Annotated in this window: 108 protein-coding genes and 1 tRNA gene (1 of these 109 running past the window's edge); 65 read left to right on the top strand and 44 right to left on the bottom strand. The window is 62.4% G+C overall.

From position 1 onward, the window contains the following. From PCO31010_RS19315 to PCO31010_RS19295, 5 genes are all read left to right on the top strand, one after another. On the top strand, positions 1 to 523 hold the 3' portion of the coding sequence (locus PCO31010_RS19315) for an amidohydrolase family protein (protein WP_150665697.1). 368 nt of this gene lie to the left of the window's left edge; only the last 523 of its 891 coding nucleotides appear in the window; its start codon lies beyond the left edge, outside the window; the stop codon is at positions 521 to 523. A 76-nt stretch (positions 524 to 599) separates the two neighbouring features. Further along, positions 600 to 1829, top strand: coding sequence for an MFS transporter (locus PCO31010_RS19310; protein ID WP_150665696.1), 1230 nt, complete (start codon positions 600 to 602; stop codon positions 1827 to 1829). A 122-nt stretch (positions 1830 to 1951) separates the two neighbouring features. Next, entirely contained in the window at positions 1952 to 2701 is a 750-nt protein-coding gene (locus PCO31010_RS19305; RefSeq protein ID WP_150665695.1) for an electron transfer flavoprotein subunit beta/FixA family protein, read from the top strand. Positions 2702 to 2714: 13 nt separating this feature from the next. Continuing rightward, positions 2715 to 3647, top strand: a complete 933-nt coding sequence (locus tag PCO31010_RS19300; protein ID WP_150665112.1) for an electron transfer flavoprotein subunit alpha/FixB family protein — start codon at positions 2715 to 2717, stop codon at positions 3645 to 3647. Between the two features lie 105 nt (positions 3648 to 3752). Beyond that, complete coding sequence (locus PCO31010_RS19295) at positions 3753 to 4859, top strand: NAD(P)/FAD-dependent oxidoreductase (protein ID WP_150665694.1); 1107 nt, start codon at positions 3753 to 3755, stop codon at positions 4857 to 4859. A gap of 221 nt (positions 4860 to 5080) precedes the next feature. On the opposite strand, the gene PCO31010_RS26685 is transcribed toward PCO31010_RS19295, so the two are convergent. Continuing rightward, a complete protein-coding gene (locus PCO31010_RS26685) occupies positions 5081 to 5476 on the bottom strand; it encodes a transposase (protein ID WP_039399697.1) in 396 nt (131 codons plus the stop codon). Between the two features lie 770 nt (positions 5477 to 6246). Between PCO31010_RS26685 and PCO31010_RS19285 the strand changes: the two genes are divergently transcribed. The 3 genes from PCO31010_RS19285 to PCO31010_RS19275 all read left to right on the top strand — a co-directional run bounded on the left by PCO31010_RS19285 (position 6247) and on the right by PCO31010_RS19275 (position 10158). After that, on the top strand, positions 6247 to 7065 hold the full coding sequence (locus PCO31010_RS19285; RefSeq protein ID WP_150665692.1) for an IclR family transcriptional regulator: 819 nt from the start codon (positions 6247 to 6249) through the stop codon (positions 7063 to 7065). A 498-nt stretch (positions 7066 to 7563) separates the two neighbouring features. Then, positions 7564 to 8649: a porin gene (locus PCO31010_RS19280; RefSeq protein ID WP_150665691.1), complete on the top strand. Its 1086-nt coding sequence runs from the start codon at positions 7564 to 7566 to the stop codon at positions 8647 to 8649. A 135-nt stretch (positions 8650 to 8784) separates the two neighbouring features. Beyond that, positions 8785 to 10158: an MFS transporter gene (locus tag PCO31010_RS19275; protein WP_150665690.1), complete on the top strand. Its 1374-nt coding sequence runs from the start codon at positions 8785 to 8787 to the stop codon at positions 10156 to 10158. Between the two features lie 122 nt (positions 10159 to 10280). On the opposite strand, the gene PCO31010_RS19270 is transcribed toward PCO31010_RS19275, so the two are convergent. From PCO31010_RS19270 to PCO31010_RS19260, 3 genes are all read right to left on the bottom strand, one after another. Beyond that, on the bottom strand, positions 10281 to 11291 hold the full coding sequence (locus PCO31010_RS19270; RefSeq protein WP_150665689.1) for an AraC family transcriptional regulator: 1011 nt from the start codon (positions 11289 to 11291) through the stop codon (positions 10281 to 10283). Positions 11292 to 11486: 195 nt separating this feature from the next. After that, a complete protein-coding gene (locus PCO31010_RS19265) occupies positions 11487 to 12254 on the bottom strand; it encodes an SDR family NAD(P)-dependent oxidoreductase (protein WP_150665688.1) in 768 nt (255 codons plus the stop codon). A 30-nt stretch (positions 12255 to 12284) separates the two neighbouring features. After that, positions 12285 to 13946: an AMP-binding protein gene (locus PCO31010_RS19260; protein ID WP_150665687.1), complete on the bottom strand. Its 1662-nt coding sequence runs from the start codon at positions 13944 to 13946 to the stop codon at positions 12285 to 12287. Between the two features lie 481 nt (positions 13947 to 14427). Here PCO31010_RS19260 and PCO31010_RS19255 point away from each other — a divergent pair, with 481 nt between their 5' ends. The 3 genes from PCO31010_RS19255 to PCO31010_RS19245 all read left to right on the top strand — a co-directional run bounded on the left by PCO31010_RS19255 (position 14428) and on the right by PCO31010_RS19245 (position 17335). Then, the gene (locus tag PCO31010_RS19255; protein ID WP_150665686.1) at positions 14428 to 15561 is read left to right on the top strand and encodes an acyl-CoA dehydrogenase family protein; all 1134 of its coding nucleotides are present in this window, start codon (positions 14428 to 14430) and stop codon (positions 15559 to 15561) included. A gap of 12 nt (positions 15562 to 15573) precedes the next feature. Beyond that, a complete protein-coding gene (locus tag PCO31010_RS19250) occupies positions 15574 to 16713 on the top strand; it encodes an enoyl-CoA hydratase/isomerase family protein (protein WP_150665685.1) in 1140 nt (379 codons plus the stop codon). 64 nt (positions 16714 to 16777) lie between these two features. Further along, positions 16778 to 17335, top strand: coding sequence for a YggT family protein (locus tag PCO31010_RS19245; protein ID WP_150665684.1), 558 nt, complete (start codon positions 16778 to 16780; stop codon positions 17333 to 17335). 45 nt (positions 17336 to 17380) lie between these two features. On the opposite strand, the gene PCO31010_RS26680 is transcribed toward PCO31010_RS19245, so the two are convergent. Continuing rightward, entirely contained in the window at positions 17381 to 17695 is a 315-nt protein-coding gene (locus PCO31010_RS26680) for a hypothetical protein (RefSeq protein WP_174984949.1), read from the bottom strand. 470 nt (positions 17696 to 18165) lie between these two features. On the opposite strand from PCO31010_RS26680, the gene PCO31010_RS19235 reads away from it, so the two are divergent. From PCO31010_RS19235 to PCO31010_RS19170, 14 genes are all read left to right on the top strand, one after another. Then, entirely contained in the window at positions 18166 to 19212 is a 1047-nt protein-coding gene (locus tag PCO31010_RS19235; protein WP_246184687.1) for a MurR/RpiR family transcriptional regulator, read from the top strand. Then, entirely contained in the window at positions 19209 to 20165 is a 957-nt protein-coding gene (locus PCO31010_RS19230) for an isoaspartyl peptidase/L-asparaginase family protein (RefSeq protein ID WP_150665683.1), read from the top strand. The genes PCO31010_RS19235 and PCO31010_RS19230 overlap by 4 nt, the downstream gene beginning before the upstream one ends. A gap of 124 nt (positions 20166 to 20289) precedes the next feature. Beyond that, positions 20290 to 22176 (top strand): dipeptide ABC transporter ATP-binding protein, encoded by a 1887-nt coding sequence (locus tag PCO31010_RS19225; RefSeq protein ID WP_150665682.1) that lies wholly within the window; start codon positions 20290 to 20292, stop codon positions 22174 to 22176. Between the two features lie 176 nt (positions 22177 to 22352). Next, positions 22353 to 23912, top strand: a complete 1560-nt coding sequence (gene gsiB / locus PCO31010_RS19220; RefSeq protein WP_150665681.1) for a glutathione ABC transporter substrate-binding protein GsiB — start codon at positions 22353 to 22355, stop codon at positions 23910 to 23912. Between the two features lie 178 nt (positions 23913 to 24090). Further along, the gene (gene gsiC, locus PCO31010_RS19215) at positions 24091 to 25011 is read left to right on the top strand and encodes a glutathione ABC transporter permease GsiC (protein WP_039399676.1); all 921 of its coding nucleotides are present in this window, start codon (positions 24091 to 24093) and stop codon (positions 25009 to 25011) included. Between the two features lie 10 nt (positions 25012 to 25021). After that, positions 25022 to 25927, top strand: coding sequence for a glutathione ABC transporter permease GsiD (gene gsiD, locus PCO31010_RS19210; protein ID WP_150665680.1), 906 nt, complete (start codon positions 25022 to 25024; stop codon positions 25925 to 25927). Positions 25928 to 25950: 23 nt separating this feature from the next. After that, complete coding sequence (locus tag PCO31010_RS19205) at positions 25951 to 27075, top strand: DmpA family aminopeptidase (RefSeq protein WP_150665679.1); 1125 nt, start codon at positions 25951 to 25953, stop codon at positions 27073 to 27075. A gap of 83 nt (positions 27076 to 27158) precedes the next feature. Continuing rightward, entirely contained in the window at positions 27159 to 27977 is an 819-nt protein-coding gene (locus PCO31010_RS19200) for a M55 family metallopeptidase (protein WP_150665678.1), read from the top strand. Positions 27978 to 28274: 297 nt separating this feature from the next. After that, positions 28275 to 29204 carry a DUF4118 domain-containing protein gene (locus tag PCO31010_RS19195; protein WP_150665677.1) on the top strand — a complete coding sequence of 310 codons (930 nt, stop codon included), beginning with the start codon at positions 28275 to 28277 and terminating at the stop codon, positions 29202 to 29204. A 2-nt stretch (positions 29205 to 29206) separates the two neighbouring features. Next, positions 29207 to 30076, top strand: coding sequence for an alpha/beta hydrolase (locus PCO31010_RS19190; RefSeq protein ID WP_150665676.1), 870 nt, complete (start codon positions 29207 to 29209; stop codon positions 30074 to 30076). Between the two features lie 293 nt (positions 30077 to 30369). Further along, a complete protein-coding gene (locus PCO31010_RS19185) occupies positions 30370 to 31575 on the top strand; it encodes an ABC transporter ATP-binding protein (RefSeq protein WP_150665675.1) in 1206 nt (401 codons plus the stop codon). A 106-nt stretch (positions 31576 to 31681) separates the two neighbouring features. After that, complete coding sequence (locus PCO31010_RS19180) at positions 31682 to 32986, top strand: ABC transporter substrate-binding protein (protein ID WP_150665674.1); 1305 nt, start codon at positions 31682 to 31684, stop codon at positions 32984 to 32986. Positions 32987 to 33034: 48 nt separating this feature from the next. Beyond that, on the top strand, positions 33035 to 33910 hold the full coding sequence (locus tag PCO31010_RS19175; RefSeq protein WP_150665673.1) for a carbohydrate ABC transporter permease: 876 nt from the start codon (positions 33035 to 33037) through the stop codon (positions 33908 to 33910). Next, positions 33907 to 34809, top strand: a complete 903-nt coding sequence (locus PCO31010_RS19170) for a carbohydrate ABC transporter permease (RefSeq protein ID WP_246184686.1) — start codon at positions 33907 to 33909, stop codon at positions 34807 to 34809. Before PCO31010_RS19175 ends, PCO31010_RS19170 begins: the two co-directional genes overlap by 4 nt. A 146-nt stretch (positions 34810 to 34955) precedes the next feature. Here PCO31010_RS19170 and PCO31010_RS19165 read toward each other — a convergent pair whose 3' ends face one another. The 3 genes from PCO31010_RS19165 to rarD form a co-directional block, all read right to left on the bottom strand. Continuing rightward, a complete protein-coding gene (locus tag PCO31010_RS19165) occupies positions 34956 to 35417 on the bottom strand; it encodes a universal stress protein (RefSeq protein WP_174984946.1) in 462 nt (153 codons plus the stop codon). 212 nt (positions 35418 to 35629) lie between these two features. Beyond that, the gene (locus PCO31010_RS19160) at positions 35630 to 35884 is read right to left on the bottom strand and encodes a hypothetical protein (RefSeq protein WP_052253000.1); all 255 of its coding nucleotides are present in this window, start codon (positions 35882 to 35884) and stop codon (positions 35630 to 35632) included. 95 nt (positions 35885 to 35979) lie between these two features. Further along, complete coding sequence (gene rarD, locus PCO31010_RS19155; RefSeq protein WP_150665671.1) at positions 35980 to 36897, bottom strand: EamA family transporter RarD; 918 nt, start codon at positions 36895 to 36897, stop codon at positions 35980 to 35982. Between the two features lie 202 nt (positions 36898 to 37099). On the opposite strand from rarD, the gene hisN reads away from it, so the two are divergent. Then, complete coding sequence (gene hisN / locus PCO31010_RS19150) at positions 37100 to 37897, top strand: histidinol-phosphatase (protein WP_150665670.1); 798 nt, start codon at positions 37100 to 37102, stop codon at positions 37895 to 37897. A 65-nt stretch (positions 37898 to 37962) separates the two neighbouring features. On the opposite strand, the gene PCO31010_RS19145 is transcribed toward hisN, so the two are convergent. Beyond that, a complete protein-coding gene (locus tag PCO31010_RS19145; RefSeq protein WP_150665669.1) occupies positions 37963 to 39294 on the bottom strand; it encodes an MATE family efflux transporter in 1332 nt (443 codons plus the stop codon). 275 nt (positions 39295 to 39569) lie between these two features. Between PCO31010_RS19145 and PCO31010_RS19140 the strand changes: the two genes are divergently transcribed. The 5 genes from PCO31010_RS19140 (at position 39570) to PCO31010_RS19120 (ending at position 47234) form a co-directional block, all read left to right on the top strand. Then, the gene (locus PCO31010_RS19140; RefSeq protein WP_174984943.1) at positions 39570 to 39881 is read left to right on the top strand and encodes a YXWGXW repeat-containing protein; all 312 of its coding nucleotides are present in this window, start codon (positions 39570 to 39572) and stop codon (positions 39879 to 39881) included. 471 nt (positions 39882 to 40352) lie between these two features. Continuing rightward, positions 40353 to 42041, top strand: coding sequence for an aspartate-alanine antiporter (aspT, locus tag PCO31010_RS19135; RefSeq protein WP_150665667.1), 1689 nt, complete (start codon positions 40353 to 40355; stop codon positions 42039 to 42041). Positions 42042 to 42101: 60 nt separating this feature from the next. After that, positions 42102 to 43787 (top strand): aspartate-alanine antiporter, encoded by a 1686-nt coding sequence (gene aspT, locus PCO31010_RS19130; RefSeq protein WP_150665666.1) that lies wholly within the window; start codon positions 42102 to 42104, stop codon positions 43785 to 43787. A gap of 119 nt (positions 43788 to 43906) precedes the next feature. Next, complete coding sequence (locus tag PCO31010_RS19125) at positions 43907 to 45517, top strand: bifunctional aspartate transaminase/aspartate 4-decarboxylase (protein ID WP_150665665.1); 1611 nt, start codon at positions 43907 to 43909, stop codon at positions 45515 to 45517. 496 nt (positions 45518 to 46013) lie between these two features. Beyond that, positions 46014 to 47234, top strand: a complete 1221-nt coding sequence (locus PCO31010_RS19120; RefSeq protein WP_150665664.1) for a ShlB/FhaC/HecB family hemolysin secretion/activation protein — start codon at positions 46014 to 46016, stop codon at positions 47232 to 47234. On the opposite strand, the gene PCO31010_RS19115 is transcribed toward PCO31010_RS19120, so the two are convergent. Next, positions 47218 to 47790 carry an SLOG cluster 4 domain-containing protein gene (locus PCO31010_RS19115; RefSeq protein ID WP_246184685.1) on the bottom strand — a complete coding sequence of 191 codons (573 nt, stop codon included), beginning with the start codon at positions 47788 to 47790 and terminating at the stop codon, positions 47218 to 47220. The genes PCO31010_RS19120 and PCO31010_RS19115 overlap by 17 nt on opposite strands. A 280-nt stretch (positions 47791 to 48070) precedes the next feature. On the opposite strand from PCO31010_RS19115, the gene PCO31010_RS19110 reads away from it, so the two are divergent. Together PCO31010_RS19110 and PCO31010_RS19105 are read left to right on the top strand one after the other, a co-directional pair. Next, positions 48071 to 48511, top strand: coding sequence for a hypothetical protein (locus PCO31010_RS19110; RefSeq protein WP_150665663.1), 441 nt, complete (start codon positions 48071 to 48073; stop codon positions 48509 to 48511). A 311-nt stretch (positions 48512 to 48822) separates the two neighbouring features. Next, positions 48823 to 49680, top strand: a complete 858-nt coding sequence (locus PCO31010_RS19105) for an EamA family transporter (protein ID WP_150665662.1) — start codon at positions 48823 to 48825, stop codon at positions 49678 to 49680. 115 nt (positions 49681 to 49795) lie between these two features. Here the strand turns inward: PCO31010_RS19105 and PCO31010_RS19100 are convergent, their stop codons facing one another. The 7 genes from PCO31010_RS19100 to PCO31010_RS19070 form a co-directional block, all read right to left on the bottom strand. Next, positions 49796 to 50029, bottom strand: a complete 234-nt coding sequence (locus PCO31010_RS19100) for a formate dehydrogenase subunit delta (protein WP_150576520.1) — start codon at positions 50027 to 50029, stop codon at positions 49796 to 49798. Positions 50030 to 50234: 205 nt separating this feature from the next. Next, positions 50235 to 53096, bottom strand: coding sequence for a formate dehydrogenase subunit alpha (gene fdhF, locus PCO31010_RS19095; RefSeq protein WP_150665661.1), 2862 nt, complete (start codon positions 53094 to 53096; stop codon positions 50235 to 50237). Positions 53097 to 53109: 13 nt separating this feature from the next. Then, positions 53110 to 54702, bottom strand: coding sequence for a formate dehydrogenase beta subunit (locus PCO31010_RS19090; RefSeq protein WP_150665660.1), 1593 nt, complete (start codon positions 54700 to 54702; stop codon positions 53110 to 53112). After that, a complete protein-coding gene (locus PCO31010_RS19085) occupies positions 54699 to 55166 on the bottom strand; it encodes a formate dehydrogenase subunit gamma (RefSeq protein ID WP_150665659.1) in 468 nt (155 codons plus the stop codon). Before PCO31010_RS19085 ends, PCO31010_RS19090 begins: the two co-directional genes overlap by 4 nt. Before the next feature lie 448 nt (positions 55167 to 55614). Continuing rightward, positions 55615 to 56328 (bottom strand): GntR family transcriptional regulator, encoded by a 714-nt coding sequence (locus PCO31010_RS19080; protein ID WP_039399646.1) that lies wholly within the window; start codon positions 56326 to 56328, stop codon positions 55615 to 55617. 29 nt (positions 56329 to 56357) lie between these two features. Beyond that, the gene (locus PCO31010_RS19075) at positions 56358 to 56576 is read right to left on the bottom strand and encodes a hypothetical protein (RefSeq protein WP_150665658.1); all 219 of its coding nucleotides are present in this window, start codon (positions 56574 to 56576) and stop codon (positions 56358 to 56360) included. Positions 56577 to 57169: 593 nt separating this feature from the next. Then, a complete protein-coding gene (locus PCO31010_RS19070; protein WP_039399644.1) occupies positions 57170 to 58183 on the bottom strand; it encodes a 2-dehydropantoate 2-reductase in 1014 nt (337 codons plus the stop codon). Between the two features lie 750 nt (positions 58184 to 58933). On the opposite strand from PCO31010_RS19070, the gene oxlT reads away from it, so the two are divergent. From oxlT to PCO31010_RS19040, 6 genes are all read left to right on the top strand, one after another. Further along, entirely contained in the window at positions 58934 to 60280 is a 1347-nt protein-coding gene (oxlT, locus tag PCO31010_RS19065; RefSeq protein ID WP_150576526.1) for an oxalate/formate MFS antiporter, read from the top strand. A gap of 215 nt (positions 60281 to 60495) precedes the next feature. Continuing rightward, on the top strand, positions 60496 to 62274 hold the full coding sequence (oxc, locus tag PCO31010_RS19060) for an oxalyl-CoA decarboxylase (protein WP_246184684.1): 1779 nt from the start codon (positions 60496 to 60498) through the stop codon (positions 62272 to 62274). Positions 62275 to 62301: 27 nt separating this feature from the next. Next, the gene (gene frc / locus PCO31010_RS19055; protein ID WP_150576527.1) at positions 62302 to 63552 is read left to right on the top strand and encodes a formyl-CoA transferase; all 1251 of its coding nucleotides are present in this window, start codon (positions 62302 to 62304) and stop codon (positions 63550 to 63552) included. A gap of 221 nt (positions 63553 to 63773) precedes the next feature. Continuing rightward, the gene (locus tag PCO31010_RS19050) at positions 63774 to 64214 is read left to right on the top strand and encodes a PAS domain-containing protein (protein WP_150665657.1); all 441 of its coding nucleotides are present in this window, start codon (positions 63774 to 63776) and stop codon (positions 64212 to 64214) included. Positions 64215 to 64760: 546 nt separating this feature from the next. Continuing rightward, the gene (gene frc, locus PCO31010_RS19045) at positions 64761 to 66008 is read left to right on the top strand and encodes a formyl-CoA transferase (RefSeq protein WP_150576530.1); all 1248 of its coding nucleotides are present in this window, start codon (positions 64761 to 64763) and stop codon (positions 66006 to 66008) included. Positions 66009 to 66149: 141 nt separating this feature from the next. After that, positions 66150 to 66923: a fumarylacetoacetate hydrolase family protein gene (locus PCO31010_RS19040; protein ID WP_150665656.1), complete on the top strand. Its 774-nt coding sequence runs from the start codon at positions 66150 to 66152 to the stop codon at positions 66921 to 66923. Between the two features lie 126 nt (positions 66924 to 67049). Here the strand turns inward: PCO31010_RS19040 and PCO31010_RS19035 are convergent, their stop codons facing one another. Further along, entirely contained in the window at positions 67050 to 68006 is a 957-nt protein-coding gene (locus PCO31010_RS19035) for a LysR family transcriptional regulator (protein ID WP_150665655.1), read from the bottom strand. Positions 68007 to 68213: 207 nt separating this feature from the next. Between PCO31010_RS19035 and PCO31010_RS26980 the strand changes: the two genes are divergently transcribed. The 6 genes from PCO31010_RS26980 to PCO31010_RS19005 all read left to right on the top strand — a co-directional run bounded on the left by PCO31010_RS26980 (position 68214) and on the right by PCO31010_RS19005 (position 74290). Further along, complete coding sequence (locus PCO31010_RS26980; RefSeq protein WP_246184683.1) at positions 68214 to 68588, top strand: HAD family hydrolase; 375 nt, start codon at positions 68214 to 68216, stop codon at positions 68586 to 68588. A gap of 42 nt (positions 68589 to 68630) precedes the next feature. Next, positions 68631 to 69761: a Re/Si-specific NAD(P)(+) transhydrogenase subunit alpha gene (locus PCO31010_RS19025; protein ID WP_039399634.1), complete on the top strand. Its 1131-nt coding sequence runs from the start codon at positions 68631 to 68633 to the stop codon at positions 69759 to 69761. 14 nt (positions 69762 to 69775) lie between these two features. Continuing rightward, complete coding sequence (locus tag PCO31010_RS19020; protein WP_039399633.1) at positions 69776 to 70117, top strand: NAD(P) transhydrogenase subunit alpha part 2; 342 nt, start codon at positions 69776 to 69778, stop codon at positions 70115 to 70117. Between the two features lies 1 nt (position 70118). Further along, positions 70119 to 71558, top strand: coding sequence for an NAD(P)(+) transhydrogenase (Re/Si-specific) subunit beta (locus PCO31010_RS19015; RefSeq protein WP_150665654.1), 1440 nt, complete (start codon positions 70119 to 70121; stop codon positions 71556 to 71558). Positions 71559 to 71641: 83 nt separating this feature from the next. Next, a complete protein-coding gene (locus PCO31010_RS19010) occupies positions 71642 to 72592 on the top strand; it encodes a LysR family transcriptional regulator (protein WP_150665653.1) in 951 nt (316 codons plus the stop codon). Positions 72593 to 73030: 438 nt separating this feature from the next. Further along, entirely contained in the window at positions 73031 to 74290 is a 1260-nt protein-coding gene (locus PCO31010_RS19005) for an MFS transporter (RefSeq protein WP_150665652.1), read from the top strand. Between the two features lie 74 nt (positions 74291 to 74364). Here the strand turns inward: PCO31010_RS19005 and PCO31010_RS19000 are convergent, their stop codons facing one another. Further along, entirely contained in the window at positions 74365 to 75123 is a 759-nt protein-coding gene (locus tag PCO31010_RS19000; RefSeq protein ID WP_150665651.1) for a 2-keto-4-pentenoate hydratase, read from the bottom strand. Positions 75124 to 75432: 309 nt separating this feature from the next. Between PCO31010_RS19000 and PCO31010_RS18995 the strand changes: the two genes are divergently transcribed. Next, the gene (locus tag PCO31010_RS18995) at positions 75433 to 76152 is read left to right on the top strand and encodes a GntR family transcriptional regulator (protein ID WP_150665650.1); all 720 of its coding nucleotides are present in this window, start codon (positions 75433 to 75435) and stop codon (positions 76150 to 76152) included. Between the two features lie 7 nt (positions 76153 to 76159). On the opposite strand, the gene PCO31010_RS18990 is transcribed toward PCO31010_RS18995, so the two are convergent. After that, on the bottom strand, positions 76160 to 76834 hold the full coding sequence (locus PCO31010_RS18990; protein ID WP_150665649.1) for a GntR family transcriptional regulator: 675 nt from the start codon (positions 76832 to 76834) through the stop codon (positions 76160 to 76162). Positions 76835 to 77020: 186 nt separating this feature from the next. On the opposite strand from PCO31010_RS18990, the gene PCO31010_RS18985 reads away from it, so the two are divergent. From PCO31010_RS18985 to mdtD, 5 genes are all read left to right on the top strand, one after another. Beyond that, positions 77021 to 77824 (top strand): enoyl-CoA hydratase/isomerase family protein, encoded by an 804-nt coding sequence (locus tag PCO31010_RS18985; protein WP_150665648.1) that lies wholly within the window; start codon positions 77021 to 77023, stop codon positions 77822 to 77824. 1 nt (position 77825) lies between these two features. Next, a complete protein-coding gene (locus tag PCO31010_RS18980) occupies positions 77826 to 79073 on the top strand; it encodes a CaiB/BaiF CoA transferase family protein (RefSeq protein WP_150665647.1) in 1248 nt (415 codons plus the stop codon). Positions 79074 to 79459: 386 nt separating this feature from the next. Next, positions 79460 to 81337: a glycoside hydrolase family 15 protein gene (locus PCO31010_RS18975; protein ID WP_150665646.1), complete on the top strand. Its 1878-nt coding sequence runs from the start codon at positions 79460 to 79462 to the stop codon at positions 81335 to 81337. A 121-nt stretch (positions 81338 to 81458) separates the two neighbouring features. Continuing rightward, on the top strand, positions 81459 to 82016 hold the full coding sequence (locus PCO31010_RS18970; RefSeq protein WP_150665645.1) for a FlxA-like family protein: 558 nt from the start codon (positions 81459 to 81461) through the stop codon (positions 82014 to 82016). 192 nt (positions 82017 to 82208) lie between these two features. After that, positions 82209 to 83654, top strand: a complete 1446-nt coding sequence (gene mdtD, locus PCO31010_RS18965; protein WP_150665644.1) for a multidrug transporter subunit MdtD — start codon at positions 82209 to 82211, stop codon at positions 83652 to 83654. A 43-nt stretch (positions 83655 to 83697) separates the two neighbouring features. Here the strand turns inward: mdtD and PCO31010_RS18960 are convergent, their stop codons facing one another. Beyond that, a complete protein-coding gene (locus PCO31010_RS18960; protein WP_150665643.1) occupies positions 83698 to 84957 on the bottom strand; it encodes an ABC transporter substrate-binding protein in 1260 nt (419 codons plus the stop codon). Positions 84958 to 85192: 235 nt separating this feature from the next. Between PCO31010_RS18960 and PCO31010_RS18955 the strand changes: the two genes are divergently transcribed. Then, a complete protein-coding gene (locus tag PCO31010_RS18955) occupies positions 85193 to 85810 on the top strand; it encodes a LysE family translocator (protein ID WP_150665642.1) in 618 nt (205 codons plus the stop codon). Positions 85811 to 85874: 64 nt separating this feature from the next. Here PCO31010_RS18955 and PCO31010_RS18950 read toward each other — a convergent pair whose 3' ends face one another. Then, positions 85875 to 86345, bottom strand: a complete 471-nt coding sequence (locus PCO31010_RS18950) for an ester cyclase (protein WP_150665641.1) — start codon at positions 86343 to 86345, stop codon at positions 85875 to 85877. 481 nt (positions 86346 to 86826) lie between these two features. Here PCO31010_RS18950 and PCO31010_RS18945 point away from each other — a divergent pair, with 481 nt between their 5' ends. From PCO31010_RS18945 to PCO31010_RS18925, 5 genes are read left to right on the top strand one after another with little or no spacing between them, the layout of a single operon-like run. Beyond that, entirely contained in the window at positions 86827 to 88332 is a 1506-nt protein-coding gene (locus tag PCO31010_RS18945; protein WP_150665640.1) for a ferritin family protein, read from the top strand. Positions 88333 to 88357: 25 nt separating this feature from the next. Continuing rightward, entirely contained in the window at positions 88358 to 88618 is a 261-nt protein-coding gene (locus tag PCO31010_RS18940; protein ID WP_150665639.1) for a toluene-4-monooxygenase system B family protein, read from the top strand. Between the two features lie 7 nt (positions 88619 to 88625). Further along, the gene (locus PCO31010_RS18935; RefSeq protein WP_150665638.1) at positions 88626 to 88961 is read left to right on the top strand and encodes a monooxygenase system ferredoxin subunit; all 336 of its coding nucleotides are present in this window, start codon (positions 88626 to 88628) and stop codon (positions 88959 to 88961) included. 19 nt (positions 88962 to 88980) lie between these two features. Continuing rightward, positions 88981 to 89295 (top strand): MmoB/DmpM family protein, encoded by a 315-nt coding sequence (locus PCO31010_RS18930; RefSeq protein ID WP_150665637.1) that lies wholly within the window; start codon positions 88981 to 88983, stop codon positions 89293 to 89295. A 12-nt stretch (positions 89296 to 89307) separates the two neighbouring features. Next, the gene (locus PCO31010_RS18925; protein WP_150665636.1) at positions 89308 to 90294 is read left to right on the top strand and encodes an aromatic/alkene monooxygenase hydroxylase subunit beta; all 987 of its coding nucleotides are present in this window, start codon (positions 89308 to 89310) and stop codon (positions 90292 to 90294) included. Positions 90295 to 90412: 118 nt separating this feature from the next. Here the strand turns inward: PCO31010_RS18925 and PCO31010_RS18920 are convergent, their stop codons facing one another. Genes PCO31010_RS18920 through PCO31010_RS18905 form a run of 4 tightly spaced genes read right to left on the bottom strand, consistent with a single transcriptional unit; the run spans position 90413 to position 94086 of the window. Beyond that, positions 90413 to 91132, bottom strand: a complete 720-nt coding sequence (locus tag PCO31010_RS18920; RefSeq protein WP_150665635.1) for a PqiC family protein — start codon at positions 91130 to 91132, stop codon at positions 90413 to 90415. Beyond that, entirely contained in the window at positions 91129 to 92793 is a 1665-nt protein-coding gene (locus PCO31010_RS18915) for a PqiB family protein (protein WP_150665634.1), read from the bottom strand. Before PCO31010_RS18915 ends, PCO31010_RS18920 begins: the two co-directional genes overlap by 4 nt. After that, positions 92786 to 93430: a paraquat-inducible protein A gene (locus tag PCO31010_RS18910; protein ID WP_046291353.1), complete on the bottom strand. Its 645-nt coding sequence runs from the start codon at positions 93428 to 93430 to the stop codon at positions 92786 to 92788. The genes PCO31010_RS18915 and PCO31010_RS18910 overlap by 8 nt, the downstream gene beginning before the upstream one ends. After that, on the bottom strand, positions 93427 to 94086 hold the full coding sequence (locus PCO31010_RS18905; RefSeq protein ID WP_246184682.1) for a paraquat-inducible protein A: 660 nt from the start codon (positions 94084 to 94086) through the stop codon (positions 93427 to 93429). Before PCO31010_RS18905 ends, PCO31010_RS18910 begins: the two co-directional genes overlap by 4 nt. A gap of 216 nt (positions 94087 to 94302) precedes the next feature. Between PCO31010_RS18905 and fdnG the strand changes: the two genes are divergently transcribed. From fdnG to PCO31010_RS18865, 8 genes are all read left to right on the top strand, one after another. Then, on the top strand, positions 94303 to 97371 hold the full coding sequence (fdnG, locus tag PCO31010_RS18900; protein WP_150665633.1) for a formate dehydrogenase-N subunit alpha: 3069 nt from the start codon (positions 94303 to 94305) through the stop codon (positions 97369 to 97371). Positions 97372 to 97380: 9 nt separating this feature from the next. Further along, the gene (gene fdxH, locus PCO31010_RS18895) at positions 97381 to 98331 is read left to right on the top strand and encodes a formate dehydrogenase subunit beta (RefSeq protein ID WP_150665632.1); all 951 of its coding nucleotides are present in this window, start codon (positions 97381 to 97383) and stop codon (positions 98329 to 98331) included. Between the two features lie 2 nt (positions 98332 to 98333). Further along, entirely contained in the window at positions 98334 to 98984 is a 651-nt protein-coding gene (locus PCO31010_RS18890; protein ID WP_150665631.1) for a formate dehydrogenase subunit gamma, read from the top strand. 54 nt (positions 98985 to 99038) lie between these two features. Further along, on the top strand, positions 99039 to 100061 hold the full coding sequence (gene fdhE / locus PCO31010_RS18885; RefSeq protein ID WP_281357762.1) for a formate dehydrogenase accessory protein FdhE: 1023 nt from the start codon (positions 99039 to 99041) through the stop codon (positions 100059 to 100061). Then, positions 100061 to 101518 carry an L-seryl-tRNA(Sec) selenium transferase gene (selA, locus tag PCO31010_RS18880; RefSeq protein WP_246184681.1) on the top strand — a complete coding sequence of 486 codons (1458 nt, stop codon included), beginning with the start codon at positions 100061 to 100063 and terminating at the stop codon, positions 101516 to 101518. The genes fdhE and selA overlap by 1 nt, the downstream gene beginning before the upstream one ends. Further along, positions 101515 to 103425 carry a selenocysteine-specific translation elongation factor gene (gene selB, locus PCO31010_RS18875; protein ID WP_150665629.1) on the top strand — a complete coding sequence of 637 codons (1911 nt, stop codon included), beginning with the start codon at positions 101515 to 101517 and terminating at the stop codon, positions 103423 to 103425. The genes selA and selB overlap by 4 nt, the downstream gene beginning before the upstream one ends. A 94-nt stretch (positions 103426 to 103519) precedes the next feature. Beyond that, positions 103520 to 103615: transfer RNA gene (locus PCO31010_RS18870), tRNA-Sec, on the top strand. 149 nt (positions 103616 to 103764) lie between these two features. Beyond that, complete coding sequence (locus PCO31010_RS18865) at positions 103765 to 105000, top strand: tyrosine-type recombinase/integrase (protein WP_150665628.1); 1236 nt, start codon at positions 103765 to 103767, stop codon at positions 104998 to 105000. On the opposite strand, the gene PCO31010_RS18860 is transcribed toward PCO31010_RS18865, so the two are convergent. The 18 genes from PCO31010_RS18860 to PCO31010_RS18785 all read right to left on the bottom strand — a co-directional run bounded on the left by PCO31010_RS18860 (position 104978) and on the right by PCO31010_RS18785 (position 113119). Further along, positions 104978 to 105208, bottom strand: a complete 231-nt coding sequence (locus PCO31010_RS18860) for a helix-turn-helix transcriptional regulator (RefSeq protein ID WP_150665627.1) — start codon at positions 105206 to 105208, stop codon at positions 104978 to 104980. The genes PCO31010_RS18865 and PCO31010_RS18860 overlap by 23 nt on opposite strands. 70 nt (positions 105209 to 105278) lie before the next feature. Then, positions 105279 to 105623 (bottom strand): hypothetical protein, encoded by a 345-nt coding sequence (locus PCO31010_RS18855; protein WP_150665626.1) that lies wholly within the window; start codon positions 105621 to 105623, stop codon positions 105279 to 105281. A 45-nt stretch (positions 105624 to 105668) separates the two neighbouring features. Continuing rightward, entirely contained in the window at positions 105669 to 106526 is an 858-nt protein-coding gene (locus tag PCO31010_RS18850; protein WP_150665625.1) for an adenine nucleotide alpha hydrolase family protein, read from the bottom strand. Beyond that, a complete protein-coding gene (locus PCO31010_RS26675; protein WP_174984940.1) occupies positions 106523 to 106699 on the bottom strand; it encodes a DUF7167 family protein in 177 nt (58 codons plus the stop codon). Before PCO31010_RS26675 ends, PCO31010_RS18850 begins: the two co-directional genes overlap by 4 nt. Continuing rightward, complete coding sequence (locus PCO31010_RS18845) at positions 106696 to 106944, bottom strand: hypothetical protein (protein ID WP_150665624.1); 249 nt, start codon at positions 106942 to 106944, stop codon at positions 106696 to 106698. Before PCO31010_RS18845 ends, PCO31010_RS26675 begins: the two co-directional genes overlap by 4 nt. Beyond that, complete coding sequence (locus PCO31010_RS18840) at positions 106941 to 107276, bottom strand: hypothetical protein (protein WP_150665623.1); 336 nt, start codon at positions 107274 to 107276, stop codon at positions 106941 to 106943. The genes PCO31010_RS18845 and PCO31010_RS18840 overlap by 4 nt, the downstream gene beginning before the upstream one ends. Before the next feature lie 5 nt (positions 107277 to 107281). Then, positions 107282 to 108613, bottom strand: coding sequence for a hypothetical protein (locus PCO31010_RS18835; protein WP_150665622.1), 1332 nt, complete (start codon positions 108611 to 108613; stop codon positions 107282 to 107284). Positions 108614 to 108617: 4 nt separating this feature from the next. Beyond that, a complete protein-coding gene (locus tag PCO31010_RS18830; RefSeq protein WP_150665621.1) occupies positions 108618 to 108827 on the bottom strand; it encodes a hypothetical protein in 210 nt (69 codons plus the stop codon). Next, positions 108820 to 109074, bottom strand: coding sequence for a hypothetical protein (locus PCO31010_RS18825; protein WP_150665620.1), 255 nt, complete (start codon positions 109072 to 109074; stop codon positions 108820 to 108822). Before PCO31010_RS18825 ends, PCO31010_RS18830 begins: the two co-directional genes overlap by 8 nt. Continuing rightward, on the bottom strand, positions 109052 to 109498 hold the full coding sequence (locus tag PCO31010_RS18820; protein WP_150665619.1) for a DUF551 domain-containing protein: 447 nt from the start codon (positions 109496 to 109498) through the stop codon (positions 109052 to 109054). Before PCO31010_RS18820 ends, PCO31010_RS18825 begins: the two co-directional genes overlap by 23 nt. Beyond that, entirely contained in the window at positions 109495 to 109686 is a 192-nt protein-coding gene (locus tag PCO31010_RS18815) for a hypothetical protein (RefSeq protein WP_150665618.1), read from the bottom strand. Before PCO31010_RS18815 ends, PCO31010_RS18820 begins: the two co-directional genes overlap by 4 nt. Position 109687: 1 nt before the next feature. Continuing rightward, positions 109688 to 110194, bottom strand: a complete 507-nt coding sequence (locus PCO31010_RS18810; protein WP_150665617.1) for a hypothetical protein — start codon at positions 110192 to 110194, stop codon at positions 109688 to 109690. Positions 110195 to 110224: 30 nt separating this feature from the next. Continuing rightward, the gene (locus tag PCO31010_RS18805; RefSeq protein WP_150665616.1) at positions 110225 to 110524 is read right to left on the bottom strand and encodes a hypothetical protein; all 300 of its coding nucleotides are present in this window, start codon (positions 110522 to 110524) and stop codon (positions 110225 to 110227) included. A gap of 27 nt (positions 110525 to 110551) precedes the next feature. Further along, positions 110552 to 111568, bottom strand: a complete 1017-nt coding sequence (gene recT / locus PCO31010_RS18800; protein ID WP_150665615.1) for a recombination protein RecT — start codon at positions 111566 to 111568, stop codon at positions 110552 to 110554. Positions 111569 to 111574: 6 nt separating this feature from the next. Then, positions 111575 to 112468: a YqaJ viral recombinase family nuclease gene (locus PCO31010_RS18795; protein ID WP_150665614.1), complete on the bottom strand. Its 894-nt coding sequence runs from the start codon at positions 112466 to 112468 to the stop codon at positions 111575 to 111577. Positions 112469 to 112470: 2 nt separating this feature from the next. Then, positions 112471 to 112632: a hypothetical protein gene (locus PCO31010_RS26670; protein ID WP_174984937.1), complete on the bottom strand. Its 162-nt coding sequence runs from the start codon at positions 112630 to 112632 to the stop codon at positions 112471 to 112473. After that, positions 112629 to 112847: a hypothetical protein gene (locus PCO31010_RS18790; RefSeq protein ID WP_150665613.1), complete on the bottom strand. Its 219-nt coding sequence runs from the start codon at positions 112845 to 112847 to the stop codon at positions 112629 to 112631. Before PCO31010_RS18790 ends, PCO31010_RS26670 begins: the two co-directional genes overlap by 4 nt. Then, positions 112844 to 113119, bottom strand: coding sequence for a hypothetical protein (locus tag PCO31010_RS18785; protein WP_150665612.1), 276 nt, complete (start codon positions 113117 to 113119; stop codon positions 112844 to 112846). Before PCO31010_RS18785 ends, PCO31010_RS18790 begins: the two co-directional genes overlap by 4 nt. Positions 113120 to 113354 lie beyond the last annotated feature (235 nt).

The raw sequence follows: 113354 nt of genomic DNA, 5'->3' as shown, positions 1-113354 counted from the left end.
GCGCGGATTGCGCATCAACGTGCTGTTCGGTGGTGGCATCGGCTTCACGGCGATGGAAACGCTCGCGCATCGCATCAAGGATCTGGGCTGGCATATGCAGTTCCTGATGGACGTGAATGCGCTGCCCGAACTCATGCCGCGCATGACGTCGCTGCCGGTGCCGGGCATCGTGGATCACATGGGTCATACGCCCGTGGCGCAGGGACTGAATTCGCCGGGCTTTTCGGCGTTGCGCTCGCTGGTGCGCGACCACGGTTACTGGGTGAAGCTCTCGGGCGCGTACCGGATCAGCGAACGTTTCCCGACGTTCGACGATGTGACGCCGTTCGCACAGGCGCTCATCGAAGATGCCCCCGATCGCATGGTTTGGGGCAGCGACTGGCCGCATGTGTCGCTCACGCGCATGCCGAACACCGGTGCGTTGCGTAATCTGCTGCCGCAGTGGGCACCGGACGCCGAGACACGTCGGCGCATTCTGGTGGATAACCCGGCACGGCTGTACGGCTTTCCGAAAACGATCTGATTTCCGATTTGATTGCTTTACCCATTCCCGGCGCGCCTAGCGCTCATGAAGTCCAAGAGGTTCAGGAGGAGACAAGATGGATTGGTATCGCCAGATGAACAAGACCGAGCGGCACACGTTTATTGCCGCGTTCGGCGGGTGGGCGCTCGACGCGCTCGACTTCATGGTGTTCACCTTCGTGATCTCGACACTGATCACCGTGTTCAGCATCGACAAGGGACAAGCCGGCATGCTGGCGACCGTGACGCTGCTGTTCTCGGCCATCGGTGGCTGGCTTGCCGGGGTGCTGGCCGACCGTTACGGACGGGTGCGTATCTTGCAGGTCACGATTCTGTGGTTCTCCATCTGCACGGTACTGATCGGCTTCGCACAGAACTTCGAGCAGATTTTCGTGCTGCGTGCGTTGCAGGGTCTGGGCTTCGGCGGCGAGTGGGCGGTGGGTTCGGTGCTCATGGGCGAGATCGTGCGCACCGAGTATCGCGGCCGCGCCGTGGGGACGGTGCAAAGCGGCTGGTCTATCGGATGGGCCGTGGCGGCGCTTTGTTATACGGCGTCGTTCTCGTATCTGCCGGAAGAGTATGCGTGGCGAGTGCTGTTCTGGATCGGTGTGATTCCGGCATTGTTCGTGCTTTTCATCCGAAAGAACGTGCCTGAGCCCGAACTGTTTCAGCGCACGCGCAAACGCGAAGATGCCGCAGAAAAGCGCACGTCGGCGTGGACGATCTTCTCGCCGGAACTGATCAAGACGACGGCACTCTCGGCGCTGCTGTGCACGGGCGTGCAGGGCGGGTACTATGCCGTGACGACGTGGTTGCCCACGTTCCTGAAGACGGAGCGCCACCTGTCGGTGATCGGCACGGGCGGCTATCTGCTGGTGATCATTCTCGGTTCGTTCATCGGCTACCTGACGGGGGCGTATCTGACCGACCGTCTGGGGCGTCGCGCGAACCTGCTGATTTTTGCCGTGCTCTCGGGCGTGAGCATTTACGTCTACACACAGCTTCAACTGAGCAACGACCAGATGCTGATTCTCGGCTTCCCGCTGGGATTCGCGGCGTCGGGCATTTTCAGCGGCATGGGCGCGTATCTGACGGAGCTGTTTCCGTCGGCGGTGCGTGCGAATGCGCAGGGCTTCGCGTATAACTTCGGGCGCGGCATCGGCGCCTTGTTCCCGAGTCTGGTGGGCTATCTCGCCAAGACGAGCGGTCTGGGCTCGGCCATCGGGATGTTTGCCGGTGGCGCGTACCTCGTCGTGCTGATCACCGCGTTCATGTTGCCCGAGACGAAAGGGCGCGAGATCGAGTAAGTTCGCGAGCAACTTCGCAGCTCAGTTGGCTGAATTCGCAAGACAGTTTTCGTATGTTCGAGGACGGCCGTTGCCGTGGTGTCGGCAGGCCGTCCGGTTTTTTTGATTCAAGGGAGTTCCGCATGAAGATCCTGGTACCGGTCAAACGGGTAGTGGATTACAACGTAAAGGTTCGCGTGAAGAGCGACGGCAGTGGCGTCGACATCGCGAACGTGAAGATGTCGATGAATCCGTTCGACGAAATCGCGGTGGAAGAGGCGGTGCGTCTGAAGGAAGCGGGCGTGGCGACGGAAGTGATCGCGGTGTCGGCGGGCGTGGCCCAGTCGCAAGAGACGCTGCGTACGGCGCTGGCCATCGGTGCGGATCGCGCGATTCTCATCGAGTCTGACGAAGAGTTGCAGCCGTTGGCTGTGGCCAAGCTGCTCAAAGCGCTGGTGGACAAGGAGCAGCCGCAACTGGTGATCCTCGGCAAGCAAGCGATCGACGACGATTCCAACCAAACGGGTCAGATGCTGGCGGCACTCGCTAAGCTGCCGCAGGCGACGTTCGCCTCGAAGGTGTCGGTGGCGGATAACCGTGCACAAGTGACGCGCGAAGTGGACGGCGGTCTCGAGACCGTGTCGCTGGCGCTGCCTGCGGTGATCACGACGGACCTGCGCCTGAACGAGCCGCGTTACGTGACGCTGCCCAACATCATGAAGGCGAAGAAGAAGCCGCTGGAGACCGTGAAGCCTGCGGATCTGGGGGTGGATGTGAGCCCGCGTCTGAAGACGCTGAAGGTGGCCGAGCCGCCCAAGCGCAGCGCAGGGGTGAAGGTGGCGGACGTGGCAGCGCTCGTCGACAAGCTCAAGACCGAAGCCAAGGTTATCTAAGGGAGACGACGAGATGAGCATTCTGGTCATTGCAGAACACGACAACAACGCTATCAAGTCGGCGACCCTGAACACGGTGACGGCAGCGCTGCAATGCGGCGACGACGTGCACGTGCTGGTCGCGGGCAGCAACGCGAAGGCAGCAGCTGACGCCGCTGCGCAGATCGCCGGTGTGAAGAAGGTGCTGCTCGCAGACGCCGCCTACTTCGGCGACGGTCTGGCTGAGAACATCGCGGACGAAGTGGTGTCGATTGCAGGCAACTACTCGCACATCCTGGCCCCGGCCACGGCGTACGGCAAGAACATCGCCCCGCGCGTCGCAGCGCTGCTCGACGTCGCGCAGATTTCGGATATCACGAAGGTCGACAGCGCGGACACTTTCGAGCGTCCGATCTACGCAGGTAATGCGATTGCGACGGTGCAAAGCGCCGATAAGGTGAAGGTCATCACGGTGCGCTCGACGGGCTTCGACCCGGCGGCGGCCACGGGTGGCAGCGCTGCGGTGGAAAGCGTCGCAGCGACGCCGGACGCTGGCGTGTCGCAGTTCGTGGGCCGTGAAGTGACGAAGCTGGACCGTCCTGAGCTGACCTCGGCGAAGATCATCGTCTCGGGTGGCCGCGGTCTGGGCAGCGGCGAGAACTATACGAAGGTGCTGGAGCCGCTGGCGGACAAGCTGGGTGCGGCGCTGGGCGCATCGCGTGCAGCGGTCGATGCCGGTTACGTGCCGAACGACTATCAGGTTGGTCAGACGGGCAAGATCGTCGCGCCGCAGTTGTATGTGGCTGTGGGCATTTCGGGTGCGATTCAGCACTTGGCGGGCATGAAGGATTCGAAGGTGATCGTGGCGATCAACAAGGATCCGGAAGCACCGATCTTCTCGGTGGCGGACTACGGTCTGGTGGGCGATCTGTTCACCGTCGTGCCGGAACTGACGGGCGCGCTGTAACGCGTTGGGCTGCGGGAGTCGCTCCCGCAGCCGATTCGGATGAAGACGTGTGCAAGTGCGCCTTCATCCGAATCGGACATCTCGAACGGCAAACAGGGAACAGCGATGGACAAAGTCGATTGCGTCGTGATCGGCGCGGGCGTGGTGGGACTGGCCGTCGCGCGAACGATGGCCATGGCCGGACGCGAAGTCGTCGTGCTGGAGTCCGAGCGTGCCATCGGCACGGGCACGAGTTCGCGCAACAGCGAGGTCATCCACGGCGGCATCTACTATCCGCCCGGCTCGCGCAAGGCGACGCTGTGTGTCGAGGGCAAACACCGTTTGTACGAATTTTGCGCCTCGCACGGTGTGGAGCATCGTCGCTGCGGCAAGCTGATCGTCGCGACGACCGACCATCAGGTCGCTGAGCTCGAAGCGATCGCCGCCAACGCGCGCGCGAGCGGGGTCGACGATCTTCAGTGGCTGACGGCGGCGGAAGTGGCACAACGAGAGCCTGCGCTGCACACGTTTGGTGCATTGCTCTCCCCGTCGACGGGCATCGTCGACAGTCATGGGCTGATGCTCGCTTTGCAGGGTGACGCGGAGAACGCAGGTGCGATGCTGGCCTTCGAGGCGCGCGTAACAGGCGCTCGCGTGGGCAGTGCCGAGGGCATCGAACTCGATGTCGAGACCGATGGCGTCACGTCGACACTGCTCGCCAACACGGTCGTCAATAGCGCGGGCCTGTACGCTGTCGATATCGCTCGTCGCTTCGATGGGCTGGCGTCGGAACACATTCCTCAGCGGTATTACGCGAAGGGCAGCTATTTCACCTGCGCGCAGCGTGCGCCGTTCACCCATCTGATTTATCCGGTGCCCGAGCCGGGCGGACTGGGCGTCCACCTGACGCTCGATCTCGGCGGTCAGGCGCGTTTCGGTCCGAACGTGGTGTGGGTGGACGAGATTGACTACACGGTGAATTCGTCCGACGGCGACGGCTTCTACGCCGCAGTGCGACGCTATTGGCCGACGCTGGCGGATGGCGCGTTACAACCGGGCTATGCGGGAATTCGACCGAAGATCAGCGGACCGGGTGAGCCGGCAGCGGACTTCCGGATCGATGGACCGGCGGTGCATGGCGTGGCGGGGCTCGTCAATCTGTTCGGCATCGAATCGCCGGGTCTGACGGCGTCGCTGGCGATTGCGGAGGCTGTGCGCGCCGCATTGGACTGATGGCCTGACTCCCTGAGGAGAGACGTCAGGCGACAAATCGCGAGATGGGCCGCCCGGCCACATCTCGCTCATGTCTGCTATCTGGCTAACCCCGTGATGCCTTCCCGGCGGCGCCGCGAACGTTGCGCGGCAATCCTGCCTGGGGACATCGTGACATCGATGGATTCGATCTGGTGTGCGGGTCGGCACACCGACGACCCATCAGCGCCACTCGACACCCATTACCGCACGGCGACCGGCGGCTTCCACGAAGCGGGGTTCGTCCAGAACACACCACGCAGTCGATCGGTGTCGCCACACGGCGTGCTGCGTGCCGGTTTGCTGATCTGACCTGCACAGGCGCTGATATCGCGGCCCGATTGTTGCAGGCGTTTCAGAATCGTATCGAGCATGCCCGATTCGCGCCATTCGTTCAGTTTGCGACGGCAGGTCGGCACGGAGGGGTACTGCATGGGCAGCTTGGACCAGCTCTCGCCAGTGAACAGCACCCACAAGACAGCATTGGTCAGCGTGCGCTGCTCGACTTGAGGGCGGCCGCGTCGTTCCGTACGGACCGGTCGGTCGCAAATCAGATCACGCAGGGCGTGCCATTCAACGTCGCTCAGTTCATTAAACATAACACCTCGACCCAAAACAAACGGAGGCGCCGCAGGGGGCGAGTCCGGGTTTCGCGATCTAGTAAGAACCGGTGCAATCTGGTGCGTACTTATCGTCAAAACTCGGCCAAGGCGGCGTCGATCCCCGATGCTGGAAATACAAGCAACAAGCATGCCAGGACATCGGGTTCTCTTTTGAAGAACGCCGCGGGCGGGTCGAACCACACTGCGAAGGGAGCGTTTAACCAGCAAAAAAACGCCCACTTGGCAGGTGGGCGCAGCTCCTGAGTGGCTATTGGGATAGGCAATCGCAAAAGCGTCAGGAGAAAAGGAATACGTGCCTTTTGGCCAGTCCGGATCGTTTGTTGTTCTCGGCTCGGGCCACGGTGTCTCGCTCCACATGCGCCAGCTTGTCAAGCTTGCAGCCGCAATCATGACAAAAACCGCGAGTCGACGCGCTTCGGAATTACCCCCATTGCGGTGCATGCCGCCGGACGCGGGCGTCGGGCCCCGAAATCGCCCGAAAGCCCGCCCCGCTTGCCCTGGATGGGTGCCAGCCTGCGCTTGCATAGGGCATGGTGTTTCGAGAACGGGCGCAACCAAGCGCAACCGTCGCGATACCATCGGCGCAACTCCGTCTCGCGTGGTGAGAAAGTGGCCCGGTCGACTCATGGTCTTCCGTCATGGTCGGGTGGCGGGACCGTAGCCTATAATGTGCGCCTTCCATGAATATCGTCTATCGGCTGCGCGGAACCGCCGCACACCGGTCGGCGCCATTGTGCGCAAACGGCATGAGCAACGACAGCGATAACAAATATTCGGTCCCGGGCCTGGAGCGCGGTCTGCGGATCCTCATGACTTTTTCGGCGCGCGAGCCGGTGCTGGCAGGGGCGGACCTTGCCCGTCGGCTGGATATTCCACGCTCGACGGTGTTCCGTCTGTTGCAGACGCTGGAAGCCGAAGGCTTTATCGAGAAGGCGGGCGACGACCGTCATTACCGACTCGGTGTGGCAGTGCTGCGCCTCGGTTTCGAGTATCTGAACTCGCTTGAGCTGACGGATCTGGGGACGCCCGTCATCGAGAAGCTGCGCGACGCGACGGGCTTCTCCAGCCACATCCTGATTCTCGATCAGCGCGATGCAGTGTTCGTCGCAAAGGCGGCCAGCCGCGAACTGGTGTTTGGTACGGTACGCGTGGGTACGCGTCTGCCCGCTCATGCGACCGCCGTCGGGCACATTCTGCTCGGCGACTATTCGTTGCCGTCGCTCAAGCAGCTTTATCCGGAACGCAAGCTCGAAGCCTACACGGCGCATACGCCCACCACGGTCGATGCGCTCCACCGCGTGGTGCAGGAAGACATCGCTCGCGGTTACAGCATGAGCCAAGCCTTCTTCGAACAGAACATTTCGACGATCGCCGCGCCGGTGCGCAATCATCGAGGGCAAATTGCCGCCGTTATCAGCGTGACGATCCCGCAGGCACGCGTCGAAGCCGACCTGCTCGAGAGCGGCATTGTCGAGAAGGTGGTATCCGCAGCCGATGAACTCTCTCATAAGCTGAATTACCGCTCCGAGCGCACTGGTGTTGTGCCGCTCGGCGGGCATCCGTGATGTAACCCGACGGTCCCCAACCCTACGGTCCCCAACCCTACGGTCCCAAATCCTCCCCGCCCTTAATACCCCCCGGGCAGCGCCAATCCCCGGCCCCCTGACTCCGTTCCACTACCTTTAAGTCACTGCGTCAGGGGGCCGGGGATCGTCGCCACTCATACGCCCCGTTTTTCTCCGCCCCCGCTTCGTTGCGCACTTCGTCGCGCTTGTCTCGCCATCTTCTGATCGACCCCGCCCGGACGTCGCAGTCGTGCCTTTCCCCTATTTTTTCCCGCAGACGCGCGTCACCTTTGTCATTAGCATTTGCGCAACATCAATAAATGCTTACTTATTTTCTGCTTGTCTCACAGTAGCCACTTCGACATAATTGTCTCACCTATTAATCATTGTTTCATAGGTAAGACAATAACGATGCGGCAGCCGGGACGTTGGGAATAACGTCGAGCGTGCCGGCAAAGGGCGTCAATAGCCCCGGGCATCAGAGGCAAACAGGAGTGGATGGTGAAGAGACGCAGTATCGGCGCAGCCTGCCTATTGGCATGCGTTGGCGCGGCACATGCCGCTGGTAATTCATTACAGATTTACGGGACGGTCGACGATGGCCTCACTTATGTGAGCAATCAGGGCGGCGGACGTCTGTTCAAAATGGACGCCGGGATCGGTCAACCCGACCGCTTCGGCATTAAGGGACGCGAGGATCTCGGGGGCGGTCTCGCCGCTATCTTCCAACTCGAACAGGGCTTCAACACGAGCTCCGGTGCGCTGATCAATAGCGGCGTCGAGTGGAATCGTCAGGCGTGGGTCGGTCTCGCCAGCGATCGTTTCGGCACGGTATCGATCGGGCACCAGACAGACTTCATGCAAGACGTCTCGATCCGCTTCTCGAACGGCTTCTGGCAGCACAATCTGTATGCCTATCACCCCGGTAACCTCGACAATCTGGCGAACTCGTCGCAGATCGATAACGCAGTGAAGTGGAACAGCACGAGCTTCCACGGACTGACGGGCGGTCTGATGTACGGTTTCGCTGGCGGCAATGCCCAAGGGCGCACGGCCGGTGCCTACGTGAAGTACGACAACGGCGCGCTGTCGATGGCTGCCACTTACGTGAGCATCAATAAGCGGACGTTCGATTTCTCGTCGCGTCTCGGCATTTCGTCGATCTTCGGTCAGTCGGCCCTTTCCGCCACGAAGCTGTTCCAGTCGGATGCTGTGAACAACACGGGCATCGGCGCTTCGTACCGCATTTCGTCGCGCTGGAACGTGCACGCGCTCTATACGCGCAGCGAAGTTCGTGCGCCGGGCGGCTCGGGCAACATGTTCAACTACGACGTGGGCACGGAATACCGCGTCACGGAAGCAAACGCGTTGACGCTGGGCTATTCGTACTCGTCGTTCAACCACACGCACTACAACCAGATCGAAGCGGGCGACCTGTATTCGTTCTCGAAGCGTACGCAGTTGCAGGCACAAGTGACGTACATCGGCGCGACGGGGAATAACCACGCCGCGTCGTATCCGATCGGCGCATCGAGCAATCACGATCAGATGCTGCTGCGCGTCGGGATGTATCACAGCTTCTGAGGTAGCGGCTAAGCCTCGATATCGTCGGTATTGTCGGCGCCGAATTCGTTCGGTGCCGACGATGTCGGCGATGTTGGTGATTGCAGGATTTTCGGTGGCGTTCGTATGAGGTCGCCGCCCATTATGAGATTCAACATGTCAGTTTCTCTGCCCCCCACATCCTCCCAGCGCCCCTCGCGTGTGCGCTACTGGATGCTCTTTCTGGTCTTCGTCGGCACGGTCATCAATTACGTCGACCGCGCCAATCTCTCGGTCGCCGCCCCGATGCTCAAGCAGGAGTTCGGTCTTGGGCCGGTCGAACTGGGCTTCATTTTCTCGGCGTACGCATGGACCTATGTGATCGCCAACATTCCCGGTGGCTGGGTCATCGACCGCTTTGGCACGCGCGCGATCTACGGTGTGGCCATCCTCAGTTGGTCGGTGCTGACGTTCATGCAAGGCTTCACGTCGCGCTTCGCCACGCTCTTCGGTATGCGGCTGGGCGTGGGCATTGCAGAAGCCCCGACGTTCCCGGTGAACAACCGCGTGGTCTCGATCTGGTTCGCTCAACGTGAGCGGGGTGTGGCCACGAGCGTCTACCTCGTCGGCCAGTACATCGGCATGGCGGCGCTCACGCCGGTGCTGTTCTGGATTGCACACACGTGGGGTTGGCGCGAGATTTTTTACGCGACGGGTCTGCTGGGCATCGTGTGGGCTGGTGTCTGGTTCGTCGGTTATCGCGATCCCGACAAGTGCGCGTGGGTCAACGCCGCAGAACTCGAACATATTCGTAGCGGCGGGGCGCTCGTCGAAGTGAAATCGGCGGAACCTGCGACGGCGCAGAAATTCCCGTGGCGCAAGCTGCTGGCGCTGTTTCGTAATCGCCAGATTATCGCGATATGCGTGGGCAAATTTGCGTCGCTCTCGTCGCTGTATTTCTTCCTGACGTGGTTCCCGACCTACCTGATCACCGAACGTCACATGACGGTGCTCAAGGCCGGTGGCATGACGTCGGTGCCGTTCGTCGCGGCGTCCATCGGCGTGGTGTGCGGTGGTCTGCTCTCGGACTGGTTGCTGCGTCGCGGCGTGGCGGTCGGTACGGCGCGCAAGACGCCTATCGTCACCGGTTTGCTGCTGGTGCCGACGATGTCGCTCACGGTACTCACGGACGCCAACTGGCTCGTCATCGCCATCATGTCGTTCGCGTTCTTCGCGCAAGGCGTGGCGTCGGCGTCGTGGTCGCTCGTGGCAGACATTGCCCCGAAGGGCATGGTCGGCATCACCGGCGGTGCGGTGAACTTTGCCGGTAACCTCTCGGGCATCATCACGCCCATCGCGATTGGCTTCATCGTCAAAGCGACAGGCTCGTTCGGCTGGGCCCTCGGTCTCATCAGCATCTTCGCCATCGCCGGGGTGCTGTGCTACCTGCTGTTGCTCGGCGAAGTCAAACGCATCGAACTGGACGACGATGACGATGACGGCAAGGAAGGTCAAAGTGCTGCCGTGACCGGGAAGGCCCGCGCGGCCTGAGATCGCCACCGTCGTCCGTTTGGCGGATGATGGCGGCACCGACTGGTCCGCCATCGAATTGGCCATTCACGGATCGCGGCGGACAGTGCGGAGCAGGTCGGTTCAGGGGAGATCGTTCCGCGTCAGGCCTCCACCGCCTGACGCCGGTAATCTCCCGGACGCGCCCCCGTCCATTTCCGGAACGCCCGGAAGAACGCGCTTGGATCGGCGAAGCCCAACGACAGCGCAATTTCCAGCATCGGCTTGGACGTGTGGCACAGCGCGTGAATCGCAAGATCGCGTCGCAACTGATCCTTGATCGACTGGTATGACTGTCCCTCGTCTTCCAAGCGCCGGCGCAACGTCGACGGGGTCGTGTGAAACTCGCCCGCCAACGCTTCGAACGCGGGCCAGCTGTCGGTCGGCATGGTCTTCAGTCTGCGTCGCACCCGCGCCACCATCCCCTTGGTGTTCTTGTACTTGAGGATGATGTTGCCCGGCGCGGCCCGCAGAAAATCCTTCACCGTGACTTCGTTTTGCACGACCGGCAAGTCCAGACAGGCAGCGTCGAATTCGATAGCGGTATGCGGAGCACCGAAAACCAACCGCGCCGAATACATGGTTCGGTACTCTTCGCTGTAGACCGGTTCGTCAAAGGCAAAGTACGCCGTTCCCAACGTCACGCGCCGTGCGATCAGCCAACAGGTGAGGGCGTAGAAGAGAATCAGCAGCGTCTCGTGTCCGAAGATGCGCGGCGCTTTTGCATCCGGCCGCTCATGAACTTCAAGCCGGGCCAGTGCGCCGTCGCGCACCAGATGCATCTCCAGATCGTCGAGCAACAACCCCATGAAGCGGCAGGCACGCTGCAACGCCTGTTCCAGCGTGTGGCAGGCGACGACGCTGTGACACAGCATCGCAAAACTGCCGACCTTCATGCGTCGCGAATCCTGTCCGAAGAACTCGTCGTCCAGTGCGAGACTGATCAGCCGCCACAGATGCGCGTATCGATCCGCCGAGACACGCCCCTGAGGATGCGCGAGCAACGACGGGGCGATATCCGCGGCGCGCAGCAATGCCGTTGGATCGCCGCCGAGTCGCTCGACGTGCGCCAATGCGTTGATCACAAAATGAATCGAAATACTGCCTTTTTCCATGCGTCGCGAATCGGAGCCGGCGGAATGCCGTAGCAGGGGGACGCAGGAATTCTAGCAGTGCGGCCCCTGTCGGCGCTTCCGTCGCCGTCCGAAACGCTGATCGGAGTATTCCGAAATCGCGGATTTGGCAGATTTGGCGCGGTTGGTGGACTTAGCGTTTCGATTGCAGCCTAAGACGTCGAGACTTCCCTGGGCTTACTTCGGTGCCATGCGCAATGCGCCGTCAAGACGAATGACCTCGCCGTTGATCATGGTGTTCTCGACGATGTGTCGCACCAGTGCGGCGTACTCCGACGGACGTCCCAGACGCGGCGGGAAAGGTACCGACGCACCGAGCGCAGCCTGCACCTCGGGTGTCATGCCAGCCATCATCGGTGTTTCGAAAATCCCCGGTGCAACGGTCACGACACGTACGCCCAGTCGCGCCAGCTCACGCGCGGCGGGCAAGGTCAACGCGGCGACACCCCCCTTGGACGCCGCATACGCCGCCTGACCGATCTGCCCGTCGAACGCTGCGACCGATGCGGTGTTCACGACGACGCCGCGTTCGCCTTCGGCATCCGCTTCACCCTCGGCCATCGCCGCAGCCGCAATGCGCAGCACATTGAACGTGCCGATCAGGTTCACGTTAATGACGCGCGCGAAGCTCTCGAGCCGGTGCGGTCCCTGCTTGCCAAGAATGCGCTCGCCAATGACCATGCCCGCGCAGTTGACCACACCGTTCAGCGTGCCGAAGGCACTTTTCGCCGTGTCGACGAGGCGCTGCACATCGTCTTCGCGCGTGATGTCGGTCGCGACGAAGCGCGCGGCCTCGCCCAGCGCGTCGGCCTGTTTGGCACCGGCTTCGGCGTTGATGTCGCCGAGCACGACTTTGGCACCTGCGTCGACGAACATGCGGGCGGTTGCTGCACCGAGCCCAGACGATGCGCCGGTGACGAGAAAGACACGGTCCTTGATTTGCATTGCGAATCCCGAATAAGTAAAAGGTGGCGCTCAGGCCGCATTGGCCGACGCTTGCGCGGCCTTGGCGATTTCCTGATTGCGCAGAATGAAGCGCTGAAGCTTGCCGCTCGGCGTCTTGGGCAGTTCGGTCACGAATTCGACTTCGCGCGGATACGCGTGCGTCGACAGTCGATGGCGAACGTGTTCCTGCAATTCGCGGGCGAGGGCGTCCGACGGCGCGAACTGGGCGTGCAGCACGACGAATGCCTTGACCAGCTCCGTGCGCTCGGGGTCCGGCTTGCCCACTACGGCCGTTTCGACCACAGCGGGATGTTCGATCAGCGCGCTTTCCACGTCGAACGGACCGATGCGATAGCCCGCCGACGTGATGACGTCGTCGTTACGTCCAACGAAGCTAATGCTGCCGTCGGCGTTGCGCTCGACGGTATCGCCGGAAAGGTAGTAGTCGCCCATGAACGCAGGCGTCTCCCGCTCCCAGTAGCCGCCGAACCACATCAGCGGCGATTGCTTGCGGTCCAGCGCGAGTACGCCCGGCTGGCCGACAGGGCACTCCCGGCCTTCGTCGTCGAGCACCACGACACGGTGCCCCGGCGAGGCAAAGCCCGCAGCTCCCGATTGCACCGGATGCGAGAGCGCGTGATGGTTGCAGACCACCATGCCCAGTTCCGTCTGGCCGTAATGGTCGTGAATGGTCACACCGAGATGTTCGGCGAACCAGCGAATGACTTCCGGGTTCAGCGGTTCACCGGCGCTCGACACGGCGCGCAGCCGCCCCTTAACGGGAGTCGCCGCCTTTTCGCCGCCAGCGATGAGCAGACGAAATGCCGTCGGTGAACCGGCGAGGTTGGTGATACCCAGCTTGTTGATGATTCGGTACGTGCTCCCGACGGTGAACGGCCCGTCATAGAACGTCGTGGGAATCCCCATCGCGAGCGGTCCTGTGACGGCGTAGTACAGCCCGTATGCCCAACCCGGGTCGGCAATGTTCCAGAAGGTGTCGGTCGTACGCAGATCGACGGCGTCGCGCATATAGCCCATGAACGCCATGATCGCGCGCAGCGGCACCATTACCGGCTTGGCCGCGCCCGTCGTGCCAGAAGTGAACATCATCATGAAGGGATCGTCGCCCCGGCGCATCACTGGGTCGAACACCTCGTCGTGGTGCTCTACCTCGTGCCAGAAGCTGAAGTCACCGCGTCGCACACCCTGACCGCGAGGGCCGCCGACCGTCGCGACCGGCGGGCAGTTGGCGACTTCGTCGAGCTTCGCCCGGTTGGTCGCGTCGGTAATCACGAGCTTGCTCTGTGCGCTTTGCAGACGGTGTTCGATCGCCTTCGGCCCGAACGCCGTGAAGAGCGGCTGATACACCGCGCCCGCGCGCCAGGTGCCGAGAATCGTGATGAGTAATTCCGGCGTGCGAGGCAGCAGGCCGCTGACACGGTCGCCGGGCTGCACACCCTGTTCGCGCAGGAAGTTGGCGAAGCGCGCCGACAGGGTTTGCAGCACTTTGAACGTCCAGGTCTGGCTCGTGCCGTCCTTGCCTTCCCAGAACAGAGCGATGCGCCCGGGCAGGGCGTGGCGGTCGCAACATTCGACACAGGCATTCATCGCGTCGAGGTTGCCGTCCAGCGTGGCGCGCACGGTGGCGTCGAGGTCGAACGCCTCATAGGCTTGGGCGTAATCCGCAGTCATGGGTTGTCTCCTGTAGTCCGATGCCGGTCGGCAGCGCGCCTGCGATGCAGTGACCTCCGAGCGCTTCGCCGACCGCCCGCGGCACCGTCTGTTCTCGGGTGCGACGCTCGCGGGCAAGGGGAAATTCATCGTAATGGGTGGCGTTGGCGGCAGGCAATGTCCAATCGGGTCAGAGTTCGTGAGGGATTTATCCACTCCGCAAACAGGGGATATCGCCCCGCGTCAGGCGTACCCTGGGCGTTGTCCGGTAAGGCCTGCGGCGATTCCTTGCGGCCATGAGGGTTTGTCCCGAGCCCAATACAGACGATTCCGATGGCAATTCTGCTCATCCAATTTGCCGTTTTTGGCTATGGTGCCAACGGGGCGCGATCCCTACACTGGACCTATCGATAGGCGAAAGACGTCGACGATTTTTACCGCGATTCTTAACGCGATTCTTCCCGATAACGTTCCGATAACGTCACGGCGCAGGAGACAGAACATGGATTTCTACACCGAAGACCAACGCATGATTCGCGACATGGCGCGTGCGTTTTCCAGCGAGCAGCTTGCGCCGAACGCAGCGCAGTGGGACCGCGAGTGTGCCTTGCCCGACGCGATGGTCGCGCAGATGGGCGAGCTTGGCCTGCTCGGCATGATGGTGCCTGAACAGTACGGTGGCTCGTACACCGATTACACGGCGTATGCGCTGGCGATGGAAGAAATTGCGGCAGGTTGCGCTTCCACGGCCACGATGATGTCCGTGCACAACTCGGTCGGCTGTGCGCCGATCCTGAAGTTCGGCAACGACGCCCAGCGCGCGCGCTGGCTGCCGGATCTGGCGGCAGGCCGCAAGATCGGGGCGTTCTGTCTGACCGAACCGCAAGCCGGGTCGGACGCCAGCAATCTGAAGACGCGCGCCGAGCGTCGGGGCGACAAGTGGGTGCTCAACGGCAACAAGCAGTTCGTGACGAATGGCAAGCGCGCGGCAGTGGCCATCGTGTTTGCAGTGACCGATCCTGCGGCGGGCAAGCGTGGCATCTCGGCCTTCATCGTGCCGACCGATACGAAGGGATTCGAGGTCGGGCGTCCCGAGCACAAGCTGGGCATTCGTGCGTCGGACACCTGTCCGATCACACTGGTCGACTGTGAGGTCGGCGAGGACGCCATGTTGGGTGAGCCGGGACAGGGTCTGAAAATCGCGCTATCGAACCTTGAGGGTGGGCGCATCGGGATCGCGGCGCTGGCGCTTGGCGTGGCGCGCGCCGCGTTCGAGGCGGCGCTGCAATATGCGAACGAGCGTCAGCAATTCGGCAAGCCGATTCGCGAGCATCAGAGTATCGCCAACATGCTGGCCGACATGACGACCCGCATCAACGCGGCGCGCTTCCTGATCCTGCACGCAGCAGCGCTGCGCACACAAAGCTTGCCCTGCCTGACGGAGGCGTCGCAGGCAAAGCTTTTCGCGTCGGAACTGGCGGAGTGGGTGTGCACGCATGCCATTCAGATTCACGGCGGTTACGGGTATCTGGAGGACTATCCGGTCGAGCGCTTCTATCGCGATGCCCGCATCACGCAAATCTACGAAGGCACCAGCGAAGTCCAGCGGCAGGTGATCGCCCGCGCACTGGATTGAGGAGGAGGGCAAGTGAATCTGCACGATGGCGCTGTCGAGGCGCAAGACGAAGTGTTGTTCGACGTGATCAACGGGTTCGGTGTGATCACGCTCAACCGGCCGAAGGCGCTGAACGCCATCACCCACGGCATGGTGGGCGCTATGTGGCGACAACTGAGGGCGTGGAAAGACGACCCCATGGTGCGGGCGGTGCTGATCGAAGGGGCGGGGGAGAAGGCGTTCTGCGCTGGCGGCGATGTCCGCGCGCTATACGACAGTCGTGTGAACAACGCTGACGCGCATCAGGCGTTCTTCGTCGACGAGTATCAGCTCGATTATTTGATTCACCGATATCCGAAGCCATATATCGCCTTGCTCGATGGCATCGTCATGGGCGGTGGCATGGGTGTCGCGCAGGGTGCGGCGCTACGCATTGTGACCGACAGAACGAAGCTTGCGATGCCGGAGACGGCCATCGGCTTGTTCCCCGATGTCGGCGCAAGTTGGTTCCTCGGGCATCTTGCGCCGACGCTGGCGCGCTATCTCGGCCTGACCGGAGCAACCATTGCGGCGGCCGATGCGCTCTACTGCGGACTCGCCGATGTCTGGCTTGAAGGCGATGCCCTGGCGCAACTGCGCGAAGTGCTCCTGAAGTTCGAATGGTCCAAGGACGATGCGAGCGCCACAGATCACGGTAACGACGCGTTGCTCGCGCGTCTGCGCGCCGCTATTGTGCCGCTGGGGCATACGTCGTCGGACGCCGCGCCGCTTGCTGGCGTAAGAGCGTCGCTCGACCGGCATTTCAGCGCCCTTGACGTGTCGGGCATCGTGGCGTCGCTGACGGACGACGTCGATAACCCGTGGGCGGTCGAGACACTGGCGCTGCTTCGCCAACGCTCTCCGCTCAGTCTGTGCGTGACCGACCGGCAATTACAGAAGGGGCGACGCCTCGATCTGGCCGACGCTTTCCGGATGGAGCTGGTGCTTGGCTATCACGCATTCGCGTCCGGCGATTTCGTCGAGGGCGTCCGTGCGCTGCTGATCGACAAGGACAAGCAACCCCGTTGGCGCTTCGCCACATTGGACGACGTGCCGACGACTGAGGTCGATGCCTTCTTCGTTTCACCGTGGCCGGAAGGGGAGCATCCACTGAATGCGCTAGGCAGGGATTGAACTCGGGCAAACGCATGCGACAATGCCGGTTTTGCGGGGGACCGCACAATCCGTTGGAGTCCAGATGCTCGTCGAAATCGCCCGTCTGCTGCTAGACCTTGTTTTCTCGCTATTCGGCGCTTTATTGCTTTTGCGTGTGTGGATGCAGGCGACTCGGCTGCCCCCGCGCAATCCGCTCTCTCAAGGAGTGTTCCAGTTCACCAACTGGATCGTATTGCCGCTGCGGCGTGTCGTGCCGGGCGTTGGGGGGATCGACTGGGCATGTGTGATCGGCGCGTGGATCGCGGCGATCCTCTATCTGGTACTGATCACGGCCGTGGTGGGGGTGTCGCCGGTCACGGTGTTCCCGCGTGGCTTGCTGGTGGCGCTGGTGCTCGTCGCCAAGTGGGGCGCGAATCTGGTGATGTGGCTCACGCTGCTGATGGCCGTGCTGTCGTGGGTCAATCCGCGTGCCACGGCGATGCCGATTCTCCAGCACTTGCTTGACCCGCTGCTGCGCCCGCTTCGCCGCGTCATTCCGATGCTCGGCGGCTTCGATCTTTCGCCGCTGGCGCTGTTCCTGCTGATGCAGATTCTGCTGATCGTCCTCGCGCGCTTAAGCCTCTTCTTCGCGATGCTCTGACGCATTGACGTTCGTGTTCGCGGGCAGCGTTGCTGCCTGCGGCACTCAGGATGCCTCAGGCGTCACAGTTCCCTCACTGGCAACGTCTCTCATGCCAGGCTCCGCGTGTCGCGCGGCAGTCGTCGCCAGACGCGGCGCTTCCATGCGCTCTCCGCCCGAACGTTCCAATCCAAGACGACGCAACACTCTGTGGCCGTCTTCGGTCACGCTCACTTTCGTTTGTCCCTCGTCCATCGCCACATGCACCAGACGCGCTTGTTCCAGCGCGGCGAGGTCGGGCGGTTCCAGCGCATCGGCATCGATGGGGCCCAGAGATGCGGCCGCCAGCAACAGCGTGGCGATTTCATGCGGGCTCAGCATGGTCATGCTCCTTGAGGCGATAGCTTTCGCGTCGGCGCGATTCGTTCGGTCACAGTAACGGACGAATGTAAGCCCGCGACTACGCCATGTTTACTGCACGTTACGACTCGCCTCCGACCAAGCCTCCCCAGGCGGTCCAGTGACTGTCCTGTGAATCTGTTACCTGACGATTGAGTGATATCGAAGCGATATCTGAGTGACGCTGCGCGACGCTTATGAACCGACGCGCAGTGAAACCGTACTTCAGCGTCGGATCGCAAAGCCGCCGGCAAGTTCGTGCATTCGGGTTTCCCCTAGTATGCCCGCTTTTTACGTATGACGGAGGTCATGCCCCCTTGTTTTGACAGGGTTTGCGGGCTATGGAGGAGAAATACACCTGTGCTGAAGGCTCGACCGGCAGCATTTGAACTATTTTTTTTCTTTTGACGGGGTGCCGATGAAAATATACTTTCCTTCACTCCGAAGGATGGATGCATTTCATTTTCATGATCGACGCCGATTCGTTGCCCGCCGACTTGCCGCTCACTGAGCGCATCGTGCGAGCCATGCCCGAACTGACGCCCGCGCAGCAGCGCATGGCGGCGTTCGTGCTCGACAATACGTTTCGTGCCGCGACCATGCGCATCGACGAATTTGCCGACGCCGTCGGCGTGTCGCTCGCGACCGTCAACCGTTTTGCCCGCGCGCTCGGCTTCGACGGCTACCCGCAATGCCGTGCGGCGATGGTCCGCGGCTACGAGGCGACGCTGGCCCCTATCGAAAGCCTGCGCACGAGCAAGGCACAGGCGAGCGACAGCGCGGACGTGATGGCCGCGTCCCTTGCACAGGCCATCGAGAATCTGGACTGGACTCGCCGCGCGCTCGACGCCGGTACGTGCGAGCGCGCCATCGAGTCGATTCTGCAAGCGCACCGCATTTACGTGCTGGGACTGGGAGCGAGCGGTTATCTCGCCGGTCTGCTGCATCACGGTCTCGATCCCTATTGTGAAAACGTGCAGTCGGTCGTCGGCGCAGGCGGATCGACGCATGCCGCACGCCAACTGTTCAAACTGCGCGAGGGCGATCTGGTGATCGCGCTCGGCTTCCCGCGCTACGTCTCCGACACGGTGACGCTGTGCCGTCGCCTGCGCGGGCGTGGCGTGTCGGTGATGGTGCTCACGGACAGTCCGACGTCGCCGCTGGCACCGCTGGGCGATATCGTCCTCTTCGTGCGCAGCAAGCCGCGCCTGTCGAGCAACTCCGAGGCGAGCGTGCTGGCGATGATCGATGCCATCTGCGACGCCGTCGCGCAACGCGCGAAACACGCGGTGGACCGCGCTACCGAACTGACCGATTTCCTGCTGCCGTGGATCGACTCTGCGTCGCAAAGTCCGTCGAACGCCGCCGCTGCGGCGACGACCAGCACGCTGGGCGCACCGAATCCGGTCCATCAGACCGCATCCCGACATTCGAGTCATGCCAGCACGGCGTCCAGCGCGACGCCCGTCAGTCTGGACAGAAAGGACAACGCATCATGAGCCACGCCCAACGCGCGGTCATCGCCATTCACGGCGGTGCCGGAACGATCAGCCGCGACACGTCGCCCGAAGAACTCAAGGCGTATCACGAGGCCCTGGCCGAAGTGCTGCGCGCCGGTCAGGCTGTGCTGGCGGCCGGCGGCTCGGCGCTCGACGCCGTCACCGTGGCCGTGCAGCACCTCGAAGATTGCCCGCGCTTCAATGCCGGACGTGGTGCGGTCTTCACCCACGAAGGCACGCACGAACTCGACGCCGCGATCATGAACGGCACGACGCTCGACGCCGGCGCCATTGCCTGCGTTCACCGTGTGCGCAACCCGATTCTGGCGGCCCGCTCGGTGCTGGAGCACAGCCCGCACGTGCTGCTCGTGGGCGAGGGCGCGGAAGCCTTCGCTGCGGCAAACGGGGCCGAACTGGTGGATCCCGAGTACTTCTTTACCGAAGCGCGCTATGCCCAGTTGCAGCGCGCGTTGGCGAGTGCTGCGGTGTCGCTCGATCACGATATGCCGCTCAAGAAAGAGCCCATCGATCCGGACACGAAGTTCGGCACGGTCGGCGCAGTCGCCTGCGACATGCACGGCCATATAGCCGCAGCGACCTCCACGGGCGGCATGACGAACAAGGCCATTGGCCGCGTGGGCGATTCGCCGCTGATCGGCGCGGGCTGTTACGCGAACGACGCCACGGCCGCCGTTTCGGCGACGGGCACGGGTGAGGCGTTCATTCGCGCCGTCGCGTGTTACGAAGTGGGCGCGCTGATGGCCTACGCAGGTCTCTCGCTGGCCGATGCGGCCGAGCGCGTCATTCGCGAGCGTCTGCCGCGTGTGGATGGCCGCGGCGGTCTGATCGCCGTGGATGCACAGGGCAACGTGGCGCTGCCGTTCAACACGGAAGGGATGTATCGCGGGGTGGCCCGTGTCGGCGAGACGCCGGTGACGGCCATTCACGAATAACGTCCGCGACTAATGTCAATGAATAAGGCCTGACGTCTCCGGACGGCAGGCAGGACAGGGCGACACCGGAGACGGCATCGCCCTTGGCAACAGATTCGGCAAGTGAAGATTAGCGAGGACAGGCGTGGCTGAGCGTAAGACAACCCCAACCATTTCGTTGCCCGACGAGCGTGTGCTCGACGTGAGCGGCATCTCCGTGCAGTTCGCGACCTCCGAGCGCGTGGTCACGGCCGTGCGCGACCTGTCCTTCCACGTCGACCGGGGCGAGACGCTCGCCATCGTCGGCGAATCCGGCTCGGGCAAGTCGGTGACGTCGCTGGCCGCCATGCGTCTCGTGGAAAACGGTGGCGGACGCATTACGCAGGGCACGATGATCATGCGCCGTCGCAACGGCAAGCTGGTCGACCTCACGCGCGCAAGTGGCCACACCATGCGCAGCATCCGGGGTGCCGACATGGCGATGATCTTCCAGGAGCCGATGACGTCACTCAACCCGGTGTTCCCGGTCGGCGAGCAGATCGCCGAGTCGATTCGTCTGCACCAGGGCAAGGACGCCGCCGCCGCGCGCGCAGAAGCCCTGCGCATGCTCGAACTCGTCCGTATTCCCGAAGCGCGCCGCGTGCTGGGCCGTTTCCCGCACCAGCTCTCGGGCGGCATGCGTCAGCGCGTGATGATCGCGATGGCGCTATCGTGCAAGCCGGGTTTGCTGATTGCAGACGAACCGACCACAGCTCTCGATGTGACCATTCAGGCGCAGATCCTGCAACTGATTCGCGCGTTGCAGGACGAGATGCATATGGGCGTGGTGTTCATCACGCACGACATGGGGGTGGTGGCCGAGGTAGCCGACCGCGTGCTGGTCATGCATCGCGGCGATAAGGTCGAGGAAGGCAAGTCGGCGGAAATCTTCTCCGCACCGCGCGAGCGCTACACGCAGGCGTTGCTCTCGGCCGTGCCGCGTCTCGGTTCGATGCACGGCACCGATCTGCCTGCACGCTTCCCGCTGCTGCGCTACGACGCACCACCCGATGCGAAGCCTGTTGCCGAAACGCCCCAGCCGACGGTGAAGACGGACGCCGGTCCGATCCTGCGCGTGAAGGATCTCATCGCGCGCTTCGACGTGCCATCGGGCCTCTTCGGACGCGTGAAACAACGCGTGCACGCCGTTGAGCGCGTGAGCTTCGATCTGTATCCCGGCGAGACGCTGGGCCTCGTGGGCGAATCGGGTTGCGGTAAGTCGACGACCGGCCGTGCGCTGCTGCGTCTGGTCGCCAGTCAGGGCGGCTCCATCGAGTTCGGCGGCAAGCCGATTCACGATCTCGCAGGCCGTGCCTTGCAGACGCTGCGCCGCGATATCCAGTTCATCTTCCAGGACCCGTTCGCGTCGCTCGATCCGCGTCTAACGGTGGGCTTCTCGATCATGGAACCGCTGCTGGTGCATGGTGTGGCGAGCGGCGCCGAAGCCGAAAAGCGCGTGGCCGAATTGCTGGAGCGCGTGGGCTTGCCCGCCGAGTATGCTCAGCGTTATCCGCATGAATTCTCGGGCGGTCAGCGTCAGCGTATCGCCATTGCGCGTGCACTGGCGCTCAAACCCAAGGTCGTGATCGCCGACGAATCCGTCTCGGCGCTCGACGTCTCCGTGCAGGCCCAGATCATCAACCTGATGCTCGACCTGCAAAAGGAGTTCGGTATCGCGTTCCTGTTCATCTCGCACGACATGGCAGTCGTGGAGCGCATCAGCCACCGCGTGGCGGTGATGTTCCTCGGCCAGATCGTCGAGATCGGTCCGCGTCGCGCGATTTTCGAGAACCCGCAACACCCGTACACGAAGAAGCTGATGTCGGCGGTGCCGATTGCCGATCCGGCGCGTCGTCACACCAAACGCGAACTGCTCACGGAAGAGATTCCGAGTCCGATCCGCGCGCTGGGCGACGAGCCGCAAGTGCAGCCGCTGGTCGAAGTCGGCGCGGGGCACTTTGTCGCGCGCCATCGCGTGGCCGGTGCTTACTGATGCGCTTGACGCGGATGTCGTAAGCAGAACCCGTTTTCCCCGGGTGCGATCGCTTCGCGCCCGGTAGTTTCAGGCAGTACCTTTTGCTGTTCATGTTGTCACCATAATGACCGCCAAGTGGCGCAGTCGAACGACTCGCCCGGGGCGACCCCGTCAGACCAGAAGGAGAAAGACAGATGTCGAAAAACGTTTTGTTGGGCGCTCGCTGGAAAACCGCGCTCGCGTCCGTCGCTGTGGCGTCCGCCGTGTTCGGTGCAGCCCCGGCGTTCGCCGCCAAGGATGTCGTGATGGCCGTGCAATCGACCTTCACGACGATGGATCCGTACGACGCGAACGATACGCTGTCGCAGGCCGTCGCCAAGTCGTTCTACGAGGGCATGTTCGGTTTCGACAAGGACATGAAACTCATCAATGTGCTGGCCGATAGCTACACGGTCTCGCCAGACGGTCTTGTCTACACGATCAAGCTCAAGTCGGGCGTGAAGTTCCAGGACGGCACGAACTTCGACGCCGCCGCCGTGAAGGCGAACTTCGACCGCGTGACGAACCCGGACAACAAGCTCAAGCGCTACAACCTGTACAAGGAAATCGCCAAGACGGAAGCCGTCGATGCGCACACGGTGAAGTTCACGCTCAAGGAGCCGTTCTCGCCGTTCATCAACACGCTGGCGCACCCGTCGGCCGTGATCATCTCGCCCGAAGCGCTCAAGAAGTACGGTAAGGACATCGCTTCGCACCCGGTCGGCACCGGCCCGTTCGAATTCGTCGAATGGAACCGCACCGATTACGTGAAGGTGAAGAAGTTCGACGGCTACTGGAAGAAGGGCTATCCGAAGGTCGACACGATCACCTTCAAGCCGGTGGTGGACAACAACACGCGCGCGGCCGTCATGCAGACGGGCGAAGCCGGTTTTGCTTTCCCGGTGCCGTATGAACAGGCAGATGGTCTGAAGGCGAGCGGCAAGGTGGACGTGATCGCCGGTCCGTCGATCATCCAGCGCTACGTGAGCTTCAACACGAAGCAGAAGCCGTTCGACGACGTGCGCGTGCGTCAGGCCATCAACTACGCCATCAACAAGGAAGCGCTGGTGAAGGTGGCCTTCGCAGGTTACGCCACGCCGGCCGACGGTGTGGTGCCGAAGGGCGTCGACTACGCAGCGAAGACCGGCCCGTGGCCGTACAACCCGGCCAAGGCCAAGGAACTGCTCAAGGAGGCCGGTTACCCGAACGGTTTCGAGACCACGCTGTGGTCGGCCTATACGTACACCACGGCGCAGAAGGTGATCCAGTTCGTGCAGCAGCAACTGGCGCAGGTCGGCATCAAGGCGCAAGTGCGCGCGCTCGAAGCCGGTCAGCGTGTCGAGCTGGTCGAGTCCGCACCGGACCCCGACAAGGCCCCGGTGCGTATGTACTACGTGGGCTGGTCGTCGTCGACGGGTGAAGCCGACTGGGCGCTGCGCCCGCTGCTGAGCTCGGAATCGTTCCCGCCGAAGCTGTTCAACACGGCGTACTACAAGAACGAAGCGGTCGACGCGGACTTCAACAAGGCGCTGCTCACGACGGACCGCGCCGAGAAGACGAAGCTGTACACGGACGCACAACAGAAGATCTGGAACGATGCGCCCTGGGCGTTCCTCGTGACGGAAAAGCTGCTGTACGCACGCAACAAGAACCTGAGCGGCGTGTACACGATGCCTGACGGTTCGTTCAACTTCACCGACATCTCGATGAAGTAATCGCGCGGCACGTGTGCGCCCCGGAATGCCGGGGCGGCGCGCGTGCGATATGCGTGCGATATGCGTTCGATGCGCGTGTGATGTTCCCCGCGCCGCCCGGTCCAGCGAAGTAGCTTCGACGCTGGCGGCGCGGTCTACCGCAAGACATGGTTTCGGCAAGACGTTCGGCAAGACTGCGATGCTCAATTATTTTCTCAAACGCCTACTCGGCCTGATCCCCACGCTGCTGATCGTGGCAGTGCTGGTGTTCGCCTTCGTGCACATGTTGCCGGGTGATCCGGCGCGTCTGGCGGCCGGTCCGCAGGCGGACGAGGCGACCGTGGCGCTGGTGCGTCAGGATCTCGGCCTCGACAAGCCGCTGCTCACGCAGTTCACGTCCTTCATCACGAACGCCGTGCGCGGCGATTTCGGTCTGTCGATGCGCAGCAAGCAGCCGGTCTCGCAGGAGATCTCCAGCCGCTTCCTGCCGACGCTGTGGCTCACGCTGGTGAGCATGGTGTGGTCGGTGGTGATCGGCATGGGGCTGGGTGTGGCCTCGGCGGTGTGGCGCAATCGCTGGCCCGACCGGCTGGGCATGACCTTCGCCGTCTCCGGCATCTCGTTCCCGGCGTTCGCGCTGGGCATGCTGTTGATGCAGATTTTCTCGGTGCAGCTCGGCTGGTTGCCGACCATCGGCGCCGACTCGTGGAAGAGCTACATCCTGCCCTCGATTACGTTGGGCGCGGCCGTGGCCGCCGTGATGGCACGCTTCACACGCTCGGCCTTCGTCGAGGTGCTGCATGAAGACTTCGTGCGCACCGCGCGTGCGAAGGGCCTCAACGAAATGCGCGTGGTGTTCAAGCACGCGCTGCGTAACGCCATGATCCCCGTCGTCACGATGATGGGGTTGCAGTTCGGTTTTCTGCTCGGCGGCTCGATCGTCGTCGAGGTGGTGTTCAACTGGCCCGGATTGGGACGCCTGCTGATCGACTCGGTCGAGATGCGCGACTACCCGGTGATTCAGGCGCTGGTGCTGTTGTTCTCGCTTGAGTTCATTCTGATCAACCTCGTGGTCGACGTGCTGTACGCCGTCATCAACCCGACCATTCGCTACAAGTGAGGCAAGCACAATGAGCGCAAGCCAACCGACAACGGCCGCGAACGCGGCTGCCGCCACCAACACCCGCGTACGCACGCCGTGGCGCGAATTCTGGCGCAAGTTCAAGAAGCAACACATTGCGATGGTCGCCGGGGCCTTCGTGCTGGCGCTGGTCATCGTCGCGATTCTCGCGCCGCATCTGGTGCCGTTCGACCCGGAGAACTTCTTCGACTACGACGCGCTGAATGCGGGGCCGTCCGCGAAGCATTGGTTCGGCGTCGACTCGCTCGGCCGCGACATCTTCAGCCGCGTGCTCGCCGGTTCGCGCATCTCGCTCGCTGCGGGCTTCGGCTCGGTCGCGCTTGGGGCGGTCATCGGGACCGTGCTCGGCCTGCTCGCCGGCTATTACGAAGGCTGGTGGGATCGCATCGTCATGCGTATCTCCGACGTGCTGTTCGCATTCCCGGGCATTTTGCTGGCCATCGGCGTGGTGGCGGTGCTGGGTAACGGCATGATCAACGTGATCGTGGCGGTGGCTATCTTCTCGATTCCGGCGTTCGCCCGCCTCGTGCGCGGCAACACGCTGGTGCTCAAGCATCTGACGTACATCGAAGCGGCGCGCTCCATCGGGGCGTCCGACTGGACGATCATCATGCGGCACATTCTGCCGGGCACGGTGTCGTCCATCGTCGTGTACTTCTCGATGCGTATCGGCACCTCGATCATCACGGCCGCGAGCCTGTCGTTCCTCGGTCTGGGCGCACAGCCGCCGACGCCGGAGTGGGGTGCCATGCTCAACGAAGCGCGCGCCGACATGGTCAATGCGCCGCACATTGCCATCTTCCCGAGCCTGGCCATCTTCCTGACCGTGCTCGCCTTCAACTTGCTGGGTGACGGTCTGCGCGACGCGCTCGATCCGAAGCTCGACCGGCACTGATATTCCCGCAGGAGCGCGAAGCCATGCCCCCGTCAGAATTTCGCGATGCCTTGTTCGGCGCACCTCATGTGGGGCAACTGCCCGCCGGGGCGCGCGACGCGATCACCGATGTGCCCGGCGTGTTCGTCGGGCAGGTCACCCTGGAGGATGGGCCGGTGCAGACCGGCGTCACGGTCGTGTGCCCGACACCGGCCTCCACGGCTGACGCGGGCGGCGCGCCCGACGCCTGCGCCCCCCACGCCCGCTGGGACCCGTTCCGCAACAAGATTCCCGCTGCCGCTGCCGTGATCAACGGCTTCGGCAAGAGCGTCGGTCTCATGCAGATCGAAGAGCTTGGCGTGATCGAAGCGCCGCTGGCGCTGACCAACACCTTCTCCGTCAGTCAGGTCGTGCTGGGGCAACTGCGCGCCGCCATTGCCGCGAACCCCGACATCGGACGCGGCGGACCGTCGCTGAACCCGACCGTGTTCGAATGCAACGACGGCTACCTCAACGACATGCAGGCGTTCGCTGTCTCGGACGCGCACTACGCGCAGGCACTGGCGAATGCGTCGCCGGTGTTCGCGCAGGGTGCGGTGGGGGCGGGGCGAGGCATGTCCAGCTTTGGCCTCAAGGGCGGGATCGGTTCGGCGTCGCGCGTGGTGGAGACGGCCGGGGCGACGTTTACCGTCGGCGTGCTGGTGCTGTCGAACTTCGGACGCCCCTCGCAATTGACGATTGACGGGCGCCACGTCGGCCCGGTGCTCGACGAACGCCTTGCCCAGCCTGAGCAGAGCGCAGCGCCCGAGCGCGGCTCGATCATCATGCTCGTCGCCACCGACGCGCCGCTCGACGCGCGCCAGTTGCGCCGCGTCGCGACCCGCACCGGGGCAGGGTTGGCCCGCACGGGCTCCGTCTACGGTCACGGCAGCGGCGACGTCGCACTCGCCTTCACCACCGGTTACACGGTGCCGCACGACGCGCTGGGGCGTGTTGCACCCGCAGCGCTGGTGCCCGACGCGTTACTCGATCCGATTTTCCAGGCGACGGCCGACGCTACCGAGCAGGCCATTCTGCATGCGTTGTTCGCCGCCGAGTCGGTACTTGGGCGCGATGGTCACGTGCGACGCGCGCTGGCCGACGTGCTGCCCGACTGGGCGACGCTTTGAATACACAGCCCGGTGCAGTCCGGCGAGCCCGGGAAACCCCATCGATGACACTGCCGAGACATTGCTGAGATATTGATGACACTATGCGAATCCTGATTTCCACCGACATCGAGGGCGTCGCCGGCGTCTTTCACGCCGAACAGACCCGCGCCGGAAATGGCGAATACGAACTTGCCCGCCGCTGGATGACGCGCGAGGCCAATGCCGCCGTCGAAGGCGCGTTCGCGGGCGGCGCGACCGAAGTGATGGTCAACGACTCGCACGGAAGCTTCCGCAATCTGCTGCCGGACGAACTCGACCCGCGCGCGCGTCTGGTGCTGGGCAAGCCGCGCTATCTGAGCATGGCCGCTGGCGTGGAAGCCGGGTGCGACGCGATGTTCATGATCGGTTTTCACGGCAAGTCGCAGAGCGCTGGCATTCTGGCCCACACCATCAACAGCTTCGCCTTCGCGCGCGTGTGGCTGGGCGGCGTGGAAGCGGGCGAAGCGATGATTTACGGCGCGCTGGCAGGCGAGCGTGGCGTGCCTGTCGTCATGGCCAGCGGCGACGACGTGTTCGTTGAAGAGACGCAACCGATTTTCCCGTCCGCCCATTTCGTGCAGACCAAGTCGGCGTGGGGGCAGGGCAGCGGCATGACGCTCAACCCGGCGCAGTCGTGCGACCTGATTCGCGAAGCGGCCAAGGTGTCGCTGGCCGACCCGCGCAAATGGCATACCTTCAAGGTGGAAACGCCGGTCGAAGTGCGTCTGCAAACACAGACCACCGCGCTGGCGGATCTCTTCTGTCAGTGGCCGACGCTTGAGCGCGTCGACGGCGTCACATTGCAGTTCGAAGCGCCCACCGTCGAGGCGGCCGTTCGCATGCTCAACTGCCTCTCCGCAATGTCTTCCATGTTGCGCTGAAGGCGCCGAAATCCGCAAAATGCGTCCCCCAAAAGGCCCCGTATCCTTTTGATTTGCAGCGTTTTGTCGAGTTTCGTCACCGGTTTTTCCCTGTCAACCGAACCGGCACTGGCCGCGCAGCCGCGCCAGTGCTGGATCCGCCATTTCCGTGTTGCTAAGGCGCGACTGATTTAGGGTTTGACGCCCCCGAACGTCAAGAGCGGACGTGCGATAATCCGTAATATTTTGTAACAGGTGTGCCGCTTTTTAGTGCACAACCTCGGATTATTGAGCGTCGACAAAAGTCGGCGGTGAATCATGGATATCAGAAACGCCCGACGTTGGGCGGAGCCCGGCGCCAAGCGGTATGTCGGTGCGTTAATGGTGGTACTTGCTGCGTTTCTTGTTCGCAGCCTCCTGCATCCGGTGCTCGATCACTCGATGCCAGGTCTCTTTTTCGTTTGCGCGGTCATCATCGTCGAGTTCGTCTGGGGTCTCGGACCCGCAATCATGGCGATGGTCGTCAGCATCCCGATCTTCGATTTCTTCTTTGTGCCGCCGTTTCGCGACGTTGCCCAACTGGATCGCCGCGATGTGCTTATCGTCACCGGCTTTCTGATGATCACGCCGCTCGCCGTGGCGCTGATCGAGCGGCTGCGCCGCGCGCAATATCGCGCCGAGCTGATCGCCGAGGTGGCGCAGACGCGTTACGAAATGCTGCTGCGCGCCGAGAACGAGCGCATGGTGCTTACCGATTCGGTGCAACTGGGCAACGCGCTCATGGCGTACCTGACGAAGCACCTGGACTCGATCTTTTATCTGGCGAACCCGGCCTCGCATTACGTCTTCATCGATGAGCATTTCCGTCGCGAGACGGGCGTGACGCCGGAGGTCGCCAAGCGCGAGGGACTGCGCGCACTGCTGCATCCGGACGACGCGAAGCGCATGGAGGGCCTTTTCTCGCTCGACGTCGAGCCGCCGCCGCACGGCGCGTACAACTTGCGCGTGCGTACGCGCGACGGTGGCTACGACCTGATCCACTGCGAGCTTCAGCATTTCCGCGCGCATGTGGGGACTTATGTGATTCTGCGACTGCACTCCGGGCCGACGGTGCGCCCGGTGACGCCGCTCCACACGCTGTCGCAGGCATCCACGTCCAGCCATGCGAGTGATACGAAGACCAGCACGCCTGACCGGCGCGAAGTGACCGAAGTTTCGGAGGCGCCCGTCGTCTCCGGCGGGGCTTAACGATGTTTCAAGAAGACATTTTCTACAAGGGCGGCGAGCACGCCGTGCTGCTGTTGCCGGGACTCTCGAGCACACCGCTCGAAATGCGTCCGGTCGCCAAGGCGCTGCATCGCGACGGGTACACCGTGTCGGTGCCCCATATCGAAGGCTACGGCCTCGGCTCGCCGTGCACGCACTGGCGCGAGTGGATCGCTGCCGCGCGCGCGAAGTATCGCGAGTTGCGCGACACGCACGAGACCGTCTCGCTTTGCGGGCTGAGCATGGGCGCGACGCTCAGTCTGGCCGTGGCCGAAGAGGAGCCGGACGTCACGGCGATCTCGGTGCTGGCCGTCACGCTCGTGTACGACGGCTGGACCATTCCGCTCGCCTATCCGCTGCTCGATTTGCTGTATCACCTGCCGTTCGGCAATCGCTACCGCTACTACGAAAAGGCGCCGTTCGGGCTGAAGAACGAGCGGCTGCGTGCGCGCGTTGAGAAGTCCATGTCGCTGCACGACGCCTCGGAAATCGGCTCGGCGTCTCTGCCCATCGAGCATCTGTATAACGCGCGACGGCTCGCCTCTCACGTGCGCCACCGACTCGATCGTGTGACGGCGGATTGCCTCATCGTCCATGCAGTGGACGACGATACGGCCAGCCCGCACAACGCGCGCATCGTGTACCAAGGCGTGTCGTCGGAAGTGAAGCAGAAATGCCTGCTCGGCGAGAGCTATCACATCCTCACGATGGACAACGAGCGCGAGACCGTCGCCGACGAGACGCGACGTTTCTTCCGTGACGCCGTGGCGCGTCGCACCGGTGCCGCGACTTCCGAGACCCGCATCATCTCCAAGGCGCTGCTGCGTGCCAAGCGCCGTCAGGCAGCGGCCTGATCGTCATCACCCGGGCGTCAACCCCGACGCCCGACATCCCCGCAGTTCATGAAGTCGCACACGCTTTCCCCAAGCGTGTGTGGCCTTCGTTCGGATATCTGAATTCTCACGCAACGAGAGCGGTATCGGGCCTGCGTGTGTCTTCGCTCGACTGATCGGATGCCTGACATTCCTGTCCCGCGAGAGCCGCGCCAGGACTGGTGCACACGATGTCATCAAACTGCCATCGATAGCCGGTTAAGGTCGGGTTTTTCCGATCCGGCCGCCTTTGCGTGGCCTGTGCATATCCGCTCATGTCATCGCTCGTCATCGAATCCGTCAGCAAACAGTGGGGCGGCACACACGCGCTCCAGGATGTGAGTTTCTCGGCCGACGCGGGCTCGCTGGTCGTTCTGCTCGGCCCGTCGGGCTGCGGCAAGTCGACACTGCTGCGCATGATCGCCGGTCTCGATACGCCGACGAGCGGCCGTATCCTGCTCGGTGGCGACGACGTTACGGCGCTGCCGCCCGCGCGCCGCAAGCTCTCGATGGTGTTCCAGTCCTACGCGCTGTTTCCGCATCTTTCCGTGCGTGAGAACCTGCTGTTCGGCCTGCGCGTGCGCCGCGAGCCGACGCGCGATTACCCGCAACGCCTCGCCCGTGTGGCGTCGTTGCTCGGGCTGGAGCCCTATCTGGACCGCAAGCCGTCGCAGCTCTCGGGCGGCCAGCAACAGCGTGTCGCGCTGGGGCGTGCGGTCATCGCGGAGACGTCCGTATGTCTGATGGACGAACCGCTCTCGAATCTCGACGCGCAGTTGCGTCAGGAAATGCGTCGTGAAATCCGCGCGCTGCAACAGCAGCTCGGCATGACGCTCATCTACGTCACGCACGATCAGACCGAAGCGATGAGCATGGCCGATCAGGTCGTGCTGTTGCGTCACGGCCGGATCGAACAACACGGTGCACCGCACACGCTGTACGCCACGCCGTCGACGCGTTTTGCCGCAAGCTTCATCGGCACGCCGCCGATGCATCTGCTCAAGCTGGTGCGTCATGGCGATGCGCTCGTGCCCGCCGGGCAAACCGGCCCCGCGCTCGCCCCCGCCGGCACGCGTGACGCCGCGCTGCTCGGGCTGCGTCCGGAACACGTTCGCGCTGTCGCGCCGACCGCTGTGGGCGCAGTGCTCGCGACGGTGAGCGCTGTCGAGTATCTGGGCGCGGACACGCTTGTCGCGTGTGCGCTCGGCGACGCGGGCGAGATCGCCACGCGCGTGCCGGGCCATCGGCCGTTCCTGCCGGGCGATGCCATCGGCTTGCAGTGGGATGCCGCCGATCAGCATTTGTTCGACGCGACCTCGGGCGAGCGTGTGACCAATGCAACGCTGAACGTGAGCCCACAGATCGCACCGTCGACGCCGTTGCCTGCATCGCCCGTCGCGGCACAGACGCCGGACGCCACGTCGCCACAAGCCCCGCAAACCATGCAGGCCATGGCGCTGACGCCGGAACAACACGCCTGAATCAGGGCGGGGGCTGGCATCGGCCGGATGCACGAACAAACGGCCGGGCGGCCAACATTCACTACCAGTCACATCACCACTACGCTTTCATGGGGAACCCAGGAACATGCGACGCACGATTCTGAAAACGTTTGCGGCCAGTCTGGCCACGCTGGCATTCAGCGGTCTGACGAGCCACGCCATCGCGCAACAGAAGCCGGTTGAGCTCCAGTTCTATTACCCGGTCGCCGTGGGCGGCCCGGTCACGAAGATCATCAATGATCTGGTGGCGGACTTCGAGAAGGACCATCCGAGCATCAAGATCAAGCCCGTGTACGCCGGTTCGTATCAGGATTCGGTGGTCAAGGCGCTGACTGCCGCGAAGGCCGGTACGCCGCCGCAACTGGCCGTGCTCGCCGCCGCCGACGTCTTCACGCTGATCGACGAAGACGCCGTCGTGCCCATCGACAGCATTGCCAACACGGCTGCCGACAAGCAGTGGCTCGACAGCTTCTACCCGGCGTTGATGCTGAATTCGCGCATCAACGGTCACACCTGGGGCGTGCCGTTCCAGCGCTCGACCATCGTCATGTACTGGAACAAGGACGCCTTCCGCGAAGCCGGTCTCGATCCGGACCGCGCCCCGGCGAACTGGGACGAACTCGTGAGCTACGCGCAGAAGCTGACCAAGCGTGATGCTTCGGGCAACGTGACGCAGTGGGGCATCAAGGTGCCGTCCGTCGGCTTTGCCTACTGGCTGTTCCAGGCATTCACCACGCCAGCGGGCATCGAGCTGATGAACCCGGCTGGTACGAAGACGTTCCTCAACGCGCCGCAAGCCGTGCAGTCGCTGCAATACTGGGTCGACCTCACGACCAAGTACAAGGTCATGCCGACCGGCGCCATCGAGTGGGGCACCACGCCGAAGGACTTCCTCGAAAAGAAGACCGCGATCATCTACACGACGACGGGCAACCTGACCAATATCCGCACCAACGCGTCGTTCCCGTTCGGCGTGGGCAAGATGCCGACGAAGGTGCGCGGTGGTAGCCCGACGGGCGGCGGCAACTTCTACGTCTTCAAGAAATCGACGCCGGAGGAAAAGCAGGCGGCCATGACGTTCATCAAGTGGGCCACCACGCCTGAGCGTGCCGCGCAGTTCGGTATCGACACGGGTTACGTCGCCGTGACGCCGGCCGCGTGGGAAACCCCCGCCATGAAGGCGTACGTGCAGAAGGTGCCCGCCGCCGCTGTGGCGCGCGATCAGCTCGGCGTGAGCGTTGCCGAGTTCTCGACGCACGACAACCAGCGCGTGACGAAGGCGCTGAGCGACGGCCTGCAAGCTGCGCTCACCGGCACCAAGTCACCCAAGCAGGCACTGGACGATGCGCAGCGCGAAGCGGATCGTATCCTGCGTCCGTACGCTCGCTGATGTAGAAGCCCGGGGCCCGGCCCCGGGTGCTGAACCGATGGACCGACGATGAACCGTTCTTCCGCCTCATGGGTGCCCTGGCTGCTGCTGTTACCGGCGCTGGTGCTGCTGGTTGCCTTCACCCACTATCCTGCCGTTGCGACGCTATGGCATAGCGTGTTCTCGACGGCGCGCGCCGGTGCATCGTCCGTGTATGTCGGCGCCGAGAACTATCAGGCGCTCGTCGACGATCCCGTCTTCTGGCAGGCGCTGCGCAATAACCTGCTGTTCGCACTGATCACGGTGCCCGTGGCGATCGTGCTGTCGATCGTCATGGCGCTATGGGTGCATCGTCAGGTGCCCGGGCGCGCGCTGCTGCGTCTGGCGTATTTCACTCCCGCGATCTTGCCGATGATTGCTGTCGCGAACATCTGGCTCTTCTTCTACACGCCGCAGTACGGGCTCATCGCGCAGATCTCGCAAGCGTTCGGTTGGGGCGATCACAACTGGCTCGGACAGCCGGGCACCGCGCTGCCCGCGCTCATGGTCGTCACGATCTGGAAGGAAGCGGGCTTCTTCATGATCTTCTATCTCGCCGCGTTGCAGCAGATCTCGCCGACGCTCGCCGAAGCGGCAGCGCTCGAAGGGGCGTCGCGCTGGCAGTTCTTCCGTCGCGTGCAGTGGCCGCTGCTGATGCCCACGACCGTGTTCGTGGTGATCAATGCGCTCATCAACGCGTTCCGTCTGGTCGATCACGTGGTGGTGATGACGCGCGGTGGTCCCGACAACGCCACGCAATTGCTGCTGTACTACATCTATCAGGTGGCTTTCAGTTTCTGGGATACGTCGTACGCGGCGGCGCTCACGGTGGTGCTGCTCACGCTGCTCGCCATCGTCGCTTTCGTGAAATTCCGTCTGCTCGACTCACGTACGCATTACCAATGACGACCTCTGCCAATCCCTCTTCCGCTGCGGGGGCGTCGGACGCATCCGCCCGTGCGGGCAAAGCGTCTGCGTCGCTTCCTGCCTTCTGCGCGACGGGACACGCTAACCTGCTCGACGTGACCGGTGCATGGCTGCTCGGCCTGCTCTGGCTGCTGCCGCTGCTCTATGGCGTCTGGAGCGCGATCCATCCGTCGGCCTACGCCACGCGCTTCGTGCTCGACGCACCGCTCACACTGGAGAACTTCGTTCACGCGTGGCAGGCGGCGCCGTTCGGGCGATATCTCATCAATACGTTCGTGCTGGTGACGGTGATTCTCGCGGCGCAGATCGTACTCGCCACGCTGGCTGCATACGCGTTCGCACGCTTCACGTTCCGGGGCAGCGAAGTGGCGTTCATGATCGTGCTGCTGCAACTGATGGTCATGCCGGACGTGCTGATCGTCGAGAACTACCGCACCATCGCCTGGATGGGGCTGCGCGATACGATTCTGGGCATTGCGCTGCCGTACTTCGCGTCGGCATTCGGTATCTTCTTGCTGCGGCAAGCGTTCAAGACGGTGCCGCGCGAGCTGGACGATGCGGCCCGCGTGGAGGGCGCTAACGCGTGGCAGGTGCTGTGGCGCGTGTACGTGCCGCTCGCACGGCCGGTGTACGTGGCGTATGCGCTGGTGTCGATCAGTCACCACTGGAACAACTTCCTGTGGCCGCTGATCGTGACGAACTCGGTGGAGACGCGCCCGCTGACGGTCGGCTTGCAGGTCTTTGCGGCGACGGATCAGGGCATCGACTGGTCGTTGATCACCGCCGCAACGCTCATGACCGCTGCACCGCTGTTCATCGCATTCCTGCTGTTTCAGCGCCAGTTCGTACAGTCGTTCATGCGTGCGGGTATTCGCTAAGACCCGCGCTGAAAGCAAAACGGCACGCGGAAGAGCGTGCCGTCTTGTCGTCCGACCTATCTTCGCCTGACGTAGCGACCTTTCCGGACTCCGTTCAACGAGCCGGAAGGGCGGACGTTAGCGCGAGGGGCGAAGCGTTTTCGAAGTTATTTGTCGGCGGCCTTGACCAGCAGCACCGGCACCGTGGTGATGCGCAGCAGCGTTTCGGCCACGCTGCCCAGCAGCAGACGGTTGATGCCGCGACGTCCATGCGTGCCGAGCACGATGACATCGGCGTTCCATTCTTGCGCTTCACGCAGCACGGCGTCGGCGATCTCGTCGGTGCCCGCTTCGAGCGTGATCATCTTCGTCTCGGCATCGACGCCGCGCTTTTGCAGTTCGGTCTTGGCGTTTGCCAGAATCTCGTCCGTTTCCTTCTCGAACGACTCCTGGCTCTCCAGGGGCACGAAGCCGCTGTAGGCACCGGCGGCGTAGGCGTTGGCGAGGGACGGCACGACCGAGACCAGGCGAATCTTGCCCTGGCTGAGTGCAACGAGTTTGACCGCTTCGTCGATGGCGCGGTTCGAGGGCGTGCTGCCGTCGATCGAAACCAGAATGCGTTCGTACATGATGGTGTCCTCTTGGGGCTGAAAATGCGTGCGGCAATTGGGAAAACGCATACCATTCTCGCACCGCGTGTCCTGAAAGTCATCCCAGACCCGGGGAGGGACTTTGACCGCGCGCAATAACCCATCGGAATGCGAACAGCTGGCGCGCGCCTGGGTGAGGCGCGGTGCCAGCAGTCGAAACGTGAGTGAGACGCGCGCTGTGAGAGGTGCGCTTAGCTCGGATGACAGGCGATCACGAGATTGGCGACGCCACCGTTCACATCTCGCGTGAGGATGTCGTACCCCTTTTGCGCGCACTGTGTACGGGCGCGCTGGTCGCAGTCGCCCGAATTGGTGGCAGAGCACTGGATTTGCTGCGTGGCGCGTCCGTCGGAAGTGAATAGCGGTGCAGACGTGCCGCAGGCGGACAGCGTCACCGTGAGAAGCCCCGAGGAAAGCAGAATGGCGGTTCTGGCGAGATTTTTCATAGTCGTTGTCGTACAAGCTTGCGCGAGTATAACGCGCCGATGTTGCCTTGCATGACGTCGTAACCAACAACCCGCAGCCAGCCCCACAGCGAGTCTTACAGCGGTGCCGTCTCTTCTGCGGGACGGAGCAACCGTTGGCGGCGCAGCGTGCGCACGCTGTCGAACACGATGAGCGCCACGCCGATCCAGATCGCCACGTACGTCCAGAGCCCGCGTTCGGTGAAGGGCTCACCCAACAACGTGATCGACACAGCGAACAGCAGCACCGGCTCCACGTAGCCCAGAATGCCGTAAAGCCCGATAGGCAACACGCGTGCGGCAGCGAATGTGCTTGCGAGCGCGCTCGCGCTGAGCAGACCCAGCGCGGGCAGCCAGAACCAGAAGCGCGGCTCGGCGAGTACCGGCGCGTTTTGCCCCCACGCGTGCCAGACCAGAAAGATGGCGACCGGCGCCATCGCGAGCATCTCCAGAATGAAGCCGCTCAGGGCGTCCAGATGCAGGCGGCGGCGCAGCAGGAAGTAGGGCGGGTAGCCGAACATGATGACGGCCGTCACCCAGGACAGTGCCCGCGTCGCCCAGAGTTCATGCGCGACCCCGAGCGCGGCGAAGACGACGGCAGCTGTCTGCAAGGGGCTCAGGCGCTCCTTGTAGACGGTGCGACCCGCCAGCACCATCGTGAGCGGCAGCAGGAAGTAACCGAGCGAGGCGTCGAGCATGCGCTGTTGCAGCGGTGCCCAGACGAACAGCCAGAGCTGGACGCCCAACATCGCGGCGCACAAAAGGACCGCGCCGAGCAGCGCAGGGCGGTGAAAGACGTGTGAGAACGTGCTGCCGACGATTTCCCAGCGACGCAACGCCGTGACGATGACCAGCGTGCCGGGCAGGGTGAGCAGGATGCGCCATGCAAAGACGTCCAGTCCCGAGAGGGGCGACAATTGCGCCACGAGCGCGGGCATAACGGAAAACATGACCGACGCCGATACGGAAAGCATCACGCCGCGACCGGAAAGCATGGGAGTCCTGTGAGAGGGGGCAAATCAGGCCGCGAGCATAGCAAATTTGCACCAGTATTGGGCACTCCCGGCGCACGGGCCGCCAGATATATTTACGCGCCGAATGTCGTCGCCGCGTCACCGGCGAGCGCGTATCATCGCGATTCACCGAGTGATTTCACCATTTGCCGCATCGTGCGGCACCTTCGCAGGAGATTCGTGCATGTCGTCCGTTCCCGCTGTTGCCGAATATGCGGCGTTCGCCGCCTCGCTTGCCGACGCCGTCCGCCCGCTGTCGATGGGCTGGTTCCGCCGTCGTCTCGCGGTCGACGACAAGGCTGACGAAAGCCCCGTCACGATTGCCGACCGCGAAGTCGAGACAGCGCTGCGCGAGAAGATCGCCGCACGCTATCCGTCGCACGGCATCTGGGGCGAGGAGTTCGGTAAAACCGGTGTGGACGCCGAGTTCGTCTGGTCGGTCGACCCGATCGACGGCACGCGCAGCTTCATCACGGGCCATCCGCTGTGGGGCACATTGCTTGCGTTGCTGCAAAACGGCAACCCGGTCGTCGGCGTGATCGATATGCCTGCCACAGGCGAGCGATGGGTGGGTGTGAACGACGCCGCTGCGGGCGTGCGTGAAGCGCGCTTCGGTGGCGAGCTGTGCGCGACGAGCCCGGTCACCACGCTGGCCGACGCGACCGTCTATGCCACGTCGCCCGACATTTTCGATGCGGCGGAGTATGCCCGGTTCGAACGCCTGACGAAGGCCGTCAGCCGTCGTCGTTTCGGTGGCGATTGCTACGCCTACGGGCTACTCGCGAGCGGGCACATCGAACTGGTGATGGAAGCGGGCTTGCAGACGTACGATTATCTGGCCGTAGCGCCTGTGGTCGAGGCGGCCGGTGGTGTCATTACCGATTGGGAAGGCAAGCCGCTGACGCTCACGTCGCAGGGGCAGGTGCTGGCGGCCGCCAACGCCGAGCTGCACGCGGCGGCGCTGGCTTGCATTCGCGGCTGAGGCCGCAGTTGGCCATGCGGTGAATGGACGAGCCACGCAAGCCCGTCCCCTTCAGATCATCCGAATTAAGCCGCCTGACGAGGCATGCCGCGCCAGATGCGCGGCAGCAGCACGCCAAGCACGATGCCGCGCGTGGCGAGGAATGCCATCAGCGCGACCCACAAGCCGTGATTGCCCCACGCCTCAATCGTGAAGGGCATTACCGTGCCAAACACCAGCAGACCGATCAGCGACGACGTGAGCAATTCGCGTGTACGCGTTGCGCCGATGAAGACGCCATCCAACTGAAAACACCAGACGGCGACGATAGGCGAGAGCACCGCCCACGGCAGGAATTCGCGTGCGGTTTCACGTAGCGTCGCCTGATCGGTGAGCGCGTCGATGATGACGCCGCCTACCATCGCGTAGACGAGCGCGAACGCCACGGCGCACCCGAGCGCCCATCCCAGAGAGAGTCGGATCGCGTGCAACAGCGCCTGTCGTTGTCGTGCCCCGATGTAGGCGCCGACGAGGGCTTCGGCGGCATGCGCGAAGCCGTCGAGGCCATAAGCCATGAACGTCTGGAAGTTCAGCAGCAGGGCGTTAGCGGCAAGCGTGGTGTCGCCCAGACGCGCTCCCACGCGGGCAAACCACGCGAACGCGAGTTGCAGAAACAGCGTGCGCAGGAAGATGTCGAGATTCAGGCGCAGCAAACGCCAGAGCGCTGCGCGCTCGACGAGCGTGGCCACCCGTAGCGGCGGCAGATTGGGCGTGCGCGCAAGCCAGAGCAGCCACGCTCCGAGCACGAAACCGAGCAGATCGGCCAGCGCCGTCGCCCATGCAATGCCCGCGACCCCCCAGCCGAAGCCGCGAACGAACGCGAGCACGGCGACGATGTTCACCACATTGATGAACACCTGCACCGCCAGTCCCTGACGCACACGCTGACACGCGAGCAAATAGCCCAGCACCACGTAATTGCCAAGCGCGAAGGGGGCAGCGAGGATACGGATGCTCGCGTACTCTCGTGCCAGCGCCTGCACTTGCTCGCTGCCGCCGAGCCACGAGACGCCCAGCGACACCAGCGGCACGCGTAACACGAGCAACACCGCGCCGATGGAGAAGGCCAGCGCCAGCGCACGGGCGAGTGTGTCGCGAAGCCGTGGTGCATCTTGCGCGCCGAAGGCCTGCGCCGCGAGACCGGTCGTGCCCATGCGCAGGAACGAGAATCCCCAGAAGATCAGGTTCAGCAGCAGTCCGCCGAGCGCGACACCGCCTAGATACGTCGGGCCTGGCAAATGACCGGCCACGGCGGTGTCCACGGCCGAGAGCAAGGGCTGGGTGAGATTGGCGAGCACGATCGGCACCGCCAGACGAAGCAATTGCCGGTGACCGGCGGCCGCAGGGGCAGGGTTCATGAGTGAGCGTTGCGGCAGCCGTTCATGGCGGCACCGTCGGAATCCGCACGAGGCGGCAGGTTGTGAGTGCGCCGATTATAAGGTTTCGTGACGTTATGACGCACATCGCGCGCGATGTGGACTGATGATGCGGGTAAGCGGACGGTACAATGTGCCACTTCTCTGTCTTCACTGAAAGTCTGCGCATGTCGTCCTCGTCGCTTTCAATCGTCTCGCCCGTCACGTCCGTCATGACCTTCCTCGTCGCACATCGCCCTCATAGACGTTATGCTTTGGTGGCCGCACTATGTCTGGCAAGCCTGCCTGCGCTGGCCGACGTGACGCTGCAACGCGGCCCGCCGCCGCCGCGCTTCGAAGATCCGCACGCCGCGCCCAACGGCGAGTTCTGGGTGCCGGGCTACTGGCAATGGAAGGACGGCCGCTACGACTGGGTGGACGGACACATGGAAGCCAAGCGCCCCGGCATGCGCTACACCCCGCCGCACTGGGAAGAGACCGGTGTCCATGAATGGACGCTGCGCGACGGCAAGTGGGACGCCACCGGCTGGGGGCCGGGCACCATCCACGAAATCCGCGCACCGAAGTAACGCCCTCATCTATCGTCCCACGACGTCATGCCGTGTGGCCGACGTTCGTCGACTATTAATCAGGATTCCGACATAGTGAGTGGAATTGTGGGCTTGACGCGCACAAGGTGGAGACCTTACGCGAAACCTGTTGACACGTCCGGAACGTTGAACAACACTATGCCCACACCGCGTCGCCTCGAAATGCGGAACAGTCGCAGATAGCGTAATTTTAATTACTTGTGCTACCTGATTGCGCGACGATCGTGCAACTTTCACAGGTAATAAGTGCGCCGTGTGCGCCTTCCCTACATAAACGCCTGGCGGTTCCCGCACAGGTGCAAAACGTACGACCGATACACGGTCTGCTGTCTCTCGATTGGCGTGGCTGATGCCGCGACGATCTGTCGTTTTCCGAAGTCTCGTATGCCGGACGTAGGCCGCCAAGTGCGGTAGCCCGTCGCCGAAGCGCGACATGTGGCAGGAGCCTGTATGCAGTGTTCAGTTCCGCTGTTCGATGCTGTGCCGTTGATCACCGTGTTCGTCTGCGTCGTCCTGGGTCAACTGCTCGGGCGAATCAAGTTCGGCCCTATTCAGCTCGGTGGCGTGTGCGGCGCGCTGCTTGTCGCATTGCTCGTGGGACAGACCGGCTGCATGGTCGAAGGCTCGCTCAAAGATTTCGCCTTTGCGCTGTTCATCTTTGCGATGGGCTTTTCTGCCGGTCCCCAGTTCGTTGAGAACCTGAACCTGCGCGGCCTGCGCTTCGGCGTGCTCTCCATCATCGAAGTGGTGTTCGTGTTCGGCATCGTCATGCTGGCCGTGAAATTCCTCAGTCTCGATCCGGGCACGGCGGGTGGTCTGGCGGCCGGTGCGGCAACGGAATCGGCGATGGTCGGCACGGCCATCGAAGCGCTGGGACGCCTCGGGCTCGATCCAGAAGCCTTCAAGGCCTGGCAGGCCAACGTCGTCACGGCTTACACGCTCACTTACGTGTTCGGCCTCATCACCATCGTCCTGTTCACCAATCTGCTCGCCCCGCGTTTGCTCGGCATCGATCTGAAAGCCGACAGTGCACGTCTGGCCAAGGAGATGGAGGACGAGAACGGTGAGGAACTCGGCGCCCCGGCCGCGCCCGATCTCGTCGGGCGCAGCTATCGCGTAGCGCACCCCGGACTCACCGTCGCCGCGCTCGAAGCCGCGCTGGACGGGCGTGTCGCGATCGAACGGGTGCGCCGCGCCGCGACGCAAGTGGCCGTTGCTCAGAACCTCACGTTGGAACCCAACGACGAACTGCTGCTCGTTGGCCGCCGCGACGCCATGCTCGACGCGCACGCGCTCATCGGCCCGGAAGTCGCGGGCACCGAGACGAGCGACATCGTGCTGGTGGAGCGCGATTTCATCATGACGAACAAGGAAGCCGAAGGGCGCACCGTTGCCGATCTGCGACGCGAAGCGCCTGTGGAGCTGCGCCACGGCGTGTTCGTCAAATCCGTCAAACGCATGGGCATGCAGTTGCCGTCGCTCAACAAAATTCCGCTGCAACGCGGCGACGTGGTGACGTTGCAAGGCCTGCAAGAAGACGTCGAACGCGCGGGTGCCGTGATGGGCAAAGCCGTGCCGTACGGCAATAAGACGAGCCTTGTTTTCGTGGGCCTCGCGCTGATCGTCGGCCTTTGCATCGGACACTTGTCGGTGCATATCGGCGGCGCACCGATGACGCTCGGTTCGGGCGGCGGCGCGCTGGTTTCGGGGCTGGCGAGCGGTTGGCTGCTGTCGCGTCGGCCGACGTGGGGCACGTTCCCGTCGGCCGCTTACGAATTGCTCAAAGACCTTGGGCTGGCGGTGTTCGTGGTGTGCGTCGGCCTGTCGGCCGGGCCGCAGGCGGCGGTGCTGCTGCGCGAACACGGCATGGCGCTGCCGGTCGTGGGGATCTGCGTTTCGCTCATTCCGGCGCTCGTGTCGCTGTGGGTGGGTCACAAGTTGCTGCGCATCGACGGCCCGATTCTGATCGGCGCCATCGCAGGTCAGCAGGCAAGCACGCCTGCCATTAGCGCAGTGGTGCAAACCGCGAACAGCGCATTGCCGGTCGTGGGGTACACGGTGACGTACGCCCTGTCGAACGTGCTGCTGCCGCTCATGGGACCGGCGGTGGTTTTCGTCGCCCATCAGTTTTCGCGTTAGCGAGTCGGCGCTGGCTCCCCCGCCAGCGGCCGCATTCATCTTTTTGACGGAGGTTCTGCCGTGGAACTGGTGCATACGATTCTTAATCATGTCCCGGAGGTCGCGATTTTCCTGTCGCTCGCCCTCGGGTACGCCATCGGGGCGATCAAGTTCGGTTCGTTCCAGCTAGGGGGCGTGGGTGGCTCGCTGCTGGTGGCCGTGGTCGTCTCGCAAATCGGTATTTCGGTCGACGCTGGCGTGAAGAGCATCATGTTCGCGCTGTTCATCTACGCCGTGGGTTACGAAAGCGGTCCGCAGTTCTTCAGTTCGCTCTCGCGCAAAACGCTGCGTGAGATCGGCATGGCCGTGTTCCTTGCCGCATCCGGTCTGGTCACGGTGCTGATCTGCGCGAAGATCTTCGGCTTCGACAAAGGCCTCGCCGCCGGTGTGGCGGGTGGTGGTCTCACGCAGTCCGCCATCATCGGTACGGCGGGCGACGCCATTTCGCGCCTCGGCTTACCTGCGGACGAAGTGAAGCGCCTGCAATCCGAAGTCGCCATCGGTTACGCGGTGACGTACATCTTCGGCAGTCTTGGCGCGATCATCGTGTGCGCGTCGCTCGTGCCGAAGCTCATGGGCCGCACGCTCAAGGAAGACTCGAAGAAGGCCGAGCTCGAAATGGCCGGTGGCCGTGCGGTCCTCTCCGCCGATCAGGTCGACTCGCTGCCGGCGCTCGTGGGTCGCGTCTATCGCGTGACGACCGGTGCAGGCAAGCGCGTGATCGAGATCGAGAAGCAACTGACCGATGGCGTGACCATCGAACGGCTGCGTCGCAAAGGCAAGATCATCATCGCGACCGACGATCTCGTGCTCGAAGCGGGCGACGACGTCATGCTCATCGGTCGACGTGAAGCGGCCACCGAAGCCTGGCGTCTGCTCGGCGACGAACAACGTCCGTCCGCCGATCTCGATATCGCACTGCGCATGCAGGAAGTCGTGTTCGCGCGCAAGGGCGGCAACGGCAAGACGCTCGGCGAACTCAAGGCCGGTGTGGAGCGCGACGTTAAGCATGGCGTGTACATCGCGAAGATCATGCGGATGGGCCAGCCCGTGCCGATTCTCGACGACACCATCATTTATCACGGCGACGTGGTCACGCTGTACGGTGCCGACAGCGACGTGCAACGCGCCGCCAAGGAAGCCGGTTATCCGGTCGCGTACTCGGTGAAGACCGACTACGTGTACATGGGCATCGGTATCGTCTTCGGCTTGCTGATCGGCTACATCGTGGTCAAGGTCGGCGGCATTCCGCTCACGCTGGGCAGCGGTGGCGGTGCGCTGCTCGCGGGTCTGGTCTTCGGCTGGCTGCGTGGCAAGCATCCGACGTTCGGCGCGATGCCGCTTGCGGCAAGCTCGTTGCTCAAGGAGTTGGGGCTGGCGACGTTCGTGACCTGCGTGGGGCTCTCCGCCGGTGCGCAAGCCTGGCAGACGTTGCAGCAAAGCGGCATTTCGATCTTCGTTGCCGGGGTGATCGTCACCATCGTGCCGTTGTTGCTCACGTATCTGTTCGGACGCTATGTGCTGCGCTACGACAACGTGGCCATTCTGGCGGGTGCGCTGTCCGGCTCGCGCAGTGCGAATCCGGCCTTCGGCGAAATTCTGGACAAGGCCGAGAGCAACGTGCCGACCGTGCCGTTCGCCATCACCTACGCCATCGCCAACGTGCTGCTCACGCTGCTCGGACCGCTGGTGGTGTCGCTGACCTGAGGCCACGACCGTCCCCTATGGCTTTTATCTGATTGATGCATTCGTCCCGATCGTCCGTCGCTGCCCCCGCAAGACGGCATCGCTATGGGTTGTAAGTGGTTGTTCATGGAGAAATTGCTATGAAATCGAAGGAACTCGACGCACTCGCCAAACTCAGCCCGTTCGAATTCAAGGACACGCTGATCGAACTCGCACAGGAAAATGGCGCGCAGCGCTCGATGCTCAACGCGGGTCGCGGTAACCCGAACTTCCTGGCGCTCGAACCACGCCATGGCTTCTTCCAACTGGGGCTGTTCGCGTTGTCCGAAGCCGAGCGCCAGTTCACGTACATGCCGGAAGGCGTGGGCGGCATTCCGCCGGGCAAGGGCGTGGAAGCCCGCTGGCAAGACTTCGCGCGTGAGAACCAGCACGCGCCGGGCGTGAAGTTCCTGGAAAAATCGATCTCGTACGTGCGCGATCAGATGGGGCTCGTCGTCGAGGATTTCCTCACGGAGATGGTGCACGGCATTCTCGGGTGTAACTATCCGGTGCCGGACCGCATGCTGCGCAATACCGAGAAGATCTCGGCGAAGTATCTGCGTCGCGAGATGGTCGGACGTCACCCGTTCGTGGGCAACTTCGACCTGTTCGCGGTCGAAGGCGGCACTGCGGCCATGACGTATCTGTTCAACACGCTCAAGACGAACCATCTGCTGCAAGCGGGCGATTCGATTGCGCTGGGCATGCCGATCTTCACGCCGTATATCGAGATCCCGGAACTGGCCGACTATCAGCTTCACGAAGTCAATCTGAATGCCGATCCGGATCTGGGCTGGCAGTACTCGAAGAAGGAACTCGACAAGCTGCTCGATCCGAAGATCAAGGCGTTCTTCCTCGTGAACCCGAGCAACCCGCCGTCGGTGAAGATGGACGACGCTTCGCTCGAACATCTTGCCGCTATCGTCAAGAAGCGCCCGGACCTGATCATCCTGACCGACGACGTCTACGGCACGTTTGCCGACGACTTCCGCTCGCTGTTCGCGATTGCGCCGTACAACACCATCCTCGTGTACTCGTACTCGAAGTATTTCGGGGCGACGGGCTGGCGTCTCGGCGCGATTGCCACGCACGAGAAGAATGTCTTAGACGACAAGATCGCCAAACTGCCCAAGGCGCAGCGTGAAGGGCTCAATGCACGCTACTCGTCGATCACGACGGAGCCGGAAAAGCTCAAGTTCATCGATCGTCTCGTGGCCGACAGCCGCGCTGTGGCACTCAACCACACGGCAGGTCTGTCGACGCCGCAGCAGGTGCAAATGGCGCTCTTCTCGCTGTTCTGCCTGATGGACGAGCCGGACGCGTACAAGCATGCCGTGAAGCGCATCATCCGCCGCCGCAAGGCCGTGATGTATCGCGCGGCGGGGATCTCGGAAGAAAGCGGGCCGAACACCGTCGACTACTACAACATCCTCGATCTTGAGGTGTTGGGTACGAAGATCTACGGCAAGGCGTTCGTGGACTGGTTCATGAAGAACATCGATCCGTCGGAGGTGCTGTTCCGTCTGGCCAAGGAAAGCGGCGTCGTGCTGCTGCCGGGGCGCGGCTTCGGTACGTTGCACCCCTCGGGTCGGGTGTCGCTCGCGAACCTCAACGAACCGGACTACATCCAGATCGGTGCGACGGTGCGCAAACTCATGGACGAGTACAACGAACGCTTCCTCGCTGGCGGAAAAGGTGGGAAGAAGAAGTAATTGACGTGATGACGACGGTGCTGCGTCCTGACGGGGACGCGGCATCGGCTGGCCCCCCTCGGTCGCCCCTCCATGGCGATCGACCATTGCCCGGGAACCCACTTCCCGGGCTTTTTTTGCGATGTGGAATCGCAAAATAAAATGCCCGCACGAGGCGGGCAAAAATCACTACAGGGGAAGTCACGCGATAAGAGTGGCAATCCCGCGAAAGAGTTCCCGGGGAATTTGGGCGTTTCGTGACTGGCAGAGCGTCACCCGATCGACGTAAAATAGCCCCTTGTCGCTACGTCACCCCCCTCATGTCGAAAGCGGCGCACGACGCTTGCGGACGGCAACGGTGTGGGGTGGGATTTTCAGGTGTCGAATGTCGGTAAAGCCGGTCGTGCGGAGTCGCCTCCTGCTGGCCGCGTGTCTGAGTGCCGGAATACCGGTGGGCGCGCACGCACAATCTCTCTTCTCGGATCCTAATCCGCCGTGTTTCACTGAGCAGAATGCTGTGTCCTACGGACTGTGGGACCGCGGACTGGCGCCTCAGTATTTTGTGCCGCCCCCACCACCGCCTGCACCGCCCGTGGTGGAGGATCCGGGGGCGTCCACCGATCCGATTGCACTGTTCGCTGGCGACGATCCGAACGCGATCGCTGCGTCCGTCGATCGGGAGGCCGCGAAGCGTGCGGCCGATGCGGCTGCGGCCGCGGCTTCAAACCCAACCACATCCGCAGGTGACCCGTCCGCGTCATCCGATCCGTCGCAAACCGTCGCAGCAGACGGCGCGAGCGCAGCGTCTGCCGAGACGCCGGTCGTCTCCCCGACACCGCCTTCGCCGCCACTGCCTGCAGGCGAGTTCGCCGTCGCGCCGGAGTTGAGCGCGGACGGCACCGCGATCCACGCCGTCGATATCGATGCCGTGGCCTCAGGCGCTACCGCCGCCGCTAGCGAGCCGCAGCCATTGCCCGACGTTGCACCGCCCAACACGTTCCTCGCACGCGCATCGTGCCTGCGCGGCATGCCGCGTCACGAGAGTCTGGCGAACCGCAACATCCGCATGCTGATGCGTCGCGGACTCGTGGTGCGCGACGACCAACTGCCTTTCGTCGCCACGCGTAGCCGCACGCCGGGCGAGGGCGCTATCGGGCTTCAGGTACTCAACGACCGTCCGTATCAGTTCAACGTCGGCATGAACAACAGCGGCATGACGACCACCGGCAAGATGCAGGGCACCGCCAATCTGCTGATGAACAACCCGCTGGGGATGTACGGCAAGCTCGATACGAAGCTCAGTCAGGATTTGCAGAATGCGCGACGTGATGCGACCAACCGCGATCTGACGGCCAACTATTCGGTACCCATCGACGCCGACTGGACCGTCGGCATCACCGGCTCCACCAATGCCGCCACCGATCAGATTGCAACGGGCACCACGCAGACGCAGACGCTCCAATGGCGTGTGCGTCGCGCGTTCGATGTGACGTCCAACGGGACGACTGGCCTCGAACTGCGCTACAACCGCAGTCGCACCGAGGATCCGAACGCGATCCACACCTACGACAGTTACGCCGAGGTGGGGCTGAGTCACACGCATTATCTGGGGACGTCGAAGCTGGACTTGTCGGTGATGCAGCGCTTGAACGCGCCGTGGATGCCCGCAGCGAGCGGCCCGCCCGGCTGGTCCTATCGCTTCCAGTCGATCGACGCGAAGCTCACCGTACCGTTCTGACGAAGTCCATTACGGTATCGAGCGATACCGTTCTCACGAGCGACGCGGGCATGTCCGCGAAGTGCTCGCTCTGCCCGAACAGAATCACGGGCTTGCCGTAGTGCACGGCGAGCCCGACTTCGTTGCGCGTGCCGTGATTGCCGGGCAGGGCGACGATGGCGTCGCTCGAGAGCACGTTGATGTGATTGCGCGAAAGGGTCCCGGGCGGCGCGTCGGGCAGATGACGCGGCAGCGGGCTGAGGATCGGCACTTCGACGAACGGGTTCGGATAGCCGGGCACTGCGCGGAACGTACCAGGCACACCCGTCTGCCCATCGTCGCCATCATCCGTGCCACCGACTGCCTCCGTCGGCACGATGCCGATGCTACGACCGATGCGTTGCGGCACGGCGCAGAACGCTTCGCTCACGCTCGTCATCACTCCCTGTCCACCACCGGTAAGCAAGTGAAAGCCAGCGAGCGCCAGCGCACGGCCGAGCGGCACGGCAAGTTCGGGCCACGGCTGTTTGCCGGACCCCATCACGCCAATGGTCTTGGGACGCAGGGGAAGGGTCATATCGGAACGTGAGCCACGCGCAGTGCGGGGAGGTGAGGGCGCTGCCGATGATAAACGAAGTGGGCAGACGAAGTGTCAGGGCAAAAAAAACCCGCCGGGTTGGCGGGTGAGGAAGCAGGCCTCCCACGGGGAAGTGAAAGCCTGGTCTCGCGAGGTGTTTGCGAGACCCGTGTAGTATCGTGATCCAGACGTCTGTTGGCTATGGGCTAAGTCCTAAAGTGCATGTCAGACGCTTTCCAATTCTGTTTCCTATCCTTTCTGACGTAACCCGGTGCCAGAGATGACCGAACCGACCGAAACCACACCGGCCAGTGCCGCCCAGATCGCTGCCCTGAAGGCGTTGCGCGCCGCATTGCTTGCCCAGCACAAGGTGCTGATCGACTACGACCGTCAGCAATACGAAGGGGTTTTCGGTGCGGTGCCGACTGGCCGCTTCGTCCAGTTGTTCACCGAAGACCCCTGGTTCCGCTGGCTCGATCCTGTCTCGCGCCTGATCGTTGCACTCGACGAATGGCAGGAGCAGGAGCCGCCGCTCGCTGAGGCTGGCATTGCACTGGCCGACGAAGCCGCGCGACTGTTCCGTCGTACCGGCGGCAAAGAAGACGAGTTCGGCGAACGCTATCTGCTGGCACTGCAGAAGTCGCCGGAAGCTGGCATGGGCCAGAGCCAGGTGATGGCCGCGTTGCGTGCTACGCCGCAGTCGCCCGCTCCCGACGCCTGAATGCGCAGCGTGCCCGCCGCCGCAAACTGAGAAGGATGCCGAGATGTCGTCTCATGTGTCGGCAAACGAGGAGGCGGGCGGTTGAGCAGGGAGGGGGCAGACCGTCAAGCCGAATATTTGTTCCTTCTCTGACCGTTTTTTGAGCAAGGCTCTTGACAGCCCCTGTTCACGGGGCGACTCGGAAGTCGACGTCAGGTTATCCAGTGGGTTATCCACAAAGGGTGTGGACAACTTTTTTGTGGCTGACCCCCAAGCCGTCGGCGCACCCTTGTCATCCCATTTCCGACACACCGCCGCCGCGTCCGATCGACATGACCACCACTCCCATCGTGCTCCTCGTGCTGCTCTCGGCTCTGATGCACGCCACCTGGAACGCCTTCCTTCACGCGAGTCCCGATCGTCTCTGGCAAGTCGGCATGATGGCCGTGCCACAGTTGCTCACCGCCGTCGTCGGCATTGCGGTGCTGCCGATACCGCCCGTCGAGGTCTGGCCGCTCATTCTCCTGTCCGCATGCGCGCAGGTGGCGTACACGGCGGCGCTCATCCGCGCCTATCGCGTGGGCGAGTTCGGACAGATCTATCCGATCGCGCGTGGCATCTCGCCGCTACTGATCTCGGGGGCGGCGCTACTGCTCGCGGGTGAACTTCCGCGCTGGATTGCGGTGATCGGCATCGCGTGCATCTGTATCGGCATTCTGACGCTCGCGTTGCGTGGGCGGCGTCTGTCCGGCGACAGCGTGCCTGCCGCCTTGCTCACCGGCGTGTTCATTGCGGCCTATACGATTGTGGATGGGTTCGGCATTCGCCTGACGAACAGCAGTGGCGGGAACGGCTTCGCGTACATCGCGTGGGCGTACTTGTTTGCGAGCGTGCCGCTGGTCGGGGCAGTGTGGAAGTGGCGGGGCGGATGGCGCGGCATGTTCCTCGCGCCGCGCCGTCGGGTGGCGCAAGCGCTGGGTGCGGGCGTGGTGGCGCAATGCGCCTACGGCATGGTGGTCTTCGCGCTGCAATTTCTGCCGATGGGTGTGGTGTCGGCGTTGCGCGAATCGAGCGCCATCTTTGCGGTGCTGCTGGGCTGGCTGTTCATGCGGGAGAAACTCAACGCGAGGCGTATCGTCGCATGCAGTCTGGTTGTCGGCGGTGCGGTACTCATCAAGCTTGGGGCCTGAATGGGCGCCTGAGGCGGCATTGGCGTCTGCCAACGAAATCAGGCGCAATCGTTTCCACGAGCGCGCCCGATGTCACGGCCGGACCTCGCGTCCTGCCGATAAGTCCAGATGAATATCAGCTGCGCGGCCAGAGTTCGGCGCGATGCGCGGTGATGGCGGCCACGACGATCTCGCGCATGCCATGCCCGTCCGTCGTCTCCAGATGTTCCAGAATCGTCATGCGCATGCGCGGCGCCCAGAAGCGACGCAGATGGCCGGCGATGTTCTCAAGCGCTTCGCCGCGATCGGGCATCGTCTCGAAGAAATCCCCGATCTGATTGGCCATCTTGACCAGATTGTCGGTGTCCATGATCTGTCTTGTCCCCTGTGATCGTTCTCTGTCGATGCATTGCACCGGTTCGCTTGGCCAATCTCGCGTCCGCCGCGCCGTCTGTTGGCAATAGACGGCGAAGCTCATCGGAACTGTGTGCTTCCGACGATGGACGCGGATTGTCCGTGGCGGCACACGGCGGTGCGGTCGCTCGACCGGCGCCGTCGCGTGCCTGATTGCCGACTCAGCTTGCGCTGGCCGCCGTCGTCTGGTCGTGTCCGAGGAACGCTTCCTGCTGACGGTTGAAGTCCGAGTACTGACGCTGCCATTCCGACGGTTGCGCCACCGGCGTGACCTGCACCGCTGTCACCTTGTACTCGGGGCAGTTCGTCGCCCAGTCCGAGTTGTCGGTCGTGATCACGTTCGCGCCCGACTCCGGGAAGTGGAACGTCGTGTACACCACGCCCGGCTGCATGCGGTCGCTGACGATGGCGCGCAGCACCGTCTCACCCGCCCGGCTCTGAATGCCGACCCAGTCGCCGTCCTTGATGCCACGTTCTTCGGCATCGTGCGGATGCAGCTCCAGACGATCTTCGCTGTGCCAGTTGTTGTTGTCCGTGCGACGCGTCTGCGCGCCGACGTTGTACTGCGACAGAATCCGCCCGGTCGTGAGGATGAGCGGGAAACGGCGCGTGACCTTTTCGTCCGTCGGCACGTATTGCGTGATGAGGAACTTGCCCTTGCCGCGTACGAATTCGTCGATGTGCATGACGGGCGTGCCGTCCGGCGCTTCTTCGTTACACGGCCACTGCACGCTGCCCATGCGATCGAGCTTCTCGTAGCTCACGCCGGTGAACGTCGGCGTGAGACGTGCGATTTCGTCCATGATTTCCGACGGGTGCGAGTAGTTCATCTCGTAGCCCAGACGCTTCGCCAGCTGGATCGTCACTTCCCAGTCGGCGTAACCGGCACGCGGCGGCATGACCTGACGCACGCGCGAGATACGACGCTCGGCGTTGGTGAACGTGCCGTCCTTCTCCAGGAACGACGAACCCGGCAGCAGCACATGTGCGTACTTCGCGGTTTCGTTGAGGAAGATGTCCTGCACCACGATGCACTCCATCTGCTCCAGCGCATGCGTGACGTGTTGCGTGTTCGGGTCCGACTGGACGATGTCCTCGCCCTGGCAGTACAGGCCCATGAAGGTGCCCGCGAGCGCCGCGTCGAACATGTTCGGAATACGCAGGCCCGGTTCGGCTTGCAGCTCGACGCCCCATTCGGCTTCGAATAGTGCGCGGGCGCTCGAATCCGACACGTGACGATAGCCCGGCAGTTCGTGCGGGAACGCGCCCATGTCGCAGGAGCCCTGCACGTTGTTCTGACCGCGCAGCGGGTTCACGCCCACGCCTTCGCGGCCGATGTTGCCGGTGAGCATCGAGAGGTTGGCGATGCCGATGACCGTCGTCGAGCCTTGTGCGTGTTCCGTCACGCCCAGACCGTAGTAGATCGCAGCGTTGCCGCCGGTCGCATACAGACGGGCTGCCCCGCGCACGAGGTGGGCAGGCACGCCCGTGTGGGCTTCGGTCGCTTCCGGCGAATTCTCGGCACGGGAGATGAAGTCGCGCCATTGTTGGAATGCGCGATCTTCGCAACGCTCGGCGATGAATTCGTCGGCCATCAGACCTTCGGTAACGATCACGTGCGCCAGTGCGTTGACCATGGCCACGTTCGTGCCCGGACGCAGTTGCAGGTGATAGTCGGCGTTGATGTGCGGGCTCTTGACCAGGTCGATACGACGCGGATCGATCACGATCAGCTTCGCGCCCTGACGCAGGCGCTTCTTCATACGCGAGCCGAACACCGGGTGACCGTCGGTCGGGTTCGCACCCATCACGAGAATCACGTCCGAATGCTCGACCGACTTGAACGTCTGCGTACCGGCCGATTCGCCGAGCGTCGCCTTCAGACCATAGCCGGTCGGCGAGTGGCACACGCGGGCGCAGGTGTCGACGTTGTTATTGCCGAACGCGGCGCGCACCAGCTTCTGCACCAGGTAGTCTTCTTCGTTCGTGCAACGCGAGGACACCAGGCCGCCGATGGAGTCGCGGCCGTACTTGGCCTGAATGCGCTTGAACTCAGACGCAGCGTAGTCGAGCGCCTCGTCCCAGGACACTTCCTGCCACGGATCGGTAATTTTCTTGCGGATCTTCGGCGTGAGGATACGGTCCTTGTGCGTGGCGTAGCCCCAGGCGAAGCGACCCTTCACGCAGGCGTGGCCTTCGTTGGCCTGACCGTCCTTGTGCGGCACCATGCGCACGACTTCGTTGCCCTTCATCTCGGCCTTGAACGAGCAGCCCACGCCGCAATAGGCGCAGGTCGTGATCTTGGCGTGCTCGGCCTGACCGAGGTGGATGACGGACTTCTCTTGCAGCGTTGCGGTCGGGCAGGCAGCCACGCAGGCGCCGCACGACACGCACTCCGAATCCATGAACGCCTGGTCCTGGCCCGCCGATACGCGGGCTTCGAAGCCTCGGCCAGAGATCGTCAGTGCGAACGTGCCTTGCGTTTCTTCGCAGGCGCGCACGCAACGGTTACAGACGATGCACTTCGAAGCGTCGTACGTGAAGTAGGGGTTCGACTCGTCTTTCTCGCTGTCGAAGTGGTTCGCGCCGTCGAAGCCGTAACGCACTTCGCGCAGGCCCGTCACTCCGGCCATGTCCTGCAACTCGCAGTCGCCGTTGGCGGCACACGTCAGACAGTCCAGCGGGTGATCGGAGATGTACAGCTCCATCACGCCCTTGCGCAGCTCTTGCAGCTTCGGCGACTGCGTGCGGACCTTCATGCCGGGTTCGACCGGCGTGGTGCACGATGCCGGGAAGCCGCGACGGCCTTCGATTTCCACCAGACACAGACGGCACGAGCCGAACGGCTCCAGCGAGTCGGTCGCGCACAGCTTGGGCACATTCACGCCGCCCTCGGACGCCGCGCGCATGATCGACGTGCCCGCAGGCACGGTGACCTGTTCGCCGTCGATCTCCAGCGTGACTTCCTTCGTCGATTCGCGGCGCGGGGTGCCGTAATCCTTCTCAAACATCGGATCCATCATGATCGGGGGTCTCCTAGGCGGCCTTGGTCGGCAAGTTCGACGATTCGGCCGCGCCGAAGTCTTCTGGGAAATGATTCAGCGCAGACAGCACGGGGTAGGGCGTCATGCCGCCCATGGCGCACAGCGAGCCGTTGAGCATCGTGTCGCACAGGTCGCGCAGCAGCTTGATTTGCTTGGGACGGTCGCGACCGTCGATGATCTTGTCCATCACTTCGACGCCACGCGTCGAACCGATGCGGCACGGCGTGCACTTGCCGCACGATTCGATGGTGCAGAACTCCATCGCGTAACGGGCGAGCTTGGCGAGATCGACAGTGTCGTCGTGCGCCACGATGCCGCCGTGACCCAGCACGGCCCAATGCGCGGCGAACGCTTCGTAATCGAGCGGGGTGTCCCACTGCGACTCCGGCAGGTACGAGCCGAGCGGGCCGCCGACCTGCACCGCACGCAGCGGGCGACCGGTGATGGCGCCGCCGCCGTAGTCGTACAGAATCTCGCGCAGCGTCACGCCGAAGGCCTTCTCGATGAGGCCGCCGTACTTGATGTTGCCCGCGAGCTGGATTGGCAGGGTGCCGCGCGAGCGTCCCATGCCGAAGTTCTTATAGAACTCCGCGCCACGGTCCATGATGATCGGCACGGAAGCGAGCGAAATCACGTTGTTGATGACCGTCGGCAAGCCGAAGAGGCCTTCGATGGCGGGCAGCGGCGGTTTCGCCCGCACCACGCCACGCTTGCCTTCGAGGCTTTCGAGCAGCGCCGTTTCTTCGCCGCAGACGTAAGCCCCGGCAGCCTTGCGCACTTCGAGGTGGAACGCGTGGCCCGAGCCGAGAATGTTCTCGCCGAGATAGCCCGCTTTGTTCGCGTTGACGATGGCTTCGTTGAGTACGTCGATCGAATGCGGGTACTCGCTGCGCACGTAGATGTAGCCGCGCGTCGCACCCACGGCGATGCCAGCAATCGTCATACCTTCGACGAGCACGAGCGGGTCGCCTTCCATCAGCATACGGTCTGCGAACGTGCCCGAGTCGCCTTCGTCGGCGTTGCAGACGATGTACTTCTGCGCGGCGGGCGTGTTCAGCACCGTCTTCCACTTGATGCCGGTCGGAAACGCTGCGCCGCCACGTCCGCGCAAGCCCGACTCGGTCACCTGCGCGACGATGGTCGCGGGGTCCAGTGCGAGGGCGTTGCGCAGGCCGCGATAGCCGTCGTGCGCGACGTAGTCGTCGACCGAAACGGGATCGGTGATGCCTACGCGTGCGAACGTCAGACGTTCCTGCTTCTTGAAATACGGAATCTCTTCGGTCAGACCGAGCGCGAGCGGATGATCGCCACCGGCGGTGACGTTCGCATCGAACAGGGCGGCGACGTCGTCGACTTCGACAGGCCCATAGGCGACGCGACCCGCAGGGGTCACGACTTCGAGCAACGGTTCGAGCCAGAGCATGCCGCGCGTGCCGTTGCGGACCAGCTCGATTTCGATGCCGCGTTTGGCGGCCTCAGCGGCGATGGCGTCGGCGACTTCATCGGCGCCGAGCGCGAGCGCGGCGGAGTCACGCGGCAGGTAGAGGCGCACAGCTGCCTTGGCGGAAGTAGTGGACTGGCTCATACGGCTTCCTTGGCGCGGGCGACCAGACGGTCGAATTTCTCGGGGGTGACGCGCGCGTGCAGCTTGTCGTCGATGGTGATCGCGGGGGACGTAGCGCACTGGCCCAGACAGAACACCGGTTCGAGCGCGACGTCACCGCTGTGGCTGTGCATCGCGCAACCCAGCGCGCGTTCTGCGTGTGCCACGAGTGCGTCGGCGCCCATGCTCTGACATGCCTCCGCGCGACAGATCTGAATGACGTGTCGCGGCGGCGGGGTGGTGCGGAAATGGTGATAGAACGTGATCACGCCATGCACTTCGGCGCGTGACAGGTTGAGGGCGTTGGCAATGACGGACACGGCATCCGGGGGAACGTAGCCGAAAGCTTCCTGAACATCATGGAGGATCGGCAGAAGGGGGCCTTCCTGAGATGCATGATGGTCCAGAATCGCTTGCACCGTCGCGATGGAATAAGCCTCGCGCATGGCTGATGTCTCCTGTTTGGCGCACTGTGGGGTACGGTGCGCCTGAGGGTGGTTATATGTTCTTGTCCTGCCCCGGGGCGAGAGACCCATTGGTCACATACGACGATGCTTCTCGGGTCTAGTCGATCAGCGTGACGCCGGATGAGCGTGCGACACATAGCCCCCACCATATGCCGCACGGGCTCGGCCTCTCGCCCGTTGCTTACTTCGTCAACCTTCGGTCAGTATGTGAAACACGATATATCATATACGGTATACGTGCAATACCGAGGCAAGCGGTTTCGCGGGATCGTTTACCCGAATCCGGAAAGGCAATGCCGGTGGGCGTGACAGGCGGGAGGGGGGTAGAAAAAAAGCCAGTGACACTTCCATATCACTGGCTTTTTCGCAGACGCGCGGTGAGCGCGTCGTGGAGACATCGAACCCGGATCAAATCCGGATCAAGCGCTTACTCGAGGAAGTCGCAGTGCTCTTCGACGAACGCGGCCAGACCGAGGGTGTGGTCGCGCGCGAGCTTCTCGGCGAGTTCCGTATCGCGCTTTTCGAGCGCGGTGATGATCTTCAGGTGATCGACGATCGAGCGCGCAGCCCGGTCGTTCTGAGCAATCGTCACCTTACGGATGGCGCGCACGTGAATGAACAGATTCTTGATCGTGTTGGCGATGGCTTGCGAGCCGCCAAGATTGATCAGCGCCTGGTGGAAGTCGATGTTCGCGTCCGAATACTCTTCAATATGATCCGTCGGCGGTGCATTCACGAACTCATCGAACAAATGACGCAGCTTGGCGATCTCTTCGTCGCTCGCGTTCAGCGTGGCCAGACGCGCAGACATCCCTTCAAGGGCGGCCCACATCTGAATCATTTCCACGATTTCACGCTTGGTCTTGCGGATGATGAAGATGCCCCGGCGCGGCACCGTGCGCAGAAAGCCTTCCTGTTCCAGCAAGGTCATGGCTTCGCGAATCGGTGTGCGCGAAACGCCAAGCACCTGGATGAGCTGACGCTCGTCCAGGCGAATTTCGTCCTTCTGGTTATAAATATCGGCATCGGCGATGGCTTTTTTCAGCAGCGCATACGCCTGATTACGAAAACTCGTGGTGGTGTCGATCGGCTCCAGTGCGAGTGGCGTCACGCGCACCGGAGTTGGGGTGATCAGGGACATGCAATAGTCTCCTAGGTATTACGGCCCCTTCAGAGGCGCAATGCTTGCTGCCCCACGAGGGTTGCCGGCTTCGTGACGAGTTTACCCGATTCGTTTGCCTGCGTGGTTTCTGCCAGATAGGCGAAACGGCCGTTGGATTCAGCCTTTTCGAGCAATTTGGCGGGCAGTGCGACGAACAGATGAACCATTGCAACACCGGCGGCGAGGGCAGAAGCCAGGGCGAGAAGCGTAAGGGCAGCGACTAACATGGTGAGACTCCAGATAAAGGTTGACGGGTAGTAATGTGGGGGAGAACTTGCTTTGCATTGTATGTCGCGCCGCAACAAGTCTCAAGATATACCACATACCGAATATCAAAATTTATCGTTTTTCGGGACGTTCTTCAGGTCTCACTGCTCTCACACGTCTCGGATTTGTCTCTTTTTCCGATAGTGCTTGGGGGATCGATGATGGCGATGAACCTCCTCGGATGTCCGTCTGGCTTGCGATGGTGCGGATTTCGGGACGCCAGTGGCGCACGCAGTTTTCAGTGATTCGGGTGCTGCTTTTGGGGTGGACCAAACGGACGTTATTGCGTTGCCGCGAAACCACAGCCGTTATTCCCTGCATCGGCCATACAGCGCCGAGGTTTCCGGCAAAAAATCGGCCGCGACCGGAGGTCCGGTGGCGGCACGGGTGAGCGCTTGCGGGGCGGGGTCGGCGACGAGTTTCTCGGACCCATCGCATCGCCCTCTATATATATAGTCAGTGCCGATTCGGGCAGGGCACGCCACGGTGCCCTGCGATCGGGTGTTTCAAACAAACAACGGTTACGCGTTATGCCGCTGGTTATGCCGTCTGATTATGCCGCTTTGGCCAGACGTTCCTGTGCGGCCGCCACGGCATCCGGCTTCGTCATGAACTCACGTTGCTTGATCAGCGCGAGCACGACGTCGAGCGTGGGTGTCGGCACGTTGGCCAGGCGTCCCATCTCCTGAACGACGGAGACGAGCGGGTCGATTTCCATCGCACGGTCGCGCTCCAGATCCTGAAGCATCGACGTCTTGTGCGCGCCCACCGCGCCGGCGCCGTTGATGCGGCGTTCGACGTCCACGCGGAAGTGCACACCGAACTTGTCGCCGATGGCTTTCGCTTCGAGCATCATGGCGCGCGCAATGGCCCGCGTGCCCGGATCGCTGGCGATGATGTCGAGCGTGCCGTGGGTGAGCGCTGAAATCGGGTTGAAGCAGAGGTTGCCCCAGAGCTTGAGCCAGATCTCGTCGCGAATGTTTTCGCGGATCGGGGCGTCGAGCCCACCGGCGATCATGATTTGCGAGAGCTTCTCCACACGCTCGGTGCGCTCACCGCTGGCTTCGCCCAGCGGGAACTTGTTGCCGTAGACGTGTTGAATGACACCCGGCGCGACGACTTCGGTCGCCGGATACACCACGCAGCCGATCGCACGCTCCGGACCGAGTTCGCGCCACTGACGGCCACCCGGGTCGATGCTCTCCAGCGTCGTGCCTTCAAGCGCGCCGCCGTGCTTATAGAAGTACCAGTAGGGAATGCCATTCACGGCCGTGACGACGGCCGTGTTCGGGCCGATCAGCGGCTGCATCGCGTCGAGTACCGACGGTACCGAGTGCGCTTTCAGGGCAATGATCACGTAATCCTGATGCCCAAGTTCGCGCGCATCGTCGGTGCAACGCAAGTGGGCGACGCGCTCTTCGCCATCGATGAGCAGCTTGAGTCCGTGCTCGCGCATGGCCGCGAGGTGCGGTCCACGTGCCACCAGACTGACATCGGCTCCGGCGCGCGCGAGTTGCACGCCGAGATAGCCACCGATGGCACCGGCGCCATAGATGCAAATCTTCATGAAGTCTCTCCCTCCAAAGGTCAATCGAAACCCGGGCCTGGTACTGGCCGCTTTATTCTTCTGATTCTTCTAATACCAAATGTTGTATATCGTATATCACAAGAAGAATAGCGCCAAGCCTTCCTGGCCCTTTTGGCCTCATGGTTTCCCCGCACAGGCCTGAAAAAAGGGCTTCCGCATGTGTGAGCGTTGCGGTCATGAACTGCACTTGTGAAATGTCCGGGGGCTGCTTGCGAGTGAATTATTACGGTGTGTTACAGAGAGGTAGGGACGAAGAGGGGTATGTCTTCTTGTGAGTGAAATTAGCAAAAATATCGCCTTGTGCCCGTTTTAAAAAATCGCAAGGAGCCCGATATAAAAGGCCTGAGCGCCTTGTTGGGTAAGGTTCCCGGATCAGGTTAACTCCTTAGTGTTTTCGCATTGCGTTGTTGCGCCGCTCCGTCCTACAGTTGCGTTACTGTATCTAGCCGCCACTTAGGACAGTGCCTCGCGTGCCGTAGTTGTTTTCGATGCAATGGACGAAAACGACTTCGGCACGCGAGGTGGAAAACGAGGACAGCAATAAATTAGTGTTGACTTATATCTGATATATCGTATATTTCGTTCGGTATATTTACGGGAAGCGCAATGGACTCCCGTAAGCATCAGAGACAAGTCGACGAGGCATAGACCTCGTAAAGCATACCCAGGGGGCATAGACCCCATCCGGAAGGTGTTGTTGTTGTGAAGCTGCCAAACAACTGAAAACCGATGGAGGAGGTACAAGTGGAGACGACAAATCAACACGGTAAGCAATCCGTGTTCGCGAGCCCGTGGGTTCAGCTCGTGTTCGGCGTGATTTGCATGGCGATGATCGCCAACTTGCAATATGGGTGGACGCTGTTCGTCAACCCGATCGATGAAAAGTATCACTGGGGCCGTACGGCCATTCAGGTGGCGTTCACGATTTTCGTCGTGACGGAAACCTGGCTGGTGCCGATCGAAGGGTATCTGGTCGACAAGTTCGGCCCGCGCCCGGTGGTGGTCGGTGGTGGTCTGTTGTGCGGTATTGCATGGGTGCTCAATGCCTATGCTTCGTCGCTGCCGATGCTGTACTTCGCAGCGGCGGTGGGCGGTGTCGGCGCCGGTGCGGTGTATGGCACCTGCGTGGGTAACGCACTGAAGTGGTTCCCGGACCGCCGTGGTCTTGCCGCAGGTATTACCGCTGCCGGTTTCGGCGCCGGTTCGGCACTGACCGTGGTACCGATCGCCAACATGATCAAGTCCAGCGGCTATGAGAACACCTTCCTGACCTTCGGGCTGGGGCAGGGGATCATCGTCCTGGTGCTGGGTCTGGCGCTCGCCAGTCCGCCCGCATCGATCGAAGCGCTCAAGAAGCTGGCACCGGGCGCAATGCGCTACAACGCCAAGCCGACGGAAGTCATGCGCTCCCCGGTGTTCTGGCTGATGTATCTGATGTTCGTGCTGATGGCCGCTGGCGGTCTGATGGCAACGGCGCAGCTCGGCCCGATCGCCAAGGACTACGGTCTGGATCAGGCACCTGTCTCGCTTCTCGGTCTCACACTGCCCGCACTCACCTTCGCACTGGCCATCGACCGTGTGCTCAACGGGGTGACGCGTCCGGTGTTCGGCTGGATATCGGACAAGATCGGTCGCGAGAACACGATGTTCATCGCTTTCGCGATGGAAGCCGTGGGGATCTACGCACTGGCAAAGTATGGCCAGCACCCGGTGGCCTTCGTGCTGCTGACCGGCCTGGTGTTCTTCGCCTGGGGTGAGATCTACAGCTTGTTCCCGGCAACCTGCGCCGATACGTATGGCTCGAAGTATGCCGCGACCAATGCGGGGATGTTGTACACCGCGAAGGGGACCGCTGCCTTGCTGGTGCCGTTCTCCAGCATCATCACCTCGATGACGGGTAGCTGGCAGGCTGTCTTCATGGTCGCTTGCGCCATGAACGCCTTCGCCGCCTTCCTTGCCTTGTTTGTCTTGAAGCCGATGCGTGCCCGTCTGGCACAGCGTTACGCCAGCGACTACAAGGCAGAGTCGAGCGAGCCGGTCGTGAAAGCCGCGGACCTGAGCCGCAGCACCACGTAAAGCGAGTTCGATACGTCATCTGGACGTTGAGCAGTACTAATTAGAGGCAGATTGGCTGGCTTGATTAGCAACATGTTTAACCGGCGTGCAACCCGGGCCCTCGGGGGCTCGGTTGCACGGCCGGGTGAGCAAGTAGAGAAGCAGTACAGGAATACCCACTAATCGTCAGACAAGACGACGCAACACTGAAACCGGAAAAATTGGAGGAGAGAATTATGTCCATTGCGATGACCGTGCCAGTCGGCAAGGCGGAAAACGAGACGCTCGAAGACAACAGCCGACACGCGAACATCGTGTCCGAGGCAGCAACGACCGATGGCTTCCATCTGGTCATCGATGCCCTGAAAGCGAACGACATCGACACCATCTTCGGTCTGGTGGGGATTCCCATCACCGATCTGGCCCGCCTGGCGCAAGCCGAAGGCCTGCGCTTCATCGGCTTCCGTCACGAACAGCACGCTGGCCACGCCGCCGCGATCGCTGGCTACATGACGCAAAAGCCGGGTATCTGCCTGACGGTGTCCGCACCTGGCTTCCTGAACGGCCTGACGGCACTCGCCAACGCCACTACGAACTGCTTCCCGATGATTCTCATCAGCGGTTCGAGCGAGCGTGAAATCGTCGACCTGCAACAGGGCGACTACGAAGAAATGGATCAGCTCAATGCGGCCAAGCCGTATTGCAAAGCGGCTTACCGCGTGCTGCACGCCGAAGACATCGGCGTGGGCCTTGCCCGCGCGATCCGCGCAGCCGTGTCGGGTCGCCCCGGTGGTGTCTATCTGGATCTGCCGGCCAAGCTGCTGTCGCAGACCATCGACGCACAAAAGGCCAAGGATTCGCTGATCCGCGTGATCGACGCCGCACCGCGTCAGATCCCTGCGCAGGATGCTGTCCAACGCGCACTCGACGTGATCAAGGGCGCCAAGCGTCCGCTGATTCTGCTGGGCAAGGGCGCTTCGTACGCTCAGGCCGACGAAGACATCCGCGCGCTGGTCGAGAAGACCGGCATTCCGTACCTGCCGATGTCGATGGCCAAGGGCCTGTTGCCCGACACGCATGAGCAATCGGCCGCAGCCGCACGTTCGTTCGTGCTGCAGGAGGCTGACGTCGTCGTGCTGATCGGAGCACGCCTGAACTGGCTGCTCGCTCACGGCAAGGGCAAGACCTGGGGTGCCGCACCGAAGAAGTTCGTGCAGATCGACATCTCGCCGACGGAAATCGACAGCAACGTCGCGATTGCCGCCCCGGTGATCGGTGACATCGGTTCATGCGTGAAGGCACTGCTCGCCGGTGTGGATGCCAACTTTGGCAAGCCCTCGGCCGAGTGGACCGGCGCTATCGCCGAGCGCAAGAACAAGAACCTGGCGAAGATGGCGCAGACCCTTGCGCAGAATCCGTCGCCGATGAACTTCCACAGTGCACTCGGCGCGATCCGCGACGTGCTCAAGAAGCACCCGGACATCAACCTCGTCAACGAAGGCGCGAACACGCTGGACTATGCGCGCAGCATCATCGACCAGTACCAGCCGCGTAAGCGCTTCGACTCGGGTACGTGGGGCGTGATGGGTATCGGTATGGGCTTCGCCATCGGCGCGGCAGTCACGAGCGGCCTGCCGGTCGTGGCGATCGAAGGCGACAGCGCCTTTGGCTTCAGCGGCATGGAACTCGAAACCATCTGCCGTTACGAGCTGCCGATCACCACCATCATCTTCAACAACAACGGTGTGTATCGCGGCACCGACGTCAACCCGACGGGCGGCAAGGACGTGGCCCCGACGGTGTTCGTCAAGGGCGCGCGCTACGACAAGATGATCGAAGCGTTCGGTGGCATTGGTTACAACGTGACCACGCCGGCTGAGCTGACGAAGGCCCTCGAAGAATCTATTGCTTCGGGCAAGCCGGTCCTGATCAACGCCGTGATCGATGAATCCGCAGGCACCGAAAGCGGTCGTCTGACGAACCTGAATCCGCAAAGCGCGGCGATGAAAAAGTAAGAGCCGAGTCAATCAAGGAGACATGACATGAGCAAACCCCTCGAAGGAATCAAGATCATCGACTTCACGCACGTGCAGGCCGGCCCGGCTTGTACCCAGCTGCTGGCCTGGTTCGGCGCTGACGTGATCAAGGTGGAACGCCCGGGTTCGGGCGACGTTACGCGTAACCAACTGCGCGACATCCCCGACGCCGATGCCTTGTACTTCACGATGCTCAACAGCAACAAGCGCTCATTGACGCTGGACACGAAGACGCAGGAAGGCAAGGAAGTCCTCGAAAAGCTGGTGCGTGAATCCGACGTGCTGGTGGAGAACTTCGGCCCGGGCGCCCTCGACCGCATGGGCTTCTCGTGGGAACGTCTGAACGAACTCAACCCGAAGCTGATCATGGCCTCGGTGAAGGGCTTCTCGGACGGTCACCACTACGACGACCTGAAGGTGTATGAGAACGTGGCGCAGTGCGCAGGCGGCGCAGCATCGACGACGGGCTTCTGGGACGGCCCCCCCACGGTGTCGGCCGCTGCACTGGGCGACAGCAACACGGGTATGCACCTCGCGATCGGTATTCTGACGGCCATCATCGGCCGTGGTCAGACGGGCCGTGGCCAGAAGGTCGCTGTCTCGATGCAGGATTCGGTCATCAACCTGTGCCGCGTGAAGCTGCGCGACCAGCAGCGTCTGGACCGTATCGGCTACCTCGAAGAGTATCCGCAGTACCCGCATGGCGAGTTCAGCGACGTCGTGCCGCGCGGCGGTAACGCCGGCGGTGGCGGTCAGCCGGGCTGGGTGCTCAAGTGCAAGGGCTGGGAAACGGACCCGAACGCTTACATCTACTTCACGATTCAGGGTCACGCCTGGGAGCCGATCTGCCGCGCGCTGGGCAAGCCGGAGTGGATCAGCGATCCGAACTACGCGACGCCGCAAGCTCGTCAACCGCACATCTTCGACATCTTCGCGACCATCGAAGCCTGGCTGGCCGACAAGACGAAGTACGAAGCGGTCGACATCCTGCGCAAGTTCGACATCCCGTGTGCTCCGGTGCTCTCGATGAAGGAAATCGCCAACGATCCGTCGCTGCGCGCATCGGGCACGATCGTGGAAGTGCCGCACAAGGAACGTGGTTCGTACCTGACGGTCGGCAGCCCGATCAAGTTCTCGGGTCTGAAGCCGGAAATCACGGGTTCGCCGCTGCTGGGTGAGCACACCGACGAGATCCTGGCCGAGCTGGGTTACAGCAAGGACCAGATCGCTAACCTGCACACGTCGCGCTCGGTCTAAGACCGTCACGCAACATCGCGATGTCGCACGTGCCATCGCCGCCTGCGGGCGGCGGCGGTGCGGGCATTTCGCAAGCAGGCAAGGTGTTCATGGGTGCGGCTCCCTGCGGAGTCGGCACCCATTTTTATTTTCGGGACCGTGTTGTCCTCTAATTGATGTACTTTATTGGCATGTTTGGTAGTCATGCCAATCGCATTCCCCACAAGATTATTGGAGACATCATGAGCGCATCCGTCGACGTCGGTCAGTTGGTAGAAGTGGTGGGCGACGCCATCGTCGTGGCCGACCCGCAAAACATCATCACGCTCTGGAATTCCGGTGCGCAGAAGATGTTCGGTTTCTCGGCAGAAGAGGCGGTCGGTCAGCCGCTGGACATCATCATTCCGGATCGGCTGCGGGCACGTCACAACGAAGGCTACGCCAAGACGATGGAGACCGGCCAGACCAAATACGGTAGCGATCTGCTCAAGGTGCCCGCCGCGCACAAGGACGGCCGCGCCATGTCGATTGCCTTTACCGTTGCGCTGCTGCACGGCGACGCGGGCGAAGTGACCGGCATCGTGGCGGTGATCCGCGACGAGACCGCACGCTTTCAGGAAGACCGTCAGTTGCGCAAGCGCGTGGCCGAACTGGAAGCGAAACTCGCCGCCACGGCAAGTTGATGGACTGACAACGGTAGAGGAGGGGGCGTCGGCTTAATGCCGTAGCTTGACCTCTGCACACTACAAACGAAGCACCGATGCGCTATGCGCACCGGTGCTTTTTTGCTTTCAGCGATGGTGAAAGGCGAGAGCTTCATCCGATAAGTATTTTGTATTCAATATATTTAAGAGGAGGGAATACAAAATCGACCCATCCGTCGCCCCATTTCATCTTTGTGACACATGCCTGTAAACCCGTATTCCACTGGTAGAAATCGAATGATGTTGCAATGCGGAGTGCCTTTATTCATAGGGATCTGCGCGATTTTCACGATGAAATGCGGCGACACAGCAAATCGCATCGGCAACAAAAAGCCGTTGATAAAATATCGTGTATGAAATACCGTATATCACAAGATTCGATCGACGAATGGGATGGCGCCCGAAGAGGCGACAGCCGTCGTCAGATCCGGTGAGACCCACGTGTGAGGCTGCTTTCAGAACGGCTATCGGGGGAATCTCGCGCACCCATTACATAAACGCCGTCGCATCAGGAGGAGACAAACCATGGGAAAGGCACTCGAAGGTGTGCGCATTCTCGACTTCACGCATGTGCAGTCCGGGCCAACGTGTACGCAATTGCTGGCCTGGTTCGGCGCAGACGTGATCAAGATCGAACGCGCGGGGCACGGTGATGTGACGCGCGATCAGCTGCGCGACATTCCTGACGCGGACAGCCTCTACTTCACGATGCTCAACAGCAACAAGCGTTCGATCACGCTCGATACGAAGCATCCGGAAGGCAAGGCGGTGCTCGAGCGCATGATTCGCGACTGCGACGTGCTCGTGGAGAACTTCGCACCCGGCGCGCTCGATCGCATGGGTTTCACCTGGGAGCACATTCACTCGCTGAACCCGCGCATGATCGTGGCCTCGGTGAAGGGCTTCGGCCCCGGTCCGTATCAGGACTGCAAGGTCTACGAGAACGTGGCGCAGTGCGTGGGCGGCGCAGCCTCCACCACCGGTTTCGACGACGGCCCGCCGATGGTGACGGGTGCGCAGATCGGCGACTCGGGCACGGGCCTGCATCTGGCGCTGGGCATTGTGACGGCGCTGTATCAGCGCACCATGACCGGACAGGGCCAGCGCGTGCTGGCCGCCATGCAGGACGGCGTGCTGAACCTCTGCCGCGTGAAGCTGCGCGACCAGCAGCGCCTTGAGCGCGCGCGCGTGATGGAAGAGTACCCGCAGTTCCCGAACGGTCAGTTCGGCGATGCGGTGCCGCGTGCAGGTAATGCCTCAGGCGGCGGTCAGCCAGGCTGGATTCTCAAGTGCCAGGGCTGGGAGACGGATCCGAACGCGTACATCTACTTCATCACGCAGGCACCCGTGTGGGGCTCGATCTGCAAGGTGATCGGCAAGCCCGAATGGGTCGAACATCCCGAATACGCCACGCCGCGTGCGCGTCTGCCGCGTCTGCGCGAGATCTTCGACACCGTCGAGCAGTGGACCATGACGAAGACCAAGTTCGAGGTCATGGGCATTCTCAACGAGTACGACATTCCGTGCGGACCGATCCTGTCGATGAAAGAAATCGCCGAAGACATGTCGCTGCGCGAGACCGGCACCATCGTCGAAGTCGACCACCCGAAGCGCGGTAAGTACCTGACCGTCGGCAATCCGATCAAGCTCTCCGACAGCCCCACGCACGTGGAGCGTTCGCCGCTGCTGGGCGAACACACGGACGACGTGCTCGGCGAATTCGGCTACAGCCTGCAACAGATCGCGGCGCTGCGCGAAGTCGGCGCGGTCTGACGAATCTGAATGGGCGCAATGCGTGTGCAAGGCGCCCCAGTGTCTGCAAGAGGCAGATGTGAATGACTTCAAGACATCGTGCCCGGCGCACACATGGCGAACGTTGCCGTGCTGCCGGGCCGCTACAGGAATGGCAAACGCATGAAGCTCTGGACCCGTTTCAAGACCTCACATGGCCGCATCGGCTTCGGCCTGCTGCAGGGCGATCAGATTCTCGAACATCGCGGCGATCTCTACGATCAGCCGGTTGCCACGGGGGCAACGATTGCGCGCGACGCGGTCGAGCTGCTGTGCCCGTGCGAGCCCTCGAAAATCGTGGCGCTCTGGAACAACTATCACGCGCTCGGCGCGAAGCTCGGCAAGGCGGCGCCTTCGCATCCGCTCTTCCTCATCAAGCCTGCGACCACGCTCAACGGTCCCGACGCGGTGATTCGTCGCCCGGCGTCGTATGCCGGGAAGATCGTCTTCGAGGGCGAGCTGGGCATCGTCATCGGCAAGCAAGCGAGCAACGTCAGCGAGGAAGTCGCGCGCGACTACATCCTCGGCTACACGCTGGTCAACGACGTGACGGCCGCTGAAATCATCGAGCAGGACGGCAACTTCGCACAATGGACGCGCGCCAAGGGCTTCGACACCTTCGGCTGCCTCGGCCCGTTCATTGCCGAGGACTTCGACTGGCGCGAGGCCGAACTGGTCACGACGCTCGACGGCACGGAGCGTCAGCGCTACCCGCTCGCCGACATGATCTTCAATCCGTGGCAGCTCGTTGCGCGTCTGTCGCAGGACATGACGCTGCTGCCCGGCGATGTGATCGCGGTGGGCACGTCGATCGGCGTGGGCTCGATGAAAGAGGGCGCGCTGGTGGAAGTGAGCATCGACGGACTCGGCACGCTGGCTAACCGCATGGGCGGTTGACCGGCACCTCGCAAGCGATTTCATGGTGGTCGGCCGGGGTGGCAATGGCCTGAGCCGATCGCCCTTTTTCATTCGGCAGATCTTCGCGATCTGCCAGGGTATGGGAGCAGTGAGGGCGTTGGATGCCTATTTCGTGTCGCTGCCTGAGGGCGGCGGCACGGTGCTTTTGTAGGCCATCATCCCGTCGATCAGCGCTGCGCCTTCCGAGAGCAGGAACTGACGGAAAGCGAGTGCGACCGGCGGCAGCCGTTTGCTGCGGCGATGCACGACGTACCAGCTTTGCCATGCCGGAAAGCCCTGCACGTCGAGCACCGTCAACTGCCCCGTCTGCAACTCCATGCCGACGGTGTGCGCGGACAGGAAGCTGATCCCCATGCCCGCAATCACCGCCTGCTTGATGGTTTCCGTGCTGGAAATTTCCATCGCAATTTTCAGTTGCTGTGTGCGATGACCGAAAGCGTCCTGTAAGGAATTCCAGGTGTCGGAGCCGCGCTCCCGGCTGATGAACGGTTCTTGCGTCAGCCGTGAGAACGGAATCTGCTTCTGACCGGCCAGCGCATGACCGGGCGGGGCCACGATGATGTAAGGGTGCGGCGCGAAAGCTTCGTTGATCGTGTCGATCTCGTGAGGCGGACGCACCATCACCGCCAAATCGGTCAGGTTTTCGGTCAACTGGTGCAACAGTTCCTCGCGGTTATGCACCGTGAGGTTGAGCGTGACGCCGGGATAGCGTGCCGTGAACGCTGCCAGCAGGCGCGGGAAGAAGTAGTCGCCCGCGCTGATGACGGCCACGTTGAGTTTGCCGCCGGTAATGCCTTTGAGGTGATCCATCGCCTCTTCGGTTTCGCGAAAGAGGGCGATGATCGCGCGGCTGTAATGCAGCATCTCGGCGCCCGCGGGCGTCAGGAAAATTTTCTTGCCCAGTTGCTCGAAGAGCGGCAGTCCGGCGTGTGTTTCAAGCTGCTTGACCTGCGTCGAGACGGCCGGTTGTGTGAGGTGAAGTTCTTCGGCCGCGCGCGAAAAGCTCAGATGGCGCGCCACGGCTTCGAAGACTTTCAGCTGACGGAGTGTGGCGTGTTTCATGTTTGATCGATGTGCATGATGTGCTCCGGGAAGTATAAGTAATCGTTGATGGTTTGCATAATTAACTTTAACTGTCTTTTATATGTCGGGCTGCGTAATCTGCAATGGCAGCCCGCATGAAGGCGGTGTGACAGCAAAGCGTTGGAGGATGCGTCGCGCCAGAGAAGCAAGCGGGTTTGGACGATCACTATTTTGGGAGACGCCATCATGTCGGTCATCGAATCGCATATCAAACCCGCCGCTATGGCACCGGTTGCTAACGCTCATCTGCATGCGTTCAACAACGCATTCGTCGAACTGGGTCTGGACTGGTATTGGGATAACCACACCTACACCCGTTTGCTGCACACCACCGGCAATCAGGATTTGCCGCTGGCGTATCTCGAAGGCGTTTCGGCGCAAGCGTTGCGCATGGCCGAGCTGGTGATGATCGGGGCCTACCTCGACGGACATCAGCCGCACCTGCTGCGCGCTTACGAGCCGGAATTCCTGTGCGATCTGATTCACTGCACCAAGGTGCGTTGCTTCGAAGCGGCCAACGAAGGCCGTTCGATGCAAGCGCCGAGAGCCGTTGCGGCCTGAGTTTCACAACACGACAGGGGCTCAGACCCCGAGACAATAACTATGCATATTGGCATTCCAAAGGAGACGGCCGACGGCGAATCCCGCGTCGCGGCCACACCGGAAACGGTGAAGAAGCTGGTGAGCGCAGGACATCGCGTCACCGTGGAGCAGAGCGCAGGCGAGGCGGCGAGCGTACCGGATGCGGCGTATGTCGCAGCGGGCGCATCGACCGGCAGCGCTGCCGAGGCGTTCGGTGCCGAGATGGTGCTGAAGGTCCGTGCGCCGTCGGTGGCCGAGATCGCGCAGATGCGTCGCGGTGCGGTGGTCGTCGGCATGCTCAATCCGTTCGATGCCGAGAACAATGCGCGGATGGCGGCGGCCGGTATCATCGGCTTCGCGCTCGAAGCCGCACCGCGCACTACGCGTGCGCAAAGCATGGACGTCCTCTCCTCGCAGGCCAACATCGCTGGCTACAAGGCCGTGATGCTCGCTGCGAACCTCTATCAACGCTTCATGCCGATGCTGATGACGGCTGCCGGTACGGTGAAGGCTGCGCGCCTGGTCGTACTCGGTGCTGGCGTTGCTGGCTTGCAAGCCATTGCGACGGCCAAGCGTCTGGGCGCGGTGATCGAAGCGTCGGACGTGCGTCCGGCGGTGCGTGAGCAGATCGAATCGCTCGGCGCGAAGTTCATCGACGTGCCGTTCGAGACCGACGAAGAACGCGAGATCGCCAAGGGTGTGGGCGGTTACGCTCGCCCGATGCCTGCGGCATGGCTCGCGCGTCAGGCGCAACTGGTGCACACGCGTCTGACGCAGGCCGACATCGTCATCTCCACCGCCCTGATTCCGGGCCGTGCCGCGCCGACGCTCATTAGCGAAGACACCGTCAAAGCCATGAAGCCCGGCTCGGTGATCATCGATCTGGCGGCCGGGCGCGGTGCCAACGGCGGCGGCAACTGCCCGCTGTCGGTAGCCGACGAAGTCGTCAAAGTGCACGGCGTGACCATCGCGGGGTACACCAACCTTGCCGGTATGGTGGCTGCGGACGCTTCCGCGCTTTATGCCCGTAACGTGCTCGACTTCCTGAAGCTCGTCATCGACAAGGAAGGTCAGTTCGTCATCGATACCAACGACGACATCGTCAGTGCGTGCCTGATGTGCCGCGACGGTCAAGTGCTGCGTGCGGCATAAGGGGAGGCTCTGTCATGGAATTGATTAATCACACGGTGATCAACCTGATCATCTTCGTGCTGGCGGTGTACGTCGGCTATCACGTGGTGTGGAACGTCACGCCTGCGCTGCACACGCCGCTCATGGCGGTGACCAATGCGATCTCGGCCATCGTGATCGTAGGCGCAATGCTGGCCGCCGGTCTCACCGAAGGCAACCTCGGCAAGACGATGGGTGTGGTGGCGGTGGCGCTTGCAGCGGTGAACGTGTTCGGGGGCTTCCTCGTCACGCAGCGCATGCTGGAGATGTTCAAGAAAAAGGATAAGGCCCCTGCCAAGGCGGCTAACGACGAATCGGCAGCAAAGGGAGCGCACTGACATGAGCATGAATCTTGTGACGCTGTTGTATCTGGTCGCGTCGATCTGTTTCATTCAGGCGCTCAAGGGCTTGTCGAACCCGCGCATGGCGCGTCGCGGCAATGCCTTCGGCATGATCGGCATGACGATTGCGGCCGTGACGACCGTGGCGCTGATCTTCGAGTTGCGCAAGCTCTCTGGCGGCAATTTCTCCGGTCTGGGACTGATCCTCGCGGGTCTGGTTGTCGGTGGCGGTATCGGTGCCTACGTCGCCCGCAAGGTCGAGATGACGAAGATGCCGGAACTCGTGGCCGCCATGCACTCGCTGATCGGTCTGGCGGCGGTGTGTATCGCTGTCGCTGCGGTGGCAGAGCCGGCAGCGTTCGGTATCGTCGCCGCAGGTGAGGCACTGCCCCCGGGCAACCGCATCGAACTGTTCATCGGCACGTTCGTCGGCGCGATCACGTTCTCGGGTTCGGTCATCGCCTTCGGCAAGCTTTCGGGCAAGTACAAGTTCCGTCTGTTCCAGGGCGCGCCGGTCGTGTTCAAGGGCCAGCACTTCGTGAACCTGGCGCTCGCGATTGCGATGCTCGGCTTCGGCGTTGCGTTCTTCACGACGCTGAGCTGGACGCCGTTCGTCATCATGACCGCCATCGCCTTCGTGCTCGGCGTGCTCATCATCATCCCGATTGGCGGCGCAGACATGCCGGTCGTGGTCTCGATGCTGAACTCGTACTCGGGCTGGGCAGCAGCGGGCATCGGCTTCTCGCTGAACAACCCGATGCTGATCATCGCGGGTTCGCTGGTCGGCTCGTCCGGCGCGATCCTGTCGTACATCATGTGTAAGGCGATGAACCGCTCGTTCTTCAACGTGATTCTCGGCGGCTTCGGTGCGACCCCGGCCGCGGGTGCTGCGGCGGGCGAACAGCAACAGCGTCCGGTGAAGTCCGGCTCGCCCGACGACGCAGCGTTCCTCATGAGCAACGCCGAATCGCTGGTGATCGTGCCGGGTTACGGTCTGGCCGTGGCACGTGCGCAGCATGCTCTCAAGGAACTGACGGACAAGCTGATCGAGAAGGGCGTGAGCGTACGTTACGCGATTCACCCGGTGGCGGGGCGTATGCCGGGGCATATGAACGTGCTGCTGGCCGAAGCCGAAGTGCCGTACGACCAGGTGCTGGAGATGGACGAAATCAACGGCGAATTCGGTCAGACGGACGTGGTGCTGGTGTTGGGCGCCAACGACGTGGTGAACCCGGCCGCGAAGAACGATCCGCAATCACCGATCGCTGGCATGCCGATCATCGAGGCTTACAAGGCCAAGACGATCATCGTCAACAAGCGCTCGATGGCCGCCGGTTATGCCGGGCTGGATAACGATCTCTTCTATCTCGACAAGACCATGATGGTCTTCGGCGACGCGAAGAAGGTGATCGAGGAAATGGTCAAGGCAGCGGCCTGATCGAAGCATGTACGGAGGCGCGCCGCCGTGGGCGGCGCGCCTGAGTCATTTGTGGCTAGTTCGAATACTTACGGGCAGGCTTTATGAACGTATCGCTGAGACAACTCAAGGTCTTCATGGTCGTGGCGCGCAGCAAGAATTTCAGTCGCGCGGGCGCCGAGATCGGCCTGACACAACCGGCCATCAGCCGCTGCATCAACGAACTCGAAGGGCAACTCGGCCTGCGCCTCGTCGACCGCACGACGCGCGAGGTCGCACTCACCGACGCGGGTGTCACGCTCGCCACCAACCTCGATCGCGTGCTCGACGAACTCGAAATCGCGTTGCTCCAGACCCACGGGGCAGAGGCGCGCACCACCGGTCGTGTACGCATTGGCGCAGCACCGACCATCTCCGCGACGCTCATGCCGCGCGTGTTGCTCGCTTCGCAAGCCACCTATCCGGACATCGCGCTCGCACTCGTCGACCAGATGCAACGCGCCGTGCTCGACAGCGTGCGCGCGGGCGATGTCGACTTCGGCATCGTGGTGGCCCCGCAAGGTGCCGACGATCTGACGACCGAGCATCTGATGAGCGAACCGTTTTGCCTCGTGTGCCGCAACGATCACCCGCTGGCAATGCAAGGCGCTGTGCACTGGTCGGAGTTGTCGGGCGAGAACCTCGTGCTGCTCAACCAGAGTTCGGGTAGCCGTCCGCTGATCGACCGCGCGCTCACCACGCAGAAAGTGCAGGGGACCATCACGCAGGAGCTGGGGCATGTCAGCACAATTTTCCGCATGGTGCAGGAAGGGCTGGGCGTGAGCGTGCTGCCGCCGCTGGCGTTGCCGCTGCCGGAGAATTCCACGCTCGCCGTGCGTCCGCTGCTGCCCGCCTTCGAGCGCAACATCGTGCTCGTGCGTCGCAAGAACCGCTCGCTCTCGCCCGTCGCGCATACGGTGTGGGAGTTGATTCACCGCGTGGTGCGCGAACGGAACAAGGGATTTGCACTCACGCCGGAGCAGATCAGCGCTGCTTCGACGCTCGCTGCGCAATGATTCTCTGAGTTGAATCAACCACTTGAGTCCTCTCATCAAGGACTTGTCCACAGACTTGAACACAAAATCTGTGGATAAATCGGCGGTGCCTGCCCGTCTTTTGCCTGCGGGCGCCGCCGCCTGATCGCCTGCGTCGAAATCTCCATACCGATCAAGTGCTTGGCACGTTGTCCCCGTTCGTTGTCCACAGCCTTGTGAACAAAAACGGTGGATAAGTCGTGGGCGGTCGCACGCCGCCGTGCGCGCACGCGTTGAGCGGGATTCGCGACGACGTTGCCGAAAGTGCACTGTGCTGTCACATAGAGTGCGCTAGAATTCTCAACATCAATTGCGAGATCCGCAACGTCGGACGCTCGTCGACCGCATCAAAACGTTCATGACGACCAGGTAGTGTTCTCTGCCTCGTCACCCCAGAATTCCCGCACTTCTTCAATTCCCATGACTTCTGAAATCGCGAAGCCGCGCACGGGCTTTTGGCCTGCGCGCGCGGCAACGATGGCATTGCTGTTTTGCAGCGGATTCCTGTATGCGACGTGGGGCGTACATGTGCCCACCGTCAAGGCGATGTTCGACCTGAACGATGCAAGCTTGTCGGTGGCGATGTTCGCCGTGGCGGGCGGTGCCATCGTCACCATGTCGCGCATGGCCCGCTGGGTCGGGCGCGCAGGTAGTCAGCGCGCGAGCTTGCACTCCGGCATTGCGCTGGCGCTCACGAGCGCGTTCATTCTGTCGATGCCCAGTTACTGGGGCCTCGTGGGCTGGCTGGCGCTTTACGGCGCGGCGAACGCGACGTACGACGTGGCCGTCAATGCGCAGGCCGCAACGCTCGAAGCGCGTTATCGCAAGCCGATCATGGCGTCGCTGCACGGCTGCTTCAGTCTGGGCGGCATGGCCGGTGCGCTCGTGGGCGGCGCGTGGCTCGCGCATCACGGCTCGCCGCAGTGGCATATCGGACTGGCGGCGCTCGGCTGCGCGGTGGTGATCGTCGTCGGCGCGCGCTTCATGCAGCGAGACATGATGCCGGGCGAAGCCCCGGTGACGCGGACAGAAGCGGGCGAGGGGCGCGAAGCGTCGCACAAGCACGCGCCGCCACCCGTGCTGGACGAGGCGTCGCGTCGCAAGCTGCATCGCAAACTGACGGGCTTCGGCATCCTCGCGTTCCTCGGTCTGGTGGTGGAGGGCGCAATGTATGACTGGACGGCCGTGTATATGCGCGAAGTGGTTCTGGCGCAGGGCGCGTGGATCGGCGCGGGCTATGCGGCGTTTTCCGTCGGCATGGCCGCAGGTCGCTTCGGTGGCGATCCCGTCCGCGCCCGCATTGGCGGCGCGCGTTTGCTGCGCGTGAGCAGTTTGCTATGTGTCGGCGGCGTGTTGCTCGCGCTGTTCTGGCGTGAACCGGCGGCCGTGGTGGCGGGCTTTGCACTCGCGGGCCTCGGCTTGTCGAACGTGATGCCGGTGATGTTTGCGGCGTCGGGCGAAGTGGCGCGTGGTGCCGGGATGGCGAGCGCAGAAGCGATTGCCGTCATGGCGAAGCTCGCCTACCTCGGGCTGCTGATCGGCCCAGTGCTGATCGGTGCCATCGCACACGGCATCAGCCTGCCATTCGCGCTCGGCGCGGGGCTGCTGTGCATTGTGCCCATCGCATTGCTCGCGCCGAAGATGCTGGCCGGTGTGGACGGACGCGCCGCAAAGCACTGAGCTGGCAGCCCATCCGGTTGTCTAGCAAGGGCAGGCGCGTTGCGAAGGTCCATGCCCCGGACGCGCCGTTCTCCTTACTTCAACGTCACGGCGACTTCGCCCACGCCATCGATCACGCCGCGCAGCTCACCCGGACCAGTGGCGGGAATCATGCCGACGTACGAGCCGCAGGTCACGATCGCGCCCGCGCGCATCGTGATGCCGCGCTTGCCGTTGTGATTGACGAGCCACGTGAGCAGCGTGCGCGGGTCGCCGCCCGTGTTGAAGACCTTGGCGGGCGTGATGTCGCGACCATCGAGCGAGAAGACGGCCTTCGGGCGCGAGTAATCGAAACGTGCCTCGTATCCGCGACCGCTGCCGATCACGAGCGCCCCGTTGTTCTGAAGGTCGGCCAGCGCAAAGCGGCTGTCGAGTCCCTTCTCCGCGAAACGGCTGTCGGTGATTTCGATGGTGGCGAGCATGTCGTCCACGAACATCATGGCTTCACGTTCTTCATAGCGGCCCGGCTTGATGTCGCGCGACAGGCGGAAAGCGATCTCCAGTTCTAGCCCGGGGCGGAAGAAGTCGTTCAGCGCGAGTGCGCCACCAGCGTTGCTGACCACCGACGCCGGGATCGGCGCGCAATTGGGTAAGTCCATCGGGGCTTTCGCGCCCACTTTCCATGCCGCAATCGTGTCGCCGAGCAGATCGAGCGTGCGCAGTTGCACTGCGTAAGCGGTGTTGGCGTCGACCGGCAGCAGCGCCGGGGCTGGCGAGGCGATGGGCGTGTCGCCACGACGCGTGTCGGCGAGCAGGCGAGCCAGCGACTCGACGGCGGGTTGGGTCTCGAACATCTTGCAAATCTCCAGAGGGAAGGGCGCTGCGTCAGTGGATTGCCGAACACAGTTGTCCACATCGTATCCAAAATCCGAGCGATGTTGCGGTGCGGCGCAAACATGTCGCGTACTTAGTGAAAACACCACATAACGTAGTCAAAACTGCATCGATCTGCGAGAATCGGTCTTCGTAATATTTCGTAATATTTGATCGCAAACCGAAATATTTCGTGTGGCGAGGCTTCGGTCGGGTTTGCCGTCGTCCGCGAAGGTGCTTTACAGGCAGTCGCTGTCTTTCTTCCTAAAACGAATGACCAGGGCAAGCTTATGCACTCCGTGACATTGAACGCCGTACGCGACCCCGCTATTCATCCGCCAGACACAGGCGGGAGTCAACCCATCAGCCGTCAGGCGCTGCATCTCGCCGTGATGGACAGGCTGCGCAAGATGATCACCGAGGGCGTTCTGCCGCCCGGCGCCCATCTGAACGAACGTGCGCTGTGCGAGCAATTGGGGGTGTCGCGCACGCCGCTGCGCGAGGCGCTGAAGATGCTCGCCGTCGAACGTCTGATCGATCTGCTGCCGAATCGCGGGGCGCGCGTTGTGACGTTGTCCGCGAGCGATATCTCCGATGCCTTCGAACTCCTGAGCGGTCTGGAGGCGCTGGCCGGTGAGCTGGCGTGCCAGCGCATCACGCAAGCCGAGATCGACGAGATTCAGGAGCTGCATAGTGCGATGGACGCTTGCCATGCCAACGGCGATCTGTCGGGCTACTTCGACTGCAATCAGCGCATTCACGACCGCATCAACGTCGCGGCGCGCAATCCGGCGCTCACGCAGATGTATCAGTCGGTCAATCATCGGCTTCAGGCGCTGCGCTTTCGCTCCAACCTGCATGCGGGGAAGTGGGATCGCGCTATCGAAGAGCACGTCGAGATTCTCCATGCCTTGCGTCAGCGCGACGGCGCCACGCTCGGGCGACTGCTGCGCGTGCATCTGATGGCGAAGTGCGCGGCGGTGCTTGCCAATAAACGCGTGGCGGCCTGACCGTCCGTCAGGCGGCGCGACTCATGCTCACGAGTCCTTCGTTGAGCATGGCCGCCACATAGGCGTCGGTCTTGCTGCGCAAGTGCGCTTCCATCAATGTGCGAAGCCGCTTTCCATCGCGTCGGCGCAGCAACGCCAGCATCTCCGCATGTTCGTCCACGGCCTGACGCCACCGTTCGGGCGTCGGCGTCAGGCGCTCCCGTACATGGCGCAAGCGCGCGTTGAGATTGTGGAAATACTCGGCCAGCGGGCCGTTGTCGGCCATGCGCAGAATGCTGAGGTGGATCTGCTGATTGAGCGCGAAGTAGGCGGCGTGATCGGTACGTGCGTACGCCGACTCCATCTCCTCTTGTAGTCGGGTGAGTTCATCGAGGTCGGCCTCCGAGGCCTTCTCGCACGCCTGCTCTCCCGAGAGTCCTTCCAACACCGCCATCACCGCCAGCAGGTTCACGACTTCATCGACGCTCACTCGCGCCACGCGTGCCCGCCGTGTCTCCGAGATTTCCACCAGTCCTTCGTTGGCCAGCCGCTTGAGCGCCTCGCGCAGCGGCGTGCGCGACACCGCGAGTTCGTCGCACAGGGCGCGCTCGGACAATGGCGCGCCGGGGCGCAGGTCCCCGCGCACGATGCGTGCCTTGAGGGCGTCATACGCGGCGGCATTCAGCGAAGCGGTGGTGCTCATGTGCGGGGGTGTTGAGGTTGGAATACCAATTTTGATGTCGATCACCGAGGGCGTCAATCGGCAATCGCCTGATATTCAACGTTAACCCTGATTTATTCGATTGTTGCTTGTCAATTGAAGGTGTCTGCTTCTATCGTTAACGAAAAATTGGTATACCAAAAATCGTTATCCGCCGACGTTACATACATGTTGGCGACTCCAGGAGGCAATGTGACATCGACCGTTCTGACCGAGCGACACGGCGCGATTGCGCTGGTCACGCTCAACCGTCCCGAAAAGCTCAATGCGTTGACCAAGCCGATGTGGCAGGCGTTGGGCGACACGATTCTGACGTTGTCCGAGTCTTCTGACGTGCGCTGCATTGTGTTGCGTGGGGCAGGCGAAAAGGCCTTCGCGCCGGGCAACGACATCGCCGAGTTCGAGACCGATCGCGCCAACGTGGAGCAGGCGCGAACGTACGGCGCGCTCATGCATCGCACGCTCGATGCGCTGACGAACTGCCCAGTGCCCCTCGTCGCCATGATTCATGGCATCTGCGTCGGGGGCGGCATGGAGATTGCGGCGTCGTGCGACATCCGCATTTGTGGCGAGTCGAGTCGCTTCGGCGCACCGATCAACAAACTCGGTCTGGTGATGGCGCATGCGGAGTTGTCCGGCCTCGTACGCTTGCTCGGCCCGACCAAGGCGCTGGAGATTCTGCTCGAAGGCCGCATCTTCGATGCGCAGGAGGCGCTGCGCATCGGGGCTGTCACACGCGTGGTGGCGGATAGCGACGTCACCCGCGAAGCGCTCGCCACGGCCGACCGCATCGCCGCCGGTGCACCGCTTGTCGCGCGCTGGCACAAGCGCTTCGTGCGTGAGCTGGTGAGCGGCAAGCCTCTCACGCCCGCGCAGATCGACGAAGGGTTCGCGTGTTTCGGCACCGCCGACTTTCAGGCGGGCTATCGTGCGTTCCTTGCGAAGACGATGCCGGTATTCGAGGGCCGCTGAGATGACCGATACGAAAGCAGATACGGCAAAGAAGGGCGGCCCGTTGCAGGGCGTCAAGGTGATCGAGCTGTCGCACATCATGTCCGGCCCGGTGTGCGGGATGATGCTCGCGGACATGGGCGCCGACGTCATCAAGGTCGAGAAGATGGAAGGCGACGACGCGCGCCGTTTCGCGCCGATCCTCTCGCACGGCGAGTCGGCGTCGTTCATGATGCTCAACCGCAACAAGCGCGGCATCGCGCTCAATCTCAAGACCGACGGCGGCAAGGCCGTGTTGCGCAAGATGCTCGCGAGTGCCGACGTCGTCACCGAGAACTATCGCAAGGGCACGATGGAAAAGCTGGGACTCGGCTATGACACGTTGCGCGAAGCCAATCCGGGGCTGATCTACTGTTCCATCTCGGGCTATGGACGCACGGGGCCTTACGCGGACAAAGGCGGATTCGATCTGATCGCGCAGGGCCTGTCGGGGTTGATGAGCGTGACAGGCGAACCGGGGCAGGCGCCGATCAAGGCCGGTTCGCCGATTGCCGACATCAACGCGGGCATTCTGGCGGCGCTCGGCATCTCGGCCGCTTACGCGCACCGGTTGCGCACCGGGCAAGGCCAGATCGTGGATACGTCGCTGCTCGAAGCGGGTTTTCAGCAGATGTACTGGGCCGCGGCAAACTTCTTCGCCAGCGGCGAGAATCCGCCGAAGTTCGGCTCCGCCAACCCGACCAGCACGCCGTATCAGGCGTTTCGCACACAAGACGGCTGGATCAACATCGGTGCTGCGAATCAGGCCAATTACGAACGTCTGCTGCAAGTACTCGACGCGCCGGAAATCGCAGGTGATCCGCGCTTCGCCACCAATGCAGGGCGCACCGCCCATCGCGACGAACTCGTCGAGCGCCTCACCGCCTATCTGATGCGCGATACGACGCAGCGCTGGGTGGAACGCCTCGACGCGGTCGGTCTGCCGGTTGGGCCAGTGCTGCCGATTTCCGAGGCCGTGTCGCATCCGCAGATCGTGGCGCGCGAGATGGTGGTCGAAACGCAGCATCCGCTCGATGGCCCAACCCGCAGCATCGGCCTGCCGATTCGATTCTCGGAGACGCCGAAGTGTACCGGTGGGCCTGCACCGCGTCTGGGCGAGCACACTTCCGAGGTGTTGGCCGAATATGGCTTCGATGCCGAGCATGTTCGCGCCCTGATCGCGCAAGGAGCGGTGCATGCGCTGGAAGAGGGCGCTACGGTGACGGCATGATGTATGCCTGGCTGCTGCAGTGCGGATTCTCCGCGAGTTGACTCGCGAAACGTCACCGAGCGGCAATTTAAGCGAACTTCCCTCCCGGTCGCCGGTCGGTTTTTGAACTGGCCGGCGATATCTTCATTTCTCGACGATGCGCGCGAAGTGGAGGCGGTCGCCAGTCCCGATCAATCCGACCCGACGCAACGTCGTAAGGAGGGAAGGCATGACCCCTGGCAGAATCCTCGGCAATTCGCCCATTGCATTGCCCGAACGGTGGTCCTGCGTCCGCGAGACGCGTACCATTGAGCCTCATACGCTTGCGCTCCCCCGGTCATTGGCGACAACGTCGCGCACCGTGACGGCATCGGGGGCGTTGGTCCTCTCCTGTTCGCGAGGTGAGCATGCCGGCACGTATTGAAGATTACGCAATGATTGGCGACTGCCGAAGCGCCGCGCTGGTTGCGCGCGACGGCTCCATCGACTGGCTCTGCTGGCCGTACTTCGATTCCCCGGCGTGCTTTGCCGCGTTGCTCGGCGGCCCCGAGCATGGCCGCTGGCGAATCGCCCCCGAAGATCCGCACGCCACTTCCACGCGCCGTTACCACGATGACACGCTGATTCTCGAGACGCGTTTCGAGACGATGGAAGGTTGCGTCGCCGTGATCGACTTCATGCCGTTGCGCGATGGTGCTGCTGACCTGGTGCGTCTGGTGAAAGGCGTGCACGGCACGGTGACGATGTCGATGGAGCTGATCCTGCGCTTCGATTACGGCGCATCGGTGCCGTGGTCGCGTCCGCTCGATGCTGATGATCCGACCGGCCCTGGCATGCGTCTTATCGCCGGGCCGGACAAGGTCGTCATGCGCACGCCTGTCGAGATTCAGGATGTGCCGGGCAGCCTGCGCGCGCGCTTCGACGTGAAGGCGGGCGAGACGGTGCCGTTCGTGCTGTCGCGCGTGCCGTCGCATCACGCCGATCCCCGCGAAATCGATCCGCTCGCGGCGCTCACCGATACCGAACGTTACTGGCGCACCTGGGCCAATCGCTGTCAGCTCGACGGACGATGGTCGTCGGCGATTCGTCGCTCCCTCATCGTGCTCAAGGCGCTCACGTTCGTGCCGACGGGCGGTGTGGTCGCGGCACCCACGACATCGCTGCCGGAACAATTGGGCGGCGAGCGTAACTGGGATTATCGCTATTGCTGGCTGCGCGACGCCACGCTCACGTTACAGGCACTCATGCTCGGCGGCTATTACACCGAGGCGAACGACTGGAGTCACTGGCTCGTGCGTGCGGTGGCCGGTGCGCCGTCGCAAGTGCAGATCATGTATGGCTTGTCCGGCGAGCGGCGTTTGCCGGAATGGGAAGTCGACTGGTTGCCGGGCTACGAAGGCGCGAAGCCGGTGCGGGTCGGCAACGGTGCGGTGGGGCAGTTGCAGTTGGACGTCTACGGTGAAGTGATGGACGCGCTGCATCAGTCTCGTCTGGGCGGATTGCCGCCGGTCGACGCCACCTGGGAGGTGCAGACGAAGCTTGTTGCGCATCTCGAAACCGTGTGGCGAGAGCCGGACGAGGGCATTTGGGAAGTGCGTGGCGGCCGTCAACACTTCACGTATTCGAAGGTCATGGCTTGGGTAGCGTTCGATCGCGCGATCAAGTCGGCCGAGCGTTTCGGTTTGCCGGGACCGGTAGATCACTGGCGTCGGCTGTGCAAGGAGATTCACGCCGATGTTTGCGCCAATGGCTTCGACAAGCAGCGCAACGCGTTCATGCAGGCGTACGGCTCGTCGGAGATGGATGCGAGCGTGCTGATGATTCCGCTCGTGGGGTTCTTGCCCCCGGAGGATCCGCGCGTGATCGGCACCATCGAGGCGGTCGAGCGCGAGTTGATGCGCGACGGGCTGGTGCAGCGCTACCGCACGAGCCGCGTCGACGACGGGTTGCCCGCAGGCGAGGGCGCGTTCCTCGCGTGCAGCTTCTGGATGGTCGATTGCCTCGTGATGATCGGCCGTCATCGCGATGCCCGGGCGTTGTTCGAGCGGTTGCTGTCGTTGCGCAACGACGTCGGTCTGCTGGCCGAGGAATACGACACCACGCATGAGCGTCAGGTCGGCAACTTCCCGCAGGCGTTCTCGCATATCGCGCTCGTGCATGCGGCGATTCGTCTGGATGCACTCGCCGACGACGACCGCGCCGACGACGCCGATGTGCAAGAGACCGACGACGAAGCGCGCTACGAGCATGTGGGCTATCGCGCGGATAAAGCGGTCAGAGCCTGACGGAAGGGTGGGTTTCGTAGGGGGAATGTAGGGAATTAAAGGATTTCGTGAAATATGCCGTAATACTTTCGAATCCTTACTTTCTCTCATTTCCCCCATTTCCACGGAGACCCCTCGCTCCATGACGATCATTATTCCGACCAAGGGCAACGCCACGTCCAGCATGCTGGAGATCTGGCAGTCGCATATCCAGCAACAGCAGGCGGACAAGGCGCAGGCGGCGGCCAAAACGGCAGCCGCTACCGGCACCGTCAATCAGGCAGCCTCGACGAAGTCGGCCGGTGCCGACGACGCGGCCAAACCGGCCACTGCCAACACCGATGCCACGACCAACACCGACACCGCTGAGAACAACGGCGTGAGCCGTCTGGGCGACAAGACGCTGGTGGATCTGCGCTCGATGAACGAAAGCGCCAAGCAGCAGGGGCAGGCGCTGTCCGCGACGGACGGCGGCTCTGGCGACGACATCAAGGCGCAGACGATCCGCAAGCTCAAGGAAATGCTGGCGAAGGTGATGAAGCAGTTGGACGCGGTGCGCACCAACGACCGTCTCCCGCCCGAGGACAAGCTCCAGCAGACAAACGCGCTGTCCGCTCAGGCCATGTCGATTCAGGCGCAGATTCTCGCGCTCATGGCCCCGACGAAGGCCACCGGCAACAACGTCAACACGACCGCCTGACGTTCCTGACGGTCGCGCAAACGCTTTTGTCCGACGCATCTCTGTGTATCTTTCTCATCGCAGTGATGCGCCGGACGGATCGATTGCTGCAAAACATGCAACGATCCGCGTACCCGAAGCGCGCTAAAATTCTGCTCTCGCTTAATTCATCTTTGAGGTCCGGCTGACGGCTGCGCCTCGTCCCCGTGCCGCATGAAGCAAGACAAGACGCTCACCGCCCTGCTATGGATTGTCGCGGCGGGCTTTTTCATGCAGGCGCTCGATACGACCATCGTCAATACGGCGCTGCCTGCCATGGCCGCGAGTCTTGGCGAGAACCCGCTGCGCATGCAGCCAGTGGTCGTCTCCTACTCGCTCACGATGGCCATGCTGACGCCCGCGTCGGGATGGCTGGCCGACCGCTTCGGTACGCGACGCGTGTACTTCGTGGCGATCCTGCTGTTCGTGCTCGGCTCGGTTGCGTGTGCGATGGCGCACACGCTGCCGCAACTCGTAGTCGCGCGGGTGCTGCAAGGCGCAGGCGGCTCGATGTTGTTGCCCATCGGGCGTCTTGCCGTGCTGCGGACATTCCCGGCTGGCGAGTACCTGGCGGCGCTCGCTTTCGTCTCGATTGCGGGGCAGGTCGGCCCGATGATCGGCCCGGTGCTGGGCGGCTGGCTGGTGCAGGTGGCGTCGTGGCACTGGATCTTCCTCATCAATGTGCCCATCGGCCTGATCGGCAGCCTCGCCGTGCGTCACTACCTGCCGCGTCCCGCGAAGGACGAAGTCATCGATACGAGTTTCGACTGGGGCGGGTTCGCCTTGCTGTCGGTGGCGATGGTGTCGTTCACGCTTGCGCTGGATCATCCGTTCTCGGCGGCTGGATGGGCGCCGTCTGCCGTCCTCGCGCTGCTTTGCGTTGCGACGACGCTCGGCTACTGGCCGTACGCTCGCCGTCGCGCTGCGCCGTTGTTCCCGCTGGAACTGTTTGAGACGCGCAGCTTCAGTCTCGGCTTGCTGGGCAATCTGGTCGCGCGCATCGGCAGCAGTGCCGTGCCGTTCCTGCTTCCGCTGCTGCTTCAGGTGGCGATGGGTTACAGCCCGCTGGCTTCGGGGTTGATGATGCTGCCGGTGGCGCTCGCCGGGATCGTCGTCAAGCGCATGGTCACGCCGCTCGTGGTGCGCTTCGGCTATACGCGTTTTCTGATGGTGAATACGGCGGTCGTCGGCGGCTCAATTGCGAGCTTCGCGCTGTTCGGGCCGGGTTGGCCGATCTGGCTGGGACTCGTGCAACTGGCGGTGTTCGGCGGGGCGAATTCGATGCAGTTCGCGGCCATGAACAGTGTGACGCTGAAGGATCTCGGCACGCGTCGTGCGAGTGCGGGCAACGGGCTGTTCTCGATGGCGCAGATGCTCGCCCTCGGGCTGGGCGTGACCATCGGTGGCCAGTTGCTGGCGCTGTTCGGTCATCTGGCGGGACAGGCAGGGGAGCTTGGCGTAGGCGGCACCGTCGCAGGCTTTCGCATGACGTTCGTGTGCGTCGGACTGATTACGCTGGCCTCTGCTCTGGTGTTCCGTCGCGTGGAAGATCCGGCGGCGGGGCCGTCGCACGACGGTGGTCAGACCCATACCGCGTCTGCCACCGATCTCAAGCGCTGAGCGTCAAACCCCCATATCAAGCTGGCTGACGCTCAGTCGCCACTTACTTCTTCACCAGCGCGCACTTCGAATCGGCCAGCGGGGCGAAGGCCTTGTCGGCCGGAATCGTCTCCAGAATCTTGTACAGATCCCATTCCGACTTCGACTCGGCAGGCGTCTTCACCTGCACCAGCAGCATGTCGTGCACCAGCTTGCCGTCGGCGCGGATCTGGCCGTTGCGAATCACGGGGTCGTCGATCTTCATCGACTTGAGTTTAGCCATCACGGCGTCCGCCTCGTCGGTGCCTGCCGCCTGAACCGCCTTCAGATAGTTGAGCACGGCCGAATACACGGCGGCCTGCATCATCGTCGGCATCTTCTTATGCTGCGCATAGAAGCGTTGTGCAAAGGCGCGCGAGCGGTCGTCCTGATCCCAATAGAACCCGTTCGTGAGGATCATGCCCTGCGCGTTCTTCAGGCCCATGCCGTGGATTTCGGTGATGAGCGAGAGCAGCGGCGTGAATACCTGTTTGCCGCCCTGAATGATGTTGAACTGCGAGGCCTGTTTGACGGTGTTGAGGGTGTCGGTGCCGGAGTTGGCCAGCGCGATCACCTGCGCGCCGGACGTCTGGGCGCGCAGCAGATAGGACGACAGGTCCGGCGAGTTCACCGGGTGCTTCACCGAGCCGACGACCTTGCCGCCCTGACGCGTCAGGATCTCGCTCGCATCTTTCTCCAGCGCCTGCCCGAACGCGTAGTCGGCGGTGATGAAGTACCACGACTTCAGACCGCGACGCAGCAACGCCTGCGAGGTCGAGTTCGCCAGCGCGTACGTGTCGTACATCCATTGCACGCTGTGCGCCGTGCATTGCTCATTGCTGATGGCGGACGATCCCGCGCCGGTCACGAGCGCGATCTTCTTCTTTTCGTCGGCAATCCGGTCGACGGCCAGCGCCACGTTCGAGAACGTGAGGTCGGTGATCATGTCGACTTTGCCCCGGTCGTACCATTCGCGGGCGATGGTCGCACCGGTGTCGGTCTTGCCTTGGGAGTCGGCGGACACCAGTTCGATGGGCACGCCGAGGACTTTGCGATCGTGCGAGAAGTCGTCGACGGCCATGGTGGCGGCAAGCACGCTGCCTTTGCCCGCGTTGTCGCTAGACACGCCAGACAGGTCGGTGAGCACGCCGATCTTCACGACTGCGTCGGAGATTGCGGCGGCTTGCGCCGGGGAAGGAAGGGCGACGAGGGAAGCAACGGCAAACGACGCGGCGACGGCAATCGTACGGCGCAAATGACCGCTAAGGCCGGTAATGCTGGGCATGGCTTGTCTCCAATGTTCGAGTTATGACGACCCGCCGCCGCCCATCTCTGCCGGAGGACGTGTGCGGCGAGTCTCGAACATCTTAAACATCACGTAATCGATTGCGCAATCCGTAATGATCGGAATCTATGCGTAATTTTTTGCCACCCAGCGCGGTCAGCGGCGAATTACCGCAGAATGCTGGCTGGGCAAGCGGCTGCGCGTGTTGTACAACTACAACCCACTGGGGCGACAAATGGTTGATTGGTCTGCTGTTGTGACGGTCTTTGGTATCTATATGGTCGCAGTGGTCATCCCCGGGCCAAACTTCGTCGCCATCACCCACAAGGCGGTCACCGGCGGCCGTGCCGATGCGCTCGCGCTCGTCGCTGGCATCGTGACGGTGAATTTGTTCTGGGCGACGTGCGCCATGCTGGGTCTCGGCGCGGTGTTCGCGGTTTTCCCGTGGCTCGCCGTCGGCGTCAAGCTGGTTGGCGCGGCGTATCTGGTCTGGTTCGGGCTGCGGCTCGTCGTGTCGGCGCGGGCGACCCCTTCGGCCGAAAGTCATCCACCGAAGGCGCTACTGTTTCGCGGCGCGTTCGTGCAAGGCATCGCCACCAATATCGCCAACCCGAAGTCCATCGCCTTCTATGCGGCGGTGTTTTCTTCGGCGGTGCCCACCCACGTATCCACGCCGACGTTCTTCGCCATGCTGGCGACCGTCGGTGCATCGGCGACGTGCTGGTACGGGGCCGTCGCGCTCGTGCTGTCGCACGCGTCGATTGCGACGGCGTATCGCCGCGTGAAGGCATGGATCGACCTGACCTGTGGCGGGCTCATGATCGCGCTGGGCATCCGACAGGCATTACGTTAATCAAGTGCCCGCTGCCGGTCGTAATCGGACTTAGCTCGCTACGGGCACGTCGTTTCGCGTGGCATCAACCGTCGTGTTTACTAGCGGTCGCCTTGAACAGCCCGAGTTGGGTCATCGCGCTCACAGCATCGTCGAAGCCGAGCTCTTCCTCGATCTGGCCGTCGATCACCCTGTACACGGATTCGCCAGTGAAGTGGAGCTTGCGGCCAGTTGCAGCGGGCAAACAGCACTCCATTTCAAAGCCATCGAATGATGGTCCCGTGTGGGTGCCCCCACCATTCCACTTCGTGATGACGTAGTCCCCTTGTGCGATCAAATCGTCTAACACGAATTTCGAGTCAGGGAACAGGGCGCGCCAGCCGGCGAGGAAGTTCTTGACCCCCTCTCGACCGCAGGCGCCCTGCTTGAGCAACGAATACTTGATTCGCATGTTCGGCGCCGCGAGTTGCTCGACCACCGAAATATCGACATTCTCGCCCCAGAAGTCCTTCATCCAGCGACGGACGACACCCTTGTTCTGCTCTTCTTTGCTCATCGGAAAGGTCCTCACAGTTGGTTTCGGAAGGATCATCGCTACTACTCGATGGCCCGAATAGCAGCATAGTCGTCGCTTCCATACGGACCGACGTTGGGTTTCGGATTTGGGACTGTGGCGCTTTAAAGTGGGTTACAAAAAAAATATTGAAATCGACCTCGTTTTATAACGCACTTGATCAGTGCGAACCAATGAAATCTCACGAATGTCCCAAAAACGCGTTTCGCGGGCGGGATGGTGGCGTTCGCTGTACTAGCATTCATTCTCATGGCAATTGAGAAATTAATGGAACTTCGAATCGCGTGAGCTCACGTGAATAAGTCGGATTTTCATAGTCCAATTTATATTGACTGACCTTTTAAAAGGATTGGGTATAGAAAGATTGTGTTGGGGATCGGCAAAAGGCAATAGTGATGAAGATCAAAATTCTCTGGATTTTGCTCGCGAAACCCTCTCGATCGGGAAATGCCCATATTGAGCCATGGCACTGCTAGAGCGCGCGGAATGGTATGACATCGCCCGATCGACGAACTGGACACCAACGTATGTCCCTGAGTCCGAGCTTTTTCCGGAAGTCATGACCGGTGATCAAGGTATTCCAATGGAAAATTGGGAAATTTATGATGAGCCGTACAAGATTTCATACCCGGAGTACGTGCGCCTCCAACGAGAAAAGGATGCCGGTGTTTACTCAGTGAGGGCGGCGTTAGAGCGTAGCCGCATGCTGGACGAAGCGGAGCCTGGCTGGTTATCGCTTGTGAAAGCGCACTACGGCTGCGCTATTTTTCTGGAGTACACCGGTTTGTGCACGAATGGGCGAATCGTCCGATTCGGGCGAGCGCCCGGCATGCGCAACATGGCAACCTTCGGTGTGCTCGATGAAATGCGGCACACGCAGTTGCAATTATATTTTTCGCACGATTATTGCCCGAAAGACCGGCAGTTCGATTGGGCGCTCAAGGCCTGCCACACGAATCAGGCGATTGCCATCGCGGTGCGCCATGGCGGTGACGATATATCGCTCGCACGTAGCGCGACAGAGGCCGCAGTGACGCTGACGTTGGCATTCGAGACGGCTTTTTCCAATCTGCAGTTCCTCGGCCTGGCCGCCGATGCAACTGAGGTCGGCGATTTCAGCTTTGCGAACTTGATCTCGAGTATTCAGACCGACGAGGCTCGCCACGCGCAGATCGGCCAGCCGGTGGTACGGATACTGATTGCCAATGGCCATAAGGCCCACGCGCAAAAACTCGTGGACGTTGCCTTCGCGCGCATGTGGCGCCAGTTCTGCTATCTATCCGGCAACTCGATGGACTATTGGACGCCGTTGGAACACCGGAAACAATCATTCAAGGAGTTTGTTCAGGAGTGGATCCTCGGGCAATTTGAACGCTCACTCCTCGAGTCTGGCCTGTCCTTGCCATGGTATTGGGATCGAATGATCGCTGAGTGCGAATATCAGCACCATGCATACCAACTTTGTACTTGGTTTTGGCGTCCGATCGTTTGGTGGAACCCGGCGGCGGGCGTAACGCATGAGTGCCGTGACTGGCTCGAGGAGAAGTATCCGGGCTGGAACGACACGTTCGGAAAAGCCTGGGACGTCATTATCGACAACCTGCTCGCCGGTAAACGCGAGTTGACATTGCCCGAGGTGATGCCGGTCGTCTGCAACATGAGCCAACTGCCGATATGCGCGATGCCGGGCAACGGATGGAACCTAAAGGACCATCCGCTTGATTACAACGGCCGTGTCTACCATTTTGGTTCGGAAATCGATCGGTGGGTTTTTCAACAAGACCCGACGCGCTATCGAGATCATCTTTCGTTGGTGGACCGGCTGCTCGCTGGCCAGATTCAGCCTCCCGATCTGAACGGTACTCTCAAGTATATGAGCATAGCCCCCGGCGAAATGGGCGATGACGCGCACAACTACGCCTGGGTCGAAGCCTACCGCGACAACCCCTACGTCAAGCAGGCTATTTGAGGTCGAAAGCAAACGGAGCGTACACATGGCGACTTTTCCCATCATTTCCAACTTTCAAGGCGACGTCGTATTGCAGCTCGTCCTTGTGGATATAGAACACACCATGGATGAAGTAGCGGCGGAGGCGGGCCATCATTCTGTTGGTCGACGGGTTGCGCCGCAACCGAGCAAGGTCATCAGGGTGAGACGGCAAGGCAGCGACGCGCTCTACCCACGTCAGGCAAAGTTGAGCGAAACGGATATCAAGCCGATGGACGCGCTCGAGTTTATTTTTTGCGACCAGTGAGTCGATTATGAAATTTGAGAAGGTTTGCTCCTTCGATGACTTCTGGGAGGGCGATCTGATCGATGTCACGGTGCAAGGCCACGTGATTATTCTGGTCTGGCCGGAAGGGTCGACGCCGCGCGCTTTCCAGGGAATCTGCCCTCACCAGGGTTTCCGACTCGCAGGGGGGCAATTCGACGGTCGCACTTTGAAATGTCCGGCCCATCAATGGACTTTCGACGCTAATACCGGCAAAGGCATCAATCCCGACGATTGCCAGCTTGCCGAATACACGCTCAAGCTCGACGGCGATGACGTTCTGGTGGCTGTCGATGGTATTGAGCCCCGATTTTCTCATTCCTGAACCTGGATAGGACCCCGTCATGACTATCGACAAAGCGAGCAGCCCAAAGCGCAACAATTGGGTCGGGCCGGTACTTCGGGCCAGCGACATCACGGCCGGAATCATCGAGGCTGCGCGTGAAGACAATCCAGGCAAAACGATTCGCGTCGATGACAGAGGCGCCTACGTACGGATCGGCGCCGAGGTGGAGTTGATCCTGCGCCGCAGCACTGTGGAGGCGGCCCTTGGCCGTCCATTCCGAATGGCGGAACTGGAAGTCAATCTCGGCTCGTTTGCAGGCAACATCGAGACAAACGACGATCATGTCCGCTTCTATTACAAAAAAACGCTTTAAGGAGAAGCAAGAATGGAACATTCCGAAGTCCTGAAGCCTTTGAAGACCTGGAGTCATTTGGCGGAACGGCGACGCAAACCGAGCGAATACGAGGTCGTTTCGACCAACCTCATCTTCACCCTTGCCAACCCCGAGGCGCCGTTTGAGCTGGACTCAAACATTGACACGGCGCAGTGGTTCAAGCGGTATCGCAACGCGGGCGCATTGACGCATCCGAACTGGGGGGCATTTCGAGATCCGGACGAGACCGTCTATCGCACCTACAACCTGTTGCAGGATGGGCAGGAGACCTACGTTTATGGGCTGCTGGATCAGTTCTCAACCCGAGGTCACGATGCCTTGCTGGCGCATCCGTGGGCCGAGACGTTGGCGCGACTCTATACGCCGGCGCGCTTCCTATTTCACGCGCTGCAGATGGGGGCCGGCTATTTGGCCCATATCGCCCCCGCGTCGACCATCGCGAACTGTGCAGTTTTCCAGATGGCCGACTCTTTTCGTTGGGTGACGCACACCGCCTATCGGACTAAGGAGTTGTCGTACACGTTCAAGGATCTCGGTTTCGGTCGCGACGAGCGCCGGTATTGGGAGCAGGATCTCGCGTGGCAGGGCTGGCGTCGGCTTATCGAGCAGGCGCTCGTCGCCTGGGATTGGGGCGAAAGCTTCGTGGCGCTGAACCTGGTCGTTCGGCCTGCGGTAGAAGAAGCGGTGTTGCGCGGCCTTGGGCAAGCCGGCAGAAATAACGGGGATACCCTGTTGGGTTTGTTGACCGATGCTCAACTGGCCGATGCCCAGCGACAGCATCGCTGGGCTGTGAAGCTGGTGGCAATGGCGCTGGAGCAGGAGACAAACCGCGCCGTCATTGCTGGGTGGCTGGACAAATGGGTATCTATGGCCGATGAGGCCATCGAGGCCTACTGCGCGGCGCTCCCCGATGTACCGGGCGCGGGCGTGGAGGCGAGCGTCGCAACGCGCAACTTCAGGCGCTCGATCGGCTTCTGAGGGCCAGAAGGCCGGGATTGAACACGGCTTCGGATGAGCCACGACCGTGAGGCGCGGGATAAAGCTGGTGGCAGCCGCCGCGCAGACGCAGAACGGCTACCGATTTCACAACGGCTTCCTAGTTCTGGCAGCGGGGCGTTGCACCCTGTGCGCTGGTGGCGATGGCGTTGCCGATGCCGTCCGCAAGACGGTCGACGAGCTTGCGCTGCGCCGCAACAACGTCTGCGATACCCGACGCGGCGGGCTCCGTCCCCGAGAAGCGGCACGTCAGCACGATATCGCCCGGTACTTTTCGCACGCTCCAGACGGCCGTGAGCGCCGCTTGTTCGCCCGGCGTCGATTCGAACCGCTGGACCGACGTCGACACGCGATAGACCGCAAGCCCGTCGGCACGGGGCAAGCCATAGACGTCCATCGCGCCCAGACGCTGTGTCAGATCGCGAGAGATCGTCGACGTCAGCTCGGTCTTGAGTGGGGCAGCCCAGCGGGATTCCTCGAGAATATCGACGCGTCCGCCACCACGGGTGACGACGATCTGCGGCCGGTCGACCTGTTCGGGCACGGCCACGGGCGACACTTCCAAAGCGTACGGTGTTGCCGGAGCTGCCGCGCCGGTAGTGGCGTTGGCGTTCGCGGCGGCGCTACCTGTCCCGGCACCCGCATCCGTCAGCGTATAGAACGTGGACGACGGCGAGGCACAGCCGGTAAGCGCCAGCACGAGGGCTGCCACAGCGGCGAGTCCTGCTTTCCCGGCTATCGCGGGCAGGGCAGAGATGTCGCCGTCCATCGGCGTTGCACGCAGGCGCGGGCTACGGGTCATGTCGGTCGGCCTCGTCATGGTTGCGGGTCCTTCGGTTTGCCGCGCAGCAACGCTTCGGGATGTTGCTGCAAGTAGTCGGCGAGGGTGTTAAGGGAGCGCAGCGTCTTCGTCAGTTCCTGCATGGCCTGACGGACGTCCTGCTGCACAGGCGCGTCTTCGGAGAGCGTGCGCTCGGCCGCGCCGAAGCTCTTCTTCGCTTCGCCCAGCGTGGCCTTGGCTTCCGGCGCGATCTCGCCGTCGAGCTGACGGAACAGCCCTTGTGCGCTATCCATCGTCTTGTCGAGCTTGCGCAGCGTCGAGTCCAGATTCTGGCCGATGCTGTCGAACGGAATCTTGTCGAGCTTGCTGGCAATGTCGGCGATCTGAAGCTGCAACTGGTCGAGCGTATTGGGCACCGTCGGCATGGTCAGCACGTCGTCGACCATCTCGGCCTTGGCGGGCTTCGCGTTCGGGAAGAAGTCGAGCGCCACGTACAGCTGGCCGGTCAGCAGATTGCCGGTGCGCAGCTGGCCGCGCAGGCCGCGCTGCACGAGGGCGTCGAGAATCCGGTGACTGTTCAGTTCCGTCGGCGGCACGCTGTTCTTCGGATCGCGACGGCGCAGACGATCCGGATAGACGTCGACCGTCACCGGCATGTTGATCTGCTTTGTGGCCTGATCGAACTCCACGCCGATCGACGTCACTTCACCCAGCGTGATACCCCGGAAGTCGACCGGTGCACCGACAACCAGCCCGCGCAGCGACTGCTGGAAGCGGAACACCACCCGCACCGGGTGCGTGTCGGGGGCCTTCATGGCGGTGGCTTCGTCGGGGGCCAGACGGAATTCCTGCCCGGCCTTGGCCATGACGCCAGCGCCCGAGTCGCTCGGGGCCTGGAAGGCGATGCCGCCGATGACGACCGACGCGAGCGACTGCGTATTGACCTGGAAGCCGCTCGAATCGAGTCGCAGATCGATGCCGCTGGCGTGCCAGAAGCGCGTATTGGACCCCACGTACTGGTCATAGGGGGCCTGCACGAACACGCGCAGCGTCACGCCCTTGCCGTCCGAATCGAGCGCGAACGCTTCGACCTGACCGACCTGAATGCGGCGGTAGTAAATCGGCGAGCCGATGTCGAGCGAGCCGATATCGCTCGCGTGCAGCACGAACTGCTTGCCCGGCTGGCCGCTTGAGACGACCGGCGGCACTTCCAGTCCGACAAAGTGGTTCGCGGAGTCCTTGGCCTTGCCGGCGTCTGCACCGATGTAGGCCCCGGAGAGCAGCGTCGACAAGCCGGAGACGCTGCCACCCGCCACACGCGGGCGCACGACCCACCAGCGCGAATCCTTCACGGCGAAGTTCTTCGCGTTCTTGGTGAGGTCGACGGTGACACGCACATGCGAGAGGTCTTCCGACAGTTCGATGCTCTTGACCGTGCCGATATCGACTTCCTTGTACTTGACCTTGGTCTTGCCCGCTTCGAGTCCCTCGGCCGTCTTGAAGTCGATGGTCACGCTCGGACCGCGCTCAATGAGCACCTTGGCCACCAGCGACAGCCCGATCACGGCGGCGACCAGCGGAATCAGCCAGACGAGCGAGGGCGCCCAACGCTTGCGCGGTTCGATGGCCGGCGTCGGCAGATTGCCCGCCCCGGGCGGTGGCACGGCTTTCGGGTCTTGCGAGTCTTTCGGGTCAGTCATGATCGTCCTGTTCGGTATCGTCGTCGCGGATCTGATCCCAGATCAGGCGAGGGTCGAACTGCATGGAGGCCACCATCGTGAGCACGACCACGGAGCCGAAAGCCACGATGCCCGGACCGGCCTGAATCACGGCCAGCGACTGAATGTTCACGAGCGCCACCATCAGCGCGACGACGAAGACGTCGAGCATGGACCAGCGTCCAATGAACTCGACCATGTGATACAGCTTGGTGCGTTGGTGCGGTTTCCAGCGGGTGCCGCGCTGCGCGGTAAAGCACAGCAGCGATAAGGCAATGAGCTTGAGCATCGGGACGAGAATGCTCGCTGTGAAGACGACGATGGCCAGATCGTACTCGCCACTCGTCCAGAAATAGATCACGCCGCTCATGATCGTGTCGCTGGAGTTACCTAGCAGCGAGCGCGTCTGCATCATGGGCAGGACGTTGGCGGGAATGTACAGGATCGCCGCCGCGATCAGCAAGGCCCAGGTGCGCGTGAGGCTGTCGACTTTGCGCTGATGAAGCACCGCGCCGCATCGCGGGCAACGCTCCTTTTCGACGGTTTGCACTTCGCGCGACAGACGCCCGCAGACGTGGCAGGCGACCAGTCCCGCCGCTTTGGCCGAGAGATATTTCATCGCGTCACCGTCCGGGATTCGCTGGCCTTCTGCGCCTTCAGCGCTTCCACCGCCGGGTCCGGCGTGCGGTCGATCACGATCCACAGATTGCGCAGATCGTACGACAGCACCAGCGCGAGCAACATCGTCAGCGCGCCGAACGCCCACAGCGCAATGCCCGGCAACACGCTCGCCATGGCCGAGAGTTTGACCAGCGAAACCAGTACCCCGAGCATGAACACTTCGATCATGCCCCAGGGGCGGCAGAACTCGATGGCGCGCATTACCTGGAAGACCGCATAGGGCCGTCGGCCGATCGAAAGCGGTGCAACCAAATGGATCAGCGCGAGCAGTTGCGACAGGGGAAACAATACAGTCGTGGCGAACACGAGCAGCGCGACGAGCCACATGCCCTCGCGATACAACGCCCAGGCGGCACCCACGAGCGTCGTCTCGGTATAAATGCCCTGCACCTCGATCTCGACGATGGGGAACGCGTTGGCGATGGCGAACACGATCACGCACGTCAGACTGAGCGCGAGCACGCGCGACAGGCGCAGGTCGGGGGAGCGGTAAAGAACCGAGTGGCAACGCACGCAGCGAGCGGTCTCGCGCGGCGGCAGGTCCATGCGACGGTGGAGCGTGTCGCAATTCGGACATGCGATCAGGTTCGTCACGTCATCTTCAGGGGGCAATGTGTCCATTACCGGGGACGGTGACCAAAGTGACGCTCAGAATACCAAAATGTCAAGGAAGTTCCCATGTAATCAGCCGCAATGGCGCTCAACGCAATATGCGGCATGGTTTGTGCTAAGTCACGGAAATCATTACTTGTTTGCTCTATACTCAACACACTCCCGCAAAGTTACCCAAAATTTGAGGAGAATTCCCCCATGCTTAATATGTCCAGGCGCCAGTTCCTCAAAGTGAGTGGCGCAACGCTGGCAGGGTCCAGCCTGGCAATGCTCGGGTTCGCGCCCGACGCGGCGCTGGCGGAGGTCCGTCAGTTTAAGCTCGCGCGAGCGACCGAGACCCGTAATACCTGTCCGTACTGTTCCGTGGCCTGCGGGTTGCTCATGTACAGCTACGGCGACGGTGCGAAGAATGCGAAGAAGAGCATCTTTCACATCGAAGGCGACCCCGACCACCCGGTCAATCGCGGCACGTTGTGCCCGAAGGGCGCCAGCCTCATCGACTTCATCCACAGCCCGAACCGTCTCACGCATCCGGAGTACCGTAAGCCGGGGTCCGACAAGTGGGAACGTATTTCGTGGGACGACGCGCTCGATCGCATCGCCAAGCTGATGAAGGCCGACCGCGATGCCAACTTCGTCGAAAAGACGGACGACGGCCTCACGGTCAACCGTTGGCTCACCACCGGCATGCTGGCCGCTTCGGCGTCGAGCAACGAAGTCGGGTACATCACGCACAAAGTCATCCGCAGTACCGGGATGCTGGGATTCGATAACCAGGCACGTGTTTGACACGGCCCGACGGTGGCAGGTCTTGCCCCGACGTTTGGCCGTGGAGCGATGACGAACCATTGGGTCGACATCAAGAACGCGGATCTGGTACTCATCATGGGCGGCAACGCAGCCGAGGCACACCCGTGCGGTTTCAAATGGGTGACCGAGGCGAAGGCGCACAACAAGGCGCGCCTGATCGTCGTCGACCCGCGCTTTAACCGTTCGGCATCGGTCGCGGACTATTACGCCCCGATCCGTACCGGCACGGACATTGCGTTCCTCGGCGGGTTGATCAATTACCTGCTCACGAACGACAAGATCCAGCACGAGTACGTCAAGAACTACACCGACTTCACCTTCCTGGTGAAAGACGAGTTCTCGTTCGAAGACGGTATCTACTCGGGCTACAACGACGAGAAGCATACCTACGACAAGTCCTCCTGGGATTACCAGAAGGGCGCGGACGGTTACGTCCTCACCGACCCGACGCTGCAACATCCGCGTACGGTGTTCCAGCTGATGAAGCAGCACTACTCGCGTTACACCATCGATATGGTCGAGCGCGTGTGCGGCACACCGGCGGATAAGGTCGAGTACATCTACAAGCAGATCGCCGAGTGTTCCACCCCGACGCGCACCATGACGATCCTGTATGCGCTCGGCTGGACGCAGCACTCGATCGGCTCGCAGATCATTCGTACCGGTGCCATGGTGCAGTTGCTGCTGGGCAATATCGGGGCGGTGGGCGGCGGCATGAACGCGCTGCGCGGTCACTCGAACATTCAGGGACTGACCGATCTGGGGCTGATGACCGATCTGCTGCCGGGCTATATGTCGCTGCCCAAGCAGGCGGAGCAGACCGTCGAGCAATATCTGACGGCGCGCACGCAAAAGCCGCTGCGTCCGAACCAGCTCAGCTACTGGCAGAACTACCCGAAGTTCTACGTGAGCCTGATGAAGGCATGGTGGGGCGATGCCGCCACGGCCGAGAACAACTGGGGCTACGACTATCTGCCCAAGCTCGACAAGCCGTACGACATGCTGCAAGTGCAGGAGCTGATGAGCAAGGGCAAGATGACCGGCTACATCGCGCAGGGTTTCAACCCCATCGCGGCGACCCCGGCCAAGGTCAAGTGGGACAAGGCGCTCGCCCAGCTCAAGTTCCTCGTCATCATGGACCCGCTCGCGACGGAGACGTCGGAGTTCTGGCGGAATTTCGGCGAGCACAACGACGTCGACTCCAGCAAGATTCAGACGGAAGTGTTCCGTTTGCCGACGACCTGCTTCGCCGAAGAAGACGGCGCACTGGTCAACTCCGGACGCTGGCTGCAATGGCACTGGAAGGGCGGCGAGCCGCCGGGCGAGGCGCGTACCGACATCGAAATCATGTCGGCGCTGTTCCTGCGCCTTCGCGAGATGTACAAGACGGAGGGCGGCAAGTACCCCGACCCGATCGTTAATCTGTCATGGCCGTACGCCCAGCCGGAGAGCCCGTCGCCCGAAGAACTCGCCAAGGAGTACAACGGCCGGGCGCTCAAGGACATCGTCGATCCGAAGGATCCGACCAAGGTCACGCGCCGCGCTGGCGAGCAGTTGTCCGGGTTTGCCGAACTCAAGGACGATGGCAGCACTTCGTCGGGTTGCTGGATCTTCGCCGGCGCCTGGACGCAGGCGGGCAACCAGATGGCGCGACGCGACAACAGCGACCCGACCGGCATCGGTCAGACGCTGAACTGGGCGTGGGCGTGGCCGGCGAACCGTCGCATTTTGTACAACCGTGCGTCGTCCGACCTCGCGGGCAAGCCGTTCAACCCGAAGCGCAAGCTGGTCTATTGGAACGGCAAAGCGTGGACCGGTGCCGACGTGCCTGACTTCAAGGTCGACGAGGATCCGGCCGGTGGCATGAGTCCGTTCATCATGAACCCCGAAGGCGTGGCGCGTTTCTTTGCCAAGGGGGCCATGGCAGAGGGCCCGTTCCCGGAGCATTACGAGCCGTTCGAGACGCCGCTGGGCTACAACCCGTTCCATCCGAAGCAACCGAAGGCCACGCGAAACCCGGGTGCCCGCGTGTTCCCGGACGATCTGGCGACGATGGGGACGGCCGAGCACTTCCCGCATGTGGCAACGACTTATCGCCTGACCGAGCATTTCCACTACTGGACCAAGCACGCGTTGCTGAACTCGATCATCCAGCCCGAGCAGTTCGTCGAAATCGGCGAGGCGCTTGCGAAGGAAGTCGGGGTCGTCGCGGGCGACATGGTCAAGGTGTCGTCCAACCGGGGCTACATCAAGGCCAAGGCAGTCGTTACGAAGCGCCTGCGTGCGCTGAAGATCGACGGTAAGACGGTTCACCATGTGGGGATTCCGATTCACTGGGGCTTCAAGGGGTTGACCAAGCCCGGGTTCCTCGCGAATACGCTGACGCCGATTGTGGGCGATGCGAATTCGCAGACACCCGAGGTGAAGTCGTTCCTCGTGAAGGTCGAGAAGGCCTAAGGAGGCGCCATGGCATTGCAATCACTGGATATCAAACGGCGCTCGGCAACGACCTTGCCGTCGCCCTCGGTGCGTGAAGCGCACACGGGCGACGTCGCCAAACTCATCGACGTCTCGAAGTGCATCGGGTGCAAGGCCTGCCAGACGGCGTGCATGGAGTGGAACGACCTGCGCGACGAGGTCGGGACCAACGTCGGCGTGTACGACAACCCGGCCGATCTGACGGCGGACTCGTGGACCCTCATGCGTTTCACCGAGTACGAGAACCCGAAGGGCGACCTCGAATGGCTTATCCGCAAGGATGGCTGCATGCATTGCGAGGACCCGGGCTGTCTGAAGGCTTGCCCGTCGCCGGGCGCGATCGTGCAATACGCGAACGGCATCGTCGACTTCCACGAAGAGGCCTGTATCGGCTGCGGGTACTGCATTACCGGGTGCCCGTTCAACATCCCGCGTATCTCGCAGAAGGATCACAAGGCGTACAAGTGCACGCTTTGTTCCGATCGCGTGTCAGTCGGGCTGGAGCCGGCCTGCGTGAAGACGTGCCCGACCGGGGCGATCATGTTCGGCACCAAGGACGCCATGAAGGATCAGGCGGCCGAGCGTATCGAAGATCTGAAGTCGCGGGGCTTCGACAACGCCGGGCTGTACGATCCGGCGGGCGTGGGTGGCACGCATGTGATGTATGTGCTGCATCATGCCGACAAGCCGTCGCTGTACCACGGTCTGCCGGACAACCCGCGCATCAGTCCGATGGTGACGTTCTGGAAGGGTATTGCCAAACCGCTGGGCGTGGCTGCGATGGCGCTCACGGCGATTGCCGGTTTCTTCCACTACATCAAGACCGGTCCGAACGAAACCACCGAGGAAGATGAAGAGGAAGCCCGCCGGTACGATGCATCCCGCAAGGGAGGCGGTCCCGACGGCCAGAAGGGTGTTGTCACGCACGAGGAGGTCTGACCATGTCGATTGATTCGAGTAGTGATCACAAGCACGGCAAGGACGAACTGATCGAGCGTTACAACGCGGCGGAACGCATCAACCACTGGATCGTCGCGGGCACGTTCATTTTGCTCGCGCTGTCCGGGCTGGCGTTGTTCCACCCGTCGATGTTCTGGCTCACCAATCTGTTCGGCGGCGGGCCGTGGACGCGGATTCTGCATCCGTTCGTCGGTCTGGTGATGTTCGTGGCTTTTGTGTGGCTCGCCATGCGGCTTGCGCGCTACAACAAGTTCGAACAGCGGGACACCGAGTGGATGAAAAACATCGGCGACGTGCTCAACAATCGCGAAGAGAATCTGCCGGAAGTCGGGCGTTACAACGCCGGGCAGAAGCTGCTGTTCTATGTGATGGTGTTGTGCATGATCGGACTGTTGCTCTCGGGCATCGTGATCTGGCGCGCGTACTTCGCGTTCTACTTCCCGATCTGGGTGATCCGTCTCGCCTCCGACGTACACGCGGTGTGTGCATTCGTGTTGATTTGCGGCATCATTACGCACATCTACGCGGCGATCTGGATCAAGGGTTCCGTGCAAGCCATGACGCGCGGTACCGTCACCCGCGGCTGGGCGTGGAAACATCATCGCGCCTGGTACAAGCAGCTCAACAAATAAGTCCGGCCCTGCTGGTGGCCGGACGCTCTTACGAGGCCGGCCACCTTGCAACGCATTCTCGAACCCGGGCAGATCGAGTCCCTCGATCGCACCTCTATCCCCCGTCTGCGCATGCCGCAACGGGCCGAAGTCTTTTCGGCTCGTGCGGCACGTCTGCGCCAACTGGCCGACGGCCATCCGCTGGGCGATTACCTGCGACTGATGGCCGCACTGGTCGACGCGCAGCAACGCGTGCTCGACAATTTTCAGGCCGAGCGTCCGTCCCCCGAATCGATTGAACAGGCACAGCAGCACTGCATGCCGCTCGTCCCCGCGACCGGTGGCTACGATGCCGGTCGCTGGCAGCCGCTGCTCACGCCGCTGCTCGACGCAGTGGCGTCGCAGCCCGGGGTGTCCCCGGCAGTGAAGGCGGTGATCGATCGCGTGCGTGCAACCGACCCGGCGTCGCTCGAAGCGGGCGCGCAGGCGCTGCTCGCCGGTCATGGCAAGGGGGTCGATGCGGCGAGCGCGCCGTTCCTGATGGCGGCGCTGCAAGTGCTCTGGACGGGCGTGGCCAGCACGTTCGATTCAGGTGAGGTGCCGATGCTCGACGTGCCCAACGTGTGCCCGGTGTGCGGCACGTTGCCAGTGGCGAGCGTGGTTCGCATTGGCGGCGCGCACGAGGGCTATCGCTATCTGGCCTGCGGTCTGTGTTCGACCGAATGGCACATGGTGCGGGTGAAGTGCACGCACTGCGAGGCGAGCGAGCATGTGGCGTATCACGTCGTCGACACGGCGGGCGATGCCGCCGCTTCGGGCGAAGACGTGGCGGCAGCCGACGGTGGCCTTCTCAAGGGCAAGGACGGACGACCCAAACTCGACGAAGCGGGCAAGCGCGTTGCATCGTCTCCGATCCGGGCCGAGTCGTGCGACGACTGCCATAGCTACCGCAAGATCTTCTATCAGGACAAGGATCCGTTCGTGGAGCCGGTCGCCGACGATCTCGCGAGCGTGGCGCTCGACGTGCTGATGGGGGAGGCGGGATACGCGCGCGCCAACGGCAATCCGTTGCTCTGGCAAAACGCCGAGGAAGCCTGATGAAAGACGCAAGCGGGGCGATGCCGGTGGCCGACCAGGGGAGCCTGCGCGCGCGTGCGGCGGATCTGCCGTCGCTCGACCGGCTGTTGGGGATGTCCGAATTGCATGCGGCGTTGGCCGACTTTGGGCGCACTCAGGTGACGGCGGCGTTGCGTCGCGATCTCGACGAGTGTCGTGCAGCAGCGCTCGCGGGCACGCTCTCGCACGACGCGTTGAGTCCGTCAGCATTCGGCGAGCGCATCAAGGCGGGATTGACCGAACGCAATCGCGCGACGCTGCGTCCCGTCTTCAATCTGACAGGTACGGTGCTGCATACGAATCTCGGGCGCGCGTTGCTGCCCGAGGCGGCCATCGAATCGGTTGTACAAGCACTCACGACACCGGCCAATCTCGAATTCGATCTGGCGACGGGCGGGCGTGGCGACCGCGACGACCTCATCTCCCCGTTGCTCTGCGAACTGACCGGCGGCGAAGCGGCGACGGTCGTCAATAACAACGCAGCGGCCGTGCTGCTGATGCTGGCGACGCTGGCGAAGCGTCGCGAGGTGGTGGTCTCGCGCGGCGAACTGGTGGAAATCGGCGGGGCGTTTCGCATCCCCGACATCATGACGCATGCGGGGGCGAAGCTCGTCGAGATCGGCACGACGAACCGCACGCATGCGGCCGACTATCGCAACGCCATCGGCGAGAAGACGGCGCTGCTGATGAAGGTGCATTGCAGTAACTACGAGGTGACGGGCTTTACCAAGAGCGTCGACGTGTCGGAAGTCGTGGAGATCGCGAAGCCGCATGGTGTGCCGGTGGCCGTCGATCTCGGCAGCGGCACGCTCACGCCGCTGGAGCGCTGGGGACTGCCGCATGAGACGACCGTGCAGGAGACGATTTCGGCCGGTGCCGATCTCGTCACGTTCTCCGGCGACAAGCTGCTCGGCGGGCCGCAGGCGGGCATGATTGTGGGCCGGAAGGACCTCATCGCGAAGATCAAAAAGCATCCGTTGAAACGCGCGCTTCGCGTTGGCAAGCTGACGCTTGCGGCGCTGGAGCCGGTGCTGCGTCTGTATCGCGATCCGGACCATCTGCCGGAGCGGCTGACGACGTTGCGCCTGCTCACGCGCACGCGCGCCGAGATGGCCGCGCAGGCGGAACGGCTGATGCCGGTGCTGGCCAAGTCGCTGGGCGACGCCTACACCGTGAGCGCCGCGCCGATGGTCAGTCAGATCGGCAGCGGTGCCTTGCCGGTCGAGCAGTTGCCGAGCTATGGGCTGGCGATTGCCCCGGCAGGCGGCGGCAAACGCGGCAGTGGCCGTGCGCTCGCGGCGCTCGAAACGGCGCTGCGAGGTCTGCCGTATCCGGTGATCGGGCGCATTGCCGATCAGACACTCTGGCTCGATCTGCGCTGTCTCGAAGCGCATGACGAAATGCGTCTTTCGCGTCAGTTTGAGGAGTTGCGCGCATGATCGTCGGCACCGCGGGTCACATCGACCACGGCAAGACGAGCCTCGTTCGTGCACTGACCGGTGTCGATACCGATCGTCTCAAGGAAGAGAAGGCGCGCGGCATTTCCATCGAACTGGGATATGCGTACACGCCGTTGCCGGATGGCGAAGTGCTGGGCTTCATCGACGTTCCCGGGCACGAAAAACTGATTCATACGATGGCGGCAGGGGCGGTCGGCATCGATTTCGCGCTGCTGGTCATAGCCGCCGACGACGGCATCATGCCGCAAACGCGCGAGCATCTGGCGATTCTGACGATGCTCGGTGTGAAGCGCGGCGTGGTCGCGTTGTCGAAGGCCGATCGTGTGGATGCTTCGCGTCTGGACGCCGTGACGCAAGAGATCTCGCAGTGGCTTGCGAATACGCCGCTCGCGCAGGCCGACGTTGTGCCGGTATCGGCGACGACGCCGGGCGACGCCGGTGTGGCGACGCTGCGTGAGCATCTGACGCAGGCGGCCAGCGCGTTGCGTGCGTCGGGCAATGCGACGCGTCGCGACGATGCGTTGTTCCGTCTGGCCGTCGACCGCGTCTTTACTTTGGCGGGGCACGGCACGGTCGTGACGGGCACCGCGTTCGCTGGCACGGTGCGCGTGGGCGACACCCTCACGGTCATGCCGCAGGGCTTGCCGGTGCGTGTGCGCAGCATCCATGCGCAGAACCGGCCGGTAGAGGCGGGCAGGGCGGGCGAACGATGTGCGCTGAATCTCGCGGGTATCGAGCGTGATCAGCTTAACCGTGGCGACTGGATCGTCGCGTCGGGGTTGTCGTCGCCCTCCACGCATGTGGACGTCGACATGCATTGGCTGGACGGCAGCGCGCCGCTCACGCAATGGTTTCCGCTGCACGTGCATTTAGGCACGACGCATGTGCAGGCACGCACCGTACTGCTGGGGGGCGACACGCTCGCGCCCGGTGCGTCGATGCGTGTGCAACTGGTCTTCGATACGCCGGTGTGCACGATGCCGGGCGATCGCTTCATCGTGCGCAATCCGCAGGCGACTGCGACTGTTGGCGGCGGACGTGTGCTCGATCCGGCGGCGCCCGAGCGCAAGCGTCGTTCGGCGGGACGTCTGGCGTGGCTGGATGCCGTAGCGCAGTACCTCGATGGCAACGGCTTGGATGCGTTGCTGACGCAGGCGCCGTTCGGGCTGACGAGTCAACAGGTCGTTGCGATCACCGGTTTGCCTGCGTCGCAATGGTCGTGGCCATTGGGCGCCGTTGTCCTGTCGGGTGGTGAGGGGGAATCGCTGGCCTTCTCGCCGCAAGCATGGGAGGCGATGCGTGCCCGTGTGGTGGCCTCGCTTGGCGACTATCACGCACGCGTGCCCGACGAGCCGGGGCTCGATGCGGCGCGGCTTGGGCGCATGACGTGGCCATCGCTGGACGCGGCTCGCTGGCGCATCGTCGTGCAGGCGCTGCTCAGCGAGGGCGCGGTGGCGCGCACGGGGGCATGGTGGCATCTGCCGACCCATCGCGTCGAAATGACGGCCGAGGAGACGGCGTTGGCTGAGGCGTTGTTGCCGAAGGTGGCGCAAGGCCGTTTCGATCCGCCGTGGGTGCGCGACATGGGGCGCGACCTGAATGTGCCTGAGGAGCGTGTGCGTGCCGTGTTGCGCAAGCTGGCGCGCCAGGGGCGGGTGCATCAGATCGTGAAGGACCTGTTCTACGACGATGCGTGTGTGCAGACGCTCGCGGGCATTGTCGCGGAGGGCGATGGCCGGGTCGAGGCCGGGGCGTTTCGGGATGCGACGGGTCTGGGGCGCAAGCGTGCGATTCAGATTCTGGAGTTCTTCGACCGTGCGGGATATACTCGCCGCGTTGGTGACCGGCATGTGCGGCGTCCTGGGGTGGAGTGGGGCGCGGCGTAACAAGGTTCGCCGGTCGCGGCATCAAAGGTGACGATTTCGCGCGGTGCGTGGACGTCCACCTCATCATCGAGCAAGTGAAATTGCTTCGTCTGAAGGAAGGCATCCGTATCCGGTGATGCGGCCGGGCTTCAAACCCGGTTGGGGGCGTCAGACGCTCCCAGGTCGGTTCGACTCCGGCTGCTTTCCGCCACAAAAGACTCTCAGCAATTCTCACAAATTCCAAAAAGCATCTGAAACAGACCGCCTGACGGGCGATTTGGGGGTGTCAATCCTCTTGCGCGTTCTCGCCTCTACCCACAGAATCCAACCATCAAATATGGGTAGGAAAGGGGGTAGTTCATGGCATCGCGCCAACTCAATAGGCTGACCGCAATCGGTATCTCGAAAGAGGTGAAGCCCGGATATTATGCCGACGGCGGCGGCCTGTATCTGCAAATTTCGGCGAGCGGCTCGCGGTCGTGGATCTTCAAATTCACCATCGGTGGACGTACCCGTGAAATGGGGCTTGGTGCGCTAGCCGTCGTATCGCTCGCGTCAGCCCGAAAGATCGCGGCCGAGTGCCGGGCCCAAGCCAAGAACCGTATCGATCCCATCGTCGCCAGAGAGTTGCACGCCGTTCATGTCGTCACTGGTGCGAAGCGCCGGACGTTCCGCGAGGCGGCCACGGAGTTCATTCAGGACCGCAGCGGAACTTGGAAGAACGCCAAACACGCGCAACAATGGACGAACACGCTCGTGACCTACGCCTATCCGATCATCGGTGACATGGACGTGCGCGATGTCGACACCTCGGCGGTGCTGCGTATCCTGCAACCCATCTGGACGAAGAAGACTGAGACTGCGCAGCGCGTGCGCGGGCGTATCAAGGCGGTGCTCGACGCGGAAGCCGTACGCGGCAATCGTGCTGCCGACAACCCAGCGCGCTTCTCCGACCATCTGGATCGAGTCTTGCCCCGCACGAACAAGCGCCAGCAGGTCAAACACCATCCGGCGCTGCCGTGGGAAGAAATCCCGGCATTCGTACGTGAATTGGAGACTCGTCCACGTCGAGCGGCGCGCGCGCTTCATCTGCTGATTCTTACGGCAGTTCGTACAAATGAGGTTCGGTTTGCACGTCCCTGCGAGTTCGACATGGTGGCGAAGGTCTGGGAGATACCCGGCGAGCGCATGAAGTGCGGTGTGACGCTGCGCGTGCCGTTGTCTGATCGGGCTGTGGAGTTGGTGCAGGATGCATTGGCAAAGGCCAAGCCAGATGGTTATCTGTTTCCAGGTATCAAGGAAGGGCAGCCCCTGTCGAACATGTCAATGCTGAAGGTGCTGAAGATGATGGAGCGCCGGGATATCACCGTGCATGGCTTTCGCTCCACCTTTCGGGACTGGGTGGCTGACTGCACCGACTACCCCGATTCGCTGGCTGAGCAGGCTTTGGCGCACACTATCTCGTCGTCGACCGTAGCGGCATACCGCCGTCGTGACATGCTCGACCGCCGTCGCCCGATGATGGACGACTGGGCGGCTTATTGTGCAGGGGCGACGGCGCAGGTCATTCCGTTCATGCAAGGCACAGCTGCGTAGTATCGAACTGCGACACGGGCGGCTGTTGCGCGGGCGGTCGCCCGGCTTTCTTCGCTAGCCATGCATCCACGTCTTCCTCCATCCACGCCTTGCGATTGCCGTAGATCACGAACGGCTCTGGGAATTCACCGTTCGCCACCATGCGATAAATGGTCGACTGTCCGAGCGACAGCTTTTCCGCGACCTGCTTCACGCTCAGTGCTTTCATCGTATCTCCCATGCGCGGGATGTAACCCGCAGAATCTCTTTCAGTGCTTCGGCCGTGGCCGGGTGGGTGGTCATTTATTGCTGATCCGTGTCATCTCGCCGCAGTGCTGGCACTTCGTCCGACTGCGCTCGCCTAGTCGCTTGAGTTCGTCGTGATACCGAGCATGCAGTTCGTGGAACCGGTTTTCCTGAATGCTCAGTTGCTGAAGTACCCACATGGGGTTGAGCTTTTCGTGGCAGTCGGCGCACTCCACTTCTGCAAGTTGCTCATCTACGATGAAACGCTTATGCCAGCACCTGCCGAGGTGAACCGATTTCAGGACACGATCCTTGCCTAGGTCGATGCGAGGCTTAACTGGAAGAAGGGTCACATTGGTATCAATGACGCCGAGTCCGATACGATCATCGTCGCTCATAGAGCCTCCCGGCAGTCGCCCAGAATGATCTCGTTCTGTCTCATGTCAGTCCCCGCACATGCAGTCGATAAGCGCTTCGTCGCCGTCCACTTCTTGGAAGTCGAACGGAATTTGCTTGGTAAAAAACTCTGCCTCCCGACCCAACTCAGTGTATCGAGGGCGGTCGTTGCGAAACGTCGCTCCGGCAGGACGGCTTTCTTGTGCTGCCCACCAGACCACTCGTCCAGGCTCTTGGGTGAGTGCATACACGATCTTGTGACGCGCCTTCAGGAAACAGAGATCGCAGTTTCCGAGATCACCTTGAGGGTCAAGCTCAAGATCGAATGGCTGGTGCTTCCAGAATTCGAGCACAGCAGGCTTGGTAATCCGTGAGTTCGCAAGCGGCAAATTCGGTATGCCTCCGTTGTTGTCGCGACCGGGGGCGCGTAGTCGAGCCACGCGTCGAGGTTCGTCGGCACGAATTCCCATCACGTTGTCCCACTCGTCATACCCAAGGGACTTCATGAACGCTTTCCCGGTCTTCACCTTCAGATTCGCGGTGCAAGTGCGCGCGACAGGGTTTGGCAGGATGCCAAGGGCGTCGATCATGCGTTCGAATGGCTCGCCTTTGCGGCTGGCCGTCTCGAAGTTCACCTCACGCCAAAGACAACGCGAACGGCTTCCATTCTCGAATCCGTCCCACTCAATCCACCGAATCGGCACGTGCCAGTGGATGGAGCACGCGTTGATGAACGCAAGCGTTTCCTCGCGTTCCTTCCCGGTGTTCTGGAAGACCACATGGCAGTCGTCTGGGATGCTGCCGTTCGCCAGCAGGATTTGATGCAGCATGTATCCGCTTGTGCGGCCGCCGCTAAAGCAGATCTGCGCCGGGCCTGCGAGACGGTATGACGTAAGATCGCTCACGATTTCCGCTCCTCCGCTTCCCAGCCCCATTCCAGATAGCTGAACGCAGCGTCTTTGCACATATCTTCGCGCTCTTCCTCAGTCATGGACTCCCACTCGGCGTCGTCAATTTCAAAAGACGCATCGCAATTCGAGCCGATCTTGTTCGTCCTGATCCATACTTCGATTTTCATTTCCGCTCCTCCGCTGCCTGAGAGGCTGCGATACCTTCCTTCGTCAGAAACCAGCACAGAGACGCCCAACGGCTCTTATCCGACCGCGTGCTGCCTGCTAGTCCCTGACGTTCCAGTGAGCGCATGGCCGACACGATGGCAACGTTGTTGCTGTCGAGCAGGTAGGCGAGCGTCGCCGTAGAGATGGCACCGAAACTCTTCTTCGCGTCCAGTTTGCGAGCGCACCGCAATTGGAATTCGGTCACGCATCCCCCTTCGCTTGATTGGCGCTGTCGACACCGGTAAGAAGGCCATAGAGATACGCGTAGATCAATTCTTTCGAGACGCTGCCGTTGATCGTCCAATCGCTGTTGTCTCGATAGAAGTTGATGTACTGGAATTCAGGTGCACGCGTTTCTACGATCAGGGAGTAGCAGCGAGCCTTGATCGGACGGCGCAGCGGCTTCCTAATTTCGTATTCTTTCCACCATATACGCCAGTCCTTACCTGTGACTTTGCGAACCTCCGCAAGCAATTCGTCTAGCGCTGCATCGCCGGTCGGACGAGTGGCTTCGTAATCGCCAAAATACGAACACATCGGCATCACTCCCCCTTTTGCGCCTGATTGGCGGCAATGGCGGCTTGGAGTGCGACCGTCAGCGCGCCGAGCGTGCCTGCCACGCCGTGTTCCGAGAAAAATTCGGATGCGGCGATAGCATCGTCAATCGTCACAGGCTTGCGCCCGAATTCCATCCCGGACAGGAGGGACGGTGACACGTTGCGATATCGCGCCATATCCATCAGCGTCGTGGCTGTCGTGATTCGCAGTGCGCGCACCAGCATTCCGTAAGGCGTCAACGGGTTCGTGAGGCTCGGTGATTCCTCCCCGCCATCCGCCGACAGCGCGGCGCTGAGGTGTGCCTCTTGCACCGCTTTGTCACTGATGACCGCTCGCGCGAAGCTGATAATGTCGTTAATGCATTCGTCTGTTGTATAACTGCGAATCAACGCGCATTTTTTGGCTATGGTAAGGATGTGATCGTCACTGACTTGCTGGAAACTGGTTTTCACCGTCTCCAGCATCGCGGCGCGAGCATAGTCGACCATCTGACTAGCTGTGTAGGCGCGCGGTACCGACTCGTTTGTCAGTGTCAATCCTGAGAAAACAGTGGGATGCGGCAGCACAGGCAATTCTCGCTCATCCCCGCCCACCTTCACGGGAGAAGTGAGGGCGTTTTTGGCTATAGCGGCGTCAAACGCTGAATCAACAATCGCTCGCATCGTCGGCATGTCAAGCCAGCGATTTCGCGTATGCAATTGATACGCCACTTCCCCGCGTATGTTCGCGCCCACCTGCTGCGCATCTGCAGCGAACATGTCGCCGACGTGCGCGGTGTCGAGCAACGCTTGCAGTTCTGCAATCTTGTCGGCCTGCTCGCGCACCTTGACGTGCAATGCATTGCGCTCGCCGCCATTCACGTGCGAGGCGTAGCGGGCTTGCAGTTCTCCCTCGACCGCTCGCGCGAAGTTCCTCCAGCCCCACCCCTTGAGGAACCCATTTAAGCCGCCCGGCATCGTCTCCGCGATCTTGTCGATATCCTCATTGGACAGAAAACAATTCCCGTACTCGCGAAGCTCTTGCCCTGCGCTCTGTGCGGCTGGCGTGGGGGTGGCGGCGGGGGCGGCAGGCAATGGCATCCAGTGAGTCGGCGAGACTTCGATTTCCCTAAATTCAAACGGTTTGTCGCCTCCGATGCAGAAGAATGATCCGGCAGCGAAATACCGGTCTCCGATCCGCATGCCATTGCCGGTCGTCTGATCGTCCTCCGGCCCCCATGCAAGGAGCATCCAACAGACACCCTTTGCCCCGCGTGGCGCCGTCTCAATCGGCTGCCACTGGCTCGCATCAAACGTCACGGTCTTGTTGTTCGTCATGGCATCAGTCCCAGTTTGAGAGGTCTTCGACTACGGCGCCTTCCGGGTCGCTTTCGTAACCGGTGCTATCAGTCACAAAGCCCTCATACAGAACGTCGACGTATTCGGCCAACGCCGCGGGGTCCCATCCCGGGATAAGTCTTTCCAGTTTTTCCGACGCACGCTTGATCCATTCGTCCTTCGTAAGCGGCGTCACGGTCTTGTTGTCAGGCATTCTTTTTCTCCTTTCGGATCTTGATATGGCGCTCTGCCGCCGATGTCATTTCGATGTGCGCCGCTGCCGAAACACGATAGAGGGTATGCATATCCGCGCTCAACTCTGACCGTTGCAAGCACTCTTGTCGCAGATTCCCGTTGCCGTCTCGAACGATCAGCCATACCGGTGAATTCGCCCATCCGGGGCCATGTGCCGGTTCGGCATAGGCAGTAACGATTCGATCAGTCTTGGCGAGCTTCAGCATGGGTGACCTCGTCAATCGGAGCGGCGGGGAGGGGCATCCAATGGGTCGGTTTTGGGTTCATCCCACCCGACCAATCGATCCAATCATCGAATCCATCGCTTTCGTCTTGACCAATCCAGCGCCCGTCGAAGTCTCGGTGCTCTCGAATGTATGCATCCTGGTGCAGCCAATGTCCAACCGAAATCACCGCTCGGTTTGTTAGCAAAAGGTCTGTTCCATCCCTTGGAGCGGTCTCAATCGGATGCCAGCCACTTTCCAACGTCTCCACGACAGACTTAGGTGCAGGGGGCAGGCACGCACGCTCGATCTCCACACCGAGCAGCATCACGTCAGCGGCGATAATGTTCAGGTACTTTTTGCCATCGATCAGGCTTGCGGGGGCGCGCTCGCACACTTCGTACCAGAGTTGCAGAAGGCTGTTCATACCGTGCTCCCGAAGTAGGCCGAGTACATCGCGTCGAGCGCTTCGACCTGCTCGCTGTCGAGGCGCGTGACTTGGCCGCTGTGCATGACGGCGCTGATCGGCGCGAGGGCCGCGCGCTCTTGGTCGGTGAGGTCGCCGGAGATTTGCTCCAGCGACTTGACCATTTCGGTTGTGGTCGGCAGGCGCATGTCAGGCGTCCCGAAGCAGGTCGTGAACGCTAGTCGGCGGCGGGGCTGTCAGCGTCAACGTGACATCGCGCTGAATCAGGCCGCAGAGCTTGCCCATGTCGTCTTCCTCCGGGTGCGCGATGCAACGGAAGGACACGATCACCGTGCCGCCTTCCATCGGCTGGATGCGGAAGCCGTCGACCTTCAGTTCTTCGAGCACGATGTTGCTGTCGCCGCCGAGGCCATAGTCGATCTCGGCCGTGTAGCCGACGCCCTCCAATTCCCACTTGAAGGGCGACATCTTCGGATACTTGAGCTTCGACAGGCGGTCGGGATCGACGAGATCATCCTGTGCGTCCGGACGCGTGTAGAGCACGCCGCGCAGATCAGCCGCGAAGTTCGCCAGCACGCCGTTATCTGCCGCGACCTCGAACTTCAGATCGACGGCCGGTTTCTTGTCCTCGCCGTGGAGTTCGGCGCGCGGGTTCACGCTGGTGAGCTTGGCTTGCTGGGCTTCGAGTTCGAACATGGTGGGTATCTCCGGGAGGTGGTCAGGCGGTTAAGCTGCGATGCGCGATGCGAGCCACGCGGCCAACCGCGTCATCGGCGCGTACTTTTTCTTGTCCCAACTGTTCTCGCCTTCGCCTTCTCGCGGAAGCGCTCCGGTCATGCCGTCGAGAAGCCCGTGCAGCTGTTCGATCTGCGTTTCCTTCTCGTCATGAAGATCGCTGTAATGCTTCTTCATGCGCTCGGCGTCGTCTGCACGCTTCGTCTCTGCCGTGAGTTTCGATTCCAGTTCGGTGATACGGGTCTGCGCTGCCTTGAAACGGGTGATGAGTGCGGGTTGCTTCGTTGCCATGTTTGAAATCTCCGAGTGGTGGGCTGGTTACTGGCTGATGACGTCGCGGCGCTCGGCAGCGGCTTCACGCAGTGCCTGAGCGTCTTCTGCGTTGAGGTCGCGACCGCTGTCGAGGATCATGTCGATCTCGTCGCCGGTGCTGGCGGACAGCATCTGGTTCATGAGGGTGGTGATGCTCGGGCCTTCGAGTTGCGGTGCGTCCTGCGTGCCCGGTTCGTCGCCGTATTCCTCGTCGACCACGGAGAACTGGCCGTCGATCACGGCTCCGTTGTCTTGCGGCAGCCCAGCGTCGGCGCGCTCGTCGAGCGACACTGCCGTCTGCAATTCGATGCTCACAGGCAGGAACTTGAACAGGCGACGCACGACCGTCTTGAGTGCCATCGCAGCGAAATCGTCGACCCACGGGCCTTTGTCCTTGGCCTTACTGCGCGCTCGGATGCCTTCCACCTCGGCGCGGCTCATCACGTCGAACTGGATGCCGCCATCCTTGAGCTTGGCCACGGCGTAGACGAACGTCAGCTTCTCGGCGTTGGCGCGGTTCGGGTTGTTCCAGTCCGGGACGTGTTCGATGTGAGCATCCAGCCCGAGTCGACAGTCGAACTTGTCACCCTCGTACACGGCACGCGCGTCGATACTGACGATCTGGCCCGAGCGACGCGCGAGATCGATCATGCCGCGATAGCCGATGATCAGTTGCGCTTCCTTTACCTTCTTCCAGTTGTTGCCATCCTTCACGTTGCGGTCGTATGGAAGGATGTAGGCGTGGCCGAGTGCGTTACCAGGCTCAAGGCCAAGCTGCGCGCACTGGATCACGGCGCCGAAGAACGACACCGGGGTGCATTCAGCCAGCTTCGGCACCTTGCGAATCTCAGTCGTGACGATGCGCGCGAGGCGTTCGGGGGTCATGTGACGCGGCAATGCGGCCTTGATCTGTGCCTGCATGCTCGGGCTGGCGAGCATGTGTGCAACGTTGTCGACGGGGTTCTTCTTCTCGTCGGCCACGGCAGTCCCCGTGACCTTTGCCTTAAGGGCGTTGGTGCTCATGCTGGATTACTCCTTGAATTTGCCGAGGCGGAAATCGATGTACTTCGAGGCTGGATAGTCGACGCTGTAGGCCTTCTTGCTGATCTCCTTGCGGATGAACGCATGACCGTCGTCGAATCGAATGGCTGCGGCTTTGCCCATCTCTGCGAGCAGGTGTGCGCGTGCGCCGTCCTGCAACGCCTCGTAATGGGCCTGCATACGCTTGGCCGTCTCGAATACAGCGCGCCAGTGCTCATGCATGGCCGTGGCGTCGATCACGGTGCCGTCGCTGCCCGGATAGAGGCGTTTGATGGTGTCGAGGACGTTCTTTGCCTCGTAATCGATGGGCGGCTGCACCTTGGGGACGACGTATTTCGTCCAGAACTCGGCGGCACGTTCGCGCATCACGCGGATCAGTTCATCGTCGCGCTGCACGACGTACGGCTTCAGGTCGTCGCCAATCAATGCGAATACGCGGCAGGTATTGCGGCCGGTCACGCCGAGGCCGTGCTGCACCTGGGCAACGTAGTGCAGCGGCAACTCGTCGGTTTCATGCTCGCCCCATTCCTTCGACTTGAACGGGTGAACGGTCTTGATCTCGATGTTTTCGCGCGCTTCGCCGTCGGCGTATTCCGCATCGATCTCCGCCGCTAGGAACGGCAGTTCGGCATCGATGTAGCGCTCGTTGGCAGCCACGATATTCAGGCCGTGCTCCTCGCGGATCATGTCGAGGATGTACGGTTCCAAGCGCGAACCGCGACGCTTGGCAGCCGCGTTGTGACCGTCCTCGCGGCGCGGCGTGATCTTGTCCATCCAGAGATCGACGACATTGCGCCACGGGCTGACGCCGAGAATGGCTGCGACGTCGCTACCGCCGATGAACTTCGTACGGTCCGGGACCGCGATCAGAGGTGCATTCATGGTCAGATGCTCCGGAAAACGACGGGCTGCGCGGCGCGCAATTCATCCTCGGCGTCGAAGTGGCCGACGATGCCGAGCAACAAGAGGAAGATCACGACGCCGAGCCAAGACGAGACGTACGGGCGGCGCGTGGCGAAGCGGTCGAGGCGGCGAAGGAGGTTCATGCGGCACCTCGCGCGCGGAGCATGGCGTCGGCCATTTCGAAGGCGGCGGCGGCAACGGTGTCTTCCTCGTAATCGAGTCCGCCTTCGGGCTGAGCGATGATTGCTGCCATAGCCTTCGCCGCGAAGTAGTCGCGCAGGGTCATGCCTTCGTGTGTCACTTCGCCCATCGTCCCGTGGCTCGGAAACGCCGGACCGCCGTTGTTGATCTCGCTCATGCCAGCACCTCGCCCTCAGCAAACACGTTCACCTCAGCCTCGAACGCGGCCTGCATGATCTCGCCCGCGCGCTTCGTGTCCTGCTTGATCAGCGCGTCCAGCAGTTCGAGATAGGCCGGGTAGTTGTCGTCTTCGAGACGCTTCAGGGCGTTCTGCGGGTCGGCACGCTCAGCGCCGTATTCACGTGCCTTCGCCAGCGCCTCGGCGGCGTCCTGCTGATGCATGTACGCGCCAAGGTCGCGCGTGACGATGCAGGGTAGGGGTGCGTTCATCTCGGCACCTCACTTCGCGGCGATCATGCGCGCGAACAATTCGTGCGTGCTGACCTGTAAGGTTTTTACGGTGGGTTCAAGAGCGGCCCACGCAGCGTCCCTCGCAGCGTCCCCCGCAGCGTCCCCCGCAGCGGCCCCCGCAGCGGCCCTCGCAGCGTCCCTCGCAGCGGCCCTCGCAGCGTCCCTCGCAGCGGCCCACGCAGCGGCCCTCGCAGCGTCCCTCGCAGCGGCCCTC

Origin of the sequence: Pandoraea commovens, assembly GCF_902459615.1 — a bacterium.
GTDB lineage: Bacteria > Pseudomonadota > Gammaproteobacteria > Burkholderiales > Burkholderiaceae > Pandoraea > Pandoraea commovens.
Note: the sequence above shows the minus strand (reverse complement) of the source record. Positions and strands in the feature narration are given on the sequence as shown.

Bases quoted from the DNA above. Each gene is read 5' to 3' on its own strand.
- PCO31010_RS19310 (WP_150665696.1), top strand. From the start codon at position 600: ATGGATTGGTATCGCCAGATGAACAAGACCGAGCGGCACACGTTTATT.
- PCO31010_RS19305 (WP_150665695.1), top strand. From the start codon at position 1,952: ATGAAGATCCTGGTACCGGTCAAACGGGTAGTGGATTACAACGTAAAG.
- PCO31010_RS19300 (WP_150665112.1), top strand. From the start codon at position 2,715: ATGAGCATTCTGGTCATTGCAGAACACGACAACAACGCTATCAAGTCG.
- PCO31010_RS19295 (WP_150665694.1), top strand. From the start codon at position 3,753: ATGGACAAAGTCGATTGCGTCGTGATCGGCGCGGGCGTGGTGGGACTG.
- PCO31010_RS26685 (WP_039399697.1), bottom strand. From the start codon at position 5,476: ATGTTTAATGAACTGAGCGACGTTGAATGGCACGCCCTGCGTGATCTG.
- PCO31010_RS19285 (WP_150665692.1), top strand. From the start codon at position 6,247: ATGAGCAACGACAGCGATAACAAATATTCGGTCCCGGGCCTGGAGCGC.
- PCO31010_RS19280 (WP_150665691.1), top strand. From the start codon at position 7,564: ATGGTGAAGAGACGCAGTATCGGCGCAGCCTGCCTATTGGCATGCGTT.
- PCO31010_RS19275 (WP_150665690.1), top strand. From the start codon at position 8,785: ATGTCAGTTTCTCTGCCCCCCACATCCTCCCAGCGCCCCTCGCGTGTG.
- PCO31010_RS19270 (WP_150665689.1), bottom strand. From the start codon at position 11,291: ATGGAAAAAGGCAGTATTTCGATTCATTTTGTGATCAACGCATTGGCG.
- PCO31010_RS19265 (WP_150665688.1), bottom strand. From the start codon at position 12,254: ATGCAAATCAAGGACCGTGTCTTTCTCGTCACCGGCGCATCGTCTGGG.
- PCO31010_RS19260 (WP_150665687.1), bottom strand. From the start codon at position 13,946: ATGACTGCGGATTACGCCCAAGCCTATGAGGCGTTCGACCTCGACGCC.
- PCO31010_RS19255 (WP_150665686.1), top strand. From the start codon at position 14,428: ATGGATTTCTACACCGAAGACCAACGCATGATTCGCGACATGGCGCGT.
- PCO31010_RS19245 (WP_150665684.1), top strand. From the start codon at position 16,778: ATGCTCGTCGAAATCGCCCGTCTGCTGCTAGACCTTGTTTTCTCGCTA.
- PCO31010_RS26680 (WP_174984949.1), bottom strand. From the start codon at position 17,695: ATGCTGAGCCCGCATGAAATCGCCACGCTGTTGCTGGCGGCCGCATCT.
- PCO31010_RS19235 (WP_246184687.1), top strand. From the start codon at position 18,166: ATGCATTTCATTTTCATGATCGACGCCGATTCGTTGCCCGCCGACTTG.
- PCO31010_RS19230 (WP_150665683.1), top strand. From the start codon at position 19,209: ATGAGCCACGCCCAACGCGCGGTCATCGCCATTCACGGCGGTGCCGGA.
- gsiB (WP_150665681.1), top strand. From the start codon at position 22,353: ATGTCGAAAAACGTTTTGTTGGGCGCTCGCTGGAAAACCGCGCTCGCG.
- gsiC (WP_039399676.1), top strand. From the start codon at position 24,091: ATGCTCAATTATTTTCTCAAACGCCTACTCGGCCTGATCCCCACGCTG.
- gsiD (WP_150665680.1), top strand. From the start codon at position 25,022: ATGAGCGCAAGCCAACCGACAACGGCCGCGAACGCGGCTGCCGCCACC.
- PCO31010_RS19205 (WP_150665679.1), top strand. From the start codon at position 25,951: ATGCCCCCGTCAGAATTTCGCGATGCCTTGTTCGGCGCACCTCATGTG.
- PCO31010_RS19200 (WP_150665678.1), top strand. From the start codon at position 27,159: ATGCGAATCCTGATTTCCACCGACATCGAGGGCGTCGCCGGCGTCTTT.
- PCO31010_RS19195 (WP_150665677.1), top strand. From the start codon at position 28,275: ATGGATATCAGAAACGCCCGACGTTGGGCGGAGCCCGGCGCCAAGCGG.
- PCO31010_RS19190 (WP_150665676.1), top strand. From the start codon at position 29,207: ATGTTTCAAGAAGACATTTTCTACAAGGGCGGCGAGCACGCCGTGCTG.
- PCO31010_RS19185 (WP_150665675.1), top strand. From the start codon at position 30,370: ATGTCATCGCTCGTCATCGAATCCGTCAGCAAACAGTGGGGCGGCACA.
- PCO31010_RS19180 (WP_150665674.1), top strand. From the start codon at position 31,682: ATGCGACGCACGATTCTGAAAACGTTTGCGGCCAGTCTGGCCACGCTG.
- PCO31010_RS19175 (WP_150665673.1), top strand. From the start codon at position 33,035: ATGAACCGTTCTTCCGCCTCATGGGTGCCCTGGCTGCTGCTGTTACCG.
- PCO31010_RS19170 (WP_246184686.1), top strand. From the start codon at position 33,907: ATGACGACCTCTGCCAATCCCTCTTCCGCTGCGGGGGCGTCGGACGCA.
- PCO31010_RS19165 (WP_174984946.1), bottom strand. From the start codon at position 35,417: ATGTACGAACGCATTCTGGTTTCGATCGACGGCAGCACGCCCTCGAAC.
- PCO31010_RS19160 (WP_052253000.1), bottom strand. From the start codon at position 35,884: ATGAAAAATCTCGCCAGAACCGCCATTCTGCTTTCCTCGGGGCTTCTC.
- rarD (WP_150665671.1), bottom strand. From the start codon at position 36,897: ATGCTTTCCGGTCGCGGCGTGATGCTTTCCGTATCGGCGTCGGTCATG.
- hisN (WP_150665670.1), top strand. From the start codon at position 37,100: ATGTCGTCCGTTCCCGCTGTTGCCGAATATGCGGCGTTCGCCGCCTCG.
- PCO31010_RS19145 (WP_150665669.1), bottom strand. From the start codon at position 39,294: ATGAACCCTGCCCCTGCGGCCGCCGGTCACCGGCAATTGCTTCGTCTG.
- aspT (WP_150665667.1), top strand. From the start codon at position 40,353: ATGCAGTGTTCAGTTCCGCTGTTCGATGCTGTGCCGTTGATCACCGTG.
- PCO31010_RS19125 (WP_150665665.1), top strand. From the start codon at position 43,907: ATGAAATCGAAGGAACTCGACGCACTCGCCAAACTCAGCCCGTTCGAA.
- PCO31010_RS19115 (WP_246184685.1), bottom strand. From the start codon at position 47,790: ATGACCCTTCCCCTGCGTCCCAAGACCATTGGCGTGATGGGGTCCGGC.
- PCO31010_RS19110 (WP_150665663.1), top strand. From the start codon at position 48,071: ATGACCGAACCGACCGAAACCACACCGGCCAGTGCCGCCCAGATCGCT.
- PCO31010_RS19105 (WP_150665662.1), top strand. From the start codon at position 48,823: ATGACCACCACTCCCATCGTGCTCCTCGTGCTGCTCTCGGCTCTGATG.
- PCO31010_RS19100 (WP_150576520.1), bottom strand. From the start codon at position 50,029: ATGGACACCGACAATCTGGTCAAGATGGCCAATCAGATCGGGGATTTC.
- fdhF (WP_150665661.1), bottom strand. From the start codon at position 53,096: ATGATGGATCCGATGTTTGAGAAGGATTACGGCACCCCGCGCCGCGAA.
- PCO31010_RS19090 (WP_150665660.1), bottom strand. From the start codon at position 54,702: ATGAGCCAGTCCACTACTTCCGCCAAGGCAGCTGTGCGCCTCTACCTG.
- PCO31010_RS19085 (WP_150665659.1), bottom strand. From the start codon at position 55,166: ATGCGCGAGGCTTATTCCATCGCGACGGTGCAAGCGATTCTGGACCAT.
- PCO31010_RS19080 (WP_039399646.1), bottom strand. From the start codon at position 56,328: ATGTCCCTGATCACCCCAACTCCGGTGCGCGTGACGCCACTCGCACTG.
- PCO31010_RS19075 (WP_150665658.1), bottom strand. From the start codon at position 56,576: ATGTTAGTCGCTGCCCTTACGCTTCTCGCCCTGGCTTCTGCCCTCGCC.
- PCO31010_RS19070 (WP_039399644.1), bottom strand. From the start codon at position 58,183: ATGAAGATTTGCATCTATGGCGCCGGTGCCATCGGTGGCTATCTCGGC.
- oxlT (WP_150576526.1), top strand. From the start codon at position 58,934: ATGGAGGAGGTACAAGTGGAGACGACAAATCAACACGGTAAGCAATCC.
- oxc (WP_246184684.1), top strand. From the start codon at position 60,496: ATGTCCATTGCGATGACCGTGCCAGTCGGCAAGGCGGAAAACGAGACG.
- frc (WP_150576527.1), top strand. From the start codon at position 62,302: ATGAGCAAACCCCTCGAAGGAATCAAGATCATCGACTTCACGCACGTG.
- PCO31010_RS19050 (WP_150665657.1), top strand. From the start codon at position 63,774: ATGAGCGCATCCGTCGACGTCGGTCAGTTGGTAGAAGTGGTGGGCGAC.
- frc (WP_150576530.1), top strand. From the start codon at position 64,761: ATGGGAAAGGCACTCGAAGGTGTGCGCATTCTCGACTTCACGCATGTG.
- PCO31010_RS19040 (WP_150665656.1), top strand. From the start codon at position 66,150: ATGAAGCTCTGGACCCGTTTCAAGACCTCACATGGCCGCATCGGCTTC.
- PCO31010_RS19035 (WP_150665655.1), bottom strand. From the start codon at position 68,006: ATGAAACACGCCACACTCCGTCAGCTGAAAGTCTTCGAAGCCGTGGCG.
- PCO31010_RS26980 (WP_246184683.1), top strand. From the start codon at position 68,214: ATGTCGGTCATCGAATCGCATATCAAACCCGCCGCTATGGCACCGGTT.
- PCO31010_RS19025 (WP_039399634.1), top strand. From the start codon at position 68,631: ATGCATATTGGCATTCCAAAGGAGACGGCCGACGGCGAATCCCGCGTC.
- PCO31010_RS19020 (WP_039399633.1), top strand. From the start codon at position 69,776: ATGGAATTGATTAATCACACGGTGATCAACCTGATCATCTTCGTGCTG.
- PCO31010_RS19015 (WP_150665654.1), top strand. From the start codon at position 70,119: ATGAGCATGAATCTTGTGACGCTGTTGTATCTGGTCGCGTCGATCTGT.
- PCO31010_RS19010 (WP_150665653.1), top strand. From the start codon at position 71,642: ATGAACGTATCGCTGAGACAACTCAAGGTCTTCATGGTCGTGGCGCGC.
- PCO31010_RS19005 (WP_150665652.1), top strand. From the start codon at position 73,031: ATGACTTCTGAAATCGCGAAGCCGCGCACGGGCTTTTGGCCTGCGCGC.
- PCO31010_RS19000 (WP_150665651.1), bottom strand. From the start codon at position 75,123: ATGTTCGAGACCCAACCCGCCGTCGAGTCGCTGGCTCGCCTGCTCGCC.
- PCO31010_RS18995 (WP_150665650.1), top strand. From the start codon at position 75,433: ATGCACTCCGTGACATTGAACGCCGTACGCGACCCCGCTATTCATCCG.
- PCO31010_RS18990 (WP_150665649.1), bottom strand. From the start codon at position 76,834: ATGAGCACCACCGCTTCGCTGAATGCCGCCGCGTATGACGCCCTCAAG.
- PCO31010_RS18985 (WP_150665648.1), top strand. From the start codon at position 77,021: ATGTTGGCGACTCCAGGAGGCAATGTGACATCGACCGTTCTGACCGAG.
- PCO31010_RS18980 (WP_150665647.1), top strand. From the start codon at position 77,826: ATGACCGATACGAAAGCAGATACGGCAAAGAAGGGCGGCCCGTTGCAG.
- PCO31010_RS18975 (WP_150665646.1), top strand. From the start codon at position 79,460: ATGCCGGCACGTATTGAAGATTACGCAATGATTGGCGACTGCCGAAGC.
- PCO31010_RS18970 (WP_150665645.1), top strand. From the start codon at position 81,459: ATGACGATCATTATTCCGACCAAGGGCAACGCCACGTCCAGCATGCTG.
- mdtD (WP_150665644.1), top strand. From the start codon at position 82,209: ATGAAGCAAGACAAGACGCTCACCGCCCTGCTATGGATTGTCGCGGCG.
- PCO31010_RS18960 (WP_150665643.1), bottom strand. From the start codon at position 84,957: ATGCCCAGCATTACCGGCCTTAGCGGTCATTTGCGCCGTACGATTGCC.
- PCO31010_RS18955 (WP_150665642.1), top strand. From the start codon at position 85,193: ATGGTTGATTGGTCTGCTGTTGTGACGGTCTTTGGTATCTATATGGTC.
- PCO31010_RS18950 (WP_150665641.1), bottom strand. From the start codon at position 86,345: ATGAGCAAAGAAGAGCAGAACAAGGGTGTCGTCCGTCGCTGGATGAAG.
- PCO31010_RS18945 (WP_150665640.1), top strand. From the start codon at position 86,827: ATGGCACTGCTAGAGCGCGCGGAATGGTATGACATCGCCCGATCGACG.
- PCO31010_RS18940 (WP_150665639.1), top strand. From the start codon at position 88,358: ATGGCGACTTTTCCCATCATTTCCAACTTTCAAGGCGACGTCGTATTG.
- PCO31010_RS18935 (WP_150665638.1), top strand. From the start codon at position 88,626: ATGAAATTTGAGAAGGTTTGCTCCTTCGATGACTTCTGGGAGGGCGAT.
- PCO31010_RS18930 (WP_150665637.1), top strand. From the start codon at position 88,981: ATGACTATCGACAAAGCGAGCAGCCCAAAGCGCAACAATTGGGTCGGG.
- PCO31010_RS18925 (WP_150665636.1), top strand. From the start codon at position 89,308: ATGGAACATTCCGAAGTCCTGAAGCCTTTGAAGACCTGGAGTCATTTG.
- PCO31010_RS18920 (WP_150665635.1), bottom strand. From the start codon at position 91,132: ATGACGAGGCCGACCGACATGACCCGTAGCCCGCGCCTGCGTGCAACG.
- PCO31010_RS18915 (WP_150665634.1), bottom strand. From the start codon at position 92,793: ATGACTGACCCGAAAGACTCGCAAGACCCGAAAGCCGTGCCACCGCCC.
- PCO31010_RS18910 (WP_046291353.1), bottom strand. From the start codon at position 93,430: ATGAAATATCTCTCGGCCAAAGCGGCGGGACTGGTCGCCTGCCACGTC.
- fdxH (WP_150665632.1), top strand. From the start codon at position 97,381: ATGGCATTGCAATCACTGGATATCAAACGGCGCTCGGCAACGACCTTG.
- PCO31010_RS18890 (WP_150665631.1), top strand. From the start codon at position 98,334: ATGTCGATTGATTCGAGTAGTGATCACAAGCACGGCAAGGACGAACTG.
- selA (WP_246184681.1), top strand. From the start codon at position 100,061: ATGAAAGACGCAAGCGGGGCGATGCCGGTGGCCGACCAGGGGAGCCTG.
- selB (WP_150665629.1), top strand. From the start codon at position 101,515: ATGATCGTCGGCACCGCGGGTCACATCGACCACGGCAAGACGAGCCTC.
- PCO31010_RS18865 (WP_150665628.1), top strand. From the start codon at position 103,765: ATGGCATCGCGCCAACTCAATAGGCTGACCGCAATCGGTATCTCGAAA.
- PCO31010_RS18860 (WP_150665627.1), bottom strand. From the start codon at position 105,208: ATGAAAGCACTGAGCGTGAAGCAGGTCGCGGAAAAGCTGTCGCTCGGA.
- PCO31010_RS18855 (WP_150665626.1), bottom strand. From the start codon at position 105,623: ATGAGCGACGATGATCGTATCGGACTCGGCGTCATTGATACCAATGTG.
- PCO31010_RS26675 (WP_174984940.1), bottom strand. From the start codon at position 106,699: ATGAAAATCGAAGTATGGATCAGGACGAACAAGATCGGCTCGAATTGC.
- PCO31010_RS18840 (WP_150665623.1), bottom strand. From the start codon at position 107,276: ATGTGTTCGTATTTTGGCGATTACGAAGCCACTCGTCCGACCGGCGAT.
- PCO31010_RS18835 (WP_150665622.1), bottom strand. From the start codon at position 108,613: ATGACGAACAACAAGACCGTGACGTTTGATGCGAGCCAGTGGCAGCCG.
- PCO31010_RS18830 (WP_150665621.1), bottom strand. From the start codon at position 108,827: ATGCCTGACAACAAGACCGTGACGCCGCTTACGAAGGACGAATGGATC.
- PCO31010_RS18825 (WP_150665620.1), bottom strand. From the start codon at position 109,074: ATGCTGAAGCTCGCCAAGACTGATCGAATCGTTACTGCCTATGCCGAA.
- PCO31010_RS18820 (WP_150665619.1), bottom strand. From the start codon at position 109,498: ATGAACAGCCTTCTGCAACTCTGGTACGAAGTGTGCGAGCGCGCCCCC.
- PCO31010_RS18815 (WP_150665618.1), bottom strand. From the start codon at position 109,686: ATGCGCCTGCCGACCACAACCGAAATGGTCAAGTCGCTGGAGCAAATC.
- PCO31010_RS18810 (WP_150665617.1), bottom strand. From the start codon at position 110,194: ATGTTCGAACTCGAAGCCCAGCAAGCCAAGCTCACCAGCGTGAACCCG.
- PCO31010_RS18805 (WP_150665616.1), bottom strand. From the start codon at position 110,524: ATGGCAACGAAGCAACCCGCACTCATCACCCGTTTCAAGGCAGCGCAG.
- recT (WP_150665615.1), bottom strand. From the start codon at position 111,568: ATGAGCACCAACGCCCTTAAGGCAAAGGTCACGGGGACTGCCGTGGCC.
- PCO31010_RS18795 (WP_150665614.1), bottom strand. From the start codon at position 112,468: ATGAATGCACCTCTGATCGCGGTCCCGGACCGTACGAAGTTCATCGGC.
- PCO31010_RS26670 (WP_174984937.1), bottom strand. From the start codon at position 112,632: ATGAACCTCCTTCGCCGCCTCGACCGCTTCGCCACGCGCCGCCCGTAC.
- PCO31010_RS18790 (WP_150665613.1), bottom strand. From the start codon at position 112,847: ATGAGCGAGATCAACAACGGCGGTCCGGCGTTTCCGAGCCACGGGACG.
- PCO31010_RS18785 (WP_150665612.1), bottom strand. From the start codon at position 113,119: ATGAACGCACCCCTACCCTGCATCGTCACGCGCGACCTTGGCGCGTAC.